109 protein-coding genes, 4 tRNA genes and 7 pseudogenes (1 of these 120 only partly in view) are annotated in these 112,389 nt (G+C 70.7%); 51 read left to right on the top strand and 69 right to left on the bottom strand.

Translation table 11 applies throughout. The features are described from left to right. Together ACFPFQ_RS32420 and ACFPFQ_RS32415 are read right to left on the bottom strand one after the other, a co-directional pair. Window positions 1-322: the start of a LysR family transcriptional regulator gene (locus ACFPFQ_RS32420; protein WP_379625711.1), read on the bottom strand. It extends 587 nt beyond the left edge of the window; the window shows 322 of its 909 coding nt (coding positions 1-322); the start codon lies at window positions 320-322; the stop codon falls past the left edge of the window. 19 nt (window positions 323-341) lie between these two features. Beyond that, window positions 342-1,229, bottom strand: a complete 888-nt coding sequence (locus tag ACFPFQ_RS32415; RefSeq protein ID WP_379625709.1) for an ABC transporter substrate-binding protein — start codon at window positions 1,227-1,229, stop codon at window positions 342-344. Window positions 1,230-1,487: 258 nt separating this feature from the next. On the opposite strand from ACFPFQ_RS32415, the gene ACFPFQ_RS32410 reads away from it, so the two are divergent. Next, the gene (locus tag ACFPFQ_RS32410; protein WP_379625707.1) at window positions 1,488-1,670 is read left to right on the top strand and encodes a YegP family protein; all 183 of its coding nucleotides are present in this window, start codon (window positions 1,488-1,490) and stop codon (window positions 1,668-1,670) included. Window positions 1,671-1,847: 177 nt separating this feature from the next. Here ACFPFQ_RS32410 and couO read toward each other — a convergent pair whose 3' ends face one another. From couO to ACFPFQ_RS32385, 5 genes are read right to left on the bottom strand one after another with little or no spacing between them, the layout of a single operon-like run. Further along, a complete protein-coding gene (couO, locus tag ACFPFQ_RS32405; protein ID WP_379625705.1) occupies window positions 1,848-2,723 on the bottom strand; it encodes a 4-hydroxyphenyl-beta-ketoacyl-CoA hydrolase in 876 nt (291 codons plus the stop codon). 35 nt (window positions 2,724-2,758) lie between these two features. After that, window positions 2,759-3,700: a 3-hydroxyacyl-CoA dehydrogenase NAD-binding domain-containing protein gene (locus ACFPFQ_RS32400; RefSeq protein ID WP_379625703.1), complete on the bottom strand. Its 942-nt coding sequence runs from the start codon at window positions 3,698-3,700 to the stop codon at window positions 2,759-2,761. Further along, window positions 3,697-5,583, bottom strand: a complete 1,887-nt coding sequence (locus ACFPFQ_RS32395; RefSeq protein ID WP_379625701.1) for an acetoacetate--CoA ligase — start codon at window positions 5,581-5,583, stop codon at window positions 3,697-3,699. The genes ACFPFQ_RS32400 and ACFPFQ_RS32395 overlap by 4 nt, the downstream gene beginning before the upstream one ends. Next, the gene (locus ACFPFQ_RS32390) at window positions 5,580-6,359 is read right to left on the bottom strand and encodes a crotonase/enoyl-CoA hydratase family protein (protein WP_379625700.1); all 780 of its coding nucleotides are present in this window, start codon (window positions 6,357-6,359) and stop codon (window positions 5,580-5,582) included. Before ACFPFQ_RS32390 ends, ACFPFQ_RS32395 begins: the two co-directional genes overlap by 4 nt. Next, window positions 6,356-7,921 (bottom strand): acyl-CoA synthetase, encoded by a 1,566-nt coding sequence (locus ACFPFQ_RS32385; protein WP_379625699.1) that lies wholly within the window; start codon window positions 7,919-7,921, stop codon window positions 6,356-6,358. The genes ACFPFQ_RS32390 and ACFPFQ_RS32385 overlap by 4 nt, the downstream gene beginning before the upstream one ends. A 105-nt stretch (window positions 7,922-8,026) precedes the next feature. Between ACFPFQ_RS32385 and ACFPFQ_RS32380 the strand changes: the two genes are divergently transcribed. Both ACFPFQ_RS32380 and ACFPFQ_RS32375 read left to right on the top strand, forming a co-directional pair. After that, window positions 8,027-8,491 (top strand): MarR family winged helix-turn-helix transcriptional regulator, encoded by a 465-nt coding sequence (locus tag ACFPFQ_RS32380; protein ID WP_379625698.1) that lies wholly within the window; start codon window positions 8,027-8,029, stop codon window positions 8,489-8,491. A 186-nt stretch (window positions 8,492-8,677) separates the two neighbouring features. Further along, window positions 8,678-8,803 (top strand): hypothetical protein, encoded by a 126-nt coding sequence (locus ACFPFQ_RS32375; RefSeq protein WP_379625696.1) that lies wholly within the window; start codon window positions 8,678-8,680, stop codon window positions 8,801-8,803. 128 nt (window positions 8,804-8,931) lie between these two features. On the opposite strand, the gene ACFPFQ_RS32370 is transcribed toward ACFPFQ_RS32375, so the two are convergent. Together ACFPFQ_RS32370 and ACFPFQ_RS32365 are read right to left on the bottom strand one after the other, a co-directional pair. After that, on the bottom strand, window positions 8,932-9,564 hold the full coding sequence (locus ACFPFQ_RS32370; RefSeq protein WP_379625694.1) for a hypothetical protein: 633 nt from the start codon (window positions 9,562-9,564) through the stop codon (window positions 8,932-8,934). A 123-nt stretch (window positions 9,565-9,687) separates the two neighbouring features. Further along, window positions 9,688-10,947, bottom strand: coding sequence for a cytochrome P450 (locus tag ACFPFQ_RS32365; protein WP_379625692.1), 1,260 nt, complete (start codon window positions 10,945-10,947; stop codon window positions 9,688-9,690). 194 nt (window positions 10,948-11,141) lie between these two features. Between ACFPFQ_RS32365 and ACFPFQ_RS32360 the strand changes: the two genes are divergently transcribed. The 5 genes from ACFPFQ_RS32360 to ACFPFQ_RS32340 all read left to right on the top strand — a co-directional run bounded on the left by ACFPFQ_RS32360 (window position 11,142) and on the right by ACFPFQ_RS32340 (window position 14,667). Then, window positions 11,142-11,948 carry an alpha/beta fold hydrolase gene (locus ACFPFQ_RS32360; RefSeq protein ID WP_379625690.1) on the top strand — a complete coding sequence of 269 codons (807 nt, stop codon included), beginning with the start codon at window positions 11,142-11,144 and terminating at the stop codon, window positions 11,946-11,948. A gap of 24 nt (window positions 11,949-11,972) precedes the next feature. Further along, the gene (locus ACFPFQ_RS32355) at window positions 11,973-13,307 is read left to right on the top strand and encodes a SpoIIE family protein phosphatase (RefSeq protein WP_379625688.1); all 1,335 of its coding nucleotides are present in this window, start codon (window positions 11,973-11,975) and stop codon (window positions 13,305-13,307) included. Beyond that, window positions 13,300-13,656 carry an STAS domain-containing protein gene (locus tag ACFPFQ_RS32350; RefSeq protein WP_379625686.1) on the top strand — a complete coding sequence of 119 codons (357 nt, stop codon included), beginning with the start codon at window positions 13,300-13,302 and terminating at the stop codon, window positions 13,654-13,656. The genes ACFPFQ_RS32355 and ACFPFQ_RS32350 overlap by 8 nt, the downstream gene beginning before the upstream one ends. A 90-nt stretch (window positions 13,657-13,746) precedes the next feature. Next, window positions 13,747-14,190, top strand: coding sequence for an ATP-binding protein (locus ACFPFQ_RS32345; protein WP_379625684.1), 444 nt, complete (start codon window positions 13,747-13,749; stop codon window positions 14,188-14,190). An 87-nt stretch (window positions 14,191-14,277) separates the two neighbouring features. Further along, on the top strand, window positions 14,278-14,667 hold the full coding sequence (locus ACFPFQ_RS32340; protein WP_379625682.1) for an STAS domain-containing protein: 390 nt from the start codon (window positions 14,278-14,280) through the stop codon (window positions 14,665-14,667). Between the two features lie 56 nt (window positions 14,668-14,723). Here ACFPFQ_RS32340 and ACFPFQ_RS32335 read toward each other — a convergent pair whose 3' ends face one another. After that, window positions 14,724-14,915, bottom strand: a complete 192-nt coding sequence (locus ACFPFQ_RS32335; protein WP_379625680.1) for a hypothetical protein — start codon at window positions 14,913-14,915, stop codon at window positions 14,724-14,726. A 103-nt stretch (window positions 14,916-15,018) separates the two neighbouring features. Here ACFPFQ_RS32335 and ACFPFQ_RS32330 point away from each other — a divergent pair, with 103 nt between their 5' ends. From ACFPFQ_RS32330 to ACFPFQ_RS32315, 4 genes are read left to right on the top strand one after another with little or no spacing between them, the layout of a single operon-like run. Continuing rightward, on the top strand, window positions 15,019-16,281 hold the full coding sequence (locus ACFPFQ_RS32330; protein ID WP_379625678.1) for an ATP-binding protein: 1,263 nt from the start codon (window positions 15,019-15,021) through the stop codon (window positions 16,279-16,281). Next, window positions 16,278-17,300 carry an acyl-CoA dehydrogenase gene (locus ACFPFQ_RS32325; RefSeq protein ID WP_379625677.1) on the top strand — a complete coding sequence of 341 codons (1,023 nt, stop codon included), beginning with the start codon at window positions 16,278-16,280 and terminating at the stop codon, window positions 17,298-17,300. Before ACFPFQ_RS32330 ends, ACFPFQ_RS32325 begins: the two co-directional genes overlap by 4 nt. Continuing rightward, on the top strand, window positions 17,297-18,610 hold the full coding sequence (locus tag ACFPFQ_RS32320; protein ID WP_379625675.1) for a PIG-L family deacetylase: 1,314 nt from the start codon (window positions 17,297-17,299) through the stop codon (window positions 18,608-18,610). The genes ACFPFQ_RS32325 and ACFPFQ_RS32320 overlap by 4 nt, the downstream gene beginning before the upstream one ends. Beyond that, the gene (locus ACFPFQ_RS32315; protein ID WP_379625673.1) at window positions 18,607-19,443 is read left to right on the top strand and encodes a glycosyltransferase; all 837 of its coding nucleotides are present in this window, start codon (window positions 18,607-18,609) and stop codon (window positions 19,441-19,443) included. The genes ACFPFQ_RS32320 and ACFPFQ_RS32315 overlap by 4 nt, the downstream gene beginning before the upstream one ends. Before the next feature lie 29 nt (window positions 19,444-19,472). On the opposite strand, the gene ACFPFQ_RS32310 is transcribed toward ACFPFQ_RS32315, so the two are convergent. Next, window positions 19,473-19,808, bottom strand: a complete 336-nt coding sequence (locus tag ACFPFQ_RS32310; RefSeq protein ID WP_379625950.1) for a histone-like nucleoid-structuring protein Lsr2 — start codon at window positions 19,806-19,808, stop codon at window positions 19,473-19,475. Between the two features lie 243 nt (window positions 19,809-20,051). Between ACFPFQ_RS32310 and ACFPFQ_RS32305 the strand changes: the two genes are divergently transcribed. Further along, complete coding sequence (locus ACFPFQ_RS32305; RefSeq protein WP_379625671.1) at window positions 20,052-21,863, top strand: TerD family protein; 1,812 nt, start codon at window positions 20,052-20,054, stop codon at window positions 21,861-21,863. Window positions 21,864-21,880: 17 nt separating this feature from the next. Here the strand turns inward: ACFPFQ_RS32305 and ACFPFQ_RS32300 are convergent, their stop codons facing one another. The 7 genes from ACFPFQ_RS32300 to ACFPFQ_RS32270 form a co-directional block, all read right to left on the bottom strand. Further along, window positions 21,881-22,396, bottom strand: coding sequence for a hypothetical protein (locus tag ACFPFQ_RS32300; RefSeq protein WP_379625670.1), 516 nt, complete (start codon window positions 22,394-22,396; stop codon window positions 21,881-21,883). A 272-nt stretch (window positions 22,397-22,668) separates the two neighbouring features. Continuing rightward, window positions 22,669-23,199: a pyridoxamine 5'-phosphate oxidase family protein gene (locus ACFPFQ_RS32295; protein ID WP_379625668.1), complete on the bottom strand. Its 531-nt coding sequence runs from the start codon at window positions 23,197-23,199 to the stop codon at window positions 22,669-22,671. Window positions 23,200-23,252: 53 nt separating this feature from the next. After that, on the bottom strand, window positions 23,253-23,438 hold the full coding sequence (locus tag ACFPFQ_RS32290; protein ID WP_379625666.1) for a hypothetical protein: 186 nt from the start codon (window positions 23,436-23,438) through the stop codon (window positions 23,253-23,255). Beyond that, on the bottom strand, window positions 23,414-24,502 hold the full coding sequence (locus ACFPFQ_RS32285) for an MDR family MFS transporter (RefSeq protein ID WP_379625664.1): 1,089 nt from the start codon (window positions 24,500-24,502) through the stop codon (window positions 23,414-23,416). Before ACFPFQ_RS32285 ends, ACFPFQ_RS32290 begins: the two co-directional genes overlap by 25 nt. A gap of 204 nt (window positions 24,503-24,706) precedes the next feature. After that, window positions 24,707-26,290, bottom strand: coding sequence for a flavin-containing monooxygenase (locus ACFPFQ_RS32280; protein ID WP_379625663.1), 1,584 nt, complete (start codon window positions 26,288-26,290; stop codon window positions 24,707-24,709). 2 nt (window positions 26,291-26,292) lie between these two features. Next, window positions 26,293-26,757 (bottom strand): cupin domain-containing protein, encoded by a 465-nt coding sequence (locus ACFPFQ_RS32275; RefSeq protein ID WP_379625661.1) that lies wholly within the window; start codon window positions 26,755-26,757, stop codon window positions 26,293-26,295. Window positions 26,758-26,885: 128 nt separating this feature from the next. Continuing rightward, window positions 26,886-27,665, bottom strand: a complete 780-nt coding sequence (locus tag ACFPFQ_RS32270) for an IclR family transcriptional regulator (protein ID WP_379625659.1) — start codon at window positions 27,663-27,665, stop codon at window positions 26,886-26,888. A gap of 67 nt (window positions 27,666-27,732) precedes the next feature. On the opposite strand from ACFPFQ_RS32270, the gene ACFPFQ_RS32265 reads away from it, so the two are divergent. From ACFPFQ_RS32265 to ACFPFQ_RS32250, 4 genes and pseudogenes are all read left to right on the top strand, one after another. Continuing rightward, window positions 27,733-28,236, top strand: coding sequence for a cupin domain-containing protein (locus tag ACFPFQ_RS32265; protein ID WP_379625657.1), 504 nt, complete (start codon window positions 27,733-27,735; stop codon window positions 28,234-28,236). Next, on the top strand, window positions 28,233-29,108 hold the full coding sequence (locus ACFPFQ_RS32260) for an alpha/beta fold hydrolase (protein WP_379625655.1): 876 nt from the start codon (window positions 28,233-28,235) through the stop codon (window positions 29,106-29,108). Before ACFPFQ_RS32265 ends, ACFPFQ_RS32260 begins: the two co-directional genes overlap by 4 nt. Further along, on the top strand, window positions 29,105-30,040 hold the full coding sequence (locus ACFPFQ_RS32255; protein WP_379625653.1) for a 2,3-dihydroxyphenylpropionate 1,2-dioxygenase: 936 nt from the start codon (window positions 29,105-29,107) through the stop codon (window positions 30,038-30,040). The genes ACFPFQ_RS32260 and ACFPFQ_RS32255 overlap by 4 nt, the downstream gene beginning before the upstream one ends. A 30-nt stretch (window positions 30,041-30,070) precedes the next feature. Further along, window positions 30,071-30,688 (top strand): annotated as a pseudogene (locus ACFPFQ_RS32250) (nuclear transport factor 2 family protein); the annotation flags it as partial. On the opposite strand, the gene ACFPFQ_RS32245 reads toward ACFPFQ_RS32250, so the two are convergent. Then, window positions 30,592-31,797, bottom strand: a complete 1,206-nt coding sequence (locus ACFPFQ_RS32245; protein WP_379625651.1) for a trans-sulfuration enzyme family protein — start codon at window positions 31,795-31,797, stop codon at window positions 30,592-30,594. The pseudogene ACFPFQ_RS32250 and the gene ACFPFQ_RS32245 overlap by 97 nt on opposite strands. A gap of 96 nt (window positions 31,798-31,893) precedes the next feature. Here ACFPFQ_RS32245 and ACFPFQ_RS32240 point away from each other — a divergent pair, with 96 nt between their 5' ends. From ACFPFQ_RS32240 to ACFPFQ_RS32230, 3 genes and pseudogenes are all read left to right on the top strand, one after another. Beyond that, on the top strand, window positions 31,894-32,532 hold the full coding sequence (locus tag ACFPFQ_RS32240) for a TetR/AcrR family transcriptional regulator (protein WP_379625649.1): 639 nt from the start codon (window positions 31,894-31,896) through the stop codon (window positions 32,530-32,532). Between the two features lie 10 nt (window positions 32,533-32,542). Further along, window positions 32,543-32,770, top strand: a pseudogene (locus ACFPFQ_RS32235) (EamA family transporter); the annotation flags it as partial. A gap of 103 nt (window positions 32,771-32,873) precedes the next feature. Further along, on the top strand, window positions 32,874-33,326 hold the full coding sequence (locus ACFPFQ_RS32230; protein ID WP_379625647.1) for a PaaI family thioesterase: 453 nt from the start codon (window positions 32,874-32,876) through the stop codon (window positions 33,324-33,326). A gap of 348 nt (window positions 33,327-33,674) precedes the next feature. Here ACFPFQ_RS32230 and ACFPFQ_RS32225 read toward each other — a convergent pair whose 3' ends face one another. The 3 genes and pseudogenes from ACFPFQ_RS32225 to ACFPFQ_RS32215 all read right to left on the bottom strand — a co-directional run bounded on the left by ACFPFQ_RS32225 (window position 33,675) and on the right by ACFPFQ_RS32215 (window position 35,133). After that, window positions 33,675-34,262 (bottom strand): GNAT family N-acetyltransferase, encoded by a 588-nt coding sequence (locus ACFPFQ_RS32225; protein ID WP_379625645.1) that lies wholly within the window; start codon window positions 34,260-34,262, stop codon window positions 33,675-33,677. A 66-nt stretch (window positions 34,263-34,328) separates the two neighbouring features. Next, window positions 34,329-34,472, bottom strand: a pseudogene (locus ACFPFQ_RS32220) (ATP-binding cassette domain-containing protein); the annotation flags it as partial. 103 nt (window positions 34,473-34,575) lie between these two features. Beyond that, window positions 34,576-35,133: a CGNR zinc finger domain-containing protein gene (locus tag ACFPFQ_RS32215; RefSeq protein WP_379625643.1), complete on the bottom strand. Its 558-nt coding sequence runs from the start codon at window positions 35,131-35,133 to the stop codon at window positions 34,576-34,578. Between the two features lie 108 nt (window positions 35,134-35,241). Between ACFPFQ_RS32215 and ACFPFQ_RS32210 the strand changes: the two genes are divergently transcribed. After that, a complete protein-coding gene (locus ACFPFQ_RS32210) occupies window positions 35,242-36,186 on the top strand; it encodes a DMT family transporter (RefSeq protein ID WP_379625641.1) in 945 nt (314 codons plus the stop codon). On the opposite strand, the gene ACFPFQ_RS32205 is transcribed toward ACFPFQ_RS32210, so the two are convergent. From ACFPFQ_RS32205 to ACFPFQ_RS32135, 15 genes are all read right to left on the bottom strand, one after another. Then, window positions 36,145-37,716, bottom strand: coding sequence for a sugar ABC transporter ATP-binding protein (locus ACFPFQ_RS32205; RefSeq protein ID WP_379625639.1), 1,572 nt, complete (start codon window positions 37,714-37,716; stop codon window positions 36,145-36,147). The genes ACFPFQ_RS32210 and ACFPFQ_RS32205 overlap by 42 nt on opposite strands. Next, on the bottom strand, window positions 37,713-38,729 hold the full coding sequence (locus tag ACFPFQ_RS32200) for an ABC transporter permease (protein ID WP_379625637.1): 1,017 nt from the start codon (window positions 38,727-38,729) through the stop codon (window positions 37,713-37,715). The genes ACFPFQ_RS32205 and ACFPFQ_RS32200 overlap by 4 nt, the downstream gene beginning before the upstream one ends. A gap of 14 nt (window positions 38,730-38,743) precedes the next feature. Continuing rightward, window positions 38,744-39,835, bottom strand: a complete 1,092-nt coding sequence (locus ACFPFQ_RS32195; RefSeq protein ID WP_379625635.1) for a sugar ABC transporter substrate-binding protein — start codon at window positions 39,833-39,835, stop codon at window positions 38,744-38,746. A 194-nt stretch (window positions 39,836-40,029) separates the two neighbouring features. Then, window positions 40,030-42,018, bottom strand: coding sequence for an acetoacetate--CoA ligase (locus ACFPFQ_RS32190; RefSeq protein WP_379625633.1), 1,989 nt, complete (start codon window positions 42,016-42,018; stop codon window positions 40,030-40,032). Then, the gene (locus ACFPFQ_RS32185) at window positions 42,015-42,746 is read right to left on the bottom strand and encodes an HpcH/HpaI aldolase family protein (RefSeq protein ID WP_379625631.1); all 732 of its coding nucleotides are present in this window, start codon (window positions 42,744-42,746) and stop codon (window positions 42,015-42,017) included. The genes ACFPFQ_RS32190 and ACFPFQ_RS32185 overlap by 4 nt, the downstream gene beginning before the upstream one ends. A gap of 34 nt (window positions 42,747-42,780) precedes the next feature. Continuing rightward, entirely contained in the window at window positions 42,781-43,767 is a 987-nt protein-coding gene (locus ACFPFQ_RS32180) for an ABC transporter permease (RefSeq protein WP_379625629.1), read from the bottom strand. After that, window positions 43,764-46,319: an ATP-binding cassette domain-containing protein gene (locus ACFPFQ_RS32175; protein WP_379625627.1), complete on the bottom strand. Its 2,556-nt coding sequence runs from the start codon at window positions 46,317-46,319 to the stop codon at window positions 43,764-43,766. The genes ACFPFQ_RS32180 and ACFPFQ_RS32175 overlap by 4 nt, the downstream gene beginning before the upstream one ends. Further along, window positions 46,312-47,430, bottom strand: coding sequence for a substrate-binding domain-containing protein (locus ACFPFQ_RS32170; protein ID WP_379625625.1), 1,119 nt, complete (start codon window positions 47,428-47,430; stop codon window positions 46,312-46,314). Before ACFPFQ_RS32170 ends, ACFPFQ_RS32175 begins: the two co-directional genes overlap by 8 nt. A gap of 54 nt (window positions 47,431-47,484) precedes the next feature. After that, the gene (locus tag ACFPFQ_RS32165; RefSeq protein ID WP_379625623.1) at window positions 47,485-48,663 is read right to left on the bottom strand and encodes an epoxide hydrolase family protein; all 1,179 of its coding nucleotides are present in this window, start codon (window positions 48,661-48,663) and stop codon (window positions 47,485-47,487) included. Between the two features lie 5 nt (window positions 48,664-48,668). Continuing rightward, complete coding sequence (locus ACFPFQ_RS32160) at window positions 48,669-49,520, bottom strand: mycofactocin-coupled SDR family oxidoreductase (RefSeq protein ID WP_379625622.1); 852 nt, start codon at window positions 49,518-49,520, stop codon at window positions 48,669-48,671. Beyond that, window positions 49,520-50,374: a mycofactocin-coupled SDR family oxidoreductase gene (locus ACFPFQ_RS32155; protein WP_379625620.1), complete on the bottom strand. Its 855-nt coding sequence runs from the start codon at window positions 50,372-50,374 to the stop codon at window positions 49,520-49,522. Before ACFPFQ_RS32155 ends, ACFPFQ_RS32160 begins: the two co-directional genes overlap by 1 nt. Before the next feature lies 1 nt (window position 50,375). Next, on the bottom strand, window positions 50,376-50,741 hold the full coding sequence (locus tag ACFPFQ_RS32150; protein WP_379625618.1) for a hypothetical protein: 366 nt from the start codon (window positions 50,739-50,741) through the stop codon (window positions 50,376-50,378). A gap of 32 nt (window positions 50,742-50,773) precedes the next feature. After that, window positions 50,774-51,172 carry a nuclear transport factor 2 family protein gene (locus tag ACFPFQ_RS32145; protein ID WP_379625616.1) on the bottom strand — a complete coding sequence of 133 codons (399 nt, stop codon included), beginning with the start codon at window positions 51,170-51,172 and terminating at the stop codon, window positions 50,774-50,776. 96 nt (window positions 51,173-51,268) lie between these two features. Continuing rightward, window positions 51,269-52,096 carry a mycofactocin-coupled SDR family oxidoreductase gene (locus tag ACFPFQ_RS32140; protein ID WP_379625615.1) on the bottom strand — a complete coding sequence of 276 codons (828 nt, stop codon included), beginning with the start codon at window positions 52,094-52,096 and terminating at the stop codon, window positions 51,269-51,271. A 108-nt stretch (window positions 52,097-52,204) separates the two neighbouring features. Further along, a complete protein-coding gene (locus tag ACFPFQ_RS32135; RefSeq protein ID WP_379625614.1) occupies window positions 52,205-52,903 on the bottom strand; it encodes a GntR family transcriptional regulator in 699 nt (232 codons plus the stop codon). Between the two features lie 222 nt (window positions 52,904-53,125). On the opposite strand from ACFPFQ_RS32135, the gene ACFPFQ_RS32130 reads away from it, so the two are divergent. Next, the gene (locus ACFPFQ_RS32130; RefSeq protein ID WP_379625948.1) at window positions 53,126-54,067 is read left to right on the top strand and encodes an NADP-dependent oxidoreductase; all 942 of its coding nucleotides are present in this window, start codon (window positions 53,126-53,128) and stop codon (window positions 54,065-54,067) included. Window positions 54,068-54,133: 66 nt separating this feature from the next. Here ACFPFQ_RS32130 and ACFPFQ_RS32125 read toward each other — a convergent pair whose 3' ends face one another. Further along, window positions 54,134-55,888 carry a sigma-54-dependent Fis family transcriptional regulator gene (locus tag ACFPFQ_RS32125; protein ID WP_379625612.1) on the bottom strand — a complete coding sequence of 585 codons (1,755 nt, stop codon included), beginning with the start codon at window positions 55,886-55,888 and terminating at the stop codon, window positions 54,134-54,136. 58 nt (window positions 55,889-55,946) lie between these two features. Beyond that, a complete protein-coding gene (locus ACFPFQ_RS32120) occupies window positions 55,947-57,107 on the bottom strand; it encodes a M24 family metallopeptidase (protein WP_379625610.1) in 1,161 nt (386 codons plus the stop codon). Window positions 57,108-57,321: 214 nt separating this feature from the next. Between ACFPFQ_RS32120 and ACFPFQ_RS32115 the strand changes: the two genes are divergently transcribed. The 4 genes from ACFPFQ_RS32115 to ACFPFQ_RS32100 are packed head-to-tail and all read left to right on the top strand — an operon-like array spanning window position 57,322 to window position 61,083. Then, a complete protein-coding gene (locus ACFPFQ_RS32115; RefSeq protein WP_379625608.1) occupies window positions 57,322-58,149 on the top strand; it encodes an LLM class F420-dependent oxidoreductase in 828 nt (275 codons plus the stop codon). Between the two features lie 34 nt (window positions 58,150-58,183). Further along, a complete protein-coding gene (locus ACFPFQ_RS32110) occupies window positions 58,184-58,702 on the top strand; it encodes a VOC family protein (protein ID WP_379625606.1) in 519 nt (172 codons plus the stop codon). A gap of 55 nt (window positions 58,703-58,757) precedes the next feature. Further along, window positions 58,758-59,621 carry a sugar phosphate isomerase/epimerase family protein gene (locus tag ACFPFQ_RS32105; protein WP_379625604.1) on the top strand — a complete coding sequence of 288 codons (864 nt, stop codon included), beginning with the start codon at window positions 58,758-58,760 and terminating at the stop codon, window positions 59,619-59,621. A 49-nt stretch (window positions 59,622-59,670) separates the two neighbouring features. Further along, a complete protein-coding gene (locus ACFPFQ_RS32100) occupies window positions 59,671-61,083 on the top strand; it encodes an FAD-binding oxidoreductase (protein ID WP_379625602.1) in 1,413 nt (470 codons plus the stop codon). 242 nt (window positions 61,084-61,325) lie between these two features. Here the strand turns inward: ACFPFQ_RS32100 and ACFPFQ_RS32095 are convergent, their stop codons facing one another. The 5 genes from ACFPFQ_RS32095 to ACFPFQ_RS32075 all read right to left on the bottom strand — a co-directional run bounded on the left by ACFPFQ_RS32095 (window position 61,326) and on the right by ACFPFQ_RS32075 (window position 67,375). Beyond that, window positions 61,326-61,466, bottom strand: coding sequence for a hypothetical protein (locus ACFPFQ_RS32095; protein WP_379625600.1), 141 nt, complete (start codon window positions 61,464-61,466; stop codon window positions 61,326-61,328). 120 nt (window positions 61,467-61,586) lie between these two features. After that, window positions 61,587-63,470 (bottom strand): molecular chaperone HtpG, encoded by a 1,884-nt coding sequence (htpG, locus tag ACFPFQ_RS32090; RefSeq protein WP_379625598.1) that lies wholly within the window; start codon window positions 63,468-63,470, stop codon window positions 61,587-61,589. 70 nt (window positions 63,471-63,540) lie between these two features. Further along, window positions 63,541-64,023 (bottom strand): ester cyclase, encoded by a 483-nt coding sequence (locus ACFPFQ_RS32085; protein ID WP_379625596.1) that lies wholly within the window; start codon window positions 64,021-64,023, stop codon window positions 63,541-63,543. A gap of 36 nt (window positions 64,024-64,059) precedes the next feature. Next, entirely contained in the window at window positions 64,060-67,032 is a 2,973-nt protein-coding gene (locus ACFPFQ_RS32080; protein ID WP_379625594.1) for a helix-turn-helix transcriptional regulator, read from the bottom strand. Between the two features lie 76 nt (window positions 67,033-67,108). Further along, window positions 67,109-67,375, bottom strand: coding sequence for a hypothetical protein (locus ACFPFQ_RS32075; protein WP_379625592.1), 267 nt, complete (start codon window positions 67,373-67,375; stop codon window positions 67,109-67,111). A gap of 491 nt (window positions 67,376-67,866) precedes the next feature. Between ACFPFQ_RS32075 and ACFPFQ_RS32070 the strand changes: the two genes are divergently transcribed. From ACFPFQ_RS32070 to ACFPFQ_RS32060, 3 genes are all read left to right on the top strand, one after another. Beyond that, the gene (locus tag ACFPFQ_RS32070; protein ID WP_379625590.1) at window positions 67,867-68,439 is read left to right on the top strand and encodes an FHA domain-containing protein; all 573 of its coding nucleotides are present in this window, start codon (window positions 67,867-67,869) and stop codon (window positions 68,437-68,439) included. Window positions 68,440-68,558: 119 nt separating this feature from the next. After that, window positions 68,559-69,092, top strand: coding sequence for an RICIN domain-containing protein (locus tag ACFPFQ_RS32065; protein WP_379625588.1), 534 nt, complete (start codon window positions 68,559-68,561; stop codon window positions 69,090-69,092). A 139-nt stretch (window positions 69,093-69,231) separates the two neighbouring features. Then, window positions 69,232-71,841, top strand: coding sequence for a helix-turn-helix transcriptional regulator (locus ACFPFQ_RS32060; protein ID WP_379625586.1), 2,610 nt, complete (start codon window positions 69,232-69,234; stop codon window positions 71,839-71,841). Window positions 71,842-71,870: 29 nt separating this feature from the next. Here ACFPFQ_RS32060 and ACFPFQ_RS32055 read toward each other — a convergent pair whose 3' ends face one another. Together ACFPFQ_RS32055 and ACFPFQ_RS32050 are read right to left on the bottom strand one after the other, a co-directional pair. Next, window positions 71,871-72,875 (bottom strand): quinone oxidoreductase family protein, encoded by a 1,005-nt coding sequence (locus ACFPFQ_RS32055; protein ID WP_379625584.1) that lies wholly within the window; start codon window positions 72,873-72,875, stop codon window positions 71,871-71,873. A gap of 246 nt (window positions 72,876-73,121) precedes the next feature. Next, a complete protein-coding gene (locus ACFPFQ_RS32050; protein WP_379625582.1) occupies window positions 73,122-73,838 on the bottom strand; it encodes a hypothetical protein in 717 nt (238 codons plus the stop codon). A 183-nt stretch (window positions 73,839-74,021) separates the two neighbouring features. Here ACFPFQ_RS32050 and ACFPFQ_RS32045 point away from each other — a divergent pair, with 183 nt between their 5' ends. Further along, the gene (locus ACFPFQ_RS32045) at window positions 74,022-75,950 is read left to right on the top strand and encodes a sensor histidine kinase (RefSeq protein WP_379625580.1); all 1,929 of its coding nucleotides are present in this window, start codon (window positions 74,022-74,024) and stop codon (window positions 75,948-75,950) included. Continuing rightward, window positions 75,947-76,621, top strand: a complete 675-nt coding sequence (locus tag ACFPFQ_RS32040; protein WP_379625578.1) for a response regulator — start codon at window positions 75,947-75,949, stop codon at window positions 76,619-76,621. Before ACFPFQ_RS32045 ends, ACFPFQ_RS32040 begins: the two co-directional genes overlap by 4 nt. A gap of 38 nt (window positions 76,622-76,659) precedes the next feature. Here ACFPFQ_RS32040 and ACFPFQ_RS32035 read toward each other — a convergent pair whose 3' ends face one another. Continuing rightward, window positions 76,660-77,145, bottom strand: a complete 486-nt coding sequence (locus ACFPFQ_RS32035) for a hypothetical protein (RefSeq protein WP_379625576.1) — start codon at window positions 77,143-77,145, stop codon at window positions 76,660-76,662. An 83-nt stretch (window positions 77,146-77,228) separates the two neighbouring features. On the opposite strand from ACFPFQ_RS32035, the gene ACFPFQ_RS32030 reads away from it, so the two are divergent. After that, on the top strand, window positions 77,229-77,768 hold the full coding sequence (locus ACFPFQ_RS32030; RefSeq protein WP_379625574.1) for a site-specific integrase: 540 nt from the start codon (window positions 77,229-77,231) through the stop codon (window positions 77,766-77,768). On the opposite strand, the gene ACFPFQ_RS32025 is transcribed toward ACFPFQ_RS32030, so the two are convergent. The 4 genes from ACFPFQ_RS32025 to ACFPFQ_RS32010 form a co-directional block, all read right to left on the bottom strand. Further along, window positions 77,739-77,813, bottom strand: a tRNA-Val gene (locus ACFPFQ_RS32025). The two genes, ACFPFQ_RS32030 and ACFPFQ_RS32025, sit on opposite strands and share 30 nt — an antisense overlap. Before the next feature lies 1 nt (window position 77,814). Next, window positions 77,815-77,886: transfer RNA gene (locus ACFPFQ_RS32020), tRNA-Cys, on the bottom strand. 75 nt (window positions 77,887-77,961) lie between these two features. Continuing rightward, window positions 77,962-78,034 (bottom strand) — tRNA-Gly (locus tag ACFPFQ_RS32015). A 104-nt stretch (window positions 78,035-78,138) separates the two neighbouring features. Further along, on the bottom strand, window positions 78,139-78,567 hold the full coding sequence (locus ACFPFQ_RS32010; RefSeq protein WP_379625572.1) for an SsgA family sporulation/cell division regulator: 429 nt from the start codon (window positions 78,565-78,567) through the stop codon (window positions 78,139-78,141). Between the two features lie 215 nt (window positions 78,568-78,782). Between ACFPFQ_RS32010 and ACFPFQ_RS32005 the strand changes: the two genes are divergently transcribed. The 11 genes and pseudogenes from ACFPFQ_RS32005 (at window position 78,783) to ACFPFQ_RS31955 (ending at window position 85,346) form a co-directional block, all read left to right on the top strand. Next, the gene (locus tag ACFPFQ_RS32005) at window positions 78,783-79,457 is read left to right on the top strand and encodes an RNA polymerase sigma factor (protein WP_379625570.1); all 675 of its coding nucleotides are present in this window, start codon (window positions 78,783-78,785) and stop codon (window positions 79,455-79,457) included. A 29-nt stretch (window positions 79,458-79,486) separates the two neighbouring features. Beyond that, the gene (locus ACFPFQ_RS32000; protein WP_379625568.1) at window positions 79,487-80,275 is read left to right on the top strand and encodes an anti-sigma factor; all 789 of its coding nucleotides are present in this window, start codon (window positions 79,487-79,489) and stop codon (window positions 80,273-80,275) included. After that, entirely contained in the window at window positions 80,272-80,685 is a 414-nt protein-coding gene (locus ACFPFQ_RS31995) for a TIGR02611 family protein (RefSeq protein ID WP_379625946.1), read from the top strand. Before ACFPFQ_RS32000 ends, ACFPFQ_RS31995 begins: the two co-directional genes overlap by 4 nt. 21 nt (window positions 80,686-80,706) lie before the next feature. Then, window positions 80,707-80,778, top strand: a tRNA-Val gene (locus ACFPFQ_RS31990). 272 nt (window positions 80,779-81,050) lie between these two features. Then, window positions 81,051-81,779, top strand: coding sequence for a hypothetical protein (locus ACFPFQ_RS31985; RefSeq protein WP_379625566.1), 729 nt, complete (start codon window positions 81,051-81,053; stop codon window positions 81,777-81,779). 19 nt (window positions 81,780-81,798) lie between these two features. Beyond that, window positions 81,799-81,969, top strand: a complete 171-nt coding sequence (locus ACFPFQ_RS31980) for a hypothetical protein (protein WP_379625564.1) — start codon at window positions 81,799-81,801, stop codon at window positions 81,967-81,969. Beyond that, a complete protein-coding gene (locus tag ACFPFQ_RS31975) occupies window positions 81,966-82,964 on the top strand; it encodes a biotin-dependent carboxyltransferase family protein (RefSeq protein WP_379625562.1) in 999 nt (332 codons plus the stop codon). The genes ACFPFQ_RS31980 and ACFPFQ_RS31975 overlap by 4 nt, the downstream gene beginning before the upstream one ends. Then, window positions 82,961-83,319, top strand: a pseudogene (locus ACFPFQ_RS31970) (aminotransferase class III-fold pyridoxal phosphate-dependent enzyme); the annotation flags it as partial. The gene ACFPFQ_RS31975 and the pseudogene ACFPFQ_RS31970, both read left to right, overlap by 4 nt. Window positions 83,320-83,345: 26 nt before the next feature. Beyond that, on the top strand, window positions 83,346-83,543 hold the full coding sequence (locus ACFPFQ_RS31965) for a transposase (protein ID WP_379625560.1): 198 nt from the start codon (window positions 83,346-83,348) through the stop codon (window positions 83,541-83,543). 203 nt (window positions 83,544-83,746) lie between these two features. Further along, complete coding sequence (locus ACFPFQ_RS31960) at window positions 83,747-84,334, top strand: helix-turn-helix domain-containing protein (RefSeq protein WP_379625559.1); 588 nt, start codon at window positions 83,747-83,749, stop codon at window positions 84,332-84,334. A gap of 706 nt (window positions 84,335-85,040) precedes the next feature. Next, on the top strand, window positions 85,041-85,346 hold the full coding sequence (locus ACFPFQ_RS31955) for a BMC domain-containing protein (RefSeq protein WP_379625557.1): 306 nt from the start codon (window positions 85,041-85,043) through the stop codon (window positions 85,344-85,346). 10 nt (window positions 85,347-85,356) lie between these two features. On the opposite strand, the gene ACFPFQ_RS31950 is transcribed toward ACFPFQ_RS31955, so the two are convergent. From ACFPFQ_RS31950 to ACFPFQ_RS31915, 8 genes are all read right to left on the bottom strand, one after another. Next, complete coding sequence (locus ACFPFQ_RS31950; RefSeq protein ID WP_379625555.1) at window positions 85,357-87,585, bottom strand: helix-turn-helix domain-containing protein; 2,229 nt, start codon at window positions 87,583-87,585, stop codon at window positions 85,357-85,359. A gap of 23 nt (window positions 87,586-87,608) precedes the next feature. Then, a complete protein-coding gene (locus ACFPFQ_RS31945) occupies window positions 87,609-88,643 on the bottom strand; it encodes an alcohol dehydrogenase catalytic domain-containing protein (protein ID WP_379625553.1) in 1,035 nt (344 codons plus the stop codon). Window positions 88,644-88,653: 10 nt separating this feature from the next. Continuing rightward, a complete protein-coding gene (locus ACFPFQ_RS31940; protein ID WP_379625551.1) occupies window positions 88,654-89,973 on the bottom strand; it encodes a malate dehydrogenase in 1,320 nt (439 codons plus the stop codon). Then, a complete protein-coding gene (locus ACFPFQ_RS31935; protein WP_379625549.1) occupies window positions 89,970-90,599 on the bottom strand; it encodes a BMC domain-containing protein in 630 nt (209 codons plus the stop codon). Before ACFPFQ_RS31935 ends, ACFPFQ_RS31940 begins: the two co-directional genes overlap by 4 nt. Continuing rightward, a complete protein-coding gene (gene eutJ, locus ACFPFQ_RS31930) occupies window positions 90,596-91,432 on the bottom strand; it encodes an ethanolamine utilization protein EutJ (protein ID WP_379625547.1) in 837 nt (278 codons plus the stop codon). The genes ACFPFQ_RS31935 and eutJ overlap by 4 nt, the downstream gene beginning before the upstream one ends. Continuing rightward, entirely contained in the window at window positions 91,429-92,817 is a 1,389-nt protein-coding gene (locus ACFPFQ_RS31925; RefSeq protein ID WP_379625545.1) for an aldehyde dehydrogenase family protein, read from the bottom strand. The genes eutJ and ACFPFQ_RS31925 overlap by 4 nt, the downstream gene beginning before the upstream one ends. Window positions 92,818-92,870: 53 nt before the next feature. Then, window positions 92,871-93,194 (bottom strand): BMC domain-containing protein, encoded by a 324-nt coding sequence (locus tag ACFPFQ_RS31920; protein ID WP_379625543.1) that lies wholly within the window; start codon window positions 93,192-93,194, stop codon window positions 92,871-92,873. A gap of 88 nt (window positions 93,195-93,282) precedes the next feature. Beyond that, window positions 93,283-93,573 (bottom strand): EutN/CcmL family microcompartment protein, encoded by a 291-nt coding sequence (locus tag ACFPFQ_RS31915; protein WP_379625541.1) that lies wholly within the window; start codon window positions 93,571-93,573, stop codon window positions 93,283-93,285. 194 nt (window positions 93,574-93,767) lie between these two features. Here ACFPFQ_RS31915 and ACFPFQ_RS31910 point away from each other — a divergent pair, with 194 nt between their 5' ends. Genes ACFPFQ_RS31910 through ACFPFQ_RS31900 form a run of 3 tightly spaced genes read left to right on the top strand, consistent with a single transcriptional unit; the run spans window position 93,768 to window position 96,492 of the window. Beyond that, window positions 93,768-94,784 (top strand): DUF7064 domain-containing protein, encoded by a 1,017-nt coding sequence (locus tag ACFPFQ_RS31910; RefSeq protein WP_379625539.1) that lies wholly within the window; start codon window positions 93,768-93,770, stop codon window positions 94,782-94,784. A gap of 8 nt (window positions 94,785-94,792) precedes the next feature. Beyond that, entirely contained in the window at window positions 94,793-95,758 is a 966-nt protein-coding gene (locus tag ACFPFQ_RS31905) for an HAD family hydrolase (RefSeq protein WP_379625537.1), read from the top strand. Continuing rightward, complete coding sequence (locus tag ACFPFQ_RS31900) at window positions 95,755-96,492, top strand: tyrosine-protein phosphatase (protein ID WP_379625535.1); 738 nt, start codon at window positions 95,755-95,757, stop codon at window positions 96,490-96,492. The genes ACFPFQ_RS31905 and ACFPFQ_RS31900 overlap by 4 nt, the downstream gene beginning before the upstream one ends. A gap of 5 nt (window positions 96,493-96,497) precedes the next feature. Here the strand turns inward: ACFPFQ_RS31900 and ACFPFQ_RS31895 are convergent, their stop codons facing one another. The 5 genes and pseudogenes from ACFPFQ_RS31895 to ACFPFQ_RS31875 form a co-directional block, all read right to left on the bottom strand. After that, window positions 96,498-99,020, bottom strand: a complete 2,523-nt coding sequence (locus tag ACFPFQ_RS31895) for a pyruvate, phosphate dikinase (RefSeq protein WP_379625534.1) — start codon at window positions 99,018-99,020, stop codon at window positions 96,498-96,500. Beyond that, window positions 99,017-99,637, bottom strand: a complete 621-nt coding sequence (locus tag ACFPFQ_RS31890; protein WP_379625532.1) for a hypothetical protein — start codon at window positions 99,635-99,637, stop codon at window positions 99,017-99,019. Before ACFPFQ_RS31890 ends, ACFPFQ_RS31895 begins: the two co-directional genes overlap by 4 nt. An 87-nt stretch (window positions 99,638-99,724) precedes the next feature. Next, on the bottom strand, window positions 99,725-101,158 hold the full coding sequence (locus ACFPFQ_RS31885; RefSeq protein ID WP_379625530.1) for a hypothetical protein: 1,434 nt from the start codon (window positions 101,156-101,158) through the stop codon (window positions 99,725-99,727). A gap of 46 nt (window positions 101,159-101,204) precedes the next feature. Next, window positions 101,205-101,624, bottom strand: coding sequence for a PEP-utilizing enzyme (locus tag ACFPFQ_RS31880; protein ID WP_379625528.1), 420 nt, complete (start codon window positions 101,622-101,624; stop codon window positions 101,205-101,207). 791 nt (window positions 101,625-102,415) lie between these two features. Next, window positions 102,416-103,189, bottom strand: a pseudogene (locus ACFPFQ_RS31875) (transposase family protein); the annotation flags it as partial. 239 nt (window positions 103,190-103,428) lie between these two features. Here ACFPFQ_RS31875 and ACFPFQ_RS31870 point away from each other — a divergent pair. Continuing rightward, a pseudogene (locus ACFPFQ_RS31870) lies at window positions 103,429-104,079 on the top strand (helix-turn-helix domain-containing protein); the annotation flags it as partial. Here the strand turns inward: ACFPFQ_RS31870 and ACFPFQ_RS31865 are convergent. The 3 genes from ACFPFQ_RS31865 to ACFPFQ_RS31855 form a co-directional block, all read right to left on the bottom strand. Further along, window positions 104,016-104,333 (bottom strand): hypothetical protein, encoded by a 318-nt coding sequence (locus tag ACFPFQ_RS31865; protein ID WP_379625957.1) that lies wholly within the window; start codon window positions 104,331-104,333, stop codon window positions 104,016-104,018. The pseudogene ACFPFQ_RS31870 and the gene ACFPFQ_RS31865 overlap by 64 nt on opposite strands. A gap of 403 nt (window positions 104,334-104,736) precedes the next feature. Further along, entirely contained in the window at window positions 104,737-105,792 is a 1,056-nt protein-coding gene (locus ACFPFQ_RS31860; RefSeq protein ID WP_379625526.1) for an alpha/beta fold hydrolase, read from the bottom strand. A 270-nt stretch (window positions 105,793-106,062) separates the two neighbouring features. Beyond that, window positions 106,063-106,383, bottom strand: coding sequence for a hypothetical protein (locus ACFPFQ_RS31855; RefSeq protein ID WP_379625524.1), 321 nt, complete (start codon window positions 106,381-106,383; stop codon window positions 106,063-106,065). Window positions 106,384-107,225: 842 nt separating this feature from the next. Here ACFPFQ_RS31855 and ACFPFQ_RS31850 point away from each other — a divergent pair. Next, entirely contained in the window at window positions 107,226-107,495 is a 270-nt protein-coding gene (locus tag ACFPFQ_RS31850) for a hypothetical protein (RefSeq protein ID WP_379625522.1), read from the top strand. Between the two features lie 150 nt (window positions 107,496-107,645). Next, window positions 107,646-108,491 (top strand): DUF1206 domain-containing protein, encoded by an 846-nt coding sequence (locus tag ACFPFQ_RS31845; protein WP_379625520.1) that lies wholly within the window; start codon window positions 107,646-107,648, stop codon window positions 108,489-108,491. A 405-nt stretch (window positions 108,492-108,896) separates the two neighbouring features. On the opposite strand, the pseudogene ACFPFQ_RS31840 reads toward ACFPFQ_RS31845, so the two are convergent. Continuing rightward, window positions 108,897-109,457, bottom strand: a pseudogene (locus ACFPFQ_RS31840) (amidase family protein); the annotation flags it as partial. A gap of 235 nt (window positions 109,458-109,692) precedes the next feature. After that, window positions 109,693-110,406: a GAF and ANTAR domain-containing protein gene (locus tag ACFPFQ_RS31835; protein ID WP_379625518.1), complete on the bottom strand. Its 714-nt coding sequence runs from the start codon at window positions 110,404-110,406 to the stop codon at window positions 109,693-109,695. Window positions 110,407-111,029: 623 nt separating this feature from the next. Between ACFPFQ_RS31835 and ACFPFQ_RS31830 the strand changes: the two genes are divergently transcribed. Together ACFPFQ_RS31830 and ACFPFQ_RS31825 are read left to right on the top strand one after the other, a co-directional pair. Next, window positions 111,030-111,470 (top strand): Hsp20/alpha crystallin family protein, encoded by a 441-nt coding sequence (locus ACFPFQ_RS31830; RefSeq protein ID WP_379625944.1) that lies wholly within the window; start codon window positions 111,030-111,032, stop codon window positions 111,468-111,470. Window positions 111,471-111,917: 447 nt separating this feature from the next. Continuing rightward, window positions 111,918-112,211: a MerR family transcriptional regulator gene (locus tag ACFPFQ_RS31825; RefSeq protein WP_379625516.1), complete on the top strand. Its 294-nt coding sequence runs from the start codon at window positions 111,918-111,920 to the stop codon at window positions 112,209-112,211. Window positions 112,212-112,389: the final 178 nt, after the last annotated feature.

The following is a 112,389-nucleotide window of genomic DNA, read 5'->3' as shown; positions in this document are numbered from 1 at the left end:
AGTGCCGCTGCTCCAACGCCATGCTCGCCCCGAGCCGCACCCGTCCGACGCGCCCCTGCCGCAGATCACCCAGCGACCGGCCGAGCCGGTCCTGCTCGGCCAACATCACCAGCGCGGTCTGGTAGACCTCGTGCCCCGCAGCGGTGACGTGCACCGAGCGCTCCTTGTACTGGAGCAGCTCGGCGTTGCACGCGCGCTCGAGCTCGCTCACGTGGTGCGAGACCGTGGACTGGGCCAGGTGCAGCTGGCGGGCCGCCGCCGAGTAGCCGTTGCGATCCACCACCGTGACGAAGACCAGCAGCCGGAACAGATCCAGTGTCACGGGGTGGACCTCTCTGCGGTCAGGTCAGGACGACTTCCTGGTAGCGGGACGTCTTGTCGTCGAGGTCCAGCAGACCATGCGCGTCCATCCACCGCTGCGTCGTGTCGTACATCTCCTTGGTGTACGGCTCGAAGACCATCCGCTCGCCGGGGCCGAACCGGCGGACGTCCACCAGGTCGCGCAGGTCCTCGGGCATCTCCGGCAGCCAGTACTTCTTGTACAGCTCAACCTGCAGGTCGATGTCGATCTGCGCGCGGCGCAGCGCGGCGAAGTACTTCGTCGTGTCATCGGGGTCGGCGTCACCGGCCACCAGGAAGCCGACCATGAAGGTCGAGTCGACGATCTTGCGGAACCCGAGCTGCTCCGCGATGTAGTACTGCGGCCCGAACAGGTTGGCCACCGGCACCTCGCCGCGCAGCAGCAGGCGCACCCGGTCGTTGGGCAGGCCGGAGAAGTTCAGGGTGACCTGCGAGGGCTCCATGAACGGCTCGAGCGCCTGCACCGCCGCGTAGTGACTGCCCGAGTGGTAACCCACGGCCACCGGGACACCCGCGAGGTCCTCCGGCCGGTGCAGCGGCGAGTCCGGTGCCACGAAGATGCCGGCAGGCGTCACGGAGTAGGCGTGTCCCCACATCTTGCCCGCGCCGGCCGCGGTGGCGCCGTTCACGGCCCAGTGACAGGCCGACGAGACGTCGCAGGCACGTCCCGCGGACATGTCCTCGAACGCGCCGCTGCGCACCTCGGCCGGCACGCTGTCGGCCGACTGCACGGCGGAGGTCTGCTTGGCGTGGCCGGCGAGGCTCTGCTCCTGGAACTCGTAGTCCAGGCCCGCCTCGGTGAAATAGCCCTTCTCGTGGGCGATCCACTCGTGCAGCCGGTGATGCGCCTGAATGATGTACTTCCCCATTGTTCGGCCCTTTCGTCGTCGAGCTGGGCGGCTGGTTTCAACAACGCTATGGCGCTGTCCAACCAGCGACAACGGGCCACGATCGATGGACGTATCAAGGATTTCTATCGCCGGCCGGGCCGGGTCCGCCCCGGCAGACGGCGTCCGCGACGCGACACGCGCGAGGCCCGACGCGTGACAACACGAGCGTCGGACCCCCGACAGCGCTATCGTCGGTGATCGATTGAAACTCGTTCATCCGATGAATGGAGACGTGTCATGGCCGGCAAGTTCGAGGTCTACGAGGGCAAGGACGGCAAGTTCCGATTCCGCCTCAAGGCAGGCAACGGCGAGGTCGTCGCCTCTGGACAGGGCTACGCCACGAAGGCTGCGGCGAAGAAGGGATGCGAGGCCGTCCAGAACGCCGCCTCCAGCGCCACCATCGTCGAGACCGATTCCTGAGTAGCGCGCGCAGCCCCGACTTCGCATGCCGTCCCCAGTCCTCGCACACGTTCCAGCCCGTGCGAGGACTGGTCACGGTGTGCGAAGTCGGGAGGCCGTGTGCGAGGACGCCGACGTGATCAGCAGGCTCGTGGCCACGGGCACGGTGTTGGAGAGACGCTGATGGGTGCTCGCCCGTCAGCCGAGGCCCAGCATCCTGGCGGCGTTCTCCTTCAGGATCAGCGGCCGCACCTCGTCCTTGATGTCGAGTCGGGCGAAGTCGGCGCGCCAGCGGTCGGGTGTGATCACGGGGTAGTCGGAGCCGAACAGCACCTTGTGCCGCAGCATCGAGTTCGCGGCCCGCACCAGCTGCGGGGGGAAGTACTTCGGTGACCAGCCCGACAGGTCGATGTAGACGTTGGCCTTGTGCGTCGCGATCGAGATCGCCTGGTCCTGCCACGGGACGGACGGGTGCGCGAGCACGACGGTGAGTTCCGGGAAGTCGGCGGCGACGTCGTCGAGCAGCATCGGGTCGGAGTAGCGCAGCTTGATGCCCCGCCCGCCGGGGAGCCCGGCCCCGATGCCCGTCTGTCCGGTGTGGAACAGGGCAGGCACGCCCAGCTCCGTGATCTCCGCGTAGAGCGGGTAGAACGCCGGGTCGTTGGGGGCGAAGGCCTGCAGGCTCGGGTGGAACTTGAACCCGCGGACGCCGTGCTCGGTCACCAGCCGCCGCGCCCGTGCGACCGCGGCCGCGCCACCGTGCGGATCCACCGAACCGAACGGGATGAGGACGTCCGGGTGGGCGGCAGCGGCGTCGGCGATCTCCTCGCTCGACAGGGCCGGATGCCCGGTGGCGGTGGTCGCGTCGACGGTGAACACGACGGCGGCGGTGCGCCGCTCGCGGTAGTGCTCGGCGATGTCGGCGACGGTCGGGGTCCGGTTCGCCCCGGACCGGAAGTAGGACGCGGAGGCGTCGAGCAGCGTCTGGTCCAGCGAGAAGCAGCCGTGGCCGTCCTGCTCGACGTGCACGTGCACGTCGATCGCATCCAGTGTGGTCAGATCGAGGGAGTGCATGGACGGCTCCGGGGTGGGGTCAGGGGTGGAGTGGGTCAGGGCAGGTCGGTCCGGGCCTTCGCCACGAGCAGGGTGTGCAGGACGGCGTCGCGGCGGGCGGCGAGCTCGTCGGTGGTGACGCCGCCCAGCTCGGCGGCCACCCCGTCGACCAGCTTGGCGACCAGCTCGGGGGTCAGCGTCGGGTCACCGAGGTCGCGCCACCACGCCTCGGTCGGTGGGCCGAGGTGCTCGAGCACGTGTGCGATGCCGCCGGCGCCACCGGAGAGGTGCTGGTTGGCGAACGGTCCGAGCACGGCCCAGCGCAGGCCGGGACCCTGCGAGATCGCCGTGTCGATGTCGGCGACGCTGGCCACGCCGCGGTCCACCAGCGAGTACGCCTCCCGCCACAGCGCCGCCTGCAGCCGGTTCGCGACGTGGCCCGGCAGCTCGTGGCGCAGCCGGATCGGCCGCTTGCCGGCCGCGGTGTAGAACGCCATCGCGCGTTCCACCGCCTCCTCGCTGGTGCGCTCCCCCGGCACGACCTCGACCAGCGGGATGAGGTGCGGCGGATGGAACGGGTGACCGACGACCACCCGCTCCGGATGGGCCGGGCAGCCCTGCGCGATCACGCTCGGCAGCAGGCCCGACGAGCTGCTCGCCAGCACCACGTCGGGCCGGGCCGCCGCGTCCAGGACCGCGAACAGCCGGTGCTTGACCTCGGGGCGTTCCGGCCCGTTCTCCTGGACGAAGTCGGCACCGGCCGCGGCCGCCGCGACGTCGGTCGTGAACGTCAACCGCTCCGGGGAGGCGCCGGGCACCAGCCCGAGCCTGCTGATCGTCGGCCAGTGCGCGGCGACGTCGGCACGCAGGCGCTCCTCCGCGCCCGCCGCCGGATCGGTGGCGACAACGTCCAGCCCGCGGCCCAGGAAGTGGGCCGCCCAGCTCGCGCCGATCACCCCGGTACCGACGACGGCGACGGTGCGCACCGGCGCGCTCATCGGGCGGCCGCCACGAAGGCGTCGAGCGCGGTCGGGTCGGCCAGCACGTCGCCGCCTGCGACGTCGTCGGGTGCCGCACCCAGCAGTATCCGTTTCACCGGCAGCTCCAGCTTCTTGCCCGTGCGGTTGCGCGGCACGGTGGGCACCGCGTCGATCCGGTCCGGGACGTGGCGCGGCGAGAGCGCCGACCGCAACGCCGCGGTGATGGTGGCGCGCAGCGCACCGTCGAGCTCCACCCCGGGCCGCGGGACGACGAACAGCCGGAGTTCCCCGTTGCCCCCGGCGAGGTCCTCGAGGTGCACGACGATGCTGTCCTCGATCTGCGGCAGCTCCTCGACGACCCGGTAGAACTCGGCCGTGCCCAGCCGCACGCCGCCCCGATTCAGGGTGGCATCGGAGCGCCCGGCCACGACGCAGGACCCGGAGGCGGCGAAGCGCACCCAGTCACCGTGGCGCCAGACGCCGGGGAACGTGGTGAAGTAGGCATCGCGGTAGCGGCTGCCGTCGGCGTCGCCCCAGAACCCGACCGGCATCGACGGCATCGGCTCGGTGATCACCAGCTCACCCAGATCCCCGACGACCGGCCGCCCGGTCGGGTCGAACGCGGCCGCCGCGACCCCGAGCGCGGGCCCGGCGATCTCACCGGGGACGACCGGTTGCAGCGGCCCGCCCTGCACGATCCCGGAGCAGACGTCGGTGCCGCCGCTGCCGACGTTGAGCAGCACGTCGGGTCCGAGCTCCGCCGCCACCCACCGGTAGCCCGCCGCCGGCAGCGGGCTCCCGGCCGCACCGAGCTGCCGCAGCCGGGACAGGTCGTGGTCGCGGGCCGGGTGCAGGCCCGCGGCGCGGCAGGCCATCAGGAAGCCCGGGCTCGCGCCCATCAGCGTGGCCCCGGTGCCGGCGGCGAGCCGCCACTGCCACCCCAGATCGGGGTGCTGCGGGTTGCCGTCCACCAGCACGATGGACGCTCCGGTCAGCAGCCCCGACACCAGCGCGTTCCACATCATCCACGCGGTGGTGCTGAACCAGAGCATCCGATCGCCCGGGCGCAGGTCCCAGCTCAGGCCGTGGTTCTTCAGGTGCTCCAGGGTGATCCCGCCGTGCGAGTGCACGATCGCCTTCGGGCGCCCGGTGGTGCCGGAGGAGAACAGCACCGAGAGCGGGTGGGCGAACGGCACCGCAACGGGCGCGACGCGCGGACCGTCAAGGAGGGCGGCCCAGGCGAGCGCATCCGGGATCGTGTCCGGACCGTAGGGCACCGCGACGACGTGGCGCACCGTCGGCAGCCCCGCCCGCAGCACCGCGACCTCGGATCGCCGGTCGATGTGCTTGTCGCCGTAGCGGTAACCCGGAACGACGAGCAGGACGCTCGGCTCGACCTGCGCGAACCGGTCGAGTACCCCGCGCGCCCCGAACTCGGGGGCGCAGCTCGCCCACACCGCCCCCAGGCTCGCCGTGGCGAGGAAGGCCACGACGGTCTCCGGGATGTTCGGCAGGTAGGCGACGACGCGGTCGCCCGGGCCGACGCCCAGCCGCCGCAGGCCGGCGGCGGCCCGCGCCACCTGGTCGCGCAGCTCGCCGCGGGTGAGGGTGACGTGCTCGCGGGTCTGCGAGTGCGCGATCACGGCGACGTCGCCGTCGGCGACACCGCGCCCGTGCAGCGCGTGCTCGGCGTAGTTGAGCGTGGCGCCGGGGAACCACTCGGCGCCGGGCATCGCGCGGCGGCCGAGCACACGGTCGGGCGGCGTCGCGAACCGGACGTCGAAGAACGCGGCGATGCTGCCCCAGAAGCCCTCCAGGTCGGTGACCGACCAGCGGTGCAGTGCCGCGTAGTCGGCCGGCCGGTCGAGGAAGGCGAGGTAGCGGTCGATCTCCGTCGTCACGGCCGGTCCACCTTCGGGGCCCGCCCGTCGAGGAACGCCTGCATCCTGGTCTTCGCCTCGGTGCTGCTGCTGGCCACGGCCGCCATCAGCGACTCCATGAGGTAGCCCTGTGCCGGGTCCGACTCGGCGATCCGCGGCAGGGCCTGCAGCACGGCGAACGTCGTGACGGGTGACATCGTCGCGATCGTCTTGGCCAGCGCCAGCGCCCGGTCGAGCCCTTCGCCCTCGCCGACGAGGTACTGCGACAGTCCGACGGCCTGGCCCTCGACGGCGTCGAGCACCCGCCCGGTCAGCATCATGTCGGTCATGCGGTGCACCCCGATCAGCCGCGGCACCCGCACCGACGCCCCGCCACCGACGAACAGCCCCCGCTGGCCCTCGGGCAGCGCGTAGAACGCGCTCGGCTCGGCGACGCGCACGTGCGTGGCGCAGGCCAGCTCCAGTCCCCCGCCCACGACGGCACCGCGCAGCACCGCCACCACCGGGACGCGGCCGCGCTCGATCCGCTCGAAGCAGCGATGCCACATGCGCGAGTGCTCCAGCCCCTCGAACGCATCCCGCTCGGTGAGCTCCGACAGGTCCAGCCCCGCGGAGAAGTGCGCACCATCCGCGTCCAGCACGACGGCGCGGACCCCCGCGGGCGGCGCGGCGAAGAACGCCTCCAGCCCCAGCACGGTGGCGTCGTCGAGCGCGTTGCGCTTCGCCGCCCTGGACAGGCGCAGCACGGCGACCTCGCCGAGCAGGTCGAGCTGCAACGATGCGGGCAGGTCCGTCATCGGGATCCTTCCGTGGTGAGTGAGGTGCCGAGGTCCGCGCCGGCCCGCTCCCGCAGTGCCACCCGGCGGACCTTGCCGGTGGCGCCGCGGGGCAGCGCGTCCACGAGCACCAGGTGCCGGGGGACCTTGAACCGGGCGAGCTGCGACTCCAGATGCGCACGCAGCGCGGCAACGGTGAGCTCCGCGCCGTCACGGACCTGCACGTAGGCGGCACCGACCTCACCCCAGCGGGCGTCCGGCACTCCGACGACGGCCGTGTCGGCCACCGCGTCGAGCTGGACGATCACGGCCTCGACCTCGGCCGGGTAGACGTTCTCGCCGCCGGAGATGATCACATCGGTGAGCCGGTCGACGACGGTGGCCCAACCGTCGACGTCGGCGCGCAGCACGTCACCGGTGCGGAACCAGCCACCGTCGACGAAGGCGGCCGCGGACTCGGCGGGCCGGTTCCAGTACCCCGCGACGACGTTCGGTCCGCGCACCAACAGTTCCGACGGCTGCGTCGCGAGCTCATCAGGACGCCCGTCCCGCAGGGCCGCGACGTCGGTGAAGAAGTGCGGCACGCCCACCGAGACGGGCCGGTCGGCGCCCTGACCTACCGGCACCAGGTACACCCCGGGCGCCGCCTCGGTCATGCCGTACCCCTGCTGCAGCGCCACGCCGCGGTCGAGCCACCTGCGCGCGACGCGTTCCTGCACCGGGGAACCGCCGTAGAGCACGGTGTGCAGCGAGGTCAGGTCCGTCGTGTCCCAGTCGGGGTGCTCGCCCATCATCTGCAGCATCGTCGGCACCGCGGAGAAGCTGGTGATGCGCCGCTCCGCGACGCGGGCGAGCACCACGCCGGGGTCGAACTTGGCGACCGGCTCCACACTGCCGCCCTTGAACAGCGTCGGCAACGTGACCTGCCCGAGCCCGACGCAGTGGAACAGCGGCGCGATGCACAGCGCGCGGTCGGTGCTGAGCACGTCGACGTGGGCGAGCTGGTTGATCGTGTTCCACGTCAGGTTGCCGTGGCTGAGCACGGCCGCCTTGGGCCGTCCGGTGGTGCCCGAGGTGTAGAGCAGGATCGCCGGATCGTCGAGCGAGCCCGCCGGTCCGGGCCGTACCGGGTCGCCCTGCAGCACGGCCGTCTCGTAGTCGATCCCGCCGGCCGGGTCGCCGTCCGGTGCCACGGCGATGACCTCGCGGACGCCGTCGGGCAGCGGCAGCGCCGCGGTGACCAGCGCATCGGTGTCGGGGCTGTGCACCAGCACGGATGCGCCCGCATCGGTGAGCATGTAGCGGATCTCGGCGGCGGCCAGGCGATGGTTGAGCGGCACCGCGATGGCGCCGATCAGCCAGGTCGCGAAGAACGTCTCGAACACCTCGACGCGGTTGACGCCGAGCTGCGCGACGCGGTCGCCCGGCCGCACCCCGAGCGCCACGAGCGACCCGGCGAGGCGGGCGACCCGGTCGGCGAGCTCGACGTAGCTCAGCGCGCGATCGCTGGTGTACAGCGCGGTCGTGTCGGGCCTGATGCGCGCCCGCCGGGCCGGCCAGCTGCCGAGGCCTGCGATGTCCATGCGGCGCACAGTAACAGGAAACCTGTCATTGGGCAGCGCCGTCGAACGGGTGACCCATGAAAGACTCGGCACCGCCAGAAGTCAGCACCGCCGGAAGGAGGCCGCATGACCGGGACCGGCACCACGACCCCACCGTCACGGACAGCACCCTCGCTGCTCTACGCGATCAAGCAGGTCGAGCTGGCGATCCGGGCACAGCTCGACGACCTGCTCAAACCGGCCGGCGTCACGACCGCGCAGTACACCGCGCTCACCGTGCTCGACCGGCGCGACGGCCTCACCACGGCCGAGCTCGCCCGCAACTCGTTCGTGACGCCGCAGACGATGGCCGACCTCGTCACGGCACTGGAACGGGGCGAGCTGATCGACCGGCATCCCGACCCGGCCCACCGCCGCCGCACGCTGATCAAGCTCACCCCGCGGGGCCGCACGCTGCTCGCCGACGTCGACGACCTCGTGCGCGGGCTCGAGGAACGGATGCTCGCCGACCTCGACCGCGGCGAGCGATCGACGCTGCGCGATGCGCTCAACCGTTGTCGGGCGGCACTGGCGACGTCTCCCCCGCAGTGACCGCCCCGACCGACCCGACCGATCCCACCGGCACGACGTCCAGGACGTCGACGGCGATCCGCCGCGCCGCAGCAGCACCCGACCGCCGACCTCGACCGCCGCCTGCAGCGCCGCGGCGCCCGTCCACTGTGGAGGTGGCAGCCGGCGGGCCGGAGCTGCCCCATCGACCTCGGCGCCGAGCAGGCGGTGCTCGCCGACGTGGAACGCGCCACCACCCTCGACGTCGGTGTCAGCAGCCCCTTCACCGACCTGCGTGGCACCCAGCAGGCGCTGCCCGATGCGCGGATCGCCCTGCGGATCGTCGAGACCTGAGCCGACGCCTGCATCTCAAGGGCCAGGGGGCGTCAGGGTCGCCACGGCCTCCGCGTGCACCCCGGACCCGGTCTCGGCACGGGCGGACACCGCGAGCTCGTCCCCGCTCTCGACCCGGCCGGTGAAGGTCAGCACCTGCCCCGGCGCTGCGGGGGCGCGCAGGGTCGCGACCAGCCGGCGGAGCCGAGCCGGGCCGGGCCACCCGCCCACGATGCGGCCAGCAGGCCGTTGGTGGTGAGGATGTTCATCACGATGTCGGTGTTGCCGTGCGCACGGGCGAAGTCCCGGTCGTGGTGCACCGGGTAGAAGTCCCGCGTCGCGAGGGCTCCGGCGACGATCAGGGTGGTGGTGACGGGGACGCGGACCGGTCCGCACTCTGCAGCGGGGGAACCGGATGCGTCCCCGGGCGGCGGGGCCGCGGCGGGGATCGGGGCCGGGTTTCCCGGCGCGAACTGGAGCACGGTCAACGTCACGCTGCCGGCCGGGCGACCCGACACGGTCCGGTAGTCGGTGCGGCTGCGCACGAAGAAGCCGCGGCCCAGCGCCGTGCCCTTCTCGCCGGTCGCGTCGAGGTAGACGTTCTCGGCCACGACCACGTCGCCGGGACGCAGATCCGACGCGAACTCCTGGTCGGTCCGCACCGCGAGCGTCGCGCTGTAACCGAACCCGGCCAGCGTCGCTCGCACCGACTCGTCGAGGTCACCGGCTCGGCGGGCCCCGCCTCGGGCGGGCGCCCCGGCCGCAGCCCCGGAAAGGTCCACATCTGCAGTGTCGCGGGGGGCGCGACGGGCTCAGCGCCGGTGAACGCGGGACCCGCCGGTGGTGCGCCGGCCTGCCGGGCAGGCCGGCCAGCACTGCCTCGGCCGCCGACCGGGCGCCACCCGTCACGTCGCCGCCCGCACCGGCAGCCGGGTGTCGAACCCGGTCAGCACCCGCTCGCCGGGAGTGAACGTGGCCGGTATGGCGATGTAGCCGTTGATCAGCGGGATCGTGGGATAGCGACGCACCGCCACCGCGTCGATCTCGTAGTCGGGCAGCCGCCGCAGCACCTCCTGCAGCACGAGGATGATCTCGGCGCGGGCGAGGAAGGCGCCGAGGCAGCGGTGCAGGCCGTTGCCGAAGGCCAGGTGCTTGCCGTTGTTGTCGCGGTCGAGCCGCACCGCGTTCGGTTCGGGGAAGACGTCCTGGTCGTTGTTCGCCGAACCGAGTGCCAGCAGCACCCGCTCCCCCGGCCGCAGCGGCACGCCCGCGATCTCCACCGGCCGCACGACCGTGCGGGCGACGCCCGTGCCCGGGGTGAAGTAGCGCAGCATCTCGTCCACCGCGGTCGGGATGAGCGACGGGTCCGCCACCAGCCTGGCCCGCTCGTCCGGGTGCTCGCCGAGGTGGTCGAACATGCTCGCGATCAGCGCCGTCGACGTGTCGATCCCGCCGTTGAGCAGCATGAACAGCATCTCGGTCACGGTCTCGTCCGGCATCACGACGCCCTCGATCTCGGCCGTGAGCAGCCGATCGACGATGTCGCCGCGGTCGCCGGCGGTGCGCCGCCGCTCCGCCACGATGCCGGCGAGGTCGGCCAGCAACGCGCCGACGGCGCGGGCCGAGCCCTTCTCCCGGTAGGCCGCCTTGTGCAGGGCCGTGGCGTAGTCCTCCCACTTGTCGAGCGGCAGCCCGAAGTAGTCCAGCGACACGAGCGTGGGGAGCGGGTTGGCCAGGTCGTCGACGAAGTCGATCCGGCCCGACTCGACGACCCGGTCCACCGTCCAGCTGACGATCTCGGCCATCCGCGGGAGGTACTCCTGGATCGCCTTGGCCGAGAACCGCGGCGCGAGGACCCGGCGGTAGGCCTGCGACTGCGGCGGATCCATCTCCATCATGCCCATCCGGACCGGGTTGATCGGCACGGTGACGCCACCGGTCCGGTGCCCGTCGAACTCCAGGTCCCGGCCGCAGGCGAAGGTCTCCGCATCCCGCAGGACCCGCTTGATGTCGTCGTACCGGGTCAGGACCGTGTACCCGCCGTGCCGCGGCGTCCGCGCGACGGGGCAGCGGCTGCGGAGATCGGCGTACTGCTCCCGCCAGTGCTCGGCGAACTGCTCGGTGTGATGATCGAAGTCCTCCATGGCCCCATGCGCATCCGACACCCTCAAAACCTAACGTCGATTGGTACATCACATCAACAGGCGTCCGGTTCCACGAGCTCGTCGCGGGGCGGGGTTCTGATCACGCGCTCGCTGTCGCGAACGGCCCGTTCGTCCACCGCAAGTGGACGAACGTGCCGTTCGTTTCACTAGCCGCTCGTCAGGCCGGAGCTGCGCGCAGGTGACAGGATGCGTTCATGGACGTGGTCACCCGCAACAACGTGACGGTGACCGGGCCGCCGGACGCGCCGGTGGCCATGCTGGCACACGGGTTCGGCTGCGATCAGAACATGTGGCGGCTGGTGGCGCCGGCGCTGGCAGCCGACTTCCGGGTCGTCTCGTTCGACTACGTCGGTTTCGGCCACTCGGACATCGCGATGTGGGACGAGCAGCGCTACAGCTCGCTGCACGGCTACGCCCGTGACGTGCTCGACGTCTGCGAGGCACTGGACCTGCGCGACGTGGCACTGGTCGGCCACTCGGTCAGCGCGATGATCGCCGTGCTGGCGGCGATCGCGGAACCGGACCGCTTCGCCGGGTTGGTACTGCTCACACCCTCGCCCCGCTACATCGACGACGGCGACTACCGGGGCGGGTTCAGCAGGGACGACATCGATGAGCTGCTGGACTCCCTGGACAGCAACTACCTGGGCTGGTCCGCCGCGATGGCGCCGGTGATCATGGGCAATCCGGATCGTCCGGAGCTGGGCGCCGAGCTGACCAACAGCTTCTGCCGGGTCGATCCCCACATCGCCGGCGTGTTCGCCCGCGCCACGTTCCTGTCCGACAACCGCGCCGATCTCGCCCGGGTGCGCACTCCCTCCCTGATCCTGCAGTGCTCGCACGACGTCATCGCGCCCCCGCAGGTCGGTAGCTTCGTCCACGCCCACATCGCCGGTAGCCAACTGGTCACGCTCGAGGCCACCGGCCACTGCCCGCAGCTGAGCGCTCCCGAGGCCACCACGGCTGCCATCACGGCATTCGTCGACGGCCTCCGCTCATGACGCGGCCCCGATCATGAAGCGCTCATGACTCACCACCTCGATGCGAGCCCGCTGATCGGCTCGCCTCCGGAGTCGGATCTGGAGGACCTCTACGAGCACGCGCCGTGCGGGTACCTCTCCACCCTGGTCACCGGAGAGATCGTCAAGGTCAATGCCACCTTGCTGACATTTCTGGGCTACTCCCGTGACGAGCTGATCGGCAGGCGCCGGTTCACCGACCTGCTCCGCGTCGGCAGCCGCATCTACTACGAGACGCACTACCTGCCGCTGCTGCAGATGCAGGGCACGGTGGGCGGGATGGCGATGGATCTGCGCGCCGCCGACGGCAGCCGGTTCCCGGCGCTGCTCGCCTCGGTGGTCAAGCCCGCAGAACCGGGTTCGGACCGGCCGGCACTCGTGCGCACCACCGTGTTCGACGCCCACGATCGGCGCGCCTACGAGCACGAACTGCTCACGGCCCGCCAGCACGCCGAGCAGGCCCGCGCGGAAGCCGACCAGGCCCGTGCCGAGGCCGAACGCGCCCGTGCCGACGCGAACCGCGAGCGGGAGAGCGTCCAGCGCCTGGCGTCGACGTTGCAACGCTCGCTGCTCCCGCCGACGTTGCCGACCGTCCCCGGGATGGACGTCGCCTCCTACTACCACGTCGCCTCACCCGACGAGGTCGGCGGCGACTTCTACGACCTGTTCCCGATCGGCAACAACCAGTGGGGTCTGTTCCTCGGCGACGTGTGCGGGAAGGGTGCCGTTGCCGCCGCGGTGACCTCGCTCGCCCGCTACACGGCCCGAGCCGCCGCGGTGAACGACCCCGACCCGATCGCGGTCCTGAACGTGCTCAACACGGTGCTCAACCACGAGTACCACGGCGACGACCCGCGCTTCTGCACGATCATCTTCGGGCTGCTCACCCCCGGCACCGGCACGGCCACCGTCACCCTGGCCAGCGGTGGCCATCCCGCGGCGCTGCTGCTGCGCGCCGACGGCACCACAACCGCCCAGACCACACCGGGTGGGCAGCTCGTCGGCGCGCTGCCCGACGCGCACTTCGCCGCCGTCACCTTCATCATGGCCCGCGGCGACACCCTGCTGCTGTTCACCGACGGTCTCACCGAGGCACGGATCGGCAACACCCGTACCCGCTATGACGAGGAGGCCCTGCTCGCGCACGTCGCGCCGCAGGCCCCGACGACGGCGCCGGCGCTCATGACGAACCTGCGGGAGCTGTTGGCGAGCTTCGGTGACGGACTCGACGACGACGCGGCGCTGCTGGCACTCAGCATCCCCGCAGCGCACTCCCCCACAGCGCACATCCCCGCAGCGCACTCCCCCGCAGCAGGCCCACCAGGGAGCGACCATGGCTGAGCTGACCGTCGTCTCGCACGCGATGGATGCCACCGCAGTACTGGCGCTGGTGGGTGACCTCGACCGGACGACCGCGCACCGGGTCCACACCGCGCTCGATGCCCTCGTACTGGCACCCGGCCAGCAGCTGGTGCTCGACCTCGCCGGGCTCGAGTTCTGCGATTCCCGCGGCATCAGCACGATGGTCGCCGCCCGCAACATCGCCGTCGCCGCAGGTGCCGGCATCGCGCTGGCCGGGGTCCCGCAGCGGATCTCCCGGGTCCTGCGCATCATGGGGCTGGAGCAGATCATCTCCCTCTTCCCGACACTGACGACGGCCGTGGACGCCTGGACCCCGACGAAGGTGTAGGTCTGCCGTGAATCGGGCACCTTGGACCGTATGCCGCGTCAGCTGCAGACCTCGACCAGGCGCGGACGTCGATCAGGGGGAGGTGTCGCCGTGGCGGGTGACACCACGTCGGCTGCCGGCGACCCGGGCGGAGCGGGCGACCTCGCTGCGCGGCACTGGCACCTGCCGCCATCGGCGTCGGCCGCGGCAACGGTCCGCAACCGGCTGCACGTGTTGATGACCGGATGGGGTGTCAGCGAGGACTCCTGCGACCGGGCGATGTTGATCGTCACCGAACTGGTATCCAACGTCGTCGACCACGCCCACACACCGCTGACGGTGACGGTGCGCCCGGATGGCGGAATGCTGCACGTCCACGTGCAGGACGGCTCGGCCCTGCCGCCGGCCCTGCAGCCACTGGACCCGCTGGCCGTCCGGGGCCGTGGCCTGCAGATGATCGATGCCCTCACCACGAGATGGGGCTGGACCCTCGAGGGCACCGGGAAGACCGTGTGGGCCGTGGTCGATCTCGCCGATGAGGCTCAGCACCGCTAACGTTGCCCCCACGCTGACGGTGCCGGCGCTCCCCCCAACGGTGGCGTGAGCGTCCACCTGTCGTGCGAGATTGCGAGGGCAACGGGTTTGAGCTCCCCCACCGACCCCGACGACATCGTCGAGGTGCTTGCGCTGACGGCTGATCGACCGCGCCCGGATGTACTGGTCGTCAGGGTCGTCGGGGAACTGGACATGATCACCGCACCACGGCTGACGGCGTATCTGGCCTCCGCGGTCGGCGCCGGTGTCCGGCACCTGGCTCTCGACGTGAGCGCGGTGACCTTCCTCGGCTCGCACGGGATCTCGGCGCTGGTCGCCCTGCGCGACAACGAGGCCGGGCATCCCGCCCGGATCCACCTGATCGGCGCGCGGGACAACCCCCGGGTCCGGCGGGTACTCGACATCGTGGCCCTCACCGCCACCTTCTCCGACCATCCGACCGTCGCCGACCTGATCGCGCGCATCGACCCGGTTTGACCCCTGGCACGCCACCTGCAGGTCTGACCGGCCCCCAGGGGATCAGGCACAGGGGTTCAGGCTGACGCCGCCGAGGGCATCGCCGCCGGGCGCCCGTGCTGTGCGGCGACGGGCCCGAGGAGGTGGCTCGGCCGGGGCTGCCCGGCGTCAGCGGTGGGGCCGGGTGCGACGCGCAGCACGGCCGTCTCGCCCACCGGCCCGTCGACGATCGCCTGCACGACGTCCGCGACGTTCCGGTAGGGGCGCATCGGCAGCGTGTGCAGCGACGCGGTGGTCAGGGCATCTGCGCCCTAGTACTCGGCGGGCGCGATGAGCTGCCACCGGGCGGCGGGGAACGCCAGACCGTCGAGGATGCAGGTCATCCGGTACTCGATCGTGCGCATGCTCGTCCGCTGCATGGTTTCTCCTCGACTACGACCCGCTCGGTGCACACCGGTATCGCCGGGAAGCGTGCGCCCACCTGTATCGACCACATCGAGCCCCGCGCGGCGCCGGTCGATCCGGCAGCCGTGTGACGGCAAAGTCATGCTGTGCGCACTGGGCTCGGACGAGACCCGCGAGCGGCCGGCCCCGTCGATCGATCCGCGGATCCGTCCACCGCGGGGAACGAGGCCTGCGCCATGGATGCATCTCCTCGACCACCCGCGCGATGACCGGGCCGCCGGTGCTCGACCTCGAGCACCGCACCCGCAGCGGATGTGTCGTGGTGGTACCGCGCGCCACGCTCGACCTCAGCACCTATCCGCAGCTGCGCGACAGGTTGCTCGAGCTGGCCGCCGACCAGCCGGTCGCGCTGGTCGTGGGGCCGTCTCGCGCTTCCTGCCGAGCTCGCGCAGCGTCGAGGAGGCGGTGTCGAGGAGGCGGTGTCGAGGAGGCGGTGGCGAGGAGGCGGTGGCGGGCCCACCTGACCGGCGGCGCAGGCAGCTCGACCTCGAGTGCGAGCCCGGTGCCGCCCGGGTCGCCCGACGCTGGATCCGCGACGTCTGCACGCAGTGGGGCATCGAGGCGGAGGAGGCCTGCGAGTCGGTCGTGCTCGTCGGCTCCGAGCTCGTCGACAACATGGTCCGCCACGCCCGCACAGCGGGGCGCCTGCGCCTCGAACAGCACTCCCGGGGCCTGTCCGTCACGGTCACCGACGCCGCCGACAGCCCACCCGTCCACCGTCCGGCTCGAGCGGTGGGACGGCGGGCTCGGCCTGCGCATCCTCGGCACCCCCATCCTCGGCACCCCTGTCCTCGGCACCCCTGTCCACGTCCGGTTCGACGTCCTCGCGGGCGTCGTCCTAGGTCTCGTTCTGGTCGGCCTCGTCGTGGTCGGCCTCCGCGCCGCGCACGGCTGCCGGCTGTTCCTCGGGCTCCGCCATGTCCGTTCCTCCGGCCTCGTCGCACGGGTGGTGTCGTGGGGGTGCTTTCGGCGCAAGCCGTACCAGCCCGCGCGGCCGGGCGCTGGGTGTGGCGCCCGGGCGCTGCATCGATTCGACCGCGGCATCGTTTCGGCTGCGGCGATCGGGGTATCACGCAGTCGCCGTGTGCATCGGCCGGGACGGCGATCCCGACACTGCTGGTTCATGACGGTTGGGCCGACGAGGAAGGGTCGTGGCGGGAATGCCGATGACAACCGGACCGGACACGCGCGCCGATCCACCGCGGACGGCGGCGACGGTCGGGTCCGAGCTGCGCACGATGTTGCGCACGCGCGCCCTCGACGTGCCCCTGCCCGGGAGCGGCGAGACCGCGGCCCGGTGGGTCCACCTCGCCGGGTGGGGCCGGCGCGATCCGGCGCTGGCCCGCCTCGCCGAAGGCCACGCCGATGCCGTCGCGATCCTCGCCGAGGCCGGTCGATCCGCGGCTGCCGCCACGCTGTACGGCGTGTGGGCGTCGCGGTCCGGACGCACCGGGGCCCGGCTGCACGGGTCGGGCACCACGCTCCGCCTCGACGGCACCGTCCGGTTCTGCTCGGGCGCGCACATCGTCGACCGCGCGCTGGTCGTCGCCGACCTCGATGTCTCCGACCTCGGTTTCTCCGATCTTGGGGGCCCCGACGACCGGGTGCTGATCGACGTCGCCGTCGCACCGCCCGGTGCCCGCGCCGATCCCGATTCGTGGCAGACCGCGGCGATGGCCGCCGCCGACACCCTCGACGTGGTTTTCGACACGCTCCCGGTCGCACGCGACGACATCGTCGGCTCGGCCGGCTGGTACACCTCCCGGCCCGGGTTCGCCCTCGGCGGCGGCGGTGTCGCCGCGGTGTGGTCCGGAGCCGCGCGGGGGCTGCTCGAGCGCGCCGCCCGGCTGCTCCCCGCCGATCCGGACGCGCACCAGCTCGCGCACCTCGGCGAGTTGCACTGCATGCTCACCGCGACCGCCGCACACGTCGACGCCGTCGCCGCCGCGATCGACCGGGGTGACGGCGAGGTCGCCCGGCGCGTCGGCGAGCTGCGCGGGAGCGTCGAACGGGTCGCCCGCGACGTGGTGGAGCGGGTGCCCCGCATGCTCGGACCCGCCCCGCTGAGCCGCGACGCCGCGCTCGCCACCACCCTCGCCGACCTCGCTCTCTTCATCCGACAGCACCACGGCGAGCGCGACCACGCCGCGGTCGGTCGATCGGTGCTCGACGAGTCGGCGACGCGATGAGCCCCGCTCACTCGCCGGCGACACCACGTCCGGTCACCGCGCCCGAGCGGTGGCGCGAGGCGCTGCGCGACAGGAACCTGCCCATGTTCGACGCGACGGCGCACCGCCGGGTGGTGCTGATCGCCGCCCATCCCGACGACGAGACGCTGGGCGCGGCGGGCACGCTCGCTGCGCTGCGCGCTGCCGGTGCGGAGATCGTCATCGTCGTCGCCACCGACGGTGAGGCGGCCTACCCGGGCCTCGGCCCGGACGCGCGTCAGGAGCTCGCGCGGGTACGCCGTGCGGAGCTGGACGCCGCGCTGCGGGCCCAGGGTCTCGGCGGGGTGGCGGTGCATCGGCTGGGGCTGCCGGACTCCCGGCTCACCGAGCACAGCGAGCGCCTGCGCGAGCTGCTGCGGCCCCTGCTGGCCACCGCCGACGCCTACCTGGCCCCCTGGCCCGACGACCCGCATCCCGATCACCGCGCGGCCGGCCTCGCGGCGGCACAGGCCGCGCCGGTCACCGCACACGGATGGTCCTACCCGATCTGGATGTGGGCGTGGACGGACCCGGCCGACGGCGCCATCCCGTGGGACCGCGCGCACACCGTCGCTCTGGACGCGGCGGGCCGGGCGGCGCGGCGGGCCGCGGTGGCGTGTTACGCCTCCCAGGTCGACAGCGGGCCAGCCGGGGCGACGCCGGTGCTGGCCGAAGGCCTGCTCGACCACGTCGACCGCCACACCGACATCGTGTTCCGCGAGCCCCGCACGACCTCCGCCCCGATCTCCCGGTTCGCCGACCTCTACGCGGACGGCAACGATCCGTGGCGCGCGACGTCCTGGTACGAACGGCGCAAACGCGCCGTCGTCATGGCCTGCCTGCCGCGGGAGCGCTACGGGCTCGCGTTCGAACCGGGCTGCGGTACCGGTGAGCTGACGCTCGAGCTCGCGACCCGCTGCGACCGGGTGCTGGCCGCCGATCCCGTCGCCGACGCCGTCGCCAGTGCCCGGGCCCGCACGGCCGGACACCGCGGCGTCACGGTGGAGGCGGCTGCGCTCCCGGACGTACCGCCGGGACCGGTGGACCTGGCCGTCGTCAGCGAGGTGCTCTACTACCTCGACGACACCACCCTCGACGCGACGCTGACCGCGCTGACCGGCGCGCTGGGCACCGGCGGCGACCTCGTGTCCGTGCACTGGCGCGGCTGGCCACCCGAGGCCCCGCGTTCCGCCGAGACGACCCACCAGCTGCTGCGCCGCCACGAGCGGCTGGATCCGCTCGTGGAGCACGCCGACGAGGACTTCCTGCTGCTGGTGCTGCGCCGCCGATGACAGGACACCGGATCACCGCGGTGGCGGTCGTCATCCCGGCCAGGGACGAGGAGGAACTCATCCGGCGGTGCCTGCTCGGCGTCCGCAACGCGCTGCGCGCCCTGCCCGACCACATCACGACGGCGGCCGAGGTCGTGCTCGACGGCTGCCGCGACGACACCGTGGCACGCGCCGAGACCGTGCTCGACGCCTGGCCGGAGGCAGGACTGCTCCACGTGCAGCGATCGCGGGGCCGCCCGGCGGAACACGCCGCCGTGGGCCGCCACCAACTCGTCCACACCGTTGCCGGGGCCGGCGTCGGCGCGCTGCGTGACCTCGGCATCCGCCACCTGCTGCGCCGGCTGCGCCACCACGACCCCAGCACGACCTGGCTGCTGAGCACCGACGCGGACTCCGCCGTGCCGACCGACTGGGCCCTGTGCCACCTCGAGCACGCCACCACCGGCGCCGCCGCCGTGGCCGGGACGGCGGATCTCGACGGCCCCGCCGGCGTCACCCCCGGCGCCCGCCGCCGCTATCGCGAGCTGGTGCGCGACCGCACCTCCGGGCCCACCCACGGGCACGTCTACGGCGCGAACCTGGGTGTGCGCGCCGACGCCTACCTCGCTGTGGGCGGTTTTCCCTGGCACGGCTCGGGGGAGGACCACGGCCTGTGGGAACGGCTCCGCGCCGCCGGATACCCGCTCGAACAACCCACCGGGGTGCGCGTACTGACGAGCGCCCGCCTGCGCGGCCGGGCCGCCGGTGGACTCGCCGACCTCCTGTCCGGGCTGGACGCCACGGACGAGACCGCAGCGGACGCCGCCACGCAACCGCAGGTGGGCCCGGCCTGAGGTGGCAGGTGCACCGCGCGACCGAGCTGTCAGTGGGCCTTGTGGAACGCGTCGAGCACCTCGGACGGAATACGGCCGCGCTCCGAGATCTTCAGGCCCTGCTTCTGCGCCCACTCCCGAATCGCCTGGTTCTGCACCCGGTCCGAGCTGGGCCGGGCCGCCACCACGGCAGCACCACGCCGGCTCGACCCACCCGCACGCCGCGCGGCCGCAACGAACGGGGCCAGCACATCCCGCAACTGCGCGCTGTTCTTCTCCGACAGGTCGATCTCGTAGGAACGGCCGTCCAACGCGAACTCGACCTGGCCGTCGGCTTCCGAACCGTCCAGATCATCGACCAACGTCACGGTCGTCTGCTTCGCCATGTTCCACCCCTCAAGAACTGTCGTGACGGCCCGTATCCCGTCGGGATTCGGGGCCAACAACACGACAAACGAAATTGTCATCACCGACAATAGTGCATTGGTCCGACCGGCTCGATTACGGACACGCCGCCGGACAGATCCGCGTCCCGAGGCCGCCATCAGCACGGGGTAACGGATCAAAAGCGCAGTGCGAGCAGTCCCGCGGCGAGAGCTCCCCACCGCCGACGCTCGACGAAGGCAGCCGTGACCACCGCACAGATCGACCAGCTCCTCGACTCCGACCACGCCTGGGCCGTCGTCGACGTGGAGACCTCCGGATTCCATCCGGGCAGCAGCCGGGTGCTCAGCGTCGCCGCGATGGCGCTGGACCCGGCCGGACGGCCGGTCGGGCCACGCTTCAGCTCGCTGGTCAACGCCGGGTGCGACCCCGGTCCCGTCCACGTCCACGGCATCACCGCCGCGCGGCTGGCCACGGCACCCACCTTCGGCGAGATCGCACCGCGCCTGCTCGAGGTGCTCGACGGCCGCATCCTCGTCGCCCACAACGCCGCGTTCGACCACGGGTTCCTCACCGCAGAGGCCGACCGGATCGGGCTGGAGCTGCCCGTCCGGCAACGCCTGTGCACCCTCGCGCTGAGCAGGCGGCTCGGGATCGACGTGCCCAACCACAAGCTGGCCACGCTCGCCGGCTACTGGGGCGTCCCGCAGCTGCACGCCCACGACGCCGCGGACGACATGGAGGTCCTCGCGCGCATCCTCACCCACAGCCTCCTGCTCGCGGCTCGTCTGGACATGCCGCTCCCCCTGATCGGGGTCGACGGCAGGACCGGCACGACCCCCTACCCACCCCGCATCACCACCCCGCCCTGCCCATGGAGCCACCCCGGGCGGCTCGAGGCCGGCCGACCACTCGTGCAGGGCATGAAGCTGGCGATCACCGGGGCCACCCGCGAACCCCGCGAGATGCTCGTCGAGCGGATGGTCGGCGCGGGTCTCGACGTCCAGCAGTCGGTCAGCAGGCTCACCAGCGCGCTGGTCTGCAACGATCCCGCGCTCGAGACGCGGAAGGCGGCCCGCGCCCGCGCCGAAGGCATCCTCGTGATCGACGAGCTCACGCTCCGGCACCTGCTCGACGACGTCCGCCACGGTGCGCCGCACCTCTCGGCGCCACCGGAGCGACGTCCACCTCGACCGGCCGCCACCGTGCGCGGGCCGCTCCACGGGCGCCGCGTCCTCGTCATCGGCGGCACGCACGGGCAAGCGGCCGCCGTGCGGACCGAGGTCACCGCGCTCGGCGGTGTCGCGGCCGTGAACTTCAGCGCGGGCGTCACCGACGTGATCCTGATGGCGGGCGGCGAGACCGACAGGAGGCTCCCGCGCATCCGCGCGGCAGAGCTCCCGCTGCACAGCGGCGCCGTCGCACTCGGTATCCCGCTCCCGGCGCCGATCCTCGCCGAGCCGGGGGTCGCAGAACCGCGTGGCACAGTGCCGGGTTACGTCGGCCGGCACCGCTCCGACGTCGCGGGAGCAGGCGTACCGGTGCTCCCCCGCGGGGCGGTCATCGACCTGCCCGACGAGCACGTCTGGACGGTCAACGTGGCCTGGCGGGCCGACGCGCTCGCCGACGGCACCGCGGTCGATGTCGTCGCCCTCCTCGTCGACGCCGACGAGCGCGTGATCGCCGACGAGGACTTCGTCTTCTACAACGCCCCGCTCAGCGAGCACGGCGCGGTCGGGCTGTCGACGGACGGCGACAGCGAGCAGAGCGTGCGCGTCGACCTGGACCGGGTCTCCGGCGAGCACCACCGGATCATCATCGCGGCAGCGCTGGACGGCGACGCCACCTTCGGCGAGCTCGGAGCGGTCACGATCAGCGTCGACGGCGACACGGCCACCGCCGCCACCGCGACCCTCGACGCCGGCACGACCGAGCGCACGATGGTCCTCGCGGAGATCTACCGGCGCAACGGGATCTGGCGGCTGCGCTCGATCGGTCAGGGCTACGACGACGGGCTGGCCGAGCTCGCCGGCCGCCACGGCGTCGCGGTCGCCTGACACGCGTCCCCGCCTCCTCAGCCGGCGACGATGTCGATCGGTCCCGACCCGGTCCTGGCGTGGATCGTGCGCGGAGCGGCGGGGTCGTTCACGACGCCGACATGCACCGGGCCGATCGCCGTCGCGGCGTCCACGCGGTAGCTGCCACCGGGCACCGTCACCCGCACCGGACCCGCGACGGTCCCGACCGTGACGGACTCGGGTGCGGACACGAAGCTCGCCCGCACCGGGCCGCCGACGGTGGAGGCGTTGAACCGCGGCGTGTCCAGGCCGACCGCCTCGATCCCACCCTCGACCGTGCGGACGGTGACCGGTACCCCGGACGGGACGGTGATCGACTGCTCGGTCTCGCACCCGATGTTGAAACCGGCGCAGTCCGAGCCCAGCGTCAGCACGCCGTTCACCACGGTGCCGGTCAGCACCGGCTCGTAGCCTGCGGCCCAGCGCCGGGTGGCGGTGTCGACGACGTCGCCACCGCTCGACCGGTGCAGCCCGACGGTGCACTCGTCGACCTCGACGACGATCTCGCGCACGCCGGCGAACGAACGTGTGACCGTGTCTTGCTGCAGCGATCCGGCGCCCGCGGCGGCGCGGTGCGGTCGGGGTGGTGGCGGGGCGGAAGTGTTGTTGTCATGGATCGAGACTCCGCCGGATCGCGATCCATCGACACGGGCGCAGCACCGGGATTCGGGGAGGGTTTACCCTGATTCCGGGTGGGCGAACAGGAATGCGCCGCCGCCGGGTTCGAGCAGGCCCGACTCCGCGGCAATTGTCGCGAGGCGCTGATACCCGAACGGTCAGGACATCAGAAAGTCCATCGCGTTGCGCCGCCCGGGGCGACCGTGGCGAGAGCCGTCGCGCTCCGCGCCGTGATCCGGTAGACGAACCACGGCGGCGGCCCCGCCGCCGGCGCGCTGAATGCGGCGGTGATCGCCTCGCCGCTCTCGTCGACCTCGGCGGGCCACCCCCCTTCGGCCCAGCGCACCACCATGGCCGCGACGGTCGGTGCATCCGTGATCCGATCGGCGGTGCCCTCGACCGCCAGGTCGAACTCGTCCATGGCGATGCTCAGCACGCAGCGCGCGTCGCGGGCCAGGTTGCGACCCTTCCGGGTGCCCGCGCCCGTCTCGAACCAGAACGTGCCGTCCACCCACAGCGCTCCGACGGCCGTCACGTGCGGGCTCCCGTCGGGGTTGATCGTGGTCAACCAGCAGGTGTGCCGGTTCGGGCCGCCGGCGCCCGGTGCTTGCGGGATACCGCCCTGCAGCCGGGACTCGATGCTCGACCACTCCAGCAACGGCAGCGTGTACAGGTCAGCGAGATTCGCAGCGTCCATGCCCGGTACGACCGTCGCGACCCGCCGAACTCATCGGTGGTCCCGATCTGCGGTCACAGCGCGGCGTGGCGCCCGACGGTGAGCACCCGGCCGTTGTCGATGATGCGCTCGGCGAACGAGTCGATGGCCGTGGCGAGGTCACCGCCGCCCTCCCCGCCTCGATCCTCCTCGTTCCAGTCGGCGAGCTGCTCCAGCAACCAGCGTCGCCAGCCGTTCACCAGCCGGGCGAAGACGTCCATCCCGGCGGTGGTGAAGCGGTACGTACCCGCGGACTCCACGAGGTAGCCGGCGTCGACGAGCTGGCGCGCGGTCGGCTCGAAGATCCCGGCCGGCACGTTGGCCAGCGCCCCGATCTCCTCCATCGTCGCGGTGCCGTCGTGCGCCGCAGCGCGGTAGACGGCCCGATGAGCCAGCCCTGCGCGATGGTGACATCCACCCCGGACCTGGCGAAGATCTCCGGGCTCGGGTCGGTCTTCGCGCGGCTGATGCCCGACGTCGCGACACCGAGGTCCGCGTAGTCCGTGGTGCTCTGCACCACGATCATCGGGACCTGCATGATCAGTCCGATCCCGGCCCCGAGCACGATCATGAACGCGGCCATCGCCCAGTAGCTCGTGGTCGCGTCCAGCGACGACATCAGGTACAGCCCGAGCACGATCAGGACGAAGCCGAAGTAGTCGATGCGAGGCTTCCCGGTGGCCCGCACCGCCGGCAGCGCGATCAACGCGATGATCAGCACCAGCGCACCGAACGGGAGGTTGACGTAGAACGACCACCGCCAGCTGAGGTGGTCGACGAACAGCCCACCGAGCAGCGGACCGGCCACTGTGGACACACCGAATGCCGCGCCGATGAAGCCCTGGTACTTGCCGCGCTCGCGCAGCGGCACCACATCGGCGATCACGGCGGTGGCCGTGACCATCAGGCCGCCACCACCCAGGCCCTGCACCGCCCGGAAGATGATGAGGGTGGTCATGGAGTCGGCCCAGCCCGCGAAGAACGACCCGATCATGAACAGCGCCACGCTGACGACGAACGCCCGCTTGCGCCCGAACAGATCACCGAACTTGCCGATCAGCACCGTCATGATCGTCTCGGCGAGCAGGTAGGCCGTGACGACCCAGGACAGGTGCGAGCCGCCCCCGAGATCGCTGACGATCGTCGGCAGCGCCGTCGCCACGATCGTCTGGTCCAACGCGGCCAGCAGCATCCCGAGCAGGATGGCCCCGACGATCAGGTTCCTGGTCCTGCTGCCCAGCTCACGGGGTCCGCGCAGCGACGTGTCCACTTCGGCCACGACCATGGTTGGCACCCTCCTCCGGTCCGGGAGAAGGATGGGGCGCGCGCCGGACACCCCTGTCGATCTCCGCCGATCTCAGTCGATCGTGTTCACCCGCACCGACACCGAGGGCGCCGCTCTGAGCTCCCTGGAGCGCGGCCGCATCTGGGGCCAGGACCCCGACCCACGAGGAGTTCTGACCGGCCCCGATCGGCGGCCGCAGCACGGTCAGCGGGGGATACCGACAACCCGCCGGTCCGGCGCCTGCGTCCCGGTCGGGACGTCGGCGGCAGGCGGCGCGCCGGATCCCAGGCGGCCCAGCACCTCCGGGGTGATCCGGCCGTAGGCGGCGGGCGCGATCGGGTTGAGCCAGTGCGACGCCCGCACCCGCTTCGCGACGTTCACGCCGAGGTCGCCGAGCACCTCGTCGACGTTGTGCATCGAGAACGGGATGATCTTCGCGCCCCGGCAGTGGTGCGCGTCCGTGGCGGTGTCCATGAACGCCAGCTGGTCGACGACGGCCTGCCGCATCACCGGTGCGTCGGGCAGTGCCACCGCTCCGGCGAGATCCGCGGCGATCCAGACTGCCGCCATCTCGGCGTTGAGCGGGCTGAAGAACGACGAGTTGTAGCCGTTGAAGTACAGGCCAGGCACCTCGAGCGGCCGGATCTGCCGGTACAGCAGGAAGTTGCCGCGCTCGTCGAAGAGGCGCTGCTGCACGTCCGCGGGCAGGAAGGGCACACCCTGGGTGAAGCCCGTGGCGCAGACGACGAGATCGGCAGGCAGCATCGTGTCGTCGCTCAGCTCGGCGACGGGCTGCCCGTCGCGGGCGAGCAGCCGGGTGATGGTGCGGTCCCGGTGCACGGCGATGCTGCCGTCGCGCACGCCCTCGAAGAACCCCTCGGTGACGAGGCCGATCGCCCCGCGGACGATGCCCTCCATCTGCCCCGTCGGCACCAGGCCGAGCTCCGCCAGCCCGAACTGGCGCACCGACACCGAACCGATGGAGTTGAGCATCCGGCTGCGCAGGCCGTTACCGGGCCCGTGCAGGAACCTCTCCAGGCCGCGCAGCCGGATGTAGCGGAACAGGGCCTCCCCCATGCGGGTCAGGAGCAGCATCTTGAAGTTGAGGACGCCGGCGATCCGGCGCGGCACCTTCCAGAGCAGCTGCCGGGCGATCACGGTGGTGCTCGCCGCGACCCTGCTGACCGGGACGGTGACGTCGCACGCGGACTTGCCGTAGCCCACGACCAGCACGTGCTTGTCGCGTGCCTCCTCGGCGTCGAGCAGTTCCGTGCCCGCGCAGAGCCGCCCGCCTGCCGCGGCGAACTCGTCCCGGCCGGGGAAGGCCGGGATGGCGGGCTCGCAGAACACCCCGTTCGCGACGACGAGCCGGTCGAACGACGCGGTCGACGTCGCCCCGGTGCCGTCGGTGCCGTCAGTGCCGTCAGTGCCGTCGAGGACGTCGACGACGTCGAGGACCCAGCGACCGTCCTCGGGTCGGGCCGCCGTCACCGTCGTGCCCAGTCGCAGGCACGGGACGATCCCGTACGCGGCCGCGTACGACGCCAGGTACTCCTGGATCTGGGCGCCGGTCGGCCACTCCGGGAACTCCCGGGGCATCGGGAAGTCCGAGAACGAGTACTGGGCCTTCGGGCTCTGCGTGGTCAGGCCGGGGTAGCGCCGCGTGGCGCTCCACACACCACCGACGTCGGGTGTCCGGTCGAAGACCGTGACGTCGTGTCCGGCCTGGAGCAGCACCTTCGCCGTGGTGAGCCCGGCGACGCCGGCACCGATGATCGCGATGCGCATGCTCAGCCGGCCTGGGGCGGGAGCCGCAGCTCGATACCGAAGTCGGCCATGACGCCCTGCATCACCGAGATGTCCTTCGGGCCGGGTGGCAGGTCGGCGAGTGCCTGGTAGTAGCGCTCGAGTCCGGCGGGCGACACCACGGAGATGACCCGGGCCTCCTCCGTGGCCGAGTTGCGGAAGGTGTGCACGACGTCGCGGGGCAGGAACAGGTAGTCGCCGTGTTCCAGCACGAAGTCCTGGCCGCCCAGGTGCACGTCCAGCCGCCCGGCGAGGCAGATGAAGGACTCGTCCTCGCGGGTGTGGACGTGCGGCGGCGGGCCGCTCGTCTCCGGGGGGATCGCGTACTCGAACATCGAGTAGGCGTCGCGTGTGGACTTGCCGTCGGTCTTCGTCGTGATCCCGAGCCCGATCGCCGCGATCCGGGTGCCGTCGCGGGACGAGAGCATGTAGCCACCACCAAGGCTCACCGTGGTCTCCTCCGAGGTCGCCGATGTGTGAGGGCTCACAGCGTGGGGTTCGCCGGGCCGCTCTGCCAACCGACCGTCCCGCTGACCGGGACCGAATCTGCGGCTCCGCGGTCCCGTGACCGGAGACGTCAGCGCCGCGTCGAGTACGCCCGCGACGCCGCCGCGGCCGCGAGGCGGACCGCGGGCCCGATCCGGTCGGCCTTCACGAGACCCGAGGGGCCGGTGACCGACAGCGCCGCGACGACGTCGCCGAGCGGGCCGAAGACCGGGGCCGCCACGCAGCTGACCCCGATGTTGCCCTCCTCGCGGTCGACGGCCCAGCCGCGGTCCGGGATCGCGGCCAGCTCGCGCAGCAGCGCCACCGACGTGGTGATCGTCCGCGGGGTGCGGGGAACCAGGCCCGCCTCCACGACCACGGCGACGGCCGCGGCGTCGGAGTAGGCGAGTATCGCCCGCCCCAGACCCGAGCAGTGGGCCGGGATCGTTCCCCCGACCTGCGACAGCATCGGCATGGGCCGGTGCCCGGTGATCTTCTCGACGACCAGCACCTGCGTGCCGTCGAGGACCCCGAGCTGCACGGTGGTCTTCGTCGCGGTGTGCAGATCCTGCAGGAACGGCAGCACCGACTCCCGCAGCTCGTGGCGGATCGGAGCCAGTCCGGAGAGCTCGAAGAGCCGGTTGCCGATGCGGTAGCGGTCCTTGGGCTTGTCCAGCCAGCCGAGCCGGATCATCCGGTCGGCGGTACGGTGCGTCGTCGACCGCGGCATCCCGCACCGCGTCACGAGCGCGGCGAGTGTCAGCTCGCGATGGGTGGCGTCGAAGGCGCCGAGTATCGCGGCGGCCCGGTCGAGCCCGCCCATCCCGGCGTCCGGGCGTTCCGAACTCGCGTCCCGCTCAGGGGGACTCATCGTTGGCTGTCGCCCGTCACGGGATCAGGCTAGTGGACGAACGGAACCGACTGAGGGAGACGATCCGATGGCCGAGTCCGGTCCGGAGTTCAGCATGGCCGGGTTCCTCGGCGCGATCTCCGACACGGTGCGGCCCGGCACGGCACGGCCCATCGTGGTGCGGGCCGCCGAGCTGGAGAGGCTGCCGGCGGGCCAGGTGCACAACCCGACCACGCTCTCGATCGCCGGGAAGCTGCCGACCGCGACCTTCGAGATCTTCCGCCAGACCATCCCGCCCGGTGCGACCTCCGACATGCAGCGCCACCACCACGAGACGGTGCACTTCGTCATCTCCGGTACGGGCCACAGCGAGGTCGAGGACGACACGGGCACCTGGGCGGCGGGCGACTTCGTCTACACCCCGCCCTGGACGTGGCACCGGCACTACAACGACTCGACGGAGCACCCCGTCGAGTTCCTGACCATCGAGAACTCGCGCCTGCTCGGGCTGCTCGGCGTCGGACGGCGCCAGAGCGCCGGGCTCGCGACCGTCGCGGAGGCCCGCGCACGGTTCGAGGAGGAGACGACATGACGCTTCCGGAGCACATCAGCATCTGGGGCGAGCTGGCGAACGTCGACCACGAGGTGCGCCACGTCGACGTCGGTGGCGTCCGCACGCGGGTGCTGCAGGCCGGGTCCGGGCCCGATCTCGTGCTGCTGCACGGCACGGGAGGGCATCTGGAGGCCTACGCGCGCGACATCGCGGGGTTGGCCGCCGACTTCCGCGTCACGGCCTATGACATGGTCGGGCACGGCTGGTCGGACCTGCCGGACCGCCCGTACACGATCGACGTGCTGTCGGACCACCTGCTCGGCACGCTCGACGCGCTCGGCATCGACGCGCCGCACCTCTCGGGAGAGTCGCTCGGCGGTTGGGTGGTGGCCTGGACCGCGGCCCACCGTCCCGACCGGGTCGGCAGGCTCGTGCTGAACACCCCGGGAAACATCGCGAACAAGCCCGAGGTGATGGCGCGGATGCGCGACAGCACCATGGCCGCGGTGCAGGACCCCAGCGACGCCACGGTCCGCAGGCGGGTGGAGTTCCTGTTCCACCACAAGGAGCTGGTCACCGACGAGCTGGTGAACCTGCGCCGCGCGGTCTACAGCCGACCCGGCTTCGTGCAGGCGATCACGAACACGCTGGTGCTGCAGGACCCGTTGGTGCGCAAGGACTTCGCGTGGGACCCGGCGTGGGTCGGCAAGGTGGTGGCCCCGACGCTGTTGCTGTGGACCGAACACGACCCGACGGGCGGTCTCGACGAGGCCGACATGCTCCTGGAGTGGCTGCCCGACGCGCGCCTGCACGTCATCGCGGACGCCGGTCACTGGCCGCAGTGGGAGAAGGTCGAGGAGTACCTGCGCGCGCACCGCGAATTCCTGCTGCCGGAGAAGGACCCGACATGACCCGCATCGTCGGATTCGTGGGGATGTCGCACTCCCCCTTCGCGACGTTGACGCCGCCCCGGGCCGCGTCCGATCCGGGCGGCCGGTTCGTCGCCGACACCGCGCGGGTCGCCGCGGCCGTCGACCGGCTCGCGCCCGACGCCGTCGTGGTCGTCGGGCCGGATCACTTCCACGCCAACTTCTACGACGTGATGCCGCCGTTCGTGCTGGGGATCGAGGAGGCTGTCGGTTTCGGCGACTTCGGGTCGCGGTCGGGTCCGCTGCCCGTCGCCGCCGGCCTGGCCTGGGAGATCCGGGACGGCCTCGCCGCCGCCGGGTTCGACCTGTCACTGTCGTACTCGCTGACCGTCGACCACGGCGTCGTGCAGAGCTACGAGATGGCAACCGGTCGGGCCGACATCCCGATGGTGCCGCTGGTGGTCAACACGGCCGCACCACCGCTGCCGGACATGCGGCGCTGCGTCGAGCTGGGCCGCTCGCTCGGAGCGGCGATCCGCTCCTCCGCGTTCGGTGGCCGCGTGCTCGTCGTCGCCAGTGGCGGGCTCTCGCACTGGCTGCCCTCCAACGACCCCCGCGACCCGGCGGTGGTCGGGCCGCGGCGGGAGTCGGTGATCCACGGGCGCCGGGACGTGCGCGCCGTCGCCGCGGTGCGCGAGCCGCGGGTGCGGGCGATGGGCGGCAACCCCGATGCCCGCGTCAACGTCGCGTGGGACGGCTGGTTCCTCGACCGGCTCCGTGCCGGCGACCTCGCCGCGGTCGCGGAGCTGGGCGACAAGGCGCTCGAGGAGCACGCCGGCAGCGGCGGGCACGAGATCAGGGCGTGGCTGATCGGGCAGGCCGCCGTCGGGGAGCCGCTGGTCTGGACCAGCTACGAGCCGGTCCCACAATGGATCACCGGCATGGGCGTGGGCACGACCTTCGACCTGGACTGACGTCGCGCGCCCGAGGCGACGGCGCGCTCCTGGATTCTGCAACACATCGCCACCCACCACGCCATCACCGGCCACCTCGTCGACATCGACGGCGACAGCGCGCGGATCCACGCGCACGTCCGCGCCGAGCACTGGCTGCCCGCGGAGCCCGTCACCGGTGGGCCCGACCGCTGGCTGGTCGTCGGCCTCTACGACGACGAGGCCGTCCGCACGGCCGACGGCTGGCGCTTCACCCGCGTGCACCTCACCGCGGCCCACCAGGAGAACCCGCACCTGGCGGGCATCGCGATGGCCGGCTCCGGAGATCGCCGCACGGTTGGCAGCGCCTGCCGCCGACCGGATGCGCGAGATCATCGAGGCCGCACTGGTGGCGTTCACGGACGCCACCCTGCAGCTGATGTTCCGGCCGGGCTCCGGCCCGGCGGGTGCCCCGGCACCGCACAACCCGTTCCACGCCATCGTGGTCGAGGCGGAGAACGCCGTCCGGGACGGCATCGCCCGCGAGGAGTTCCGCGACGTCGACGCCGTGCGCCTCGAGAACGCCGCGGACGTCAGTGCGCCGGCGCGACCTGTTCCAGCGCGGCATCGAGATCGGCGATCAGGTCGTCGGGCTCCTCGAGCCCGACCGACAGGCGCAGGTGGCCGTAGCGGCGGAACGGCGACGGCCAGCGTGCCGCGCGGGCGCCCTCGGCGCCGACGTGCACGATGAGCGACTCGTCGTGGCCGACCGACACCGCCGAGGTGATGACGCGCAGGGCCGCGACGAACCTGTTCTGGAGGTCGGCGTCACCCTCGAGGGCGAAGGCCAGCACGCCGCCGTACCCCTGCCCGTCGAAGAGCCGGGTGGCCAGCGCGTGCTGGGGGTGCGTCGCGAGGCCGGGGTAGGCGACGTAGGCGACCGCCGGGTGGGCGGCGAGGAACGCGGCAACCCGCGCGGCGGAGGCGAAGTGCTGGCGCAGTCGCAGCGGCAGGGTGATGGCACCGCGGCCGATCAGCCAGGCGTTGAACGGGGAGACGACCCCGCCCACGTCGATCATGGCGTCGGCCCGGATGCGGTCGAGCAGCGCCTTCTCGCCGAGCACCGCGCCGCCCATGGCGTCGCCGTGGCCGTTGATGAACTTGGTGAGGGAGTGCACGACGAGGTCGGCCCCGTGTTCGAGCGGGCGCAGCAGCGGCGGCGGGGTGAAGGTGGAGTCGACACTGAGCAGGGCCCCGGCACCGTGGGCGATCCCTGCGAGCGCAGCGACGTCGCAGACCCGGGTGGTGGGGTTGGCGATCACCTCGGTGTGCACCAGCCTGGTGTTCGGCCGCATCGCCGCGCGCACCGCATCGACGTCGCTGGTGTCGACGAAGGTGGCCTGCACGGCGTACCGGGCAGGGAGGATCTCGGCGAACAGGCGCCACACGGCCTCGTAGGTGACGTCGGAGACCACGGCGTGTTCGCCGGTGCGCAGCAGCGTGAAGAACACCGCGTGCAGCGCCGCCACGCCCGACGCGAGCACGAGCGCATCCTCGGCGCGTTCCAGAGCCGCGAGCTTGCGTTGCAGGGCGAGCTGGTTGGCACCGGAGTTGCGGGTGTAGAGCGGAACGTCGAACCCCGACCAGCTCAGCGCCGACGGGTCGGCGGGCAGCGCGTAGGAGTTGGCCATCACCAGCGGCGTCCGGATCGCACCCGTTCCCGGATCGACGGCGTTGCCGGCATGCACGGCTCGGGTGGCGAGCCCGAGCGTGTCGGGCAGGTCCTTGTCCGGTCTCATTCACAGCTCCGATGTCGGTGCGGCGTCGCGAGGCTGTTTTGTATCATCGTTCCGTAACGTCTGTCCAAACCGACGGCGCGGTGTTAGCGTCGCGCCGTGCCGAGGTTGAAGCAACGCACCGACACCCTCCGGGAGCGTGGGGTGGCCAGCGCGCTCGCGGTACTCGCCGAGGAGGGCGCGGCAGCGCTGACCACGCGGACGGTCGCCCGCCGGGCCGAGGCGTCGGTACCGGCGATCTACGAGGTCTTCGGGGACAAGGCAGGCCTCATTCGGGAGGTCTTCTTCCATGGTTTCCGGATGCTCGGCGACGAGCTTGCGGTGCTGCCCCCGACCACGGACCCGGCCGAGGCCCTCCGCCGGCTCGCGCACGCGTTCCGCGGGTTCGTCGTGTCCCATCCGGTGCTGGCCGAGGTCATGTTCTCCCGACCGTTCGCCGACTTCGACCCCACCGCCGACGACGACAGGGCCGGCATCAAGGTGCGCAAGATCTTCGTCCAGCACACGCAGGCGGCCGTGGACGCCGGCGTGTTCGCCGCAGACCCCACCGACACCGCCCACGTCCTGTTCGCGTTCGTCACCGGCATGGCCGCCGCCGAGGCCGCGCACCGGCTCGGGTCGTCGCCGCAGTCGGTGGACCGCCGCTGGCGGCTCGGACTCGACGCGCTGCTCCACGGTCTCGCCCGGGAGGGCGCGCCGCAGGGACTCCCCCACGATCCGCCGGGAACGGCCCCGTAGTGGGCGGCCGGTGGCAGGCCCCGACGCCACCTGGGGTCGGAGCCCGGCAGCAGATCGCGAAGCTGCTGCCGGAGCGGCGACGTGGGCCAACCTCGCGTTCCTCGCGAACGGGGCGACCGCGGTCGCGTACCTCTGCTACGCCCGCGGCCTGAGCAGGGTCGGCCCCGGCACCGCCACGATCACCATGTTCGCCGTGCCCGTCTTCGGGACGCTGGCATCGGTCCTGCTGATCGGCGAGTCCTTCGACACGATCCAGATCATCGCAGCGGCGGTCATGGTCGTCGGCGCGTTGCTCGCCGTCGGCCGCGCCCCACCGCAGTCCAGCAGCCCGAGAGGACCCGATGACCAGCCCCGAGACAGAGCCGCCGCCCGTCCCCTTCCACCCGATCAGCCGACGCAGCGGGTTCCTCGACCTGATCGGCCCGCTGTACGTCGACGGCACCGACCCCCGATCGCCCGTCTACGGCCTAAGGATCGAGGAGAAGCACGCCAACAGCCGCGGCGGCGTCCACGGCGGGGTGCTCACCACCCTGGCTGACCTCGCACTCGGCTACGGGGCCATGGCCGCGCACGGGACGGTGCTGAACCTGCTCACCGCCAGCCTCACCGTCGACTACACCGGCACCGCGCGGGTCGGGGACTGGATCGAGGCGCGAACCACCCTCAAGCGGATGGGCTCACGGCTCGCCTTCGCCGGTTGCGAGATCACCAACGCCGCTCGGCCCGTCGCCTCCTGCAGTGGGGTCTTCAGCGTCCCGCCCGATGTCGGCGCAGGTGGGCCGAGCGGACGCTAGCCAATCCCTACCTCGCCCAGCTGCGCGTCGGCGCGGTCGAGGGCCGCCGCGACCGCGCCAACCCATTCGCCACGGCGCCGATGTCGGGACGTTGGCGCGGTGGCCACGACGTTGGCGCGGTCGAGGGCCGAGGTGACCGCGCCAACCCATTCGCCACGGCGCCGATGTCGGGACGTTGGCGCGGTGGCCACGACGTTGGCGCGGTCGAGAGCCGCCGCGACCGCGCCAACCCATTCGCCACGGCGCCGATGTCGGGACGTTGGCGCGGTGGCCACGACGTTGGCGCGGTCGAGGCCGAGGTGACCGCGCCAACCCATTCGCCACGGCGCCGATGTCCGGACGTTGGCGTCAGGACGTTGGCGCGGTGGCCACGAGGTCGCCATCGACGTGCTCGAGGCCGACCGGGCGGTCGAGCCAGACCCGGTCGCGCAGCTCGATGCCGTCGATGCGGATGCCCGGCGGGTATCCGGTGGTAGGGGTGAACGCATCGCGCTCGACCGAGCACATCCGGAAGCCGAGCCGCTGGTAGAAGCGCAGGTTCCCGATGTCGGCAGCGGCAGTGGACACCACCAGCGTCCGGCACCGCTCCGCAGCCAGCAGTGCGAGTGCGGCCTCGACCAGGCGGCGGCCGACCCCCTGGCCCTGGAGCTCCTCGGACACGGCCATGTTCTTCAGCTCAGCGCGCTCGGGGTCCTCGATCCCGCTCCGGTCGGGCGATACAGCGTCGACCAGCTGCAGGTGGCCGAGCACCTCCCCCGTAGGAGCGGTCGCCACCAGCACCCGGCCGAGGTGCAGGTAGGAGTCCAGCACCGGCACCGAGTCCTCGGCCAGCGTGAACAGTGGGCGCAACGCCTCCCGCAGGCCGTCGTGGACCGCGATGCGGATCCGGTCACCGCGATCCTGGGCGAGCGGGTTCCCCGCGGCGGTGTGGTTCATCTCGTGCTCCTGTCGGGAATCGGGTTCGGGTTCGTGCGTGACCGCCACTACGACGCTGTGGGCCACGATGCCCTCCTGCGGAGCCAGGTCCCCTGCGACCAACCGCAGCAGCGTGGTCTTGCCCGCGCCGTTCGGCCCGACCAGCGCCGCGACCCACCCCCATCGCGTCCACCCCCGGTGGTCAGGACCACCGTCGGTCGGTGGCTGGATGGCACCACTCTGAACGTTCGGAACTAACCTGTCAAAGCGTTATGGTGGTCACACCCGTTGGGCAGGGGCTCTCCCCGACCGACGGTCCACGCAGGCGCTGCGGTCAGCGCTCCTGCTGCGCCCGCTCCCGAAACGTGCGGTTCTTCGCGCGGTTTCCACAACCGGCCATGTCACACCAGCGGCGCGAACGGTTGCGGGAGGTGTCCAGGAAGGCCCAGCGGCAGTCCGGCGACGCGCAGACCTTCAGCCGCGACCACCCGTCACCGGCCCGGATCGCCAGGTAGGCGGTGGCCAGCGCGGCGATGGCGTGCCCGGCGGCGTCCGGGTGCCCCGACCCGGCCAGGCCCGGCGGCCGGCGCTCGTCACCGAGTTCGACCAGCATGGGGCTCGCCCGCAGGACGTCCCCGGCACGTGCGAGCACTCCGGCATCCGGTTCCGGGCCGCCGTCCTTGGCCGCCGCCAGCTGGCGGATGCCCTCCCGCAGGTCACGCAGGTCACCCAGCGCTCCCACAGGTGCGGCACCGGTGGCCGCGCCCTGCTGCCCCAGCCATGTCGCCAACCACGAACCGGCCCGCTCGTCCGCCAGCTGATCGTCGAGATCGGGAAGGTGCATCGAGTTGAGGAAGGCCACCACGCGGTGGGCTTCGGGAGAGGCATCCACCCGACGATCATAGGTCACATGACCGTCCAAATACGTTGACAGGTCACTCCGACCTTCACAGGATGTGACCATCAAACATCGAACAGTGGTCACCCGTGAGGCTGGAACATGAGTACCTCGTCAACACGGCGCGGCGAGCTCGTCGTCGTCGCTTCCGCCATCACCTTCGGCGTGGCCGGGGCGCTCACCGTCGTGGCGCTGCGCACGCTGCGACCAGCGGACATGCTGGCCTTCGAACTGACCGGATCGGCGCTGGTCCTGACGCTCGTCGCCGCGCTCACCGGACGCCTGCACCGCCGGGGCGCGTTGCGGGCGCTCGCCCAGGGCGTTGTCTCCCCAGGACTCGGTTTCCTGCTCGCCGATCTCGGCCTCGCCCGCACGAGCGCCACCGACGGCTCGTTGCTGCTGGGCGGGGAATCCGTGCTGACCGTGCTGCTCGCCGTCGTGCTGCTGCGAGAGCGCATCGGCCGCACCGGGTCATGGGCGCTCGTGCTGGGACTGGGTGGGACGGCACTGGTCTCGCTCGGGGCCGGATCGGAGCCCTCGACCGCGAGCGATCCCGTGGTGGGGAACCTGCTGGTGATCGCGGCGGTGCTCTGCGGTGCCGCCTACGTGGTGTGGTCGCGCCGGTCGGCCCAGCCCGCCGAGGAGAGCGTCGGCATCACCGCGTGGCAGTTCATCGGGGCGACGATCGCAGTCAGCCCGTTCGTGCTCGGGTCGTGGCTGACCGGCGGCAGCCGGTTCGTCGACGCCCGCCCCGAGGAGCTGCTGGCCGCGGCGGCCGTGCTGGTCTGCAGCCTCGTCGGGCTGCTGCTGTTCAACCTGGGCATCGCCGCGATCACGGCGTCGCGGGCCGGTCTGCTGTTCACCCTGCAGCCGGTCGCCGGCACGCTCACGGCCGTGCTCGTGCTCGGCGAGACGCTCGGAGGGGCCGAGGCCGTCGGTGGCGCGCTGATCGTGGTGGGCGTCATCGTGCTCACCCGGGCCGGACGTGACGACGACGCTGGGGGCTCACCGATACCGGCGCCGAAGAGCACCGCCATCGTCAACTGACGGCTGCCCGTAGGACAGCGCAACCAGGTTGGCCTGCGTGATCTGCCGGCCCAGCAGCTCACCGGCGAGCCGGCCCTCACGCAGGACCACCACCCGATCACAGAGCCCTGGTAGCTCCTCGTTGTCCGAGGATGCGACGAGGACCCCCGCTCCCTGCTCGGCGAGCTCGCGCAACTGGAGGCGGATGGACTCCTTCGCCTGGACGTCGATACCCGCCGTCGGTTCATCGAAGACGAACACCCGCGACCCGGTGAGGATCCACTTCGCGATCAGCACCTTCTGCTGGTTGCCACCCGACAGGACGCGCATCGGGTGCCGCAGGCGCGACACCACACCATCGACGCGCCCGACCACCGCCGCGACCGCCCGTGTCTCGGCACGGACGCGGCGGAGGACACGGGCCCAGCTGAACCGGGCAGCCGAAGCGATGCCGACGTTCTCCCCGACGGAGAGGTTCTGGAAGCCGCCCTGGATCCGGCGGTCCTCCGGCAGGAACGAGATCCCGGCGGCGATGGCTGCCGGCATGCTCGGCCTGCGGACGTGCTGCTCGTGCCAGTGGAGCTCGCCGCGTTCTGCGCGGTCGACACCCACGAGCATCCGCAGGAGTTCCGTGCGGCCCGAGCCGACGAGTCCCGCCAGCCCGACGACCTCACCCGCGTGCAGCCGGAGATCCACGTCGTGCACGCGTCCTCTACCCAACCCGGCACACCGGATCAGCGCCGGCCCGCCCGCCACCCGGGGTCCCGGCACGTGCCTCGTGGGGGCCGCCGCCGTGCGTCGCGCCGGTTCGACGTCGCTCATCAACGCGATGAGGTCGCGCACCTCGATCCCGTCCATCGAACCGGTGTGGGTCGCCCTCCCGTCGCGAAGGACGACCAGCTGCTGGCAGAACGCCGTCACCTCGTTGAGGCGGTGCGACACGTAGAGGATCCCGACGTTGCGCTCCTGCAACCCCCGGATGGCCACGGCGATCCGGTCAACCTCCCGCGGAGAGAGCGCCGCGGTGGGTTCGTCCATGATGAGGAAGCGGCAGTTCCGCGACGTCGCCTTCGCGATCATCATCAGCCTCATCTCGGCTGGCGAGAGCGTGTCCACCATGGCCCGCACGTCGACGTCGAGCCCGGATCCGACGGCGATCTCGGCAGCGGCGGAATCGAGCTTCGCCCGGTCGAAGAGCCCCGCGGTACGGGGATAGCGGCCCAGCAGCAGGTTCTCCGCGATCGAGAGCCCCGGCGCCGCCACCAGCTCCTGCGGGATGAGCTGGACGCCGAACCGGGCCGCGTCGCGTGGCGAGGCGAAACCGAGTGTCCGCCCGCCGGACTCGAGCCCTCCGGTGTCGCTGCGCGTGCGTCCGGACAGGATGCCGATCAACGTCGACTTCCCGGCGCCGTTAGGACCGACGAGCGCGGTGACCGTGCCGGCACGGATCTCGATCGAAACGTCGTGCAGCGCGTGGACCCCTCCGAAACTCTTGGAGACCCCCCGCGCACTCAGGGTGTCGTCCGGGCGCGCCGTTGCAGGGGCGGTCATCGGGCCATCCGCCGACCGAGTTGCGACGCCAGCACGGCCAACGCGAGCACGAGACCCTGGATGATGTTCGCGACGGCGGGTGAGTAGTTCAGCTGCACGATCCCGTTCTGCAGCGCGGCCAGGAACAGCACGCCGACCGCGGTGCCCACGACGTGGAAGCTGCCGGGGCGCAGGATCGTCGAGCCGAGGAAGCACGCCGCGTACGCCGGCAGCAGCAGGCCGATCGCCGCGTTCGGGTAGTAGGACTGGGCCTGCGCGGCGAGCAGTAGGCCGGCGAGCGCACACCCGCAGCCCACGAGGCTGAACGCTGCGGCCCGCACCAGCTCGACCCGGATCCCCGACAGCTTCGCGGCCTCGTAGCTCGCCCCGACGGCGGCGACCTGGCGGCCCCACACCGTGCGGTCCTGCACCAGCCACAGCAGCGCGATCGCGATCACCTCGACGACGATCGGGACCGGAACCGCGGCGAGGTGCGCCGTCGCCATGTCGGTGAACTCGAGCGGGATCCCTCGCGAGATCTGCTCGTTGCCCGACACCTGGATCTCCAGACCGAGCAGGATCGTGCCGGCGGCGAGCGTCACGACGAAGGCCGAGACCCCGGTGTAGGCCACCAGCAGTCCCAGCACGGTGCCGATGACCACCGCGGCCAGCAGCGTCAGGCCCACCGCCGCGACGCTCGACAGCCCGGCCTTGGCGACCATGACCACGGCGAACGCGCTGTAGAACTGCGTCTGGTAGCCGATCGACAGATCGAAGTCACCGACCCGCAGCGGCACCGTGAGCACCACCGCCATCAGCATGAGCGGTGCTGCCAGCGTCAGCAGGCCCGCGAGGTTCGACCACGTCGGGTAGGTGTCAGGCTTGGCGATCGAGAAGTACACCAGCACGAGCACGCAGGCCGCGAGCGTGCCGTAGCGCAGCAGCCACGCGCCCGGCCGGCGACGCGCCCGCGGAGCCGTCGCGGACACCGCGGTCGCGTTCGCCACGACCGGTTCACTCGGCGGAGCGGCCATGGTGTGGGCGTCCTTCATCGGGTCGCCACGGTCGGCGGAGCGAGGGGCGCGAGGTGGTAGCCCTCGGCCTTCCAGGCGCTGTAGAGCGTGGCGCCGAGGTCCTCGAACGGGTAGCTCGGCAGGTCCGGCGGCATGGTGTCCCGGGTGACGACGACGTACGGATAGGGGTATTTCGCTGTTTCCGCGGCCGCCGAGAACGGGGCGTTCTTCGTCCAGTGGTGCAGCAGAATGTCCACGGCCTGCCATCCGGTCCACCAGTTCGGCGAATCGATGATCACGCCGTTCGGGCAGGTCTGGAGCGCCTTCACGGTGTCGGGGAAGGTGTACATGGCCAACACCTTGACGCTCGTCTGGCCGCGTTCGTTGAGCAGATTGCAGATGGGCCCGAACTGCGAGTCGATGCTCGAGTACACCGCTGCCGCCTTCGGGTTGGCCGTCAGCTGGTCGCGGACCGAACTGATCGTGTCGGAGACGAGATTGGACACGTCCATCTGGTGGGTGGCGACGGTGGCGAAGCCGTAGTTGTCCATACCGGAGGTGAACGCATCCGCCCGGATCTTCACCCCGAGCAGGCCGTCGAGGCGCTGCGCGACGATCGTGGATCCGGGAGCAAGGCTCTCCTCGAGGTAGTCGGCCGCCATCGCGCCCTGGATCGCGTCGCTCGGGCGCAGGATCGCATCGAAGAAGCCGCCGGGGTCCTGCACGATCCCGGCCACGCCGATGATCGGCGTGCCGCGGTCGTGAAAGGCCTGCAACGACGCCTGGATCGCCGACGGCGGGTTCGCGATGGACACGAACGCGTCGACGTTGCTCTGGACGAACGCCTGCGCCGAGGCAGCTATCAGTGCCGGTTGTCCCTGCCCGTCCTTGACGACGACGTCCCAGCCGAGTGCTGTGGCCGCGCGGACGAGCTCGTCGGTGAGCTGCTTCTGCACATAGGAGGCGCCCACGTACTGCAGCAGACCGATCGTCTTCTTCGGAACGGGTACGGAATCGGGTTGGGCGGGACCCACCGGCACCGCGCTCGCCGCCGCCGGCGCTGCCGCGACCGGTTCACCAGCGGCGTTCCCGCTCGGTCGCGACGTGGTGCAGGCCGCGGCCAGCATCGCGGTAGCGAGTACTGCCGCAATCAGATATCGCCGATGTGGATTTCGCACGAGTTTCTCCATGTCCTAGCCGAGACAGCGTGGATATCCCCCGAAAGCACGACGTTCCGAGCACCCGCACCTGCAATTCGTACATTACGGCGGCGGCGATCCGGTTAGTTGTCACGTATTGGGACAGGCCCGGCGACGATCATTCACGGCGTCTCGACCACCACGTCCAGAAAGGCGGCGAGGGCCTCGAGATTCTGCAACGCACCACGGCTCACAGCCTTGTCGGGATCCATCCCGGCGAGGACCCGCTTCACCGGAATCTCGCACTTCTTCCCGTTCAGGGTGCGCGGGACGGCGTCGACGAGCAGGAACCGGTCGGGGACGTGGCGCGGGGAGAGTTCCGAGCGCAGCGCAGCGCGCAGCCGGCGCTCGATGTCCGGTAGCGCCGTTCCCTCGGTGAGCACCAGGAAGCACAGCAGTGCGCCGTCGACGCGTGCGCCCAGACGCGTGGTGTCGATCACCAGTGAGTCCGCGACCTCGTCGAACCGTTCGATCACGGTGTAGAGGTCGGCGGTTCCCATCCGGACGCCGCCGCGGTTGAGCGTCGCGTCCGAGCGGCCGTGGATCACGAACGAGCCGCGCTGCGTCGCGCTCACCCAGTCCCCGTGCCGCCAGGCCCCCGGATGGTCGGCGAAGTACGCCGCGTGCAGCCGGGAGCCGTCCGGGTCGTTCCAGAACATCACCGGCATCGACGGCATCGGCGCTCTGATGATCAGCTCGCCGACCGCATCGAGCACGTCGTTGCCGTCCTCGTCGCAGCAGTGGACATCCGCGCCCAGTGCCGCCGCGGACAGCTCGCCGAGCCACACAGGCACCGTCGGTGCAGAGCCGAGGAACGCGGTGCAGACGTCCGTGCCGCCCGAGATCGAGCAGATCTGGACGTGGCCGCCGACCGCGTCAGCGATCCACCCGAACCCCTCGGCGGACAGCGGGGAGCCCGTCGATCCGAGCGCGCGCATCCGCGAGAGGTCGTGGGTGTCGCGCGGCCGCATCCCGGCCTGGACGCAGGCCCGGACGAACGACGCCGACACCCCGAACACGGTCACCCGGTGCCGCTCGGCCAACGTCCACAGGGTGCCCAGGTCCGGGTAACCGGGGTTGCCGTCGAACAGCACGACCGTCGAGCCGACGAGCAGCCCGCCGACCACGAGGTTCCACACCATCCAGCCGGTCGTGGTGAACCAGAAGAACCGATCCCCCGGCCCCAGGTCGTGATGCAGGCGCAGGGCCTTGAGGTGCTCGAGCACGATCCCGCCATGGCCGTGGACGATGCCCTTCGGCAGCCCGGTCGTCCCCGACGAGTACAGAATCCACAACGGATGGTCGAAGGCCACCGGCTCGAACGCCAGTGGTGCCGTCCTGGCCGTGAAGTCCGCCCAGCTGACGGTGCCGGCCATCGCCGCGTCGGGGTCGAGGTAGGGCACCAGAACGGTGTGGCGCAGTGTCGGCAGCCGGGTCCGCAGGGCAGCCACGGTCTTGCGGATGTCGAACCCGCGCCCGCCGTAGCAATAGCCGTCGACGGCCAGCAGCACGGTCGGCTCGATCTGCGCGAACCGGTCGTGCACCGCACGCGCCCCGAAGTCCGGTGAGCACGACGACCACACCGCTCCCAGCGAGGCGGTGGCCAGGAACATGACCAACGTCTCCACCGAGTTCGGGGCGAGCGCCACGACCCGGTCGCCCACCTCGACCCCCGCCGCCGACAGGCCCGCTCGGGCTCTCGCGACGAGATCACGCAGCTCGGCATGGGTGACGGTGCGCTCCAGCCCGTCCTCGCGGGTGAACTCCACCGCGACGTCGGCATCCGCCCGTCCCGGACCCGGTGCCAGTGCGTGCTCGGCGTAGTTGAGCGTCGCGCCCGGGAACCAGCCCGCTCCGGGCATCGCACGGGAGGTGAGGACGGCACGGGGCGCGTCGTGGAAGATCACGCCGAGGAACTCCGCTGTCGCCGACCAGAAGCCCTCCAGATCCCGCACCGACCAGGCGTGCAGCTCCGCGTAGTCGAAGACGTCGGCCAGCTCGACGCCCCGATGCTCCCGCAACCACCGGGCGAACGCGACGATCGCGCTCCCCGCAGCCTGGTGCGGGGCAGGAGCCCACAGCGGCTCGACCACCGGCGACTCGGCGGTCACGAAGCGAGCACGGCGCGGGCCACCGACGCCGCGCTGCGGGCCGCGAGCTGCAGCATGGTGGAGTCCGCGTCGACGGCGAGCATGGTGAACCCGGCCTGTTGCCACCGGCCGACCTGTGACGCGCCACCGGCGAAGGCCGCCGCGACGATGCCGTTGGCGGCGCAGGCCTTCGCGATCCGGGCCGCTGCCTCCATCGTCGAGTCGGCGCCGGCACGGTACGGGTCGCCGTCGAGTGACAGCGCGAGGTCCGCCGGGCCGACGAAGATCCCCGTCAGGCCGGGAACCGATGCGATGGCGTCCACCGCGTCGAGCCCGAGCCGGTCCTCGATCATCACGAAGCAACCGGCCTCGTGATCGAGGCCCCCCGGTTCCGGCCGCGTCGGGCGCAGCTTCGCGCGCACGGGGCCCCAGCTGCGCTGACCGGCGGGCGGGTACCGGCATGCCGCAACGGCCGCGAGCGCCGCGTCAGCGGACGACACCTGCGGGACGATGACCCCGCGCGCACCGGCATCGAGGGCGTGCGCGATCTCCGCGTGCGCGTTCGCACCGACCCGGACGTAGCCGGGGCAGCCGGATGCCTCGAGCGCGTGCAGCGCCCCGACCAACCCACCCGCCCGGGTCAGGCCGTGCTGGGTGTCGACGCAGCACCAGTCGAAGCCCGCGGTGCCCATGACCTCGACGGCGTAGCCCGAGTCGATGTGGCACCACCCGCCGATCGTGGTCGGCATGTCCGATGTCTCGCCGCTGTCGGATGTACCCGTGTCAGGCACCGGTCCCGCCCTTTCGTTCGAGGAACGCCGCGCCCGCGAGGGCCACGGCCATAGCTGCGGCCTGGACGAGCAGTTGCATCGCCGGCCCGGCCCCCAGCGTCAGCACGACCTGGCCGAGCTGGGTGAGGAACAGCGCTGCGACGGCGCTGGCGATCACGCTCCCCCGGCCACCCGCCACGCTCGTGCCGCCGATCACCACGGCCATCACGGTCTGGAACAGGTACGGGTTGCCGAGCGTCGGCGAGGGGTTCTGGTTGTAGCCGACGAGCAGCACGGCGGCGAAGGCGAACAGGATCCCGGCCGCCACGTAGGCCCCGACGACGTAGCGGTCGGCGCGCAGTCCCATGGCGCGCGCGGCAGCGGGGTTCGCCCCGACGGCGACGAACCGGCGACCGATCACGGTCCGCCCGGCGATGCCGGCGACGACCAGCACTGCCAACACGGCGATCCACGCGATCGCCGACACCCCGAGCGGGCTCGATGCGGTGGCGCTCTGCAGTGACACCGGAGCGGCGGTCCCGACGCCACGGGTGTAGCTGAACATAGCGCCGATCAGCAGCGCGTTCACGGCCAACGTCGTGATCAACGGCGTGACGTGCACGCGGGTGGTCACCAGGCCGTTGAGCAGGCCCACCGCCGCGCCGACGGCGAGGACGACCACGATCCCGACGAGGACGGGCACGTCGTTGCGGTCGACGAAGACCGTGAAGCCCATCGCCACCAGGCTCACCGTGCCCGGCACGGAGAGGTCGATGCCGCGCTGCTGGATGACCAGGGTCTGCCCCGCAGCCATGATCGCGAGCACGCCCCATGCGGGCAGCATCGCACCGATCGATTGCGCCGTCAGCGACTGCGGCACGAGCACCGCGCAGAGCGCGAACAGCGCCACGGTGGCGATCGCGATCCCAGTGTGCGGGCCCGACCGGAGCCAGGCCCGGCGGTGCACGCACGCCGCGCTCACGGCCGGCACGACGGTCACCGGGCACCCCGGCTCACGACGTGCCGGCTCGCGGCATAGACGGCGACCGCGAGCAGTGTCATCCCACCAGGCAGGTAGGACGCCCACGCGGGATCGAGCCCGAGGAACGGCACCGCGGCGACGGCCTGGGTGACCAGCAGCGATCCTGCGACCGTCGCGACGAAGGACCCGCGACCACCGAAGATGCTCGCCCCACCGATCACCGCGGCCGACACGCTCATCAGCGTGTACTCCGACCCCGAGGTCGGGTCACCGGACCCGACCTGCGCCATCAGCAGCACCGCGGCGAGCGCGGTCAGCAGGCTGCAGGCCAGGAACGCGACCAGCCGCAACCGGCGCGGGCTCAGCCCGTTGAGGCCTGCCGTGGCAGGGTCGGAGCCCACGGCGCGCACGGCGACCCCGAGCCGGTGGCGATGCGCGATGACCTGCAGCGCGACGGCGACACCGAGCAGCAGCAGGAACCCGAACGGCACGATCCCGATCGCCCCACCGATCACGTCGGTGATCTGCCGGTCGAACAGCCCACCCGGTTCCGGGCGCAGGACGAGCGACAGTGCCTGCAACGCGATGAACGTGATCAGGGTGGCCACGATCGAGTTCATCCGCACCACGTCGACCAGCAGCCAGTTGACGAGTCCCACCGCGACCGGGACCAGCACCACGAGCACCCACCCCAGCACGCGGTTGCCCGCGCTGGACTCCGCGGTCAGGAGGAACGACCCGACCACGACCACGGCGCCCATCAACGGCCCCACCGACAGGTCGACCACGCCGACCATCAGCGCGACGGTCTGCCCGAGCGCGACGAGCCCGAGGACGGCCACCAGCGCCAGCGTCCCGGACAGGTTCGCCGGGGCGAGGTAGAAGGGGCTCAGCGCCGCGGTGACCAGGCCCAGAAGGACCACTGCCAGCGCGACCATGACCAGCGGGGCGGCGTCGCCCGCAAGCCACCGGACCAGCCGCGGCGTGGAGCGGGTGCTCACGGCCTCCCGTTGCGTCGTCGCCGTGAGGGCAGCCTCGGTGATGCGTGCTTCGCTGACGTCCGCGCCTGCCAGCTCGGCGACGACGTGTCCGCGGGAGAAGATCAGCACGCGATCGCACAGGCCCGCCAGCTCGATGCCATCGGAGGACACGACCACGACTCCCATGCCGCGTTCGTCGGCACCGGCCCGCAGCACGTCGTAGATCTCGGACTTGGCCCCGACGTCGACACCCTGCGTCGGCTCGTCGACCAGCAGTACCCGTGGATCCCGGCGCAGCACCCCCGCCAGCAGCGCCTTCTGCTGGTTGCCGCCCGACAGCGACGTCAGCGGCGTCTCGATGCCCGGGGTGCGGACCCCGAGCTCGTCGACAGCGGAGAGGGCGAAGTCGCGCTCCCGGCCCGGGCGCACGACACCGACCGTGGACAGCAGCGAGAGGCTGCGCAATCCGATCGTCTCGCGCACCGACAGCCCCGGGAAGACACCCTCCCGGTGGCGGTCCCCGCTCAGGTAGGCGAGCGAGCCGGCTCGCTCGGCGACCTCGACACCATCGACGCGGACCGTGCCCGTCCGGGACGCGACGCCCGCCAGGCTCCGCAGTGCCTCGCGCTGCCCGTTGCCCTCGATGCCGGCGAACCCGACGATCTCTCCACGACCGACCTCGAACGACAGGCCCGTGAACCCGGCACCGGACAGCCGGCGAGCCACCAGTGCGGGCATGAGGTCGGTTCCGACCACCGGGTGCTTCTGCGGGAACACCGCGTCGAGCCGGCGGCCGACGATGAGATCGACGATGCCGGACTCATCGAGTTCGTCCGCGGCGAAGGTGCCCCGTTGGGTGCCGTCTCGCAGCACGGTGATCCGGTCGGCGATCCGCTTGACCTCGCGGATGCGATGCGAGATGTAGACGACGCAACCGCCTGCCGCGATCCGCTCCCTGATGGCCTGGAAGAGCCGCTCGACGTCCACACCCGCCAGGTGCTCGGTCGGCTCGTCGAGGACGAGCACGGCCGGCTCCTGTGCCAGCGCTCGCACGATGTCCACGATGAACCGCTGTTCGGCTCCCAGCTCCTCGACCCGCGCGTCCGGATCGATCCTCACCTCGGGACTCCACGCCCGCAGCCGGTCCGTGCACCACCGGCGCAGTCCCCCGATCGCGGGCCGGTGCGCCGCCGGCATCGCGAGGTACATGTTCTCGGCGACCGTCAGGTCCGGCAGCAGCGCCGGCTCCTGGCGCACGATCGCGATGCCAAGGGCCTTGGCCGCGTGGGTCGAGCCCGCCCGGACCGGAGTACCGCCCAGTGTGACCGTCCCCGAATCCGGTACGAGTGCGCCCGACGCGACCGCCATCAGGGTCGACTTGCCGGCACCGTTCTCCCCGACGATCCCGTGCACCTCCCCCACCCGGACATCGAGGTCGACGGCGTCGAGTGCCACCACGCCGGGGAAGGTCTTGGTGACCTGGTCCAGCAGCAGGACGACGCCCTGATCGCCGCCCGGGTGATCGCTGCCCCGGTGATCGCTGCCCCCGGCACGTTCCACGACGGCGCGCAGGGTGGTCACCTCAGCCACCGGCCAGCACCGCCTTCAGCCGGTCGACGGGCAGCGCGGAGGAGAGGTCCGCGTCGGGTGAGACGCCCGGGTCGCAGGTCGGGGTGGTGCCGGCCGCCGTGTCGGCGTAGACGAACAGCTCGTAGGGCACCGGTTCCGGGCTCGGCCTGCCCTCCATGGCCGCGAGGCCGATGCGCAGCGACGCGGCGGAGAGCCGGGTCGTTCCGTCCTGTCCGAGCCAGCGGATCTTGTGCTGTGCCACCTGGCAGACGAACGCCTGCGAGGACCCGACGTTGAGGAACGCCGGCATCGGCGCCTTCGCGTCGAGGATCGCCTGCACCGCACCGACGTCGGAGGCGCCGTAGTCGCTCACGAAGGCCGCGTATTCCCCGTTCTGGGCGAGCAGACCCGCCACTGCCCGACGCTTCTGCCCCGCGTCCCAGTTGGTGGGGACCCACGTGTCCGGCACGAGCTGCATACCGGGAGCGAGCCGGGCGAGCGCGCTCTTGAAGCCGTCGAAGGTCTTCTGCGTCGACGGGGCGCCCGGCTGGCCGCCGAGGAAGGCGACCTTGCCCGTCTTGACGTTCGCAGCGAGCCACGCCGCCTGCCTGTCCCCGATCGCCGCGGTGTCCCAGACCAGCGACTCGGCGTAGTCGACACCCCGCTGCCCCTCGACCTCGTTGATCGTGGAGACGACGGTGACCCCGGCCTGCATGGCCTTGCGCATCGACGGCAGCTGGGACGGCCCGAAGTCGGGGCTGATGACCATGACCTTGGCGCCCTGGGCCACCGCGGCGTTGGTCGCGGCGATGGCACCCTGCTGGCCGGAGGTGCCGTTGTACCAGGACTCCTGCAGCGTCGGGCACTTCGCGGCCTCGGCCGCGAACTCTGCGTGAGAGATCGCCGACCACACCTGCCCGCCCGCCGACTTGACGTACATGACCTTCGTCGGCGCGGCCGGGCAGAAGGGGGTGATGTCGCCCGCCGCGGTGGCCGCCGCGAGGCCCGACCCGACGGCGGCCGGACCGCTCGCCGTGGGCGGGGCAGGTGCGCAGGCAGCCACGGCGAGGGCGGTGACCGCCGCGGTGAGGGTCGCCAGGTGCTTTCGGTAGGTGCTGGGGGCAGCAGCCATCGTCGCCCCTCCGTCTCGGGGTTTCAGGGTGTGGGTGGGGGTTGGGTGAGGCGGTCAGGCCCGGCGCAGCGGGCGGAAGAACTCCTGGACGTCCTCGACGAGGGCTTCGGGTTCTTCAGCGGGTGCGAAGTGCCCGCCGGACTTCATGTACGTCAGCCGCCGTAGGTCGTAGTAGCGCTGCATCCAGACCCGCGGCATGACCACCAGCTCGTTCGGGAAGACCGCGACACCCGTCGGGGCGGTGACGACGGGTGTCGCGTCGTGAGAGGGCCGCCAGAGATCGTGCGCGGCCTCCCAGTAGAAGCGCGCCGTGCCGACGAACCCGCCGACCCAGTACAGCATCGTCAGGGTGATCAGGTCGTCCCTGGAGAAGCGTTCCTCCACGTCGCCGGTGTTGTCACTCCACCAGCGCCGTCGATCCACCAGCCAGGCCAGTAGTGCCACCGGCGAGTCGTGCATGGCGTAGGCCAGGTTCTGCGGATCGGTGCTCTGCACGGCGATGTGGCTGGTGGCGTGTTCCATCCGCGCCCGCGTGTGGTGAAACCAGTGCCGCTCGTCCTCGGCGTAGTCCGCAGCAGCGGGCAGCTGCGCCTCGAAGAAGTCCAGCGGCAGCGACAGGCTCAGATGGGCGCCGACGAGGTGCTGCGGGTACTTGTGACCGAGCTGGGAGGTGACCAGCTGGCCCCAGTCCCCGCCCTGTGCACCGAACCGGTCGTAGCCCAGCTCATCGCGCATGAGCCGGACCCACAGATCGGCGGTCCGGTGGAAGTTGATCCCGGTGCGCCGCAGGGGTGTCGAGAAGGCGAACCCGGGCAGCGACGGGACCACGACGTCGAACGCGTCGGCCGGGTCGCCCCCGTACGCGGCGGGATCGGTGAGTGGCCGGATGACCTTCTCGAAGTCCCAGAACGACCACGGCCAGCCGTGGGTGAGGACCAGCGGGACGGGCGCCGGGCCGACGCCTCGCTCGTGGATGAAGTGGATCGGGACGTCCCCACCGGGGTCGTCGAGCACGGTGCGGAAATGCGCGTAGGAGTTCATGCGCTCCTCCTGGGCCCGCCAGTCGTACCCGGTGCGCCAGTACTCGACGAGCTCCTCGAGGTAGGCGCGGTTGGCGCCGTAGCGCCAGTCCGCATTGCCGACGTCGTCGGGCCAGCGGATGTGGGACAGGCGGTGCTGCAGGTCCGCCAGCACGTCATCGGTGACGTGGACGGTGAACGGCTCGGGTGCCATGGCTCCTACTTCGCCAGCGCGCCGCCGTCGACCGGCAGTGTCGTGCCGGTGACGTAGCGCGCCTCGTCCGAGCAGATCCAGCGCACGGCGGCGCTGATGTCGGCGGGTTCCACCCACCCGATGTCGAGCAGGTGCATGGTCTTCGCGACCGCCCGCCACTCCTCGCGGTCGGGGTCGTCCAGGTGCGGTGCGAAGAGCTTCTTGATCACCGGGTTCATGAACATCTGGGTGTCCACGTTGGTCGGCGACACGACGTTCGCGCGGATGCCGTGCGGCGCCAGCTCGATCGCCATGACGCGCATGAGCCCGATCAGGCCGAACTTGGTGGAGCAGTAGTGGGCCATGTTCGCCCAGCCCTTACCACCGGAGATGGATCCCGTCAGGACCATCGCCCCGCCGTAGCCGGCCTCGATCATGGCCGGCGCCGCGGCCTTGACCGTGTGGAACAGCCCGGTGAGGTTGACGTCGATCGTCTCCCGCCAGCTCTGCTCACCGAGCTCCCAGAACGGTCGCAGGTCACCCGGGGTGATCCCGGCGTTGCCCACCACCACGTCCAGCCGGCCGAAGGTCTCGACGCCCGCGGCGACGGTGGCGCGAACGGCGTCGTAGTCGCGCACGTCGCCCTTGAGCGCGATGATCTTGCCTCCCACGTCCTCGACCAGGCGGATCGTCTCGTCGAGGTCGGTCCGGGTCGCGGCGGGCTGGTTGGAGGAGGCGATGTCCTCCAGGATGTCGAGACCGACGACGTGCGCTCCCTCGCGGGCGAAGTCGACCGCGTGCTGGCGTCCCTGGCCGCGGCCGATCCCGGTGATCAGCACGACCTTGCCGTCGAAGCGGCGCGTGCGGACCTCGGTCATCAGATCTCCGCCGGGGTGCCGTTGTAGCCGGGCAGGATCAGATGTCCGGCGTCGACGGGCAGGGCGACGCCCGTGACGTCGGCCGCCTCGTCGGACACGAGCCACAGCACGGCGTTGCTGATCGACTGCGGATCCAGCAGCTTGCGACCGCGTAGCGCGGTCCAGTGCTTCGTGGCGTCCATCAGGTCGCCTGCGCCCGCGCCGGGCCACAACAGCCGGTCGTAGAGGCCCTGCCAGTCCACGATGCGCGTGTTCGTCGCACCGGGACACACGCAGTTCGCGCGGATCCCGTAGCCACCCAGCTCGATCGCCACGTTCTTCATCAGGCTGAACACGCCCGCCTTGGAAGCGTTGTAGTGCGCGTAGCCGGCCTGGGTCTCGAAGGCGTTGATCGAGGCGGTCATGACGATCGCCCCGCGCTGCCGGGAGATCATGTGCGGAGCGACCGCCTTGCAGGCCCGCCACACCCCGGACAGGTTGACGTCGAGCATCTCGGTCCAGCGCTGCTCGCTCATCTCCCAGAACGGATCGATGGACAGCACACCGTGGTTGGCGACCAGGATGTCGACCTGTCCTAGTTCGGCGATGCCGGCGGCGACGGCGCCGTCGAGGTCCTGCTGCGACCGGGCGTCTCCCTCCACCGCGAGGATCCGGCGCCCGAGTGCCTCGACACCCGCGACGGTCTCCTTCAGGTCGGCACCACTGGCGGTCTCGTACTCGAGGCTCGCGATCGTGTCCGGAACGTCGAACGCGATGATGTCGGCGCCCTCGCGGGCCAACGTCAGCGCGTGAGACCGTCCTTGCCCGCGGCCGGCGCCGGTGATGAGGGCGACGCGGCCGTCGAGGCGGCCCATCTCAGATCTCCCACGGCGTGGTGACCTGCAGGACCGCCTCGGTGAGGCTGTCTCCGCGCAGGTGGAAGCCGGACTTGAAGTCGGCGTCGTGCAGCAGCGCGAAGAACGCCTTGGCGTTGGGGTAACGCACGATCCAGACCGCGTCCCAGGCCTGCCCCTCCTCGGCGACCATCACGTGGCCGCCCTTGCCGAGGTAGACGAACTCGACCCCGAACCGCGGACCGTGCACCTTGCAGTGCTTGACGTACCGCTCGTAGGTCTCCTCGCCGCCCTCGGCGAAGCGCAGCAGGTTCATGAGGATGATCGGCTCACCCTCGGGCAAGGTCAGCAGGTGGTCGATCTGTTCCTGCATCGGGTCGATGGCCATGGCGTCGCTCCTTTGTCCGTGTGTTTCCGGGATCAGTTCTCGGCGTAGAGGGCTGCCACTCCGGCCGGGTCCTTGTAGAAGGAGTCGAGATGCACGATCTTCCCGTTCTGCACCGTGTAGAGCTCGGTGACGCGGGTCGGCAGCTTCCGTCCGGTGGCGCGCGACGAGAACGTCAGCGCCATCTTCGTGATCACCACACCGTCGTCGCCGACGACGTAGTCGCACCCGTCGACCGAGGCCTCGAGCCGCGATCCCATGGTGTCGAGCAGCTTCTTGAAACCGTCGGGGCCGTGGTAGCGGCCGGAGAACTGCAGCCCGTCGGCCTCGTCCACCAGCGAGTCGGCCGCAAGGTGACCGAGTGCGCTGTCGATGTCACCCCGTGCGAAGGCATCGACGAATTCCCGCACAACATCTTTCCCGGAAACAGTCATCGTTGTTCTCTCCCGAATCTCGGAATTACCGGTCAACAAGAATCTAGGCAGCATCCGAACGGTGGAGTTGTCCCAAGCGCGGACACCACCGACGCGTTACTTGCTGATCGCGCCGGCGTCGACGTACATCGTCGAGGCGGTGATGAAGCGCCCCTCGTCCGACGCCAGGAAGGCGATCATGTTCGACACGTCGCGGGCATCGACCCACGACGTCGGCAGCATGTGCAGCGTCGCGGTCGCCTCGCCGAACTGCTCCCGGCTCACGTTGCCGTCGAGGTCGGGACGGAACAGGTTGTAGTGCGCCGGGTTGTGCAGCATGTCGGTGTCGCACTCGGTGGGGTGCACCGTGTTGACCCGGATGCCCCGCGGCCCGAGCTCGTTGGCGAGCGTGCGCATCAGCCCGACGACGCCGTGCTTGGCGGCGACGTAGTGCCCGGCGTTGGCGAAGCCCTTGAACCCGGCGACCGAGCTGGTCAAGGTGATCGAGGCGCCGTCACGGACGTGCGGCATGGCCGCCTTCACGGTGTGCCAGACGCCCGTGAGGCAGATGTCGATCATGTCGTGCCAGGTCTGCTCCGGCATCTCCGCCATCGTCCCGAACGAGACGATGCCCGCGTTGGCCAGCACGATGTCGATACCGCCCCCGAGCTCGGCAGCACCCTCGGCCGCGGCGGCCGCCAGCGCGTCGAAGTCGCGGACGTCGGCATGCCTCGTCACGATCCGCCGGTCGAGCCCGGCGATCAGCTTCGCCGTCTGGTCCAGGTCGGCGGCCGTCGCCAGCCCGTACGGCACCGACGCGACGTCGGCACAGGCGTCGACCGCGATGATGTCGGCGCCCTCCTCGGCGAGCCGGATCGCGTGGCTGCGGCCCTGACCGCGCGCGGCACCGGTGATGAAGGCGACCTTGCCCTCGAGCTTCCCCATGGCGCTCCTGCCTTCCCGGCCGGACTCACGCCGGCCTCAGGGCACGGACGGTAGGAGCGATCGGTAGGGCGCGGGTTGTCCCAGATTGGGACGCCGCAGGTCAGCGCGTCAGGATGCCGCCTCGAACGTGGCCACCAGACGGTCGGTGACGCCCCGGATGTGGGAGTCGACCGCGCTGCGCAGCACCGCCGTGTCCCCGGCCTCGACGGCCGACATGATCACCAGGTGCTCCTCGAGCGAGGCCTCGGTGTGTCCCTGGAACTGGCCGGCGTAGGCGATGATCCGCCGGATGTTGCCGCGCAGCCGGTGCAGGTGCCCGATCAGCAGCCGGTTACCGCAATGGGCCACATAGAGATCGTGGAAGTCGAAGTCTCCGTCGTTGAAGGGCCCGAGGTTGCCCTTCCGGATCTCCGCTGCCTGCATGGTGAGCCGGTCGCGCATCGCGCCGACCTCGCCGGGAGGAATGGCATCGGCGGTCTCGGCCGCCGCGGTCTCCAGTGCCCTACGGACGCCGTAGACGTCGCGCACCAGCTCGACCCCGAGCGGCGGCACGCTGAACCCGCGCGGCCCCGACGGCTCGAGCAGCTTCTCGTCCTGCAGTCGCCGGATGGCCTCGCGCAACGGGGAGCGGCTGATCGAGAATCGCCTGGCCAGGTCGTTCTCGCTCAACGGCGCCGCAGGTGCCAGGTCACCCGCGACGATCCACTCGCGGAGCGTCTCGTAGGCCTGCTCGGCGAGCGACGGCGCGCGCTTGGGGGCGCGCTCGCTGATCCCCATCGAGTCCCAGCGCGGCTCGGACACCGACATCGCAGCTCCTCGGACGTGTTGAGTGGCCGGCGCCACGACCCACCCCGCACCGATTGACACCGCCGACGAGCCGAACCTAGCATCCGGTCGACAGCCGCCCGTCGCCCGGATCCCGGGATGTCGACGCCACCCCTGGTTCTGCCCTCGCCCCGCGTCGATCCTTGTCGGTCGACAGGCGACCGGAACCGGTTCGACTGCAGAGGACACGCCGTGGACCCGATGATGATCGCGATCAGCCAGGACCGACCCGGCGGAGCCGAGGTGCTCCACGCCGTCCGGCGCGATCGCCCCGTACCCGGCCCGACCGAGGTACTGGTGCGGGTCCACGCGGCCGGAGTGAACCCGACGGACTGGAAGACGCGCGCGCGGGGCTACTTCTACGGGAACGAGGAGCCGCCGTTCACGCTCGGCTTCGATGTCGCCGGGATCGTGGAAGCGGTCGGACCGGGCGTGACGCTGCACGCGCCAGGTGACGCGGTGTTCGGCATGCCCCGGTTCCCGCACCCCGCGGGCGCCTACGCGGAGTTCGTGACGGGCCCGGCTCGCCACTTCGCCCCGGCTCCGGCCGCGATCGACCTCGTCCGGGCCGCCGCCCTGCCGCTGTCGGGACTCACCGCGTGGCAGGCACTCGTCGACACCGCCCGGGTGACGGCGGGACAGCGGGTGCTGGTGCACGCGGCAGCAGGCGGGGTCGGCCACCTCGCCGTCCAGATCGCCAAGGCGCGCGGTGCGTACGTGCTCGGTACCGCGAGCGCTGCCAAGCACGCGTTCCTGCGCGACCTGGGCGTCGACGAGCCGATCGACTACACCCGAGGCCCCATCGACACGCTCACCTCCGATGTGGACGTCGTGCTGGACACGCTCGGCGGGGAGGTCCGGGAGCGATCCCTGGCCTGCATCCGACCGGGCGGCATCCTCGTGTCGATCATTCCGCCCGCCGGCTTCGATGCGGCCCTGCTCCCCCACCGCGACGGCGTTCGCGTCGAGTGGATCCTCGTCGAACCCGACCTCGCGGGCCTGCGGGGCCTGGCGGAGCTCGTGGAGAACAAGGCGCTGACGGTGCACCTCGACCGGACCTTCCCGCTCGCCGAGGCAGCGGCAGCGCACCGGTACGGCGAACAGGGCCGCACCACCGGCAAGCTCGTGCTGACCGTCGGCGGGTGAGCGGGAGGGGCCCGCGGTGCGGGCCCCACCCTCGGATCAGCTCCGCAGCCGTTGACGACGCAGCCGTCAACTGCGCAGCCGCATGTCGACCTGCCCGGAGTCGGCCAGGCCGTAGCGCTCGATCTTGCGGTACAGGCTCGACCGGGAGATCCCGAGCTCCTCGGCGGCGATGACCTTGTTACCGCGCGAGGTCGCCAGCGCCGCGACGATCGCGTCGCGCTCCGCGCGCTCGATCCGGCTGAGCGTGCGCCGTCCCGCGTTCTGCCGGACGTCGAGTGGCAGGTCCGCGACGCGGATCAGCCCGCCGCTGTTGATCAGGGTCCGCTGGACCACGTTCTCCAGCTCGCGCACGTTGCCCGGCCACTCGCGGCGGGCCAGCGCATCGAGCGCCTCCCCGCTCCAGCGGGCCGGCCGGTCCTGGCGTGCGCTGAGGTCGGCGACCAGCCCGGGCAGGTCGGCCGCCCGGTCCCGCAGCGGTGGCACCTCCACCGTGGCGAGAGCGAAGCAGGCCAGCAGCGCGGGCTCGACGGCCGTGGTCAGCCGGGCAGTGCCGATCACCGTCGGACCGGCGCCAGTGGCCGAGGCCGCGACGTCGTCGAGGACGCAGGCGAGCTCGCGCGCCACCGTCGGATCGAGCTCGTCGAGGTGCCGGATGAGCAGCGCGTCGGACCCGGCCGCGGCGGCGTGCACCCCCTCGATCCAGCCCCGCCGCCCGTCACGGGCGTCCAGGGCCGCTGTTCCGGCAGGTCCCACGGGCTCCGGCACGAGGCGCCGGGCGAGCGTGAGCTTGCCGGCACCCGGCTCCCCCACCAGCAACAGGGGAACGCCGACGGCGACGGCCTCGGCAGCGGCATCGACCGCCGCCGCGTAGGCGGTGCTCCGCGCCGGCCTCCCGGCCGTGCGACGCCGCGGGGTGTGCGCGCCGTGACAGACCTCGACCAGCAATCCCTCCGCCTCACCGATCGGGGTGACCCGGACCGGGAGCATCACGCCGTCCGGGAGTTCGAGGTCGAAGCTGCGTGCCGCCCTGCCGACATCACCGCCGACGCGCTGCCAGAGGTCGGCCGCATCCAGATCGGGCAGCAACCGGGCAGCGGCGGGATCGGCGACCACGAGTCGCGGGCTGAGCAGCAGCGACGGGCGATCGGTACGGCCGCGGTGCGCCAGGTAGTGCTCGAACATCCGGCGCTCGTGCTTGCCGGAGCTGTCCATCAGGCTCTGCCGCACCTCCGCGACGGTCCAGCGGACGAGCGAGGTCAGCGCCGGATGGACGTGCTGTTCCATCATGGTCACGTTGATCACGGCGGCCGGCCGCCTGCTGATCGGGTCGAGCACCGGAGCGGCCACGCACGTCATGTCCAGGTGCAGGTCCGCCCAGTGCTCCGCACCTCCGATGATCTTCGTCTTCAGGTCGGCGAGTGCCGTTCCCACGCCGTTCGTGCCGACCAGCGCCTCACTGCAGCTCGCGCCCGGATCGGCCATGATCCGCCGCAGCGAGGTGCGGACCATCGCGTCGGGGATCCAGCTGTGCACCAGGCGCCCCTCGCCGTCAGCGAGTGAGAGCGCGCAGCCGAGCGACTCCAGCTCCTCGGCCATGCGGGTCAGCACCGGCGCTGCCGCGGCACGCAGCGCGCTGTGCTCGTCGAACTCCGGCAGCGCCGGCAGGTGCACCTCCAGCGGGGACACCCCCGCGGTGCGCGACCGGGACCAGGACGCCGCGATCTCCGGCCGGATGAGTGGGCGGTAGCGCGCGGCGATGTGCCCGCTGGCGAGGTAGTCCTCGCGAGCGTCACGGAGCCGGTGGGCGTCGGTCGTGGACATCGTTGGCCTCCACTGACGAGTCGAACGATCCTAGGGCTGCGATCGGCTGATCGGCAGGTCAGCGGCCGGCGATGTTCCAGCCGCGGGCCCCGTCGCCGAACGCGCGGTACCCGCCCTCAGTGACGACGACGGTGTCCTCGAGCTTGATGAAGCCCCGTCGCTCGTGCAGCAGGGTCGTCTCGACCGAGAGCACCATGCCCGGTTCGAGGGGCAGCGGCCCGTCGTCGGCCGGGTAGGGCACCGGTCCGGTGCTGGTCAGCCGCGGAGCCTCGTGGCTGATCAGGCCCATGCCGTGCGCCACGAAGGAGGTCGATCCGCGGTGCGGATGGCTACGGAGCTCGTCCTGGGCCACCGCGAAGATCTCCGCACCGATCGTGCCGGCCCGGATCGCCCGACGAGCGGCCTGCTGGGTCAGCTCCACCTCGGCGAGGAGATCCTGCAGCTCCGCGTCGGGTGGTCCCAGCACCGCCATCCGGGCCAGGTCGCCGATGTAGCCACCGAGGTTGCCGCCAGAGTCCAGGCACAGCACCTCGCCCGGCGCCCACGCCTGGTCCGACGCGCCCCGGTTGTGGCTCGAGCCCATGCTCACCAGGCAGTACTCGAACGTCAGCCCGCGCAACGCCTGCTCGCTGTGCAACGCCGCAGCGAGTTCGCGCTTCGTCGTACCGGCACCGTGCGCGGCGAACACCGCCTTCATCGACTCGACGATCGCGACCGACGCGCGCTCGACGATCGCCAGCTCGGCGTCGGACTTGCGGGCCCGCAGCCGCTCGAGCACCCCGAAGGCCTCGACGAACGCCAGGTCCCGCTCCTGCGCGAGGCGGAGGTAGGCATCCGCCGGGAGGAAGGCCTGCTCGACCCCCACCGTGACCCCGCTCGGACACGCCTTGCGCAGGTGCGCCACGGCCGCCTCGACGGCATCGACCGAGCCCCAGCTGCAGAGCTCGACGGTGTCGACCCAGACCGGATCGTTGTCGAGCTGCCAGGCCTCGGTGGCAGCCCCGACATAGGTGGCCGCAGCCGGATCGCCGCGCACGTAGAGGACCACCGGCAGGTACCGGCTCACGCCGAGGGCGTCCATGTAGTCGAAGAAGAAGTAGCGATGGCCGCCCAGCAGGTACTGCACGTTGTGCTTGGAGGTCACCAGCAGCGCGTCGATGCCCGCCTGCTCCATGAGCCCGTCGAGCAGCCGGACGTCGAACGGGGGCGTCGTCGACACCGCACCTCACCTCGATCTTCGTTGATCCACGGACCGCCCAGTTGGGCGACGGTCGCCTGTCGACAGAACTTTGCGGTACGCCCGCACTCCTGTCAACGGCCTGTCGCGGGTGTCCCAGGCTGGGACAAGTGCGCCGCCGCACCGGTCGCGACCATCGGAGCCGTCCCACTCCCCGGGTCCCGACGAGGTCCCGGCCCACCACGGCGGAGGCTCGATGAAGATCGGTGTCGGCGCGTTCCTGACCGACCGGAGCATCCGGCCCGACGTGCTCGCGCGCGCGGTCGAGGAGCGCGGGTTCGAGTCGTTGCTCGTCCCCGAGCACTCGCACATCCCGGTCAGCCGGGAGTCGCCCTACCCGGCGGGCGGCGAGATGCCGTCCTACTACGCGCGGATGGTGAGCCCGTTCGTCGCGCTCGCCGCCGCCGCCGCGGTCACCGAGCGGATCACGCTGGGTACCGCCGTCACGCTGCTTCCCCAGCGCGATGTCATCCACACCGCCAAGGAGGTCGCGAGCCTCGACCTGATCTCCGACGGCCGGATGATCCTGGGCGTGGCTCCGGGCTGGAACCGCGAGCAGACCCGCAGCCACGGGGCGGATCCGCGGACCCGCGGCGCACTCCTCGATGAGCAGATCCAGGCGTTGAAGGCGATCTGGACGCAGGACGAGGCCGAGTTCCACGGCAAGTTCGTGGACTTCGACCCGCTGTGGTCATGGCCGAAGCCCGTGCAGCAGCCGCACGTCCCGATCTACGTCGGAGGCTGGGGACCGGCAGCGATCACTCGCCTCCGCGACCACGGTGACGGCTGGATGGCGGGCAACGCGCCCGACCCGGCCGGAGTGCGCGCGCAGCTGGCGCTGCTGGCAGCGGCACCCGGGACCCCGATGACGGTCTTCGGCGTCGGCGGGCACGAGGTCGCCGTCCTCGACACCTACCGCGAGGCAGGCGCCGAGCGGGTCGCGCTCCTGCTCGAACCCGCGACGGAGGGCGCATCCCTCGCGCAGCTCGACGGGTGGGCCCACCTCGTCGAACGCCTTGCCTGAACCCATCATCCGCTCCGACTGCAAGGAGGCCGATGTGGCCGCAGTTCCGCTTGCCGCACCATGGACCGTCCTCGACCACGTCGGGCTGACCGTCCCCGATCTCGACGCCGCGACAGCATTCTTCTGCGCCGCGTTCGGGGCCTCGGTCGAGGCCGACCTCGTCGACGAACCGCTGGGCGGGTCGGAGATCGAGACCGCACTCGGGCTACCGGCCGGCGCGACCGTCCTGCGCGTGCGCATGCTGGCGCTCCCCGGCGGTGCCGGGATCGAGCTGTTCGAGTTCGGCACCGTCGACCAGGCCGCACCCGTCCGGCTGTCCGACCTCGGCATCCAGCACCTGGCGGTCCGCGTCGACGACATCGACCGTGCGATCGAGCGGGCCCTCGCAGCCGGCGCCGCGGCGCTGGCCGCACCCGCCCCCGTTCCCGGCACCACCACCGGCGCCGTGTGGGTCTACTGCCGCCTTCCCTGGGGCGGTCTGCTGGAACTGGTCCATGATCCCGGCCGCCCGCGTCCCAGTTCGGGACAACATCGCGGCGAAATCCGGCAATAGCGTCACAACGGAATGGGCGACTCCGCCCCCGACCCTCGAATCCAGGAGCAGGACAATGACCGGAAAAGAACCCGATATCATCCTGGGCTTCGGCAACTTCGCCGGCACGACCCCGTTCGAGGAACGGATCGTCGCGGCCGCCCGAGCGGGACTCCCCAGCATCGGTTACTCGATCTTCGACTACCAGGAGCTCAAGAAGGGCGGCACGACCGCCAAGGACCTCGCGACCGTCGCCGAGCGCCACGGGGTGCGGGTGGCGGAGCTCGAGGTCGGGCTCGGATTCGACGGGCCCGCCGACGGGAGCCGGTGGGGGCCGTCGTGGTTCCCGTGGGATCTGCCCTACCTCGACCGCACCGCGGAGAACGACTTCCTCGAGCTCGCGGATGCCTTCGGTGCGCACCACATCGTGGTCGCGGCGTCGTCGGGCGGGGCCGGGGCCGACTCCGTCAGCAGGTTCGCGCAGCTGTGCGACCGCGCGGCCGAGGTGGGCGCGAAGGTCGCCATCGAGTTCCTGCCCGGCACCGACCTGCCCGACATCGCCAGCTCGCTGGCCATCGTCGAGCAGGCCGACCGGGACAACGGCGGACTGTGCGTCGACAACTGGCACTACGTCCGCGGCACCCCCGACGAGGCCGCACTGCGCTCGATCCCGGCCGATCGGATCGTCGTGATGCAGCTGTCCGACGGCCCGACGGAACCCCTCACCGACGACTACTTCGAGGAGACCCTCAACCACCGCAGGCTCTTCGGCGACGGCGAGTGGGACGTCGCCGGATTCCTCGGGCTCCTGCGCGCCTCCGGCACGACGGCCCCGATCTCGATCGAGGTGCTCTCGCAGCAGTGGCAGTCCCGTCCCGCCGACGAGCTCGCCACCGCGTTCGCCATCGCCACCCGCCGACTGGTCTCCGCGGCGCAGTAGCTGCCGCTGTCCACGAGAGCTCCACCCCCCATCGGACCTGTGAGGAAAAATGGTCAGCAACAATGCCGTCGACGCCTTCTCTGAGACTTTCACCGGCAAGGTGTACCGGCCCGGCGACGCGGGATATGAGAACTCCCGGCAGGTCTGGAACGCCGACATCAACCGGTATCCCGCGCTCGTTGCGTCCTGCTCGACAACCGCGGACATCGCCGCCGCCATCGCCTTCGGTCGCGCCGAAGAGCTCGAGATCTCGGTGCGGGGCGGTGGGCACAACTTCGCCGGACTCGCGGTCGCCGAGGGCGGCCTGATGATCCACCTCGAGGGTGTCAACAGCGTCCACGTCGATCCGGTCACCCGGCGGGCGTACGTGGGTGGCGGCTGCCAGCTCAAGCAGCTCGACGTTGCGCTCGCCGAGCACGGCCTCGGCGTCACGGCCGGCATCGTCAGCCACACCGGAGTCGGCGGCCTGACCCTCGGTGGCGGCGTCGGGTTCCTCCTGCGCCGGTTCGGACTGGCCTGCGACAACCTCGTCGAGGCCGAGGTGGTGCTGTCCGACGGCACGGTGGTGCGGGCCTCCGCCACGGAGAACGCGGACCTGTTCTGGGCGCTGCGCGGCGGCGGCGGCAACTTCGGGATCGTCACCGAGTTCGTCTTCCAGCTCCACCCCATCGGCGAGACCGCGAACGTCGGGATGTTCTTCTTCCCACCCGACCGCGGGCCCGACGTCCTCCGGTTCTTCCGCGACCTCCCGTCGCGGCTTCCCGACGACATGGCGATCCTCGTCTTCGGGATGGACGCCCCCGACGCGCCGTTCGTCCCCGACGAGTACAAGCACACGGCGGGCTACTTCATCCAGCTCGTCACCGTCGGTCCGTGGGCCGAGCTCGCTGCCGCCGCCGACCTGGTTCGCTCGGAACTCTCGCCGGTCTTCGAGATGGTCGAGCCGATGCGTTACCTCGACCTGCAGGGCATGAACGACGCCTTCAACCCCTGGGGTGTGCACGGCTACGAGAAGGCGGTCTACCTGCCCGGCATCGACGACGGAGCCATCGATGTGATGCAGCGCCACCTCCCCGGCAAGCGCGGGGCGTTCTCCTACTTCGCCGCGATGACACTCGGCGGCGCCTACGCCCGGGTCGCCGACGAGGACGCCGCCTGGGGCGGTCCGCGCGACGCCGCGTACCACTTCATCATCACCGCCACCTGCGAGACGGCCGAGGAACTGGCCGACGACCGCAAGTGGGTCCGGCAGTTCTGGACCGACATGCGCCCCTTCGGCATGAGCTCCGGCAGCTACATCAACAACATGAACGAGTACGACGAGGACCGCGTCCGAGCTGCGTACGGCCCGGAGAAGTACGACCGGCTCTCCCGGATCAAGGCGCGGTACGACCCGGAGAACGTCTTCCACCACAACCAGAACATCAAGCCCGCCCGGATCGTCGGAGCCGGCTCGTCCTGAGTGCTCTGTTCGCGGCAGCACCGCGATGCCGCGGCCGATCGATCCGATCGGTCGCGGCCTCGCCTTCATGCCGCACTCGACTTCGAACCACGGCTGCTCCGGTTGCTGCAAGCCACGGCGGCCGGCCTCGTCCCGGCCGGGCGGACGTTCACGCACACCGGCGGGGGCTGACGCACACCGTGGACGGTGTGCGGGGACCCCTCACGATGTGCGTGCGCTCCGAGATGGTCTGACCGGCACCCTCAGCCGTTGGCGACAGGGTCCGCTGTCCAGGAGGCGAGGATGCGCAGCGCGTCGTGGCTGGGGCTGCCCGGATCGGCGGACAGGACCATCAGCCGCTGTGCCCCGGCGTCGCGGAGCACCCGGCCGTGCTCGAGCTGCACTGCATGACCGGCTGAGGTGGCGAACCCATCGCCGTGGCCGCCTCGGGGAGTACCACCGGCGATCAGTTCAGCATCGAGTTCGCCAGACCGGCATCCTCCACCGGGCCGGCGCCGTCGCGATCACAGTGCGACCAGCTTCTGCAGACGATCCGCGAGCAGACCGACGAAACGGGACGGATCGGCGAGCTCCCCACCCTCCGCGAGCAGCGCCATGTCGTGCACGAGCCGAGCCGTGCCCGGCAGCGACGCATCATCGGGACGCGACTCGTACGCGGCACGGAGACCCTCGACCAGCGGGTGCTTCGGGTTGAGCTCGAGGATCCGCTTCATCGGCGGCAGCTGCTGCCCCATCGCGCGATACATCTTCTCCAGCGCCGGGGTCATGTCCCCACTGGCACCGACGAGGCACGCGGGCGAGGTCGTCAGCCGCCCGGTGAGCCGGACCTCCCGCACCTCGTCGTCGAGTGTCGCACCCAGCCAGGTGAGCAGCCCGGCGAACCCGTCCCGGTCCGTCGCCGAGGTCTCATCGGCGTCCAGCTCACCCTTCGCGACGGACGTGAGCGGGGTGCCGTCGAACTCGGAGATCTGGTCGACCCACACCTCGTCGATCGGATCGGTCAGCAGCAGGACCTCGTACCCCTTGGCGCGCAACGCCTCCAGGTGCGGGGAGTTCTCCACGGCAACCCGGGACTCACCGGTGGCGTAGTACACCGCCTCCTGGCCCTCGAGCATGCGCTCCTTGTACGCCGCGAGCGTCGTGGGCGCCTCGGCGTCGTGCGTCGACGCGAACGAGCACAGGCCCAGTACCTGTTCGCGGTTGTCGACGTCCTCCAGCAACCCCTCCTTGAACGCCAGGCCCAGCTCGCGCCAGAACGTCGCGTACTTCTCGGGCTGCTCGGACTGCAACGTCACGAGCGTCGAGAGAACCTTGCGGATCAGCCGCTTGCGGATCAGCTGGATCTGCCGGTCCTGTTGCAGGATCTCCCGGGAGACGTTGAGCGAGAGGTCGGCGGCGTCCACGACGCCCTTGACGAACCGCAGGTACTGCGGCACGAGCGCCTCGCAGTCGTCCATGATGAACACCCGCCGCACGTAGAGCTGCACACCACGGCGGGCCTCGCGCATGTGCAGGTCGATCGGCGCGTGCGCAGGCAGGAACAGCAGGGCCTGGTACTCGAACGTGCCCTCGGCGCGCAGCGAGATCGTCTCCAGGGGCGGCTGCCAGTCGTGCCCGACGTGCCGGTAGAACTCGGCGTACTCCTCCTCGCTCACCTCGCTCCGTGGACGCGTCCACAGCGCCTTGCGGCGGTTGAGCGTCTCCGGCTCCCCGCCCTCCTCCGCCGAGGCGACGCGGATGGGCCAGGTGATGAAGTCCGAGTACCGCCGGACGATCCGGCGCAGCACCGACACATCGGTGTAGTCGGGCATGTCGTCATCGGCATCGGCGGGCTTGAGCGTCAACGTCACGGAGGTGCCCTGCGGGACCCCGGGTGCCTCCTCGACGGTGAACGTGCCCTCCCCCGCCGACTCCCAGCGCACGCCCGTCTCGGCGCCTGCGCGGCGCGTCACGAGTACAACCGCATCGGCGACCATGAAGCTCGAGTAGAAGCCGATGCCGAACTTGCCGATCAGCTCGCTCGCCGCCGCTGAATCGACTCCCGCATCAGCGCCCGCGGCCTTCAACGAAGCCAGCAGCTCCGCGGTCCCGGACTTCGCGATCGTCCCGATCAGGCCGACGACGTCGTCACGGCTCATACCGACACCGTTGTCGCGCACGGTCACCGTGCGCGACTCACGGTCGACGGCCAACTCGATGTGCAGGTCCGACACGTCGGCCTGCAGCTCCTTGTCACGGAACGTCTCCAGGCGCAGCTTGTCCAGCGCGTCGGACGCGTTGGAGATCAGTTCACGCAGGAACACGTCCCGGTTGGAGTAGATCGAGTGCACCATCAGCTGCAGCAGCTGACGCGTCTCGGCCTTGAACTCGATGGTCTCCGTGCTCACCGGCGCACCTTCCGTCCACGTTCGTCGATACCGCGGACGATCCTAGGATCGTCGGGGTACCCGACGTGGTCTACCCGGGCAACAACCCGAGTTGGGCGGCGAAGGTCATGTCGTCCCAGTAGAAGGCGGTGCGGGTGATCACGTTGCCTTCGACGGTGTGCAGGGCGGCGAACATCGTCGTCACGCTGCGGCCGGAGGGCGGGAACCCGGTGCCGTCGGGGTTGACTCCGGGACCGGTCTGGGTTCCCTCGAACGACGCCTCCTCTGCCACGAGGTCACCGGAGTCGAACAGAGCCGCGACCCGAACACGGTTGTCGGGGAATGCCGTCATCTGCATCTCCCAGAACGCGATGACCGCGGCGGGACCCTTCCCCGTCGAGTGTGGCGTGGTGAACTCGCAGTCCTCGGCGTAGCAGGCGAGGTAGGCGTCTCGGTCACGGTTGTTCCACGCGTCGGCCGAACGCTGGACGATCTCGGTGCCGGTCATGGCGACTCCCGGTGTGAGCCGGGCGCTGCTCGCCCGGACCACGCCACCGTGGCCCACGCCGTCCATCGGAACATCCACCAGGTGGTGGAGACCCGAAGCCGGTCAGGACATCGTGTTCCGGCGTAGGAGCGCTTGCGCGGCGAGCTCGGTCCGGTTCGTGACGCCTAGTGGTTGCCGCCGGAGGTTCGTCGGGGGTATCGGGGGATCCAGCTTCTCGCTGGGCGTGCCGGCGGGCAGCCCTCGTACCGGGTTGTACTCGGGTTGTCCGGCGGTGCGTCCAGCGTGGAGCTGGGCCGCCGAGACCCTGGGCAAACTTCCGGCGGTGACCACTAGCTTGGCGAAGATGTGCAGCAGATGGGTCTTGACGGTGCTGCGGGCGATGAACATGCGCTGGGCGACCTGGGGATTGCTCAGTCCGGCGCTCACGAAGCCGACGACGTCCAGCTCGGTCGGGGTCAGGGAGTCCCACCCGTGATCCGGCCGTCCGCGCTCGCCCCGGGCGCGACGGGCGTAGGCGATCGCGCCGGTGACGTCCATGGCGCCACCCTCCTGCCAGATCGGGTCGAACGCCTCGCCCAGTGCGTCCGCCGCTCGGGCCACGTCCCGGGCGGCGCGGTCTGCGAACCATCGGTGCCGGGTGGTGACGGTGTCCAGCCGGGCCGCGGCAGCAAGCAGCCGGACGCCCTCCGCGGTACTGCCCGCGTCGATGGCCAACCCACCGAGGACTTCGAGCGCATCCGGGACGTCCGCGAGCAGGCCGGCCGCCGCGGTCGCCGCGAGATCCTGGTGGATCAGGCGCTCCGCTGCTCCTGGGCCCGCCACCTGATCGCCGGTGTCTCGCGCGATGCGTGCGAGCAGTACCCGGCAGGGCCCGACCATCGCCGAGCCACGCCGTTCGGCCGCCGCCAGCGCGGCCGTGGCGGCCCGGGTGGCCGCGTCGACCTCCCCGACGGAATGCAGCGCCGTGGCGCCCTGCACCATCAGTCGTTGCCCGGACGTCGGATCGACCGCGCCGAGGAGGAACTCCCCGGTGCGGGCCAACGCGTTCGCCGCCTCGACAGGGCGCTCGGCGAAGGCCGCGATCTCGCGGATCGCCGGGATCAGGTGGGCGTGCACGACGGCGTCGAGCGGTCGCTGCGAGCGTCCCATGCCGTCTGCCAGCAGGGCGAGCGCGTGCCACCGACCGACCGCGATCTCGACCGTCATCAACCCGGCGACGGCATAGGTCTCCCGAACGGGGTCACCGATCCGTCGGCTGACCTCGAGACCCCGGGTGTAGGCGTTCCGGGCGTCGTCGAACGCGCCCCCGGCCGCGGCCGCCACGCCGGACCCGTACAGCGTCCAGAACTGCTGGCCACGATCATCGATGTCGTTCGCGATCTCCGTCGCCCGGTCGACGAACGGTCGGGCGGCGGCCGGATGGAACTGGACGGTGTGGCTGAAGGCGATCAGGCCGAGCAGGGTGCATTCGTTCCAGCGGTCACCTGCCGTACGGGCCAGCTCCAGACCTGCTGCCGCACTCGACCTTGCCGCGGACGGATCGAACAGACCCTGGATCAGCGTGATGATCTGCAGGCACCGGCCCTGGGTCTGCGCGTCGCCTGCCTCGGTCGCTTCGGCCAGCGCGACACCGGCCTCCTCCCCGGCGCCTGCGAAGTCGGTCCCGCTGTAGAACCGGGTGAACGCCGCCGCCCAGCGCACCCGTGCCCGCATCACGACCGGGGCATCAGAGGCGGCGGCCATGACGAGCGTCGCCCACGTCATGCCTTCGGCGGCGTAGCTACGCATGCCCCAGAAGAACGGCAGCGCCGCGATCAGCCGCAGCCCCGTCGACTCCCCTGCCCCTGATGCGGCATGGGCCAGTGCGGCGCGCAGATTCGGCAGTTCCTGTTCCATCGCGTCGAGTGCCGAGACGTGCACGCGGAGGAGGCGCGTCTCGTGGGCTTCGGCAAGGTCGGTCACCCAGCCGAGGTGCCGGTCGGCGATCACACCGAACTCACCCGCCTCGGCCAGCCGTTCCAGGGCGAACGCGCGGATCGTCTCCAGCAACCGGTAGCGGCCGGACGGCTCGCGGTGCACCAGCGACCTGTCCACCAGCCGCGACAACAGCCCCAGGACGTCGAAGAGCCCCACCGGTCCGCCGCTCGCCACGTGGTCAGCGGCCTCCGCTGTGAACCCTCCGACGAACACCCCGAGCCGGCACAACAGGATCCGCTCTGGTTCCTCGAGAAGGGCGTGTGACCATTCGACCGACGCCCGCAACGTGCGGTGCCGCGCCGCCGCCGTGCGCGTACCGCTGGTCAACAGCCGGAAGCGGTCGTCCAACCCGACGACGATCCGATCCAGCGACACCGTGCGCACCCGTGCGGCGGCCAGCTCGAGGGCGAGCGGGATCCCGTCGAGACGCTGACAGATCTGCGCGACGGCCCGGGCCGTCGCCGCGGTCAACACCAGATCGGGGTCGGACGCGACAGCGCGAGCGACGAACAGCCGCGCAGCGTCGAACGCCGCGACCACGCCCGGGTCCGTGCTCAGTGGTGGTACCGCGAGCGACGGGACCCGCCACGTCGTCTCACCATCGACACCGACCGGTTCCCGGCTCGTGCACAGGACCCGGACGGACGGGGCCTCCCTCAAGATCCGCCCGACCAACTCGGCCACACCGTCGAGGACGTGCTCGCAGTTGTCCAGCACGACCAGACACCCGGCAGCCGCGACGTGGCCCAGTACGGCGTCATCCGCGGAAGCCCCGGACACCGGCAGGCCCAGGATCCGGGCCAGTGCCTCGCCGACGAGCGTCTCATCGGTCAACGTTGCGAGCTCGACCCACCACACGCCATCGGCGAACTCCCCACCGACCAGCGCGGCCAACCGCTGCGCCACGCGCGTCTTCCCGCACCCACCGGCGCCCGTCAGCGTGAGCAGCCTCGTTCCGGCCAACAACGCCACGCCACGCTCCAGATCCCCGCGGCGCCCGACGAACGTACTGGCCTCCGCCGGCAGGTTGCTCGGTACACCCAGTCGCAGGTGCCGCCTCGACGCGGCGGCAGCACCTTCACCGAGTCGACCGGACATGCCGCCAGTATCACCGGCTCGGCGTCAGAAGACCCGAGAAACCTCATCGCGGCGGGCGACACGCCAGCACGCCGGGTCAGGCGGGAAGGCAACCGGCAGCGTATCCGCGAATTGATGCCATGTTCCAGTGGTTGAAGGCGTCCATTGTGCGGGAGTCACCGATTCCGTAGTTGTCGTAGGCGTAGTTGAACCGGTCATTCCATGAGTTGGTGACGGCGTTGAGCGTTGCACAGGTCGTGCTTGCGGACGCGCCAGGTGCGGCGACGATGCCGACCGCGAGACCCGCCATCAGGCCCGTTGCCACGATCAGTGCGCGAGTCCTGTTGGCAAGCTTCTTCAGCATGGTCCTACCTCCGGTGACGATATCTGGGTTGGCGCCCTGAGCGTGATCGCTGCTCGGGCTCCTCCAGCCTCACCGCAACCATCGGATTCGGGTAGTTGCCACCTGAGTGGTATTGCCTGCTCGTTGACGGGCGCCCCTCTCACAACACGTGAGGTGGTCAGCCGCGCACTCGGACATGGGTGATCGCCCTCCCGTCGATGGGTAACACTTCCCTACGCAACGCCCTCGAATCCCCACTCGCCATTCTTGCGCCAGGTCCCCATTGACTCGGCGAACTGCCGACTCCACACTGCGCTGACGCCGGAACCGCGCCCTGCAGTGTGCACAGCCCATCGAGTCGAAATAGGGCCGTCACGGGGCGACATCAGGAGGAAGATCATGCGGAGGGATGCGGCCCCCATCAGCAGGATCCTTCCGATTTCCCCTTCACTTCTCACGTGACCTCCCATTTTCGGATCCCCCAGTCCGACGGCATCGAGCTCGTCCCACTGATGAGAGAAGCCGTCACCATCGGGCGATCCGCCTCCTGCGATGCGGTCATCCTCGACGACACGTCGGTGTCACGACTGCACGCCACCACCGAGCTCCTCGCCGGCAAGTGGTGCCTGCGCGACCTCGGCTCGACGAATGGTACGTATGTCAACGGTCGCGCGATCCTCGTCCAGACACCCCTCGATACCGGCGACGAGATCCGCGTGGGCAAGACCCTCATCATCGTCCACATCGCACAGTCCTCCGACGACGCCTCGAGGACGGACTGTCCAGCATCGCCACCCCTGCTGACGACCCGCGAATATGACGTGCTCCAGTCGCTTCTCCGGCCGGTCATCACCGGCGGCGACGTCAACGAGGTGGCATCGCCTCGCGAGATCGCACTCGCACTCGGGGTCACCGCGGCCGCGGTGCGGCAACACTTCGTGAATCTCTACCGCAAGTTCGACATCGGTGGACGAGGCACCGGGCGGCAGGCGCGACTCGCCCACGAGGCAATCCGGCGCGGATCGCTCAACGCACTCGACATGCACACGATCAGGCACAGCCCCGAACCGCCTCACAAGTCGTGAGAATCCCCTGGAAGAACCCGAGGTAGAACCGGGCACCTCGGCGGCTTATCCCCTCCCACGGAAAGGGCGATGCTGGTCGGGCAACAGTGAATCAAGGGGAACGAAGAACGGAGAAAGAGATGTCCATCCACGAGGTTCTCGGTCGAGCCATGGCAGCCACCGCGGCGGCAGCGGCCACCATGATCACGGGCGCGGTAGTGATGGCCGCACCCGCACAGGCGGCCGTCCCGGCCCACGAGATCGTCGGCATCGGGAGCGGCAAGTGCCTCGACGTGCGCGCCGAGGACGGCGGCGCGGGCGCACGGATCCAGACCTGGCAGTGCTTCGGCTCGGCGAACCAGGAATGGGGCGTGCAGTTCGTCGGGAAGTACACCGGCGTCGACTACTTCCAGCTCATCAGCAAGGGCCCCGGTGGCCTGTGCATGGAGGTTTCCCGTTCCGCGAACGTCAACGGTGCGCAGATCGACCAGGCCGAGTGCAGCCAGGACGCGAACAAGCTCTTCCGGCTCGACACCGGAAACGGCGGGTTCACCCTGAGGCCGATGAGCAGCACCCGGTGCGTCGACGTGAGCGGCAACTCCACCCTCAACGGCGCGAAGGTACAGCTCTGGGACTGCAACGAGACGACGGCGCAGGCATTCAGGCTCGTCTGACCGGACTCGCGGCAACCGCCATGGTGGTGCGGGGTCGGACGGATCGGGGGCGCCCGCCCGTCTGCGGGCGGGGTTCCCCTTCTTCCGCCGTGACCGGAAGCCCGGGGTGAGGGCCACCGATGCCGCTACGCTGCAGCGCGTGGAGCTGCTGGAGCGCGCCCCGCAGATCGCCGCGTTGCACGACATCCATGCCGGAGTGGTCGACGGCGGCGGTCGCATCGTGTTCGTCAGCGGTGAGGCCGGGATCGGCAAGACGGCTCTGGTCCGTGCCTTCTGCGCGGCGCTGGCGGCCGACACCGTCGTGCGACAGGGCTTCTGCGACGCGCTCAGCACGCCGCGGGCGCTCGGCCCACTGCACGACATCGCGCGCTCCTGTCCCGACCACGTGCGCCGGCAGCTGATCGACAACGGCGACCGGCACGCGGCCTTCGCCTGCTTCCTGGATCTGATCGGCTCGGACACTCCCTCCGGTCGGCCGTCGGTGACCGTGGTCGAGGACGCGCACTGGGCCGATGAGGCCACCCTGGATCTCCTGCAGTTCGTCGGCCGCCGCATCGCCGCGCTCCCAGCGCTGGTCGTGGTCACCTACCGCAGCGAGGAAGTGGGCCGCGGACACCACCTGCGCCGCGTGCTGGGCGACCTCGCCGGGTCCGGCACCGTCGCGCACCTGACCGTCGGACCGCTGTCGCAGGCAGCGGTCACCCGACTGGCCGCGGAGACCGGCCGGGACGGCGCCCGCATCCACGAGGTGACCGGCGGAAATCCCTTCTTCGTGACCGAGGTCCTCGGCGCCGGTGTGTCGCACGTGCCCGCCACGGTCCGCGACGCCGTGCTGGCGCGAGCTGCGCGGGTGAGCACGGCGGCCCGCGACGTCCTCGATGCGGTCTCGCTGGTGCCGGACGGAGCCGAGGTCGACCTGCTCGACGCGATCGTCGACGCCGCGCCGTCCGAACTCGACGAATGCGTCCGATCCGGCATGTTGGTGCTGCAGCTCCGTACCGTCCGATTCAGACACGAGCTCGCCCGCAGGGCCGTGGCCGCCGATGTTCCCGTCGCCCTCGCCGCGCAGCTGCACGCCCGGATACTGGGGTACCTCGAGACGCTCGACAGGGTCGACCCCGCCCGCATGTCGTTCCACGCCGACGCGGCAGGCGCGGTCACGGCGGTGCTGCGCTTCGCTCCCGTCGCCGCCGAGCAGGCGGCGAGGGTCGGCGCGCACCGGGAGGCCGCGGCGCACTACGGGCGGGCGCTGCGCTGGGCCGCCGGAGCACCCCGCGCGCTACGGGCCGACCTGTGGGAATCCCTGTCGGACATGTACGAGCAGGGCGGTGAGCTCGCCGATGCCATCGACGCGGCCACCCGATCGATCGAGCTGTGGCAGGCGGCCGGCAACACGGCACGAGCGGGCGTGGTCATGGCCCGGCACTCGCACATGCTGTGGATGTCCGGACGCGGCAGCGAGGCGCACGAGACCGCAGCCGCCTCCGTCGCGCTGCTCGAAACGCTGCCGCCCAGTGCCGGCCTCGCCGCCGCCTACGCCGCGGTGGCCAGGCTGCACATGCTCGCCCGGGACGCGCCTCGCGCCATCGAGCTGGGTGACCGGGCCATCAACATCGCGCGGCGCCATCACGACGTCCGCACGTTCGGACGCGCCCTCAACACCGTCGGGAGTGCCCACTTCTGGATCGATCCTGATCGCGCGGCCGAGCTGCTGACCCAGGGTCTGGCGGCCGCCCACGAGGTCGGCGACGTGATCGGGGCGGGCCAGGCGATGGCCAACCTCGGGTCCGGCGCCGCGGAGTACCGCCGCTACGCGCTGGCCGAGCACTGGCTCGGCGAGACCGTCACCTGGTGCAAGCAGCGGGATCTGGACAACTCGCGCTACTACGCGCTCGCCTGGCGCGCCCGGTGCGCGTTCGAGCAGGGCCGGTGGGGCGATGCGACCGCTGCGGCCTCGGAGGTGATCTCGGTCCGCGCTCAGCACGTGCCCGCGCAGATCGTCGCGCTGACGGTGCTCGGCAGGCTGCGCGTGCGTCGTGGCGATCCCGCGGCCCAGGAACCGCTGGACCGGGCGTGGACACTGGCCGGGCAGATCAACGACCTGGAACGGCTCTGGCCCGTTGCCGCAGCGCGCGCCGAGGCGGCGTGGCTCGACGGTGCCGTGGATCTGATCCCGGCGCTGGTGCGCGACACCTACGCGCTGGCCGCGCGCGTGCGGCACGAGTGGGCGACCGGCGAGCTCGGCTACTGGCTGTCGGTCACCGGCGATGCCGTCGAACCGGCGAGCTACCTGGCCCGGCCCTATGCACTGCAGATCCGTCGCGATCCGGCCGCGGCCGCGACCGCATGGCACGAACTCGGCTGCCCCTACGAGGAGGCGGTGGCGCGCAGCGAGGGCACCGATCCCGACGCCTTGATCGCCGCACTGCACAGCCTCCGGGAGCTGGGCGCCTGGCCCGCTGCCGAGCTGGTGGCCCGGCGCATGCGCGAGCATGGCCTGCGCCACCCCGCACGCCAACCCCGCCGGGCGACCCGCGACAACCCGGCGCTGCTCACCGACCGCCAGGTCGAGGTGCTCCGACTGCTGGCAGGTGGGCAGCGCAACGCCGCCATCGCCGCGCACCTCCACATCTCGGTCAAGACCGTCGACCACCACGTCTCGGCGATCCTCGGCAAGATCGGGGTGAGCACGCGGCAGGAGGCGGCGCACTGGGCTGCCGAACGGGGGAACCTCTCCCCCGCCCCCTGACGGGAGGCGAGCAGCCGCTCACCCTCCCATCAGCGCTGGTCGTCGGCCGTATCGCGGGCGGACAGGACGATCTTTCCGATGGCCAGCCGCGACTCCAGGCGGCGATGGGCGTCCGCCGCGTCGGCGAAGGCGAAGGTCGAGTCCCGCGGGACGGCGAACCGCCCGGTGGCGACACCGTCGAGCAGGCCGAGGAGATCGGGGCGGCTGTCCCAGCCGTGGTCGCGCAGGTCGTTGATCTGGAAGCCGTGGATGCTGACGTTGCGCGGGTAGAAGTCCCGGGTGTCGATCGTCGACGGCGCGAGCTCCACGTTGGCCAGCGCCACCACCCGTCCACCGCGGGCGACGGCCTTCAGGCCGGCCGCGAACGTGGCGCCGCCGACGAGGTCGAGCACCACGTCGACGCCACGGCCGTCGGTCCGTTCGAGCGTCGCCGCAGCGACTCCGCCGGCACCGGGATCGAGGACCTCGACGCCGTCGATCCCGGCCAGCCACTCCCGCTTCGCCGCCGAGCCTGCGGTGGCCAGGACCCTGGCACCGAGACCCGTCGCGATCTGCACCGCCGCACTGCCGACACCGCTGGCCGCGGCAGGCACGAGCACGCTCTGCCCGGCCTGCAGCACGCCCAGCCGGACGAGGCAGTAGTACGCCGACAACCACGCCGTGGGCAGCCCGGCGGCATCGCCGAGATCGACCCGGTCCGGCACGATGACCACCGAGCCCGCGTCGAGGGCGGCCCGCTCCGCGTAGAAACCGGGCGCACCTGTCGCGCCCCAGCCCAGTACCCGCTGCCCGACCTCCAGACCGCGGACCCGCGCACCCAGCGCGGCGATGGTCCCGGCGCCCTCCACCCCCGGGATCGCGGGCAGCGGCGCTCCACGGTGATAGCCGCCCGACCGGAAGAGCACATCGAGCCGGTTGACCCCGGCCGCCTCCACGGCGATCACGACCTCGTCGGGGCCGGGCACCGGGTCCGGCACCTCGGTCCACACCAGATTCTCCGGCGGACCGAACGTCGCCAACCGCACCGCGTGCACGTGAACCTCCTCAGCAAGACCTTCCGCCTCCGAGGCTCCTCTGCCCCACGAGCACGGAGAAGTGGCCGACTGGTCATGTTGCAAAGGAATCCGGCCACGCATCGACTCGTGTCCCTGGCCGACTGGGTGGCGCGGTGAGGCCCGCCCGCGACGGCGCCAACCCATTGGCCTCCGCGCCAACGTCAGTACGTCGGCGCGGTGGCTACGAGGTTGGCGCGGTGGAGTCGCGCTGCCAGCAACCGCAGTTCAGGCAGCCGGCGTTTCCTCGCGCAGCAGCGCCCACGCCACCGCGCCCATGCCGATCGCGGTCAACGTCCATGCGGTCGCGTCGAGCGCCTGCACGCCGATGACGACGAACGCCACGAAATGCAGGGGCTGCGAGATGGTCAGCAACCAGGCGAAGACCGCCGGAACCTTCCGGGACTTCAGCAGCGCGAGACCCAGCAGCACCGTTCCCACGACGTGACCGACGACGAAGATGGCCAGCGCGACGGCGATCGCCGGATGGCCATGGTCGAGCAACTGCGCCGCCGCAGGTGTCCCCAGCCCTGCCTCGTTGGCCGACCACACCTCGGCGTCACCGGCGACGACGAACGCGAGCATCGTGTAGCCCGGCACGAGCAGCGCGACTGCCCACCACGTCAGACGGGGCGCAGCGGCGCGCGTCAGCCTCGCCGCCGCGAGCACGCCCGGCAGCAGCACGAGCACCGCCGCTGTCCCGAGCCACACGGTCGCACTGTGGCGCTCGGATGCGGCGGCGGCGGCCTGCACCGTTTCCGCAGCGGTCCCCGCGGAGAACGTCGGCATGATCGCGCGCAACGCAGCGATCAACGCCGGCCCCAACGGCAGCGCGATCGCCAGTGCCACCGCAGTGGGCCGGCCGAGTCGAGCCACCGGCGCGCTGCGCGCCGCACGGTCGGCGTCGTGCACCGCCTTACCCGTCGTCGCCAGGAACTCCTCCATCGCGGATCTCCTCCTCGTGCTCGGCTGTGTGACGAGCACACGCTCGTCGCGCGCCGTTCCCGCCGACAGAGCTGCACGACCGGTCACCTGGGCAGGTGCCCGGGTGTCCCGGGAAGATTTCCCGGGACACACCCGCGCTCTCGCGAGCACACTCCTGGTGCGACCGGAGTGGGAGGAGGCGCCGTGCCCGGCAGTGCGATGACCAGGCGATCGGCTATCGGCCTCGCAGCCGTCGCCGTCGCCGAGGCGGGTGGCGCCGTCGCGGCCGCTCTCGCATCCGGCTGGTCGTTCTCGCAGGCCGTGGACACCTACGTCGTCAGCAACCTCGCGATCGGTCTCGGGTTCGCGCTCTGCGGCGCGCTCATCGCCTACCACCGCCCCCGCCACCCCGTCGGCTGGCTCTATGCCGTTGGCGGCGTGCTCCAGCTGCTCAGCGCGGTCGCCGTGCCGACCGCGCAGGTGCTGCACGACCAGGACGCGCCGCTGTGGCTCGTCCGCTCGGCCGTCACGGTCTTCTCCTGGGCGTGGCCGTGGCACATCGGGCTCGTGCTGCCGCTGTCGCTGCTCCTGCTCCCCGACGGGCGGCTGCCCTCGCCACGCTGGCGCGCGGTGGCGTGGACGGTCGCGCTGACCGCGCCGCTGTTCGTCGTCGAGGTCGGCCTGTCGGACGAGAGCGTGTTGGAGCTGCCACCCGGCTACCTGACGCTGGCGTCCTACGCCGAGCTCGACCCCCTGTGGACCGCCAGCGAGTTGCGCTGGGCACTGTCGGTCGTCATCGGCGTCGCGGCGCTCGCCATCAGGTACCGGCGCGGTGACGAGCGGTTGCGCCGGCAGCTCCTCTGGCTGGTCGCCGCCGCTGCCGTCGTCCTCGCGGCGATCACGCCATGGGCACTCGTCGCCGGCACCCCGATCGCGGTCCTGTTCACCATCCCGCTGCTGCCGATCGCCATCACCGTCGGCATCCTGCGGTATCAACTGCTCGACATCCGGCTCGTCCTCGCGCGCGGGGTCGCCTACTTCCTGCTGTCCGCGCTCGTTCTGGGCGCCTACGCAGCGCTCGTGCTCGTCCTGTCCGGTGTCGCGTCGGCGCTGATCGTCGCGCTCGCCGCACTCCCGCTGCGGGCGCTGCTGCAACGCACGGTCGACCGGATGCTCTACGGCGAACGGAGGGACCCGCTGCGGGTGGCGTCGCGCGTCGGCGGACGGCTCGGCGTCGGGCTCGCCGGCACGCTCGACGAGATCCGCGAGTCACTGCACCTCCCGTGGGTCGAGGTACGGGTCGGCGACGAGGTCGCTGCGGCGTCGGGCCGACCGGTTCCGGCCACCGCGAGCATCCCGATCATCGACGACGGCCGGCTCATCGTCGGCCTGCGGTCGGGCGAGAAGCGCCTCTCGGCCCGCGACAAGCGGATACTGCACCTGTTGGCCGGGCCGCTCGCCACCGCCGTCCAGGCGACCCTGCTCTCCCATGACCTGCAAGCGTCACGCGAGCGGCTCGTCAACGCCCGGGAGGAGGAGCGACATCGCCTGCGCCGTGACCTCCACGACGGGCTCGGTCCGCTGCTCACCGGCGTGGCCATGACGGCGGATGCCGCAGCCAACCTGGCCGTCCGCGCACCGGAGGGGGCCATCGCGCTGCTCGCCGAGCTCCGCGCCGACACCCGGGTCGCCATCGGCGAGATCCGCCGCATCATCGACGACCTGCGACCGCCCGCACTCGACGAGCTCGGCCTCGTCGGCGCGCTACAGGCCCGCGCCGCGCGAACACGCACCCGCACCGACGGCGCTCCGTTGCACGCCAGTGTCGATGCACCACACGAGCCGCCCCTGCTGCCGCCTGCGATCGAGGTCGCGGCCTACCGCATCGCCACCGAGGCTCTCACCAACGCCGCGCGCCACTCCGACGCTCGCACCGTCGTGGTTCGGCTTGCCTGTACCGACGCGCTCACGGTCGAGGTTCTCGACGACGGCTCGACCGACGGCGAGTGGACGGTCGGCCTGGGACTCACCGGGATGCGCGAGCGTGCCGCCGAACTGGGCGGTCACTGCGTCGCCGGCCCCACGGGCAGCGGTGGTCGGGTACTGGTCTCCCTGCCGTTGGCGGGGTCGTGATCCGCGTCGTCGTCGCCGACGACCACCCGGTCGTGCGCAAGGGGCTCGTCGCGCTGCTCGAGTCGACCGGGGAGTTCGACGTCGTCGGCGTCGCGAGCACCGGCCGCGAGGCCGTACGGGAATGCGTCCTGCACCGTCCCGACGTCGCGCTGCTCGACCTGCACATGCCCGACCTCGACGGGTTCGGGACGACCCGCGAGCTCGCGCGTGTCGCACCGGAGGTCGCGGTCTGCGTGCTCACCATGCATGACGACGACGACTCGCTGTTCACGGCGATGAAGGCAGGAGCGCGCGGCTACCTCCTCAAGGGTGCCGAGCAAGAGGACATCGCGCGGGCCGTGCACGCTGTCGCGCGCGGCGAGGTCCTGTTCGCACCTGAGGTCGCCGGGCGCGTGCTCGGCAAGCTCTCCGGGCGAGACGCTCCACCGCCGCAGCCCTTTCCGCAGCTCACCCCGCGCGAGCTCGACGTGCTCGACCTCGTCGCCGCAGGCACCCCGACCGCGGACATCGCGGCGAGGCTCGGGCTGACGGTCAAGACCGTCGGCAACAACGTCTCCACGATCCTCGGCAAGCTCGGGCTGGCCGACCGCGCACAGGCCGCCGTCGTCGCCCGCGACGCCGGACTCGGCCACGCGGATCGAGTAGCGAAGCGGCGTCTCGCACGGGAGTGATCAGGCCTCATCAGGGAGGCCAGCGCGGTTCATGCGACTCACCGAACACGGGCGGCGGTCGGGGCCGCACCCTCGAGATCGCCCGGTCGATCACCGTGTGCGTCGCCGCTGCGCAGCGCCGCCTCGAACGTGTCGGTTGCCAGGTCGAGCCGACCGTGCGCCTTGTGGTCCTGACCGAGGCCGTTCAGCGCCACTTGCTCGCACCGGTGATCGCCGGCTTCTCGCGCCATGTCGAGTGCCCGCTTGAACTCCACGACCGCCGGCGAGCCCCGCCTCAGTTTGCCCCAGCCAAGGCCGAGTTGCGCGTCGAGATCCCCACTGCGGAAGCCGGCGAGACCGGCGATCTCCTGAGCGGTCGCGTAGTGCTCGGCGGCCACATCGAACTTCCCTCGAAAGGCGTGGATCTCGCCGAGGCCGAGGCGTGCCGCGCCCTCTCCGAGAGGATGACCGATGGCGAGAGCGGTGCTCAGGGCCCGCTCGAAGCTGTCCCGGGCGTGATCCATCCGGCCGCGCAGCCGTTGCACCGCGCCCAGGCGGTCAGGGCGTCCGTCTCGCGGACGTCGTTTCGAGAGATCCGGATGCGACGCCGCCGATCCCTCCGAACGTCATGGTGTGGCGATCGGTACGGGTAGGCGGCGACACCAAGACAGGGAAGTCCCGTCGAACACTGGCGATGCCTGGCCGGTGCATTGCTGGGCTCGAACGCCAGCGGGTCAGGCAGGACGCCGCTCGCTCGGCTGCAGGACCGCGATGGCGAGACGGCGGGCTCGTGTTCGCCTCGCAGGTGGGGACCCGACTCGACTCGCACAACGTTCGTCGCGGATTCCGTCGGGTGCTCACGGCCGCCGGCCTCACGGCAGGTGAGTGGACGCCGCGTGAGCTACGCCATAGCTTCGTCTCGCTGCTCTCCGATGCCCGGGTGCCGATCGAACTCATCGCTCGGCTCGTGGGTCACAGCGGCACGACCGTGACGGAGCAGGTCTACCGGCACCAGCTCCGGCCGGTCCTGGAGGACGGCGCGACAGCGATGGACCGCATCTTCCCGGGCGGTAGTCACTCAGTGAGGTACTCAGGGCAAAAAAGCAGGCCCCGTCCGCGATGCGGACGGGGCCTGACCTGGTGGGCGATACTGGGATTGAACCAGTGACCCCTTCCGTGTCAAGGAAGTGCTCTCCCACTGAGCTAATCACCCGAGGCGGAGGCGGGAATCGAACCCGCGTACAGGGCTTTGCAGGCCCTTGCCTAAGCCACTCGGCCACTCCGCCGCCCGTGAACCCTCGGCAGTTGTAGCATCCGGAGAGTTCGAACTGGGAGGTCCGACGGGACCCGAAGTTCCTCCGAGCGGACGACGGGATTCGAACCCGCGACCCTCACCTTGGCAAGGTGATGCGCTACCAGCTGCGCTACGTCCGCATTTGCAGCGTCTCCGCTGCGTTGTAGAAGAACCTTAGCGCAGGTTCTCCTGCTGTCCTACACCGGGTCCCCCGGCCCGCCTGGCGGGCCGCGGACCAGGGCTTTCAGTCACGTGCAGGGTCGTTCAGGAGGTCCGAGAGCGCCACATCGAAGTCCAGCCAGTCGTACTCGGTCTCCGACGGCACCGCGACGTAGGTCTGGTGCAGGAAGTCGCCGAGCGTCTGGGCACACGTCGTGAAGACCGCGTGACCGGACGGCGAGGACAGCTCCAGCTGCACTCGGTGGGGGTTGTGCGGCATCGGCTGTACCTGGACATCACCGGTACCCGCAGGGGCGATCAGACCGTCGTGCAGCAGGTCCCGGGCGAACACCCAGTCGACAGCCGTCCCGTTGCCGGTCCGGAACGAAGCCTGCACCGCGTAGGGATCGCGGCTGTTGTAAGTCAGATCGACCTTGACGGGCACGACCGGCGCATCAGGGGCGATCAGCTCGAACACCGCCGGTGAGCAGATGACCGTGTGCTCGTCTCGCATCGTGCGTCCTCTTTCGTGGTCCCGCGTGGCTCGTCATGCGGAAAAACGACTGTGACGCGAAGATGTGACGGGTCGAGGGACACGGACTCAAGGTTGCGGCCCGGCATCACCCTGACGGGGCAGTGGAGCGGGGCAACACGTCCGATCGACGACAGGTACGGAATCCGTTCGGGTCTAATCTGAACCGCACGCCACCCCTGGCGCGAACACAGGACGTGAGGATCCAGCTGGTGGCCGTCGCCGACCCATCCAATTCGCCGAGCAGGCAGGGACGGACGGGCGCTCGACAGGTCCGCGCCCAGGAGCCCGCCGACGAATCACTCGTTCGGCGGATCATGGACGGTGATCAGTCGGCATTGGGGGAGCTCTACGACCGGTACGGCCGTCCGGCGTACTCACTCGCTCGGCGCATCTGCGCCGACGAGGGCCTCGCCGAGGACGTCGTGCAGGAGGTCTTCCTCGCGTTCTGGCGCGATCCGCAGCGCTACGACGTGAAACGCGGCTCGTTCGGCACCTGGCTGCTGACACTCGTGCACCACAAGTCCGTCGACGCGGTGCGCCGCGAGAGCGCCATCCGCAGAAGGACGGTGCCGGCGGCCGAGGAGGGCGACGAACGGGGCGCACCGCCGGGCCCGGGCGCCGACCAGGCCGCGCTGGGCAACGTCGTGGCCGGCCAGGTGCGCGACGCGCTCGGGACGCTGCCGCTCGAACAGCGGCAGGCACTGACGCTGGCCTACTTCGGCGGCTACACGCAGCGCGAGGTGGCGGCGCTGACCGGCGTGCCTCTCGGCACCGTCAAATCGAGGATGTTCACCGGGGTGCAGCGGTTGCGCGGCGCGCTCGGGCCGCTGCTGGGCGATCTCACCACAGACTTCGGAGGAGGGGCGTGATGGACAAGGCATCGGACACCCCCTGCTCCATGACAGAGCAGGCCGTCGGCTGGGCGCTGCACGCGCTCGAGCCCGACGAGGAGATGGCGGTGGCCCGCCACGTTCCGCAGTGCGCAGACTGCCAGGCCGTCGTGAAGGACGTCGAGGAGACGTTCGTGCAGTTGGGAGCGGCGATCGAGCAGGTCGAGCCGCCCGCATCGCTGCGGGCGTCGATCATGAGCGCCGTGGCGGAGACGCCCCAGCAGCCCGTGACGCGGCTCCCGGTCGCGCCGTCACGCCATGCGGCCGCGCCGGCCACACCGCGCCGGATCTCGCGGCCCCGGCGGATGGAGCGCAGCTCCCGGTGGTCACGCGGCACGCTCGTCGGGGCCTCGATGGCGCTGGTCGCCGTGCTGGCCATCGGTGGGCTCACCGCCCGCACGATCCAGTTGCAGCAGCAGCGCGACAGCGCCACCGCGCAGGCGGCGAGCATCACCGACCTCGTCTCCCAGATCGACCGGCCCGGCGTCGAACACGCCGTGCTGGCCGACGCCAGCGGCGCACCGGTCGCGGCCGTGCTCGTCGCGGGTGGCCGCAGCCAGGTCGTCGCCATGGCCATGGCGGCCAACGCCGGCGACCACACCTACGTCCTGTGGGGTATCCGGGCAGGTGAGTCGCCGCAGCCACTGGGCGCCTTCGACGTCTCCGGCTCGACGGAGGGCCTGCGGACCGTAGGATCGGGTGGGGGCTTCAGCACGTACGCGATCTCGCTCGAACCGGGTCGCGTCGCCCCTGCCGTACCGACAGACGTGGTGGCCAAGGGACAGGTGGCGGTCTGAGCACGACCGACGAGGAGCAGCACCAGGGATTCCGGTCGCGCCTGCAGGCGCGACCCGGGCTCCTGCTCGCCTACCGGATCGGCGTCGGCGTGGTCGGCGGACTCGTCGTGGCGCTGGGGATCATCGCCATCCCCTACCCCGGCCCCGGCTGGCTCATCGTCTTCGCCGGCCTGGCCATCCTGGCCACCGAGTTCCACTGGGCGAAGCGCGTCCTGACGTTCGCGCGCGGCCGCTATGACGCCTGGACCGCGTGGCTCGGCCGCCAGAACCTCCTCGTCAAGCTCGCCGTGCTCACCCTCACCGCAGCGGTCGTGCTGGCGAGCCTGTACCTGCTCAACGCGCTCTACCTGGTGGCGGGCTGGATCGGGCTCGACGGGTGGACCTGGTTGCAGAGCCCGTTCTTCGGGTGATGTAAGGTCTTCTCCAGCAGCGGGCGATTAGCTCAGGGGGAGAGCGCTTCGTTCACACCGAAGAGGTCACTGGTTCGATCCCAGTATCGCCCACGCGCACAGAAGGCCCCTGACCTGCAAAGGCTCGGGGCCTTCTAGCGTTCTGGCCCTCGTTCGGGTCGTCGCGGGGCCCGGTTGGTAAACGGATCGGTAAACATCGGTCGTTCGCCGCGGCGCGGCGTCGCCTGGTCGTCCTCGGGGCTGACGAAGAGGCCGGCGATCTGCTCGGCAGCGGTGCGGTCGAGCTCGGGTATGTCGGCGGTGTAGGTCTCGAGGGTGAACGCGACGGTGGCGTGTCCGAGCCGAGTGCTGATGATCTTGGCCGCTTGATCCTCTCGCGCAAGGCCGAGCCCTTGATCATGGTCGCGACCGGGTTGCTCCGGTTCGCCGTCGTCTCAGCGCTCGGGCTGGTCGTGCTGCAGTCGGCCTTGCGCGCCGGCGATGCGTTCGCCGCGCAACTGCTCAACGGCGCGGCGAACAACTTCGCGCTGCTGATGCGTGACCTCCTGACCCAGGACCACACCGGGGTCGGCAGCTTCGTGGTCTTCCTCGTCTCCCTCGTCGCCGCGGTCGCCTCACTGGCGCAGTGGTTGTTCATGGCGATCCGGCAGGCCGGACTCCTGGTCATGGCCGCCATGCTCCCGCTCGCGGCATCGGGGTCCTTGACGCGAACGACCCGCAGCTGGCTCGACCGCCTGATGGCCTGGCTGATCGCCATCGTCGTCTACAAGCCCGCAGCTGCATTCATCTATTACATCGGTTTTGCCTACCTGTCCTCACCGAGCTCGAACGAACCCGGCGGGATCAGCACCCTGCTGACCGGCTGCGTCGTGCTGATCCTCGCCGTGATCGCGCTACCGGTCCTGCTCAAGTTCTTCTCCTGGTCAGGCCTGCAGATCAGCGGCTCCGGCGGTGGTGGATCGGGTCTGCTCGGGGCCGCCGGCGCCATACGCCCGCCAAAGATCGCCCATCAGCCACCTCGCTCCCCGCCGGATGCGCGAGCACCGCGTCGACCCGATCCTGATCCACCCGGGCGATCGGATCACCTTCAGTGAGATCACCGAAGCGGAGCTCGTGGAGCTGCGCAGGCAGGTCTTCGAGGGCCGCTACGACTACGAGATCGAACCCGGTCAGTACGCCGTCGCCGATCACTTCGCCGTCGCGTCGGAGCCTGCCGTCGTGGCCGAGGCAGAGCGGCGGCGTGCGGCACGCAGCGCCGCGCAGAAGCTGGTCAAGATCCCGTGAGCGCTCAGGCAGCGACGCCGATGCTCGAGATCGTCGATCCCGGACTGCAGACGACCGTGCAGGACTACCCCGGCAGGCTCGGCCGCCAGTCTCTCGGCTTCTTCCCCTGCGGGCCCGTGGATCACCTCGCGTTCCGCGCCGCGAACCTGCTCGTGGGCAACCGGCAGGGGGCCGCAGCGCTGGAAATCCCGCAAGGCCGCTTCCAGGCGAACGTCCTGAACTCCGGCACCATCGCGATCACGGGACCGGACACGAGCCTCACCGTCAACGGCAAGGCAGCGTCGCAGTGGGAGTCGATCCCGGTGAAGGAGGGCGACGTCGTTGCGAGCGGCCTCATCCGCGGCCCCGGCTACCGCTTGTACCTGGCCGTCGCAGGTGGCATCGAGGTCCGTGACGCGTTCGGATCGCGGGCCACCCACCTCGTCGCCGGCATCGGCGGCTTCGACGGGCGGGCGCTCGAGCGCGCCGACGTCCTCGACGTCGCCGTCACGACCGAACCCGCACGGCTCAAGCGGCTGCCGGTCTCGCTGCGCCCCACCTACACCACGACGTGGGAGATCGAAACGATCATGGGCCCACACGCGGACCCGGACTTCCTCACACAGACCGACGTCGAGCACTTCGTCACCACCATGTGGCGCTGCGACCTCAACTCCGACCGCGTCGGTGTCCGGCTCAACCCTCACCGCTTCCAGTGGGCACGCGAGACCGGCGATGTCGCCGGCGGGCATCCATCGAACGTGCTGGACAACAGCTACCCGCTCGGCGGCATCCTGGCCTACGGCGACGTGCTGACGATCCTGGGACCGGAGAGCAACTCATCGGGAGGTTTCGCCGTCATCGCCACCATCGCCGAGGCCGCACTGTGGAAGGTGGGCCAGCTCAGACCCGGCCGAGACACCGTCGTGTTCCGCGAGGTCGACCTGGCGCAGGCAGCCGCCCTGCACGACCACGTCGCGCATGTCCTCGACGCCCGACACCTCGACCGGGCATGAACACCGACGAGTTGCTGGCCGTGGACCGGGCGCATGTCTGGCACCCCTACGCATCGATGCCGGCGACGGTCGCGCCGGTACCGATCGTCGCCGCGCGCGGCGTGCACCTCACGACGGCCGATGGGCGGGAACTTGTCGACGGGATGTCGTCCTGGCCGCGATCCACGGATACCGACACCCCGTCCTCGACACTGCTGTCACCGAACAGCTGAGCCGGATGAGCCACGTCATGTTCGGTGGCCTCACCCACGGCCCCGCCGTCGACCTCGCACGTCTGCTCGTCGAGATCACCCCCGAACCACTCGAACACGTCTTCCTCGCCGACTCCGGCTCCGTGTCGGTCGAGGTCGCCATCACTACTCCCGCCGGGTCGGGCACTCCATGATCGACCGAGAGCTCTACCTCACGCAATCCTGGGCCACCGACGCCGAGCGGCGGGCTGAAGCGGGAGTGCCTGAGCCGGTGGCGTTCGCGACCAAACCTGCACCGGCCGCGGCCATGATCACCCAGGCCCTCGAGGCGGGGGTCCCGGCGCGGTGGTTGACCGGGGACGAGGTCTACGGCGCCGACCCTTGTTGACCGCCGCTCAGGATGACGACGTAGGGCCTGGTTGGTGCCGTTGAGCGTGCGGATCTGCATGGTGGCGGGCGGGTCGTGTTGACCGGGTTCGTCGGCGCCGCCACCGTGACGATCTTCGGGTCGGGGTAGGCCACGGCGGCCCTCCCGCTGTCGTCCTTGGCCGGCTGCTGCGGGAGGGCCGTGTGGTTGCGCTCGGAGGCGCGATGCTCACGGAAGAGACCGACACCGCAGCAGTCGAGGAACGCCTGCGATCGGGCCGGTTGGCGTGTCCGGGATGCGCGGGCGTGCTCGCCGGGTGGGGCCGGGCTCGGGCCCGGACGGTCCGCGGGCCGGACGGCGGTGTTCGGGTCGTGCCGCGGAGATCACGGTGCACCGGCTGCCGGGCGACGCACGTGCTGTTGCCGGTGTTGTTGCTGGTCCGGCGAGCGGCCACGGGCGCGGTGATCGGGGCGGCGCTGGCGGCGGAGACGGCCGGGGTCGGGCACCGCCGGATCGCCGAGCGGCTGGACCGGCCGCCCGGGACGGTGCGTGACTGGCTGCGGCGTTTCGGTGCGCGGGTCGAGGCGGTGCGGGTGGTGTTCACCCGGTGGTGCCGGGCGCTGGCGCCGGATCCGGAGTCGCCGGGTCCGGCCGGTTCCGGGTGGGCGGACGCGGTCGCCGCGGTGTCCGCCGCAGCGAAGGCGTTCATGGCCAGGTTCTCCGTCGAGGTGCCGGTCTGTCAGGTCGTCTCGGCGGTGTCGGCGGGGCGTTTGCTGTCGCCGGGCTGGCCCGCCCGGACCGGCCAGGGCTGATCAACACGAGTTGCCCCTGACGCTGGTGGATCTTCCTCGCTGATCATCGCCGCTTGTCCTGACAACGCGCACGGCGAACCCGACGAGGAGGTGGCTCACCGATGGCGGTGAGAGATGACGAGGTGGCGGCGCGGACGGAGCGGGCTCGGGCGATCGGGTTGTTCCGCTACGAGTTGATCCGCCATGCGGCCGACCCGGGTTGTCGACCAAGGCCCGCGGCCGGCTGGTGCGTGAGATCGCCGCCCGCGAGCACGTGCCCCGGCCGGGCGGCGACGGCGGATCTCTCGCGACACCCTGGACCGGTGGATCCGGGCGTGGCGTCGGGGCGTGGCGTCGGGGCGGTTCGATGCCCTGGTCCCCGCTCCGCGCCAGTCCAGCCCGCGGTTACCGGTCGAGGTGATCGAGATGGCGGTCTCGCTCAAGCGGGAGAACCCGGCCCGGACCGCCGCGCAGGTGCGGCGGATCTTGCGCGCCCAGATCGGGTGGGCGCTGGCACCGGGCAGCGGAGGCTCGTCCAAGCGATGGTGGCCCTGGAGCGTTCGCCCACGCATCCACACCTCTAGGTGACACGGTCCGCCCACCATGTCGCGGCCCTCTCCCCCGCGGACAACGCCGCGCATAGCCGTTGTCCGTGCCGGACAGCGACGATGCCGCTTGCAGGACCCTACGCTTGATGGACGCAGGCGGCTGATCAGGAGGAACACCGGTGACGGATGCAGCTCGGGCCGTGGGTGCTGTGGGCCTGATCGAGACCAAAGGCCTCGTCGGGGCGATCGAGGCCGCGGACGCGATGGTCAAGGCCGCGAACGTGGCGATCGAGGGCTATCGCACACTGCGCAACGGGCAGGTGTCGATCGTCGTGCGAGGCGACGTCGGCGCAGTGACGGCAGCCGTTTCCGCGGGGCGAGCGGCGGCTCTCGCAGTGGGTGAGCTCTACACGAGCCACGTCATCCCGCGGCCGCACGACGAGACCGAGGGTGTCATCGGCGAGGCCATCACCCCTACCGGCTGATCCGAGCCGATCAGCCCAGGTCGATCTCGCCGGGAGCGTCGCTGTTGGTCCCCTGGTTGACCTGCAGCAGACGCAGAGCGAAGTCGGCCCGCATCCGGTCCTCGTGCCGGCTCAGGTCGAGACCGGTGAGCTGCTTGATCCGCTCCAGGCGGTAGCGCAGCGTCTTGTGGTGCACGAAGAGCCGCTCCGCAGCGATCCGCTGCGAGCAGTCGGCATCGAAGAACGCCCGCAACGTGCGGATGAGAGCACCGTCGTTCTCGCGGTCGTAGGCGACGAGCGGGCCCGTGACGTCCTCGATGAACGTCTGCAGATCCGGGTCGGTACCCGAACCGAGCAGCAGCCGCACGATACCGAGCTCCTCGTAGAGGAAGACGTTCTGCCCGCCGAGGCGCCGCGCCGCCGACAGCGCCGTGCGGGCCTCGTTCAGCGCGCTCGGCAGTTCGGTGACGTCGGTGTGGACCCGGCTGATCCCCCAGGTCAGGCGAAGGCCGGGACGGGAGTTGTGGACCCCGGCGGAGAAGGCGCTCGCCAGGTCCTTCACCGCGGCCGCGTCCAGATCGGTGGCCACCGCGACCAACAGGTCGCCGCGCAGGCTCGACAGCGCCAGGCCACGGCTGCCGTCGAGGGTGCGGACGGTACGCAGCACCTCCCGGCGGACCCGGTCGGTCTGGGAGGTGTCCCAGCCCCCTTCGGCCGCGAGCTCCTCGACGTTCTCGATGCGGCCGTGCACCACCCGCAGCGCCTTCGTGAGCGTGATGCCGAGCTGCTGGGCTCGGGTCCGAGCGGCGAGCCGATGCTCGACCGGACCTTGCAGCAGATCCCACAGGACCTGCTCGATCACCTCCGACCGGACGCGGCTGGCGGCCCGTTCGCGCAGCAGGGCCAGCGAGCACGCCATGCCGACCTGGCCAGCGACGGCTTCCATCAGCTCGGCCGAGTGCCCGCCCTGCACGAGCGCGACGTGGCCCGCGCGGTCGCCGTCGGCGAACACCGGTCGCAGCCACAGGCGCGGTTCGACCTGGCGCTGGCGATGCTTCGACGTTCCCGGTGGTGCCATCGTGGTCGGCAGGATGCCGACCATCCTGGGCCCGCTGTGTGCGGCGATCAGTTCACCGTCGGGACCGTAGACACCGACCTCGCAGTCGAGCTCAGTGGCGACGACGCGCGTGATCGCGGGCAGCCCGCCGCCCTCGATCACGGTCGAGAGCAGCTGCTGCTGCAACGTCGACGACCGGTCGAGCACAGAGACCTGCTGCTGCAGGGCATCGCGGGCGCGCTCGGTCTCGGCGGCCAACGCGACCTGCTCGTCGTGCAGGCGGGCGTTGTCGATCGCGATCGTGGCGAAGTCGGCGAGGGTGACCATGCGCCGGATGTCGCGGTCGGTGAAGACCGAGCGGCGGCGGCGCCAGACCTCCAGGACGCCGACGAACTCACCACGCAGGCGCAGCGGCACAGCCAGGGCGGAGCGGGTCTCCTCCTTCTGCGCCAGTGACATGAAGTCCTGGCTGATCGTCTCGTCCTCGAGGTAGGAGTCGACCTTCGCCGGTTCCCCGGTCAAGAACACCAGGCCCGCGACGCCCTGGCCGCGCCGCATCCGGAGTCGGGCTGTCTGCGCCACACGGTTGCCGACGCACGACTGCATCCGCACCTCGTCGCCTTCGCGGAGCATGACCCCGCAGATGTCGGAATCGAGCAGCCGCAGCGTCCGTTCCGCGATGGTGAGCAGGGTCTGGTCGACGTCACGCACCGCCAGCAGCTGCTGGACGACCTCGCCGATCGCCTGGGTCTCCACGGCTGCTGCGTCGATCTCGACCGCCGCCGACGTGCGCTGGGACAGCAGTGACAACCACACGCACCCCTGGCGCAGCAGGCGTCGCCACCCTGTTTCGAGCGTCACTGACGGGTCCCAGCAGATGGCGACGCACCCGTCCGCGGCCGCGATGACGCTGTGGTGATCGTGGGGTACCGTGCGGCAGGCCCCCGATGTCGGCAGTCCCGCCACCCCGGTGCCCGGGCCTGCGATGCAGGTCCAGCGCTCATCGGTCCACACCGCAATCGTCAGCGGGGTACCGATGAGCAGTGAGGTGCGGGCAGCGAAATCGCCTGCGGCGACACCGATGTCGCCGGGCAGCGTCGTCAACAGCTCGGCCACGGCCTCGACGGCACCCGCTGCAGCGGCAGCGCGCGGCGGCGGCACGTCGATCTGTGCCACGGCGACGTCACGCGCTCCCGATGCCATCGTTGGCTCCACTTCCGTCGCGGTCAGATCGCGAGCAGCGATTTGAGAGTACGGCGGTTGGCCATGCGGTGGTATGCGTCGGGGGCGCCGTCAAGCGGCACCGTCTCCGACGCCACGACAGTCGGGTCGACGGCACCAGAGCGCACGAGCGCGGCCAGCGACTCCCCGTCCCGCATGAGGTCCCCTATCGCGAACCGCAGGCTCAGCTCATCGGCGAAGGCCCGCGCTGCGGGCAACGGCCACGCCGGGTCGGCCTGCACGCCGACCGCCACGATCGTGCCCCGCCTGCGGACGAGGCCGAACGCGGTCTCCAACCCGATGGATCCGCCGATCGCGTCGACGACGGCGTCGGCGCCGCGTCCGTCGGTGAGCTCGTCCAGCAGCCCGCGAGCGCGGTCGGGATCGGCAGTGAGAGCTCCCTCGGCTGCCGCCAGATCCCGGCGCGCAGCGACGGGTTCGACCAACACCACGACGCCGGCGCCGCACGCCTGCGCAACCAGGCTTGTCAGCTGCCCGACCGGGCCACCCCCGACGACGGCGACGGTGTCGCCGGGACGCAGGTCCGCGCGCTGCACGGCGGCGTACGCAGTGGCCAGGGTGTCGCCGAGGAACACCGCCGCGTCGAGCCCCACGCCGGGTGGCAGCGGGCGCAGCACCGTGTCGGCGAACGGAACCCGAACAAGCTCGGCCTGTGCGCCGGCCAGCGACGGCCCGAACACCGTGCCGGTACCGAAGAACCGGCGCTGCTCGCACTCCCAGTGATCTCCGCGGCGACACCACCAGCAGTGCCCACACGCTGTGAAGTCGGCGCCCACAACGATGTCGCCGACCCGGTGACTCTGCACGCCCGGCCCCACCGCGACGACTTCTCCCGCGAACTCGTGGCCCAGAACCGCACCGCGGGGCAAATGCTCGGGGTGGGCGACCAGATGCAGGTCAGTGCCGCAGACGGCCGCGCGGCGGACGGCGACCAGCGCGTCGGCGGGTGCCTCGATGGCCGGGTCCACGACCGACTCGACCCGCACCTGTCCGTCGCCCACGTACAGCACAGCCTTCACAATGCGGCCCTCACGGTGAGCTGCCGACCAGCGTGGGCAACGCCGCCAGGCGTTCCCGGATCCGATCGGCCGCCTCGCGAAGCGCAGCGAGCTCCACACCGGTCAGCTCGATCTCGACGACCTCCCGGACCCCACTGCGCCCGAGCCGGGCAGGCAGACCCACGTAGACGTCGCGGATGCCATAGCTGCCATCGGCGAGGACGGCTGCGGGCATGACCTCACCGGAGTCGGCCGCCATGGCCAGCACCATCCGAGCGGCCGACATACCGGGAGCCAGGAAGGCGCTGCCCGTCCTGAGCAGTCCGACGACCTCGCCGCCCGACCCCCGAGCCCGGTCGACAACGGCGTCGAGCTCGGCGGCGGGGACGAGAGCGCCGAGCAGCCGGTCACCTGCCGATGCCCGGGAGAGCGGGATGACCATCTCCTCGCCGTGGCTGCCCAGTGCCCACGCAGTGATCCGGTCGGCGCGCGCTGCACCCGTGAGCGACGCGAGTGCCTGGAAGCGGGCGGTGTCGAGCACCCCGGCCATCCCGACGACTCGCTCAGCCGGGAACCCTGACGACGTCCAGGCGTGTTGTGTCATCTCGTCGAGCGGGTTGGTGACGACCACGATCACGGCGTGCGGGGAGGTGGCCGCAATCCGCCGGGCGACGTCGCCGACAATGGCGGCGTTGGTGCTGATCAGGTCGGCACGGCTCATGCCGGGTTGACGTGCCTTGCCCGCTGTGATCACGACGTAGTCGGCCGGACCGGCCGCCTCGACGGTACCGACACCACGAACGCGGGTGGCGAAGCCGCTCAGCGCGGCGGTGTGGGTCAGGTCCAACGCGATGCCCGCCGCCCGACCCTCGTCGATATCGACGAGTACGACCTCGTCGAAGACGTCGGCGTCGGCCAAGCGCATCGCGGTGATCATGCCGACGTGCCCGGCCCCGACGACGGTGACCCGTCCGGTTGCCGTGACAGCGGAGAGGCGCTCCCGGGGAAGGGGGGCACCCCGGCGAAACAAGGCTCCCGATGGCGGTGACACCGGACGCGGTGGGCTGCCAAGCAGCCCGGCGAGCGCGGAGGCGATCGCCGACTGATCAGGCGCTGCCGCTGCCGAGCCCCGCGCCCCCGGCGACGGGGCCGCCGAGATCGGGGCCCGCCCAGGAGGAAGCGACGGAGCGCTCTGCCGTGACGCACCTGCGGAGGGCAGCGCTGACCCGACGACGATCGCCACCCCACGTTCGCGGGCTCGTTCGCGTGCCAGCGGCGTGACGATGTCCTTGACCCCGATGTGCAGAACGGCGTCGACGGCGTCGACGGCGTCGGCACCCCAGACGGTCATCGCCGGTCCTCCCGCCCGTGCATTCCTTCCAGGGCGGCGACGGCAGCGTCGCGTGCGCTCTGGACCTCGGCCTCGGTGCCGGACAGGAACATCCGGCCGAACCGGCCGACAGCGCGCAGTTCGATGACGGTGATGTTGGCGGCCTTCTCAGCCTCGTTCGCGGCGACGGCGATGTAGGCGGCGGGCGCCACCTCCATCACGAACAGGCTCTGGCCTGGCATCATCATCGAGCCCTTGCGCCACTTGTTGAGCAGCTGCGCCTGGTAGGGATGCACGTTGGTGATGAACTGGGTCGAGGCGATCACCGGCTTGATGCGGTCGGCCTCGGTCAGGCCCATCGCGTCGAGCACGGCCTGGCCGGACGCGAGTACCTCCGCCTGCTGCTCGGAGTGGATCTCCAGGAGGCCGAACTCGCGCTCGATGATCTGCAGTGCGGGTCGAACGCCCGCGGCCTTCAGCGCGATGTCGGCGGCTCGGAACACCTCGTTGCCCGGCGCCATCTCGATGTAGAGCTCGGCCATCCCGGCCAGCGGCACGTCGCCGGGACTGGTCGCGGCGATGTGGGCCGCACACTGCGGCTGCATCCGGTCGACGAAGGCGTAGGTGCGCAGTGTCGGCGCGGTCATGGTGCGCACCGTGCGATCCCGACCGGGGTGATGAGTAGGGCGTGCGGGTAGGTCACAACGGTGCGCTCCAGGTAGTCGGCCAGCACGTCGCCGGCTCCGGTGATCATCAGGGCGCCCCCGGCGAGGTGCAGCGGCAGGTCCTCGTCGCCCACGGTGAGCGCGCGAACGTTCTCGGCGATGCGTTGCAGCCCGGGAACCAGTATTGGGAAGGCTTCTCGGGGATGAGCCCGTTTGTAGGGCTCGGCCGCCTCCAGCGCGATCCCCAGCGCACCCGCCACCATCAGGTCCAGATGGTGGCCACCGCCGGGCCGGTCGTCCAGGCGAGTGAGCACGCCGTCACGGAAGACCCCGACTCCGGTCGAGCCACCGCCGACGTCCACGACGACCCCGTCGGTGACGCCGAGAGTCGCCTGCGCCGCGCTGACCTCGTCGACGAGCGTGACGTCGCTGAATCCTGCCGACTCGCAGACGTAGGTGCAGGCGCGCGCATCACGCACGGGGATGCACGGCGGGTACGCGGTGGCCGCCCCGATCAGTTCGATGCCAAGGGCTTCCTCGGCGGCCGCTTTGAGCATCCGGACGGTGGCGGTGGCCTTCGCGAAGTCGACGACGACCCCGTCCCGCAGCGCTCCCGACGGGTGGGCCGCGACCCGGACGGGCCGTTCCACGCCGCCGTCGTCGACCTCCAGCACGACCAGCACGCACGTGGCGGTGCCGAGATCGACGCCGACGCGCAGCCGTCCGGTGACCGCGCCGACCTGCCTGGATCCCGCTGCGACCAGTGCCGCGTCGCCGAGCAGCGCGTCAACCCCGGCCCCAACCACGGCGGTCACAGCTCCACCGGGTCATAGACCGTGCGCCACGGCCGGACCTCGTGCGCGATGCGCTTGATGTTGATCAGGTGCAGTGGCGTGACGTTGTCAGAGCAGATGGAGCCGCTCCAGGTGCCGGTCCCGAGCTGGAACGACGGATCGACCTCCGTGGAGAAGCCCATGCCGCCGAACAGGGCCGGTGTGTTGATGACGATCCGGCCGGCAGGCAGCGCTCCGAACGGCGCGATCTCCTCGGGGTCGGCCGCGTGGATCGCTGCCGTGTGGCCCTCGCCGTCGAGCGCGAGGACCTCTCGGCAACGCTTCCAGCCAGCCGCTGCGTCGCGCACCCGGTAGACCGAGAGGACCGGTCCCAGGATCTCCCGCGACAGCGGCGTATCGGCCCCGACCTTGTCCAGTTCGGCGGCAAGCACCCGCGTCGACGCTGCGACGGTGAACCCCGAGAGTTCAGCGAGCCGCACCGCGGTCTGCCCAACGGCCTCGGGACGGAGCGCGCCCCGATCGTCGAACAACACCTTGACCAGCGCGTCCTGCTGCGCCTTGTCCATGAAATGCGCCCCACGGGCCTCGAACGCGGCCAGGAACGCGTCAGCGACCGCCTCCACGACGATTACCGACTGCTCGGCAACGCAGGCTGTGCCGTTGTCGAACGACTTCGACGTGATGATCATTTCGGCGGCCTCGGCCGCGTCGGGAACACTCGCCCCGACGTAGGCCGGGACATTGCCCGCACCGACCGCGATCGTCGGTTTGCCGCTGGAGTACGCCGCCCGGACCATGCCGGGACCGCCGGTCGCCATGACGAGCGCGATCTCGGGGCGGCGCATCAGCTCTTGTGTGGCGGGCAGGGTGGGATTCTCCAGGCAGGAGATCAGGCCCTCCGGTGCCCCGGCGTCCACGGCCGCCTCGGCCATGATCTGCGCTGCCCGCAGCGTGCATCGGGCCGCCCGGGGATGTGGGGCATGGACGATCGCGTTGCCCGACTTCACCGCGGCGAGGCTCTTGAACAGGGTGGTAGAGGTGGGGTTGGTGACCGGGATGATGCCTGCGATCACCCCCATCGGACTGCCCACGGCCGTCACCCTCGCCGCATCGTCGACCCAGAGCACGCCGATCACGCGGCGGGCCAGCATCCATTTCGCGACGAATCCGGTGTTGTAGCGGTTCTTGTAGATCTTGTGCTCGTGGACGCCGTAGCCGGTCTCGTCGACCGCCAGCCGTGCGAGCTCCTCGGCGGCCTTCGTACCCGCCAAGGCCATCGCGCGGACGTAGCGGTCCAGCGTCTCCTGATCGACGCCTTCCATCGCCACGAACGCCTCACGGGCGGCGCGGGCCTTGGCCCGCACGTCGGCGAGGCCGGCGAGGTCGGCGTCCCATGATGCAGTCATTCAGCACACCTCAGCGATCGCAGCGACACGGGACGCGCAGTGGCGCCGTCCCGTCAGCCCTTGGGTCGGGTCAGGACGGCGAGGATGCCCTCGGTCTCGTCGTGCGGTCGCGGGATGACGTGCACGGACACGACCTCACCGGCCTTGCCCGCGGCCACGGCGCCTGCGTCCGTCGCCGCTTTCACCGCGCCAACGTCGCCGCGCACCATGACCGTCACCAGCCCGCCGCCGATCTCTCGGTGCCCGACGATCTGGACGTTCGCAGCCTTGACCATCGCATCAGCAGCCTCGATCGCTCCGACCAGGCCCTTGGTCTCGATCAGGCCGAGCGCGCCGCGTGGTGCCGGCACTCCCGGTGCCCCGGTTGTCGCAGCCATCGTGTCCTCCGTGTCAGTGTTCGGGTCGGTCGTTGGATCCGTGTTCGGATCGGGGGGTGATACGGGGAGAGCCTCTGTCACGGCTGCCTCACTTCCGGTAGCTCACAGCGCCACCCCTGATCACGGTGTCGGCGATCGCCACCACCGCTCGATCGGTCGGGGTGTCGGCCCCGGCGGCGACCCGCGCGGCACCCCCCGACGCGACGAGGACGATCTCGCCGACACCCGCGCCGACGACGTCCACGGCCACGTAGGCCGGGCCACGGGTCTGCTCGGGGTCGGCGCCGGCTGCGTCCTGAACGAGAAGGAGACTGAACCGCTCGAGCCCGGGCTCCTTGGCCGTCGCGACGACCTGCCCCAGCACCTTGGCCAGCTGCATGCCCGGGCCACCTCCATCGGTCGATGAGAACGGACAGTAGGTCGCGCGTTCGGACCCCTGCCTTATCCCGACCGGACAACAACACCCGGCTCCGTTGTCTGTCGGCGCACTGGTTCGCTCCGCGCCGCGACCGGCATCGTGGGGGACACTCGGCACCAGCGCGGCCACGTACTTGGCCCTGAGGAGGTTCACCGGTGATCCGTCCCGAGGACGCGCAGTTTCACACCCCCACCAGCGACGACCCGCTGTGGTCAGAGACCAACTACTTCGGTCTCTACGCAGGCCAGCACACGGATGCACCGATCAACATCGGCATTTACGGGCTGTTCCGCGAGCCGCTGGGAGTCGTGGGTTCGACGGTGTCGGTCAACAGCCGCCGGGTGACGATGCCCTGGGCGGCGGACTACTGGGACGCGTGGGAGCACCTGGTGATCCCGCAGCCGTCCAACCTGCTCGACTACGAGCTGGCCAACGGCCTGAAGGTCGTGTGCTCCGAGCCCAACAAGGTCTGGGATGTCGCCTACACCGACAGGGCGGCCGAGCTGGAGCTGCGCTTCCGCTGCACCGCGCTCATGGAGCCGTACGACATCAACGATCCGGCTCAGGATCCGATGGCGGCCGAGCGCGACATGAGCAAGACCTGGGGCCACGCCTACGCAGGGCACTTCGACCTCACCGCCCAGTTCGAGGGCGAGATCAGCCTGCGTGGAACGACCACCCCCATCGACTGCGTCTCGACCATGGACCACAGCTGGGGAGTGCGCGCCGAGCGCCAGACGTCGCGCCTGAGCTGGATGCACGCCCACTTCTCCCCCGACCTCGCCGTCCACGCGCTGTTCGACTTCACCACCGAGAACGGCCCCGACGCGCCTTCGCAGCTGTCGATGACGCACGGCTACGTGCTGGACCACGGCAAGGTCTACGGCCTGAAGGCGGGCAGTGGCACGACCGCACGCACCGGCTTCTACCCGGAGACGATCCGCCTCGCAGTCACCGACATCGCCGACCGGGACTGGAGCTTCGAGGGTGCCGCGCTCACCACGTTCCCGTGGCAGTCCCAGCCGGGCGTCGTCGGCCACAACAGCTTGCTGCGCTGGACCGTCACCGGCCCGACAGGCTCCGGACAGGTCGGCTTCGGCGAGTGCATGGACTTCGTCGGGATGGGTGAGCTCGGAGCGGTCCATCACCGGCTGCGCGCTCCGGGCGCGTGACCGGGGCGATGAGCACACCTCTGGTCCGGGCGGTCGTTTTCGACCTCGACGGCACGCTGGTCCAGACGCGTATCGCGTCGTGGGAGGTCTTCGAGAAGATCAATCGCCGGTTCGGGCTAGGTGTTGACGCGCCGGAGCAGTACTTCGACCTGTTCCGGGGCAACATCTACGAGTCCATCGGGCGGTTGTGCCGCGACGCGGAGCACTCCGCCGAGGTGAAGGACGCGTTCCTCCGGTTGCTGCGCAGCGACTACACCCCACCGCTGGTTCCCGGCATGGCCGATGTGGTGCGCAGGCTGGCAAGCGATGCGACGCTGGCCGTCATGTCGTCGAACGCCATGCAGGTGCTGCGTCGCGTGCTGGTGACCAGCGATCTCGCGTTCTGCTTCGCCAACGTCTTCGGCGGCGACGTCACACCCAACAAACAGACGGCGATCCGCGCATTCCTCGCCGACACCGGCAGCGGCTTCGGCAGGCGCTGCTCAGCCGAGTACGACGAGGGTGGACGGCAACGGGTTCCCGATCCGGCGAGCACCGTGCTGGTCACCGACACCGCTGGTGACGTGCGCGATGCGCTTGCGGTCGGCATCCGCGTCGTCGGCGTCGCCTGGGGCATGCACACTGTCGAGCAGCTCACCGAGGCCGGCGCGGAGTTCGTGGCGCTGTGGCCGCAGGAGATCCTCGCCCACCTGCTCGGCGATGCGGCGGCAGCGCCGCCGGTTGGAGCGTGCGCGATACCGGCGGTCGCCGAACCCGGTATGACGACCGGCGCGGTGCAGGACGCGGCCGCGGCCCGTCGCCAGCGCAGACGAACGGCCGCCGGGCGCCCCCGACCGGTCACCAGGTCCAGCAATGCCCCGCGCACCAATGAGGTCACAGCGGCATCGGATGTCGGTAGTCCGCCTCGGCACGGGGCACCGGCGGTGGATGCCGAGTTGCTGGCGGCCGTGCGTCGGACCTGTCGGCGGCCGTGACCAGCGCCAGCAGGCCCCACCAGCTGGCTGGGGCCTTCAACTTCCGGGATCTCGGTGGGCTGCGCGCAGGCCCCGACCGCGTGGTCCGCGGTGGCGTTCTGTTCCGCTCCGACACTCTGCAGGTGCTCACTCCCGACGACGTCACCCACCTCGTTGACGGTTTGGGGATCGAGCTGATCGTCGACCTGCGCATCGGGCCCGAGGCGGTCACCGAAGGCCGCGGCCCGATGGCCGAGACGCCCGTGAGCTACCTCAACGCCCCACTGCGTGACCTGCCGATCTCCGATCTCCCTGCCGGGGAGCAGAGCCTGGCGTTCTACCTGGAGCACCTCTCGTCGCCGTCGTCGACGCTATCGACTGTCGTCCGGATCGTCGGTGCCATGGCCGGCCGTCCGATCCTGCTGCACTGCGCAGCAGGAAAGGACCGCACCGGCCTCGCCACGGCGATCCTGCTGAGCCTCCTCGGCGTCGACGATGACGAGATCACCGCCGACTACGTCCGCAGCGAGGCGAACATGCCCCGCATCATGGAGCGATTCCGCGGTTGGCCCCGCTACCGCGACCACATGGCCGCCGTGCCACCGGAGGTCTACCAGGCGCGGGAGTACACGATCCGCGGCTTCCTCCACGGGCTGCGTGAGACGCACGGCGGCGCGGCGGCCTGGGCCCGATCCCGCGGTATCGGTGACGCCGAAACCGGCCGGCTGCGCGCGGGCCTGCTCGTTCCGGCCTGACCCGATCAGTCCGCTCGGGTCGGCGTCGTCGGCGTTGCGGATGCCGCCTTGCCCAGCGCCAGCACCAGGGGACGGGTCTCGGCGAGGTCGACCGCGAAGCGGCGGAACCCCAGCTCGTAGAGCTGCGCCGCCGCGTCCTGCGACACCGATCCCGACAGCCGCATCCCGACCTCACAGCCCGGACGCTGCGCCCGGGCCACCGCGGTGAGGAGGTCGTGCACCGACGGATCGATCGTCGTGCGTGGGTCGCACGACAGCATGCCGCGGCGGAGATAGCCGTCGAGAGGCTCCGCTGTGAGCAGTTGTCGGGCCGGGAGGCCGAAGACCGCCGCCTGCAGTGCCCGCACCTCCACCCAGACGACATCGCTGGTGGCGGCGATGCCCGCCGCACCGAGCGCGCCGCGCGGGCTTGTCAGGTAGGTCCCGACTCCCACGGTTCCTCCGGCCTCGGCGCTGAGCTTGCGCAGCTCACTGGCCTCGGCAGCGTCGGAGACGTGCCGGACCGCGAGGTGCACCCGGGCCCGTCCACCGGAGTCGGCAACTGCCTGCGCCAGGCCGCGCAGCTGTGCGGCGACCAACGCGGGCCGACCGAGAGGAACCGCCAGTGCCGGGTGCCGGGTCGTCACAGCCGTCTGTTGCAACAGCTCCCTGGCCTCGTCGGCGACGAGGTCGATCGCCCGAACGCCGATTTCGGCATCGCCTGCCGCAGCCAGCAGCGGGGTGAACTCTGCAGCCACCAGTGCCGCGATCTGCTGGAAATCCGATGCTGCGCCGTCCCCGCTGTCCAGCAGGTTCTGGACCAGACCGTCGAGATGTCCGGTTGCGGCCAGAACGTCGTCGACGGCGGTGACGAACCCGTCGACACCTGCAGCAACGGCGGTTGCGACATCGCCAACGAGGGTTACGCGGGCGAGCACGGAGCAGCCGCTACGGGCGGCGGCGATCCCCAGTAGCGCTGCGAGCGCACCGGTCGCCGCCGCCGGGGTCGACGTCGCGAACCGGCCGGTGAACAGCTCGCCGGACGCGCCATCTAGCGCGACATCGGCCCCTTCGTGGAGGGTGCGTCCGCGGACCGTCAGCGTGCGAGCGGCCTCGTCGACCACGATCTCCGACGCCCCGACCACGCACGCGGTCCCCAGCGCCCTGGCGACCACCGCCGCGTGGCTCGTCGAACCGCCGGTGGCGGTGATGATGCCCTGCGCGGCGATCATGCCGTGCAGGTCGGCGGGGCTAGTGACCGGACGGGCCAGCACAACGGGTTCGCCCACATCCGCGGCAGCCTTCGCGCGGTCCGGGTCGAGCACCAGCTTCCCGCTGACCTGACCGGGGCACGCTCCGATCCCAGTGGTCAGCAATCGGTCTCCGGCGCGAGCCTGTTCGACCTCGGACGCGTCGAACCCGGGACGCTGAACCTGGCGGATCTGCTCGGCCGTGACACGCGCCAGCGCAGCCGCGGGGGTCAGGGCTCCAGCGGCGACGAAGTCCGCGGCGATCCGGACGGCCGCCTCCGGGGTGCGCTTCGCACTGCGCACCTGCAGGAAGTACAGCGCAGAGCGCTCCACCGTGAACTCGATGTCCAGTACGTCGCCGTGCGACCGTTCGAGATCGGCGCACGTCGCCCGCAGCTCGTCGAGGACGGCAGGGGCGAGTGCCACGGCAACCGGATCCGGGGTCCGGGTGCCCGCCACCACGTCCTCCCCCTGGCTGTGCGCGAGGTACTCGCCGTAGAGGCCCGGCTCCCCCGTCACCGGGTCACGGGTGAACACCACACCCGAGCCGGAGTCGGCCGACAGGTTCCCGAACACCATCGACTGCACGACGACGGCCGTGCCGAGGTCGTGGGGTATCCCCTGGTGGTCGCGGTAGGTACGGGCGCGCCGGGTGTTCCACGAACGGAAGACAGCCTCGATGGCTCCGAGCAGTTGGGCGCGGGGTTCATCGGGAACCGAGTCGCCGACATCAGCGGCCAGCGCCACCTCGCAGGCCGCCCAGATCCGGTCGTACACCGCGCCGGGCTCCTCGTCCGGCGCGACCGCCGCGACCAGCGCGTCGATCGCGGCGCCGCCCGGGTCGGGAGCGTCGAGCACGGTCTCGGCGTACATGGCGTGGAAACGGGCAACCAGGTCGGCCACGAACCGCGCGTCGCCGGTCGCACCGGCCAGTGCGACGGCGGCGGCCCGGTCCAGACCCAGGTTGAGGATCGTGTCCATCATCCCCGGCATCGACACCGGTGCACCCGACCGAACCGACAGCAGCAACGGCACCGGCCCGCCACCGAAGGCCTTCCCGGTGGTTTGCTCGAGGTCGGCCAGTCGGGCGAACACCTCCTCGGCCAGCCCGCTGGGAATCTCCTTCTCCCGCAGGTAAGTGCGGCAGGCCGGGGTCCCGATGACGTAGCCGGGCGGCACCCGCAGGCCCTGCTGGGTCATCCGAGCCAGGCCGGCGCCCTTGCCACCCAGCCAGTCCACATCAGCGGGATCGGCAGCACCGAAGGTGAGCGTGAACCCACGAGCCGTCGCCACCGTCATTCCACCCGCTCCCACCCGAGCGTGCGCAGCAGATCCTCGTGGAACTCGAACCAGATGGTGTGCACCGAGTCGAGCATCGGCGAAGAGACCAGGTCGTGCTGCCCACCGTCGATTCCCTCGATCGCGGCGGCGAACCGGCGCGGGTACTCAGCAAACCGGACATCGTGCTCGGCGAGCGCATCCAGGAGCGGACCGAGCCTGGCCACCATCTTGTCGATCCGGGCGATGATCTTGTCGTCGTACGCCGTGTCCGCATGGTCGTTGGCGACCTTGCGACCGCCGACGTCGACCTGTTGCCACGCCGACATCGTGACCAGCAGTTGCGCGTTGACGGTCTCGAAGCGCTCGACGAGCACGGCGATGCCCTCATCAGCACGGACGGCGCCGTAATGCTGCTCGGCCGCCGCTCGCAGCGCCGGTTCGGCCTCGTCGGTGGGCAGGGCGGACCCGCCCGCCACGATCACCAGGCCGGAGGCGGCCAGCCGGTCCAGCGTGACCCCGACGCTCTCGGCATCAGCACCGGTGACGTCGGCGATGGCTTGCGCGGTCGCCATCTTCTTCAGCGCGACGACGTTGAGCACGTCGTAATCGGTCTTGTCCAGCACGGGCGCGGTCATGGCCGTCCTTCATGAGACCGGGCGGCACGGCACGCCGCGCCGCCCGGTAGTCCGATCGGAGAGTTCAACCCAGTTGCGACCTGCGGCTCAGAGCCACCGGCCCTTCGAGTTGCGGAGATCGGCGTTGTCGGAGAATGGCAGGTACCCGGCCCCGGAGAAGATCTTGCTGGGCACTGTCTCCTGGGCGAACCCCCGCTTGGTGATGTCGTAGTAGTAGTTCGACACCCGCTGGTCGATCTCCCACAGGTCGTAGTCGCGGCAGGCCTTCTCGTACGTACCTGCCTTGCGCAGGTGCGGGAGGATCATGTCGATGTAGTAGACGTACTGACCGTTCCAGATCAGGTCCCGCCGGCACATCTTCGAGGTCTTCGTGTACAGCTTCAGCGTGGCCGTCTGCACGCGGCCCAGGTGCTCGGCGAGGTCGTCGATCTTGATCGGGTAGACCTCACCCATCGGGGTGTTCCACTTCTCCCTGGCGAACACCGCCCCGCCCACGATCGCCTCGATGTAGTTCTTCGGCCGCGTGAACGTCGTGGAGATGTCGTTGACCCGGATCTCGTTGAGGCCCATCTTCTCCGGGTCGATCACCAGCGCGAGGCTGTAGCAGTGCGGGAGCTTGGCGTCCTCGCAGACATCGCTCCAGTGGAAGACCTCCTCGTTCACGAACAGGTCACGCAGGATGAGGATGTTCCCATCGGGAAGCTCGTACGGCCCGGTGTCGCCGAGTCCGAGCCGGCAGTCGTAGTGATCGAGGAACGACAGCAGCTCCGCAGCAGCGTTGAACTGCGTGAACGCGGAGTGCTTCGGGCTGCCGTGCTCGAGCGGCTCGACCTGTGCCACGAGTTGATCGAGGAAGTCCTGCTCGTGGATCTGGCAGCGGTAGCGGTCCTGGGAGTTGAGCAGGTACCCGTCCTGCCGCTTGCCCCACAGGACCCGCTGCATGAACTTGAGGATCTCGTTCGACTCCGGGATGTAGTCATCGGCGCCGATCGTCTCCAGCGCCAGCAGGCCGCAACGGCCCATCCCGAATCCGACCGCCCCGATGGCCCAGTCGTGCACTGAATTGATCTTGGTGCCGATCTCGCGCCGCGCGCTGGCACCGATGTCCATGACGCCCTGGGCGCCGCCGACCTCGGCGGTGGTCATCCGCAGGAGCTCCGGCCACCGATAGAACTCGTGCATGAAGGCCAGGATCTCGTACTCCTGGCGCGGGATCATGCCCGAGACACCCTCGGTGGCACGCATGACGAGCACGTCCCAGATGTTCCAGGCCAGGTAGTTGTTGAGGTCGTTCAGCTCGTCGATGGAGAACTGGTCCTTGAGTACGTCGTCCTTGGAGACCTTCTCCAGCACCCCGCTCTTCGCGCGGGCCTTCATCATCTTGTCGCCCTTGATCCCGTCCGTGACGGGTTCCATACCGACGAAGTTGCCCGTGTAGGTGAGCTCCTGGAAGCGGAGGCCGTCATCTGCCTCGTCGTAGCGCTGCTTGTAGGTCGCGCGCTTGCCCTCGGTCGTCGTCACTGACGTGTACTCCTGTCCGGGTTACTGGCGAGTGCGGGCATCGTGTTCAGTCGTCGGCGACGATGCGGCCGACCTCGTGGTCGGTGCAGTCGAGGCGGACCTTGCGGCCGTCGAGCGACTTCGCGATCTCCACGAAGTGCGCCTCGTCGGTATTGCCGACCACGTAGCGAGACTCGCTGCTGCTCAGGTGGGCCGTCATGACGCAAGGCGTCTGGAACTCCCGCGAGAGGATCCCCAGGTGCGACTCCGGGGCGCCCGACATCGTGATCACCCCTATTGCGCCCATGCTCAAGGCAGGCGCCAGGAACGTCGTGGTGCCGCCGCGGACGAGGAGGATGTGCTCCTGCAGCTTGCCCGACTGGATCAGGCCGATGACGTCCGCCGGGGACTCCAGATACTTGATCGTCCCGCTCGGCGACTTACTCGTGTCGAAGACGTTGTACCCCTCGGCCAGCACTTCAGCCATGGACGTTCCTCCTTGAACTGGTGAGTCGCAGTCACCCGATTGCCAGGGCGGCGGACCGCGGAACCGTCGGAAGCACCGCGTCGCGAACATCACAGTGCCGTGGCTCACCCACCCTGACCGATGGACCGGACAGACAAAACTGTCCGTAAGCGTTGTCCTCGTCAGATAGCCCTCGCGGCATCGAGAGGGAGGGTCTCGCGGGGAAATCGCGGGGGCCCGAGCAGCCCGATGTTCCCTTGACCAGGCGATCACCCGTATACGCCGCTCTGAGCGACGGCGACTGCGATGTCTTCGGACGTGGGGGCCCGTGTGGTTGGCGAGCGTGAACAGGTAGGTCCCTTCCGGGATGGTCGTTATCAGAGTATCGGGCGCACGCCGGATCACCACGGGTCGTCGCTGCCGGTTCGCGGTGCAGCGGTTCAGGCAGTTCGGCGCTCATCATCCAGTTCCTCGTCGGCGCCACCCTGGGCTTCGGCATGGCCTTCTGGACGACGTTCTGGACGTTCACGGTCGGGCTCGGTGATCTTGAACTGGTGACCGTCAGACGCGGCGCGATCGGATACGGGAGAGCCTGTCCACCACGATGCTGGCCCGCTGGAGGGGGCTCGGGCAGGGTGCCAGCGCGCCGCCGGGTCTGCTAATCGGGCTCAGCATGACGAGCGCGTTCGACATGCAGTCAGGGGGTCGGCGGCGGGGTTGGTCGCCTTCTTCGGCGAGTTGCCGGCGTCGGCGCTGGTGTTCGGGCTCGTCGTCACTGAGCCTTTTCCACTTGGGTCAACCAGCGTGGATGTGAGGACGAGGACGGCCTTGACCAGGTCGGTGGATCGGTGCGGGCAGCAGCGGATCTTGCGGAGGATCTTCCAGCTCTTGAGCTGGGCGTTGGCGCGCTCATCGGGCCCACGTTGCCGGGCGTGAGCGGAGTTCAGCGCCTTCTGGTTGCGCGACAGCCGCCGCCGCTCACCGGTCTCGGGGTCAGCAGCTCGTCGTCGCTGGGGCACGGCGAACGCGGAACCGGGGTAGCCGTTATCGGCGACCACCCGGACCCCCGCCGCGGTCAGCGCATCGAGGATGCCGTGCTCGCGGGCCGCCCCCATGTCGTGGCGGGCGCCGGGCAACGCGGGAGAGGCCCAGATCAGCCGCCCGGCCGGGTCGGAGATGACCTGCAGGTTCACCCCGTGGGCCTTGTGCTTGCCGGAGAAGTACGGCCGGTCACGACCCGAGTCCATCCCCACTCTGTCGATCCGCAGCAAAGTCCCGTCGATGATCACGAACGCCTTTCTCGTCGCGACGGCGATCGCGTCACGCAGCGAGGGAGCGAGCGCGGCCAGGACCTCGAGTGCTTCGTGGATGTAGCGGAACACCGTGGTCGTGCCGATGTCGAACCCGGCGGCGAGGTCGGCGTAGGTCTCGCCTTTGCGCAGGTGCGCCAGCACGAGCAGGGCCTGGCGGCCGGCGGACAGGCGTCGCCATCGTGTGCCGAGCTGGGCGCGGTGTGCGCGTAGGGCGTCGGACAGCGTGATAAGGGCGCGATGGGACATGGTGAATCCGGCGGGGTAGGAAGGCACCCGAAGCTCCTGGACAGGCGGATTGATCTAGGCAATCGCCCGTCTACCAGGAGCTTCACTCATTCCGGTGACAACGCCACGCCGCACCGCCCCGTAACCATTCAGGTCATGCCGCGAGTGGTTGTCAATGTAAGGACTCAAGTGATGCTTGACCGTTCGTTCTCAAGTGATGCTTGACGTCCGACGGGTGATCATGATCTTGTGCGTCGTGATCTTGTAGGGCGTACGAGCGGGCGGTCGTGGACGAGCAGGCGTTGGTGGAGTACCGCTATCGGGCGGTGTGTGAGGTGCTCGGTGGTTCGCCGATCGGTGAGGTCGCTGTCCGGTACGGCACGTCGCGGCAATCGCTGGACATGTGGCGGTCCCGGCTTCGCGCCGAGGGCATGGCCGGGCTGGCGAACAGGTCACACCGGCCGCATCTGAGCCCGACCAGGACCGCGCCCGAGGTCGAGGCGCTCGTGTGCGAGATGCGTCGGCTCCATCCCAGGTGGGGCGCCCGCCGGATCAGTCACGAGCTCGCGCCGTCGGCGACCTCGATGGGCGTGGCGGCACCGTCACGGGCGAGCGTGCATCGGATCCTGGTCCGCAACGGGCTTGTCGTCGCGCAGGCCCAGGAGCACAAGCGGGTCTATCGTCGCTGGGAACGCGCCGAGCCGATGCATTTGTGGCCGCTCGACATCGTCGGCGGGGTCCCGCTGGCTGATGGCCGCTGCGTCAAGCTGCTGACCGGGATCGACGACCACTCCCGGTTCGCCGTCGCCGCCGCGGTCCTGGTGGTGCCGTCGGGGCGGGCGGTCTGCGAGGCGTTCACCGCGGCGCTGCGCCGTTACGGGGTGCCGGCCGAGGTGTTGACCGACAACGGTAAGCAGTTCACCGGCCGCCACACCCGGGGACGCTGCGGCGCCCACAGCAGGTCCGCGAGCCGGCTTGGGTCGTGGGGGTCCTCGATGCCGATGCGCCACGGCGCTGCGGTGGGGTCGAGGGTGCGGGTGCTGACGATGCGGTCGGCATCACGGAGCACGGCCAGCGTCGCAGCCCAGGCCGCCCGCCCGCGACCGTCGCCGGCGTGCCGCCCGCACAGCGCGACGCTGATCGGCAGCCCCATCACGTGCTCGACGTGGCGGACCAGCGGGGGTGCGGTCACGGCGGCCGTCACAGGTGTGCCTGGTCGAGCGCGCTCGGCCTTGGCGGCGTCCCCCGCGTCCCACCTGCGCTCGGCCCGTCTGGCTCGGGCCCGCGCGCTCCTCGCACGGCCGCCAGGTCCGGGCCCGTGGCCTCAACGACGCACTCCTCGGCTCGCACGCCGCGGAGACCGCGTTCGCTGCGCAGCACCACGCCCACGCGAAGACCTCGAGCAGATCGTCGAGCGCGCGGAGCGCAGGTGCGGTCCGCTCCGACGTCTCTGCCGATGACCTGCGGGGGCGGCCTTGCGCGGCCTGTCCGATGGACGTGGCGATCTCGCGCCGGACCGCCCCGGACGCGTCGCGGAACGAGGACGAGCGAGCTGGGTTCGTCGACCTCCGACCCAACACCACCGGCGGGCGCGATCAGCTCGCCAGCAATTCCTTGACGACGTCGTCGATGTACTGCAGGTCGACGGCACTGTCGCCACTACCTGCGAAGTGTCCCCACACCCCGGGGATCACCCGGCACTCGCCGTCCCGGATGTATTGGGAGGCCCACTGCTCGTCCTCGGGCGGGAAGTAGAGGTCCTTCTCGGCCGGCAGCGCAATCAGCTTTGCGGTGATCGACTGCAACGCCTTCACGTGGTCGCCACCGAACCCCGGAGTGTTGCCGATATCGCCCATCTGCCAGGTCCACAGCATCGACAACAGGTCGTTGGCATCGCGGCGCGGGTCGAGGAAGTGGCCCTCCCAGAACCAGATGAGGTAGTCCTCGAGAGTGGGGAAGGCGAGGTCAAGGCCCAGCCTGCGCGAGTGACCCATCCTCGTGTACACGCGGTCCCAGAAGAACGCCTGCGAGAAGCCCCAGCCCGCGTACACGCGGGCCGCGGCGCGCAGTCCCTTGACCGGTGGAGTGTCGTACCAGCCGTCCTGGAACGCGGCATCGGCGGTCAAGGCCGCCTTCACACCCTCGAGAAAGACGAAGTTGTGCTCCGAGGTCTTCGACGACCCGCAGAACGGTAGCGCGCGCCGGACCATCTCCGGGTGGCTGACGCACCACTGGTAGGTCTGCCCGGCCCCCATCGACCAGCCGCACACCAGCGCGAGCGTCTCGATCCCGAGCGATGTGACGAGCTGGTGCTGGGCCTCGACCTGATCGTAGAACGTCACGCGCGGGAAGCGGGCGCGGTCGAACGGCGGCGGAGTGTTCGACGGTGAGCTCGACAGCCCGTTGCCCAGCATGTTCGGGACGATCACGAAGTACTTCGCCGGGTCGAGCCCCATGCCCTCGCCGATCAGCCACTCGTTGTCCCAGTGGAAGCCCGAGTACCAGGAGGGGTACACGACTGCATTGCTGCGGTCGGCGTTGAGGGTGCCGAACGTTTTGTAGGCGAGCTTGCCCCCGTGGATGACCGCACCGCTCTGGAGTCCGAACTCACCGAGGTCGAAGACCTCGTAGTCCTCGACGAACTTGCTCAATGCAGGACCTCCCTGGGGATTCATTTCCTGAGAAACTATTTCAGACGAGGTCGCCTTGCCGCAACGCTGTGAGCCCTGATCACGTGCGCACGTCGGCGTCGACCCGACGAGCGCGCGTGAACAGTCGGACCCCGCCACAGCGTCGGACCACGTCGGCCACGAGCTCAGCGCTCGGCGGCGCGTCGGGGCAGCAGCTGTGTGGCGCCGTCGGCCCACTGCAGCCGCAGGTCAGTGAACCGCCCTGATCGTGGGCGGCCGCACGCTGGAGACCTACCGGGTGACCTGCTCGTAGGCGCCGGCCAGGCCGAGCAGTCGGCGCTCGCCTGCGGGTAGCTGTCCACGGGGGCGGCCGTCGATCTCGCCGGGCCAGCGCACGTCCGCCGGGAACGGGAAGACCTGCGTGCTCGGCGCGAGGAGCGCGTCGGAGCGTGTGAACAGCTCCAGCACCGTGGCGTACCAGGCGTCGCGGACAGCCGGCGCGTCGCTGGGATCGAGCGCACTCACCGCCAGACCGTGCTCGTCCTCCCACACCGCCTCCGGTTTGAGTTGCGCCCGCAGGCGCGGATCGGCGTGCAGCGGGGCCAGCTCCAAGGCGTTCCACCCGCCCGATCCTGGCGACCACCACGTCCACGACTGAGAAGCACCAGGACAACGACCTCGAGCATCTGGGCCGGAATGCCACGGCCGCCACACGCGGTAGCCGTGCTGGCCGGTTCACCGGGACGCCTACGGTCGCCATCGACAGGTTGAGCTCGCTGAAGATGCAGAAGCTGCCGCACCCGGGCTACGACCAGCCGGCATCGCCTCGGTGCACGCTGGGTTCGCTCGACCGAGTGGACCCCAGGAAGATGCGGCACAGCTTTGTCTCACTGCTCTCGGCCTCCGGAGCCCGCATCGAGGACATCTCCGTCTCGTCGGCCACAGCGGCACCGCGGTCACCGAGAAGGTCCACCGCCAGCAGATCCGTCCCGTGCTGGAGGAAGGCGCCAAGGCCATGGACGAGATCTTCTCCCTCGTTTCTGCTGGTCAAACACATGATGGGCGGCTCCCCGTCGAGAGGAACCGCCCATCATCGCCGTCGGGACGACAGGATTCGAACCTGCGACCCCGAAGGGAATCACTGCAGATCAGCGTCTCTCTGAGTCCATCTACGTTCACGCGGTACCGGGTCGGTGTCACTCAGTTGATCACTCGGTCGGCGGAGCCCAGAGCCGAGCAGCGAGGAGACCGACCGTCGGCGATCATGAAATTCCTCAGTTTGGCAGGCTGACGATCACGTAATTCCGCACCCGGCGATCACGTAATTCCCCATGGGGACGACGTGCGTGTCGGTGCCGGGTCTGGTCCTCGTATGACCACAGGCTCCGTCCTCGTTGCCGAGCAGCGAGGTGGGAGCAGACGTTGGCGAGAGGACCTTCGACATGATCGGTATCGTGGAGATCTTGACCCACTGGTACGCGGGCCGGTCGCAGAACGAGCTCGCGACCAGCCTCGGGGTGGATCGCAAGACGCTGCGCAAGTACACCGCCCCGGCCCGCGCGGCGGGGATCGAGCCGGGTGGGCCGCCGATGGCCGAGGTGGACTGGCGCTCCCTGGCGGCCGGCTGGCTCCCGGAGTTGATCGACACCCCGTTGCGGCAGGTGTCCTGGCCGGGCATCGAGTGCCACCGCGACTACATCGCCGCGCAGCTCAAGGACCAGTGAGGCCACGACCTTGACGTCGTCGTCCTGCGCCGCGCGGTAGAAGGCGTCGTCAATCGCAGAGGGGCCCGCCGGCAAGCGGGGCAGCCATCAGGGCAGCCATCCCGAGGTGCCGATGGGCCGGATGCAGCAGCAGCGGCTGCGAGGTAAGAGATGTCGTGCGACGGTCCGGGAGTCACGTCAGGAGGCAAGATGACCGATACTGCCGAATCCGCCCGACAGGTCGCCACCAGCAAGCCCGTCAAGATCGGGGCGCGGGTCGGCCTCGTCTCCTACGGCATCACGCATCTGCTCATCGCCTGGCTGGCGCTGCAGGTCGCGCTGGGTGACAGCGGGGAGCAGGCCGACCAGTCCGGTGCGTTCCAGGCACTGGCGCAAGAGCCGCTCGGTCGGGTCCTGCTGTGGGTGCTCGTCGTCGGGTTCGCCTCGACGGCGCTGTGGCGGCTGCAGCAGGCGATCTGGGGCTTCCGCCATGTCAGCGACCGCGCCAAGAGCATCCGGCGACGTGCTGGTAGCGCGGTCAATGCGGTGATCTTCACGGTGCTCGCGGTGTTGGCCGGTACCGCAGCGGCCGGTGGCGGCGGCAAGGACGGGAAGACGGCGGCGACGGCCGGCGTCCTCCAGCTGCCGGGTGGACAGCTCATCGTCGGTGCGATCGGAATCGGAATCCTCACGGTCGGCATCGTCAAGATCGTCCGGGGCTGGCAACAGAAGTTCGTCGAGGACATGGCGCTCCCCTCCGAACGTGGCGCGCGCCGGCTCATCGTGCGCCTGGGCCAGATCGGATCCATCGCCAAGGGCGCCTCGATCGGACTCATCGGCGGGTTCGTCGTGGTCGCCGCGATCCGGTTCCGCCCCGAGGAGGCATCCGGTCTCGACGCCGCGCTGAAGGCGCTGGCAGCGCAGCCCTACGGCGTGATCATGCTCATCGCGGTGGGGGCCGGTCTGGCCGCCTACGGCGTGTTCTCCTTCTTCGACGCGCGGTACCACCGCGTGTGACAGCCCTCCGCGAGGTGGTCCGCCCACCGGCGCGCCGACCTTCGCCTGCGGGAGCAGTACCTCGTCACCCTCTGCCAGCCCCGTGTTGATCTCGTGAAGGCGCGTCCGACCAGCCCCGCCTCGAACGGCTTCGCGACCTCGGTCGTTCGGACCCGGCACGTCGACGACGCTGCGGCCGTCCTGAGTCCGCACGGCGTTCGACGGCACCCGCAGCACGCCCTCGACCGACTTGATCAGCACGTCGGTCTGAGCGGTCTGCCCGTCGTGGAACTGGGGGTCGCCCGCGTCCAGCACGATGGTGGCGTAGTAGCTGACGATGCCCGAGATCGACGGACCGGACAGCGCGTTCCAGTGGGGCGTGTGGAGGGCCTCGATGATGTCGTCGAACATCAGCTTGTCCAGCGGTGCCGCACCGCAGGCGCTCGTCGGGGTGACGATCAGATCGACGTCGGCGAACAGCTCAGCGACCTTGCGCTGGCCCACCCGCCGCACACGTTGGGCCTGCACGTAGTCACCGGCCGCGACCAGCGCGCCGCCCACGACAGCCATCCGGGTGCCGGCCCCGTAGTCGTTCCACCGCGCCTGCAGGTCGGGCCGGTGGTGGGCGTAGGACTCGGCGGCCATCCCGATCATGGTGGTGGTCGTGAGCTCCGCGTAGAGCGGCAGCTCGACCGGGACCACGGTCGCGCCGGCCGCCCGCAGCTCGGCGATGGCGGCGTCGAGTACTCCCGCGAGTTCGGGCACCGTCAACGCGGACTTGTCGAGCAGCGCGTCGACGCCGATCCGGACGCCCTCGAGCGATCCGGTGAGGCCGCTCGTGTAGTCGCCGACCGGCAGATCGACCGAGCAGGCGTCACGGGGGTCGTGTCCGGCGAGGATCGCGAGCATCGCGGCGCAGTCCTGCGCGCTGCGGGCCATCGGCCCGATGTGGTCGTAGCTGTACCCGAGACCGGGACGTCGAATCACGGAGATCGCCGCCCGCCGCGACGCCGGCGGCCGCAGGCAACCTCAAGCAGGCCGGCGAGAAGGCCAAGGACGCCGTGAAGTCGGTGTTCGACCGCGACTGACGCGTCTCGCCTCGGCAACGGACCAGACGCACCGACGCGAGCGGTTCAGGTCGAGGTGTCCGCATGGCTGCTCGGCACCGCCGAGCAGCCATGCGGTACATCCGAGGTTCGGACCCGATCATCGTGTCGGTGTTTCAGTACCGGATCGAGTCTTCAGCGCCCGATCGAGCTGTCGTCGGGTGTCCGCTGATCGCGGCGATCACCGTGGTGGCGACATCGCGCAACTTCGTGTTGGTTCGTTGCGACTGGTGCCGAAGTACATCGAACGCTGCCTGTGCGCTGATCCCGCGCTGCCCCACCAGTACACCGATCGCCTGGTCGATCGTCGCCCGCGATGCGAGCGCGACCTGCAGGTTCCGTTCTCGGTCCTCGCGCTCGGTCAACCGGATGGCCAGCGCGACCGTGCCCGCCGCGTGATCGGCGAATTGCCGCGCCTGGGAATGGTCGGTGTTGTCGAAGGCGTCGGGTTCATCGCTGTAGAGGTTCAGCGCTCCGATCGTCTCTCCCCCGAGAATGACCGGCACGACCAGCGCCGAGCCTGCTCCTTCGTCGCGGCCGAGTGCGGTGAAGGTGGGCCACCGCGGATCGGAGGCGATGGCGGCGGCTCGGACGGGCACTCCGGTACGCAGGCATTGCAGGCACGGACCGTCATCGACGTCGAGCTGCACCTCGTGCATCCGCTGAGCGAACTCGTCGCTGGCGCCGGCCCACAGCCGGCGGGGCGCCGATGCTACGACAGCTACCCCGCAGGACCGCGCACGATCTACCGCTTCGGTGGCCAGCGTTGCAACCTCGGCCAGGAACGCCTCTATCCGACCCGCATCCAGCAGTAACTCCTGCAGCTTCACCGGCAGGCCACCCGAGCCCGACACACCTGACCTCAACTCAGCTCACCCCCGGAATCACACGCTCAACCACCCGAGACCAGCCCGCCGTCCGACCCCGTCGACAATCTCGCCGCGCGGTCCGAGCGAACCTCTCGATACCATCCCGCCTGCGCCCTGTACCGCCCTGCTCACGCGTAGGGAGGGACTCGTCCTGGCCGTGACACGAGCCAGCCCTCCGCTGAGAATTCTAACCTCCGCCCCGGATATTATCTACAGTGGCTGAAACAAGTTTACCGCTGCCACAGCACCGGCGCGGTGAGGATGTCCACGTCCCCGACCGGGCGCAGGATCACCACCGACGGACCGACCACCTCCTGCGCGATCGGGAGGTCCACCTCACTCCCGATACGCCGGCCCGCGTCGTCATCATCGCGCAGCAGCCGACCACCGCCACCGCGCGACCACCCGATGCGATCCCATCGAACCCTCCTCTGCCCGTCCTGCGCCACAACTTACACACCTTCTACACTTGCGTCGTAGAAAATCTACATCTATCGTTGCACATATCGGAGCCGAGACCTGCAAGCCTTCGTGTCGGTTCCGACCGCATCGCCCCTGTCGTCGATCATGAATGGAGTTTTGCGATGCTGATGCGCACCGACCCGTTCCGCGAGCTGGACCGCCTCACCGCGCAGATGTTCGGCACTACCACCGGAACCTGGTCCCACCCGACAGCGATGGCTATGGACGCCTATCGCGCCGGCGATGAGTTCGTCGCCTGCTTCGATCTGCCCGGCGTCGACCCCGAGGCGATCGAACTCGACGTCGAACGCAACGTGCTCACCATCAAGGCCGAGCGCCGACCGGTCGCCACCGACGAGCAGGTGGAGATGCAGGTCGCCGAGCGCCCGCTCGGCGTGTTCTCCCGGCAGCTGTTCCTCGGCGACACCCTTGACACCGAGCACATCAATGCCGGCTACGACGCCGGAGTGTTGACGCTGCGGATCCCGATCGCCGAGAAGGCCAAGCCACGCAAGATCGCCATCACCAACACCGACCACGGTCGGCGAGAGATCAACGCCTGACCCCGACAGGCGCGCAACACCATCTCACGCCGACACCGTCGCGCAGTGCCCCGCCGCAGACCCCACCGGCGGGGCACTGCTGTTGCCGCATCCACACGCAGGGCAACAACGCCGGATACGACGCCCTCCGCGATCGATCCACAGGCACCATTAGTCCCTTGGGTCCAATCCTTGACATGATCTGCAGTATTCACTGTAGAGTTTCTGCCAAGAAATCGAGTGGAGGCACCACCGGGACGGCGACGGGTCAAGACCCGCGGAGGCTGATCATCAGGAAACCCCTCGAACAGCTGGATCATCAGTAGACCTGTAGTCGCGGGGCTCGGCCGTGCAGGCCGGGCCCCGCATCGCCGTTGCGGAACGACCCACGCCACCCGAACATGCAGCGAGAGTGAGGCGCCGATGGGCGTAGGGCAACTTGACGACGACGACTATCCCGCGGTCACCATGGGCCAGGCCGCCGAGCTGCTGGGCGTGCAGCCCGCGTTCTTGCGCAGCCTCGACGCTGCCGGGCTGATCAAACCGCACCGCTCGGGGGGCGGTCATCGACGCTACTCACGGCGCCAGCTCGAACTCGCCACTCGCCTGCGACGGCTGTTCGACGAGGGGATGACCCTCGACGCCGCCGCGAGGATCGTCGGCCTGCAAGACGAACTCGACACCGCTCGTGACCGCATCACCGAACTCGAACATCCCGACGGCGCGCCGCCCAGCGGGTCACCACCCGACGCATCGGCCTGAACTCGCCCGAGCGTGACGCGAAAGTGAATCTCGAGCGCATTTCCGTGCACGTGGAACCTCCATTCGGGTCGGCACGCGTAGCGGGGTGACTGCCCACCGGGCCGAGACAGCGCAGGTCTGTCATCGTCACCGCCATGCCGGAGACCGTGGACGCTGTCGTCATCGGCGGGGGCCATCA

This window comes from Pseudonocardia sp. GCM10023141, from assembly GCF_042653605.1.
Note: the sequence above shows the minus strand (reverse complement) of the source record. Positions and strands in the feature narration are given on the sequence as shown.

Coding starts and splice junctions, on each gene's coding strand:
- ACFPFQ_RS32415 (WP_379625709.1), bottom strand. CDS start 1,229: ATGGGGAAGTACATCATTCAGGCGCATCACCGGCTGCACGAGTGGATC.
- ACFPFQ_RS32280 (WP_379625663.1), bottom strand. CDS start 26,290: ATGCGCATCGCGATCATCGGTGCCGGCGTCGCCGGGCTCACCACGGCG.
- ACFPFQ_RS31950 (WP_379625555.1), bottom strand. CDS start 87,585: ATGGCATCGGGAGCGCGTGACGTCGCCGTGGCACAGATCGACGTGCCG.
- ACFPFQ_RS32270 (WP_379625659.1), bottom strand. CDS start 27,665: ATGAGTCCCCCTGAGCGGGACGCGAGTTCGGAACGCCCGGACGCCGGG.
- ACFPFQ_RS32125 (WP_379625612.1), bottom strand. CDS start 55,888: ATGTCCACGACCGACGCCCACCGGCTCCGTGACGCTCGCGAGGACTAC.
- ACFPFQ_RS31905 (WP_379625537.1), top strand. CDS start 94,793: ATGAGCACACCTCTGGTCCGGGCGGTCGTTTTCGACCTCGACGGCACG.
- ACFPFQ_RS32265 (WP_379625657.1), top strand. CDS start 27,733: ATGGCCGAGTCCGGTCCGGAGTTCAGCATGGCCGGGTTCCTCGGCGCG.
- ACFPFQ_RS32195 (WP_379625635.1), bottom strand. CDS start 39,835: ATGCTGGCCGCGGCCTGCACCACGTCGCGACCGAGCGGGAACGCCGCT.
- ACFPFQ_RS32205 (WP_379625639.1), bottom strand. CDS start 37,716: ATGACCGCCCCTGCAACGGCGCGCCCGGACGACACCCTGAGTGCGCGG.
- ACFPFQ_RS32380 (WP_379625698.1), top strand. CDS start 8,027: ATGACCGGGACCGGCACCACGACCCCACCGTCACGGACAGCACCCTCG.
- ACFPFQ_RS32065 (WP_379625588.1), top strand. CDS start 68,559: ATGTCCATCCACGAGGTTCTCGGTCGAGCCATGGCAGCCACCGCGGCG.
- ACFPFQ_RS32320 (WP_379625675.1), top strand. CDS start 17,297: ATGAGCCCCGCTCACTCGCCGGCGACACCACGTCCGGTCACCGCGCCC.
- ACFPFQ_RS32160 (WP_379625622.1), bottom strand. CDS start 49,520: ATGACCGAGGTCCGCACGCGCCGCTTCGACGGCAAGGTCGTGCTGATC.
- ACFPFQ_RS32000 (WP_379625568.1), top strand. CDS start 79,487: ATGACAGAGCAGGCCGTCGGCTGGGCGCTGCACGCGCTCGAGCCCGAC.
- ACFPFQ_RS31845 (WP_379625520.1), top strand. CDS start 107,646: ATGTCGTGCGACGGTCCGGGAGTCACGTCAGGAGGCAAGATGACCGAT.
- ACFPFQ_RS32130 (WP_379625948.1), top strand. CDS start 53,126: ATGATCGCGATCAGCCAGGACCGACCCGGCGGAGCCGAGGTGCTCCAC.
- ACFPFQ_RS32085 (WP_379625596.1), bottom strand. CDS start 64,023: ATGGACGGCGTGGGCCACGGTGGCGTGGTCCGGGCGAGCAGCGCCCGG.
- ACFPFQ_RS32325 (WP_379625677.1), top strand. CDS start 16,278: ATGACAACCGGACCGGACACGCGCGCCGATCCACCGCGGACGGCGGCG.
- ACFPFQ_RS32260 (WP_379625655.1), top strand. CDS start 28,233: ATGACGCTTCCGGAGCACATCAGCATCTGGGGCGAGCTGGCGAACGTC.
- ACFPFQ_RS32115 (WP_379625608.1), top strand. CDS start 57,322: ATGAAGATCGGTGTCGGCGCGTTCCTGACCGACCGGAGCATCCGGCCC.
- ACFPFQ_RS32310 (WP_379625950.1), bottom strand. CDS start 19,808: ATGGCGAAGCAGACGACCGTGACGTTGGTCGATGATCTGGACGGTTCG.
- ACFPFQ_RS32050 (WP_379625582.1), bottom strand. CDS start 73,838: ATGGAGGAGTTCCTGGCGACGACGGGTAAGGCGGTGCACGACGCCGAC.
- ACFPFQ_RS32410 (WP_379625707.1), top strand. CDS start 1,488: ATGGCCGGCAAGTTCGAGGTCTACGAGGGCAAGGACGGCAAGTTCCGA.
- ACFPFQ_RS31925 (WP_379625545.1), bottom strand. CDS start 92,817: ATGACTGCATCATGGGACGCCGACCTCGCCGGCCTCGCCGACGTGCGG.
- ACFPFQ_RS32390 (WP_379625700.1), bottom strand. CDS start 6,359: ATGACGGACCTGCCCGCATCGTTGCAGCTCGACCTGCTCGGCGAGGTC.
- couO (WP_379625705.1), bottom strand. CDS start 2,723: ATGCACTCCCTCGATCTGACCACACTGGATGCGATCGACGTGCACGTG.
- ACFPFQ_RS32255 (WP_379625653.1), top strand. CDS start 29,105: ATGACCCGCATCGTCGGATTCGTGGGGATGTCGCACTCCCCCTTCGCG.
- ACFPFQ_RS32230 (WP_379625647.1), top strand. CDS start 32,874: ATGACCAGCCCCGAGACAGAGCCGCCGCCCGTCCCCTTCCACCCGATC.
- ACFPFQ_RS32360 (WP_379625690.1), top strand. CDS start 11,142: ATGGACGTGGTCACCCGCAACAACGTGACGGTGACCGGGCCGCCGGAC.
- ACFPFQ_RS32385 (WP_379625699.1), bottom strand. CDS start 7,921: ATGGACATCGCAGGCCTCGGCAGCTGGCCGGCCCGGCGGGCGCGCATC.
- ACFPFQ_RS32315 (WP_379625673.1), top strand. CDS start 18,607: ATGACAGGACACCGGATCACCGCGGTGGCGGTCGTCATCCCGGCCAGG.
- ACFPFQ_RS31895 (WP_379625534.1), bottom strand. CDS start 99,020: ATGACGGTGGCGACGGCTCGTGGGTTCACGCTCACCTTCGGTGCTGCC.
- ACFPFQ_RS31830 (WP_379625944.1), top strand. CDS start 111,030: ATGCTGATGCGCACCGACCCGTTCCGCGAGCTGGACCGCCTCACCGCG.
- ACFPFQ_RS32010 (WP_379625572.1), bottom strand. CDS start 78,567: ATGCGAGACGAGCACACGGTCATCTGCTCACCGGCGGTGTTCGAGCTG.
- ACFPFQ_RS32225 (WP_379625645.1), bottom strand. CDS start 34,262: ATGAACCACACCGCCGCGGGGAACCCGCTCGCCCAGGATCGCGGTGAC.
- ACFPFQ_RS31960 (WP_379625559.1), top strand. CDS start 83,747: ATGCTCACGGAAGAGACCGACACCGCAGCAGTCGAGGAACGCCTGCGA.
- ACFPFQ_RS32030 (WP_379625574.1), top strand. CDS start 77,229: ATGGTGTGGCGATCGGTACGGGTAGGCGGCGACACCAAGACAGGGAAG.
- ACFPFQ_RS32170 (WP_379625625.1), bottom strand. CDS start 47,430: ATGGCTGCTGCCCCCAGCACCTACCGAAAGCACCTGGCGACCCTCACC.
- ACFPFQ_RS32290 (WP_379625666.1), bottom strand. CDS start 23,438: ATGGACGTCTTCGCCCGGCTGGTGAACGGCTGGCGACGCTGGTTGCTG.
- ACFPFQ_RS32285 (WP_379625664.1), bottom strand. CDS start 24,502: ATGGTCGTGGCCGAAGTGGACACGTCGCTGCGCGGACCCCGTGAGCTG.
- ACFPFQ_RS31965 (WP_379625560.1), top strand. CDS start 83,346: ATGATCGACCGAGAGCTCTACCTCACGCAATCCTGGGCCACCGACGCC.
- ACFPFQ_RS32400 (WP_379625703.1), bottom strand. CDS start 3,700: ATGAGCGCGCCGGTGCGCACCGTCGCCGTCGTCGGTACCGGGGTGATC.
- ACFPFQ_RS32245 (WP_379625651.1), bottom strand. CDS start 31,797: ATGAGACCGGACAAGGACCTGCCCGACACGCTCGGGCTCGCCACCCGA.
- ACFPFQ_RS32335 (WP_379625680.1), bottom strand. CDS start 14,915: ATGCGCCCCTACCGGAACGTCGCGGACGTCGTGCAGGCGATCGTCGAC.
- ACFPFQ_RS32355 (WP_379625688.1), top strand. CDS start 11,973: ATGACTCACCACCTCGATGCGAGCCCGCTGATCGGCTCGCCTCCGGAG.
- ACFPFQ_RS32145 (WP_379625616.1), bottom strand. CDS start 51,172: ATGACTGTTTCCGGGAAAGATGTTGTGCGGGAATTCGTCGATGCCTTC.
- ACFPFQ_RS32165 (WP_379625623.1), bottom strand. CDS start 48,663: ATGGCACCCGAGCCGTTCACCGTCCACGTCACCGATGACGTGCTGGCG.
- ACFPFQ_RS32135 (WP_379625614.1), bottom strand. CDS start 52,903: ATGTCGGTGTCCGAGCCGCGCTGGGACTCGATGGGGATCAGCGAGCGC.
- ACFPFQ_RS32150 (WP_379625618.1), bottom strand. CDS start 50,741: ATGGCCATCGACCCGATGCAGGAACAGATCGACCACCTGCTGACCTTG.
- ACFPFQ_RS32080 (WP_379625594.1), bottom strand. CDS start 67,032: ATGTCCGGTCGACTCGGTGAAGGTGCTGCCGCCGCGTCGAGGCGGCAC.
- ACFPFQ_RS32070 (WP_379625590.1), top strand. CDS start 67,867: ATGAGAGAAGCCGTCACCATCGGGCGATCCGCCTCCTGCGATGCGGTC.
- ACFPFQ_RS32350 (WP_379625686.1), top strand. CDS start 13,300: ATGGCTGAGCTGACCGTCGTCTCGCACGCGATGGATGCCACCGCAGTA.
- ACFPFQ_RS32105 (WP_379625604.1), top strand. CDS start 58,758: ATGACCGGAAAAGAACCCGATATCATCCTGGGCTTCGGCAACTTCGCC.
- ACFPFQ_RS32075 (WP_379625592.1), bottom strand. CDS start 67,375: ATGCTGAAGAAGCTTGCCAACAGGACTCGCGCACTGATCGTGGCAACG.
- ACFPFQ_RS32200 (WP_379625637.1), bottom strand. CDS start 38,729: ATGGCCGCTCCGCCGAGTGAACCGGTCGTGGCGAACGCGACCGCGGTG.
- ACFPFQ_RS32330 (WP_379625678.1), top strand. CDS start 15,019: ATGCAGGTCATCCGGTACTCGATCGTGCGCATGCTCGTCCGCTGCATG.
- ACFPFQ_RS32140 (WP_379625615.1), bottom strand. CDS start 52,096: ATGGGGAAGCTCGAGGGCAAGGTCGCCTTCATCACCGGTGCCGCGCGC.
- ACFPFQ_RS31920 (WP_379625543.1), bottom strand. CDS start 93,194: ATGGCTGCGACAACCGGGGCACCGGGAGTGCCGGCACCACGCGGCGCG.
- ACFPFQ_RS31880 (WP_379625528.1), bottom strand. CDS start 101,624: ATGGCTGAAGTGCTGGCCGAGGGGTACAACGTCTTCGACACGAGTAAG.
- ACFPFQ_RS32155 (WP_379625620.1), bottom strand. CDS start 50,374: ATGGGCCGCCTCGACGGCCGCGTCGCCCTCATCACCGGCGCCGGCCGC.
- ACFPFQ_RS31825 (WP_379625516.1), top strand. CDS start 111,918: ATGGGCCAGGCCGCCGAGCTGCTGGGCGTGCAGCCCGCGTTCTTGCGC.
- ACFPFQ_RS32185 (WP_379625631.1), bottom strand. CDS start 42,746: ATGCCGACCACGATCGGCGGGTGGTGCCACATCGACTCGGGCTACGCC.
- ACFPFQ_RS31940 (WP_379625551.1), bottom strand. CDS start 89,973: ATGACCGTCTGGGGTGCCGACGCCGTCGACGCCGTCGACGCCGTTCTG.
- ACFPFQ_RS31935 (WP_379625549.1), bottom strand. CDS start 90,599: ATGACCGCGCCGACACTGCGCACCTACGCCTTCGTCGACCGGATGCAG.
- ACFPFQ_RS32295 (WP_379625668.1), bottom strand. CDS start 23,199: ATGGACGCTGCGAATCTCGCTGACCTGTACACGCTGCCGTTGCTGGAG.
- ACFPFQ_RS31890 (WP_379625532.1), bottom strand. CDS start 99,637: ATGACCGCGCCCGTGCTGGACAAGACCGATTACGACGTGCTCAACGTC.
- ACFPFQ_RS31915 (WP_379625541.1), bottom strand. CDS start 93,573: ATGCAGCTGGCCAAGGTGCTGGGGCAGGTCGTCGCGACGGCCAAGGAG.
- ACFPFQ_RS32210 (WP_379625641.1), top strand. CDS start 35,242: ATGAGTACCTCGTCAACACGGCGCGGCGAGCTCGTCGTCGTCGCTTCC.
- ACFPFQ_RS32100 (WP_379625602.1), top strand. CDS start 59,671: ATGGTCAGCAACAATGCCGTCGACGCCTTCTCTGAGACTTTCACCGGC.